Genomic DNA, 115,343 nt, shown 5'->3' with positions numbered 1-115,343 from the left:
TTGTTGTTAAATGGCTTACTGGTGACTTCTAATGTTTGCTTTCTTGTTGTTCAATTTCTTGCTTTGTCTTGCTTGATGCTATTTGGTTTGGTTGGTTTAAGTGATCACCTTTCTTACACTTTTATTATACGTGAAATTATTCACAATAAAATGTGATAAAAATCACAAATTTGTGAACATAGCATTCTGCCTCTGAAATACATTGCATACTGCCCTTCAAATAGGCTGAAATACGGCAGCGGCTCCTTAAATGGTTTGAAACCTTGCGCGGTCTGCCCCTAGAATCGGCTGATGAAATAAGTGAATGTTCTACTACAGGGAAAGGGAGGTAATTGTAGGGCATCAATGACAGCAGCCAAATGTTCGTGGTCCCACCCCAAGCAGGCTTGCGGAGAACTTATCGAGTTATCTCCGATAGAAAGGCTTTGCCGGAGGACGGATCGAGTTATCTTCCATAGAAAGGTAGGCTTGCGGAGAACCTAGCGAGTTATGAATCAACCGAGATTACAAGACTTGATCGATGAATGACCTAGAGCCAGGCGTCTTACGAACGGTTCTTTATTACAGACAAAGCGCAGCGTTTATGATTAAATGTAAAATAAAGTTGAATTGTCGGTTGGAAATTTCGGGTAATAAGTATTTGGGAGAGTCCATAGGGGGAAATGATATGCGCAGTAAACATCGACTTGGCAAGTTTGCATGGAGGACAAGCTCCATGGCGATTGCGGCCGTCCTTGCATTGTCTGCTTGTGGTGGGAAGCCGCAGGCAGAGCCGGTAGAGAGTCCGGAGGTACAGAGTCCGGTACAGCCTCCGGTGGAGGATGTGAAGGAGCCGGCAGCACCGGCTCCGTACAGGGCGCCTTTAACCGGGCTGGCGGTTGAGGCGCCGGTCACGCAGCGGCCGCTGGCGGTGATGATCAATAACGCGCCGGCGGCACGGCCGCAGTCGGGGCTGAGCCAAGCCGATATCGTATACGAGGTATTGGCCGAGGGCGGCATTACGCGATTGATCGGGATTTTCCAAAGCGAAGAAGGCATCGAGCAGATCGGGCCGATCCGCAGCATTCGTCCTTATCTGATCCGTCTTGGCGAGAGCTATGGCGGCGTTCTGGTTCATGCCGGCGGCAGCCCCGAGGCTTATTCGATCATTCAAAAGCAGGGGAAGCAGGATTTGGACGAAATCGGCAATGCCGGTGCTTTTTTCTGGAGATCGAAGGACCGTAAAGCGCCGCATAATCTGTATTCCAGCGACGAGAAGCTGCGTCAAGCTGCTGCTAAGATGGGCTATGATCAGCAGGTTCAGGTTCCGCAATACAGCTTCCTTACGGAAGAGCCTGCAGGAGGCACGAGTGGAACGAATGGCACCGAGGGTACGAATAGCACCGATGACACCCCATCCTCCGGGGGAACTGCGGACGGCACGGAGGGTTCGACGCAGCAAGACGGAACGACGAATAGCGGGAAACCATCTGCTGATGCTGCGGAAAATACAAGCAATGCGGAGCAATCTTCAGCATCTGCGAACAGCGCAGGCGGTGCAGGACAATCGGCAAATGCCGGGAATGCAGGCAGCGAAGCGGGGTCCCAAACGGAGGCAGCCGGAGAAGCCGCGGGCAAGGTGGACATTACCTTTTTGCTGAACAGTTATGTGGTTTCCTATGAATACGATGAAGCAACGAGCACGTATAAGCGATCCATTAATGGGTCTCCCCATGTCGATCTTAATAACAATGAGCAGCTGGAAGCTGCCAATGTGATTGTGCTCGGAGCCGACCATAAAGTGCTGGATGATATAGGGCGTCTAGCCGTGGATGTAGAAACCGGGGGCGAGGCCATGCTGTTCCAACGGGGCGAGGTGATCCGGGGGCAGTGGGTCAGAGCCGCGAATGATGCGATCCGGTTCGTCAAGGACGGGGCAGAGGTGGCGCTTGTTCCGGGAACGACATATTTCAACATTGTGCCTAACTCTCCATCATTTGAGAGCCATGTGAGCATAACCAATCCATAATTCATGGGCGGCGGATAATATATCCTTATACGGGGATGTTAAGTATCAGGCATAAAGGTATGGAGCAGGCTAGGGATGCGCTTCCTTGTTAGTTTCTTACTTTTTTGAGTGTTAGTTTTCTATACACACCCTGCGGCGGATGTGATAAGATATTCAAGGTTGTCTATCTTTTCTTTCGTTCGCGGCAATTTATCCGTAAAGGGGTTAAAGAGTATGAAAATGAAGAAAAAGGATATATTTTTCCAATGCCTGGAGAATATGGCCGACACGGTGGTTCAAGCTGCAGATTATTTTTCACAGCACGTTACCAATCTTCAGGATGTGCTAGAATTCGCCAATGAAATGAAAAAATTCGAGTCCCAATGTGATACTTATACCCATACGATCATCACGGAGCTCAACAAAACATTTATAACGCCGATCGAAAGAGACGACATCATGGACCTGGCAACCAGCATGGACGATGTGATGGACGGGCTCGAGGCCACCGCATCCCGGTTTTATATGTACCAGCTCGGACAGCCTGACGAATACATCGTGCAATTTGCAGAAATTCTTCGTCAATCGGCCTACGAAATTCAGAAAGCCATTCATTTGCTCTCGCAGAAAAAACTTCTTGCGATCCGCGAATATACGATCCGCTTGAACGATCTGGAGAACCAGGGCGATGAGCTGCTGCGTATCTGCATTAAGGATCTGTTCGCGACCGTTTCCGATCCGATTCTGCTGATCAAGAAGAAAGAGATCTATGAGCGTCTTGAGACAACCACGGACACCTGCGAAGACGTGGCGAATATGCTGGAATCCATCATTATGCGTAACTCGTAAGGGAGTCCTGAACTATGGATATCGTAATCATTCTCGTTGTTTTCCTGGCACTCGCCTTCGACTTTATTAACGGGTTTCACGATACGGCTAATGCGATTGCTACCTCGGTATCGACCCGTGCCTTGAAGCCTCGAGTTGCCATTCTGCTTGCAGCCTCGATGAACTTCGTTGGCGCGATGCTGTTCACAGGCGTTGCCAAAACGATTGGCGGCAGCATTGCAGACCCCGCTACACTGGATAACGGAATCGAGGTTGTAATCGCGACGCTGTTGTCGGCGATTATCTGGAACCTCGTAACCTGGTGGTTCGGCTTGCCTTCATCCTCCTCGCATGCTCTGATCGGTGCATTGACCGGTGCGGTCTTCGTCGGAGCGGGCAGCGATAAGCTGAATTACGGCGGCTTTACGGATATCGTATTGGCGCTTGTCCTTTCGCCGATCATCGCATTTGTGGTCGGTTATCTGGTGATGCAGCTGCTGAAAGTCATCTTCGCAAAACGCAGTCCGCACACCGTGAATAAGGGCTTCCGCACGATGCAGATCTTTACGGCTGCGCTCCAATCCTTCACGCACGGCACGAACGATGCGCAGAAGGCGATGGGGATCATTACGTTCGCTCTCGTGACTTCCGGTCATCTCTCGGAGATGGAAGTTCCGTTCTGGGTTAAGCTGGCGGCAGCAACCGCGATGGCATTGGGAACCTCGATCGGCGGCTGGAAGATCATCAAGACGATGGGAACGAAAATTTTCAAAATCGAGCCGATTAACGGATTCGCCGCAGACTTCTCGGCAGCCTCTGTTATTTTCTCGGCGACACTGCTTCACTTGCCGATCAGTACGACCCATGCGATTACATCGGCAATTCTCGGCGTAGGCTCGGCGAAACGCTTCTCCGCCGTGAAATGGTCCCTGGCAGGGCGAATTGTCGTAACCTGGTTCATCACGATTCCGATTACGGCTGTGCTGGCGGGACTTATCTTTAAAATTTTCTTCTAGACCAATACTTACTTACAGATAGATAACGGATAGATGTGGAGCCAATCAGCATACGATTGGCTTTTTTTAATAGACGATTACATATCTGCAGAAGGGAGGACGCCTATGATTCGCACGTTGGCCATCACGCCGAGCTATGAGCCGGTGCTGGGACTGTCGCTGGCCGAGATGAATATGGCGGAATACGCCTGGGTCTGGGTGGATTTCAGCGAACCGACGCCGGAGGAGGCGCGGATGCTGGAGACGTATTTTCATTTTCACCCGCTGGCCATTGAGGATTGCCTGCATTTTCTGCAGCGTCCCAAGCTGGATTATTACGATGAAATGCAGTTCTTCGTCCTGCATGCACTGCATCCGGATACGCTCCAGGCGGTGGAGGTGGATCTGTTCCTCGCGCCAAGGCTCGTCGTGTCGTTCCACCAGCAAAATCTGCCGGAGGTAAATGATGCATGGGACCGGGTCGTGGAGGCTGCCAGGAAGGGAGCGGTTGGCGAGGATGGCCCCAGCTTCACCGCTTATACGATTATGGATAAGATGGTGGATCAATATTTCCCGAGCTTGTACGCGATTGAGGACGAGCTGGCGGATCTGGAGAATGAAGGTGAACGGGAGTCGGTGGAGGAGCTGATGAACCAGGTGTTTGCCCTTCGGTCACGGCTGCTTCGCCTCCGGCGGACGGTTGTGCCGATGCGGGATCTGCTCTATCGGATTATCAACTCGCAGCATATGAAGCATCATGTGCACCTTGCTTATTTTTCCGATATCTACGACCACCTGCTCAAGCTGTCCGACATGATCGAGACCAACCGCGAGATGACGGCGGATCTTCGCGACAGTTACATCTCCGTAAATTCGAACCGGATGAATCAAATCATGAAGACGCTGACCGTGATCACCACGATCTTCATGCCGTTGACGCTGATTGCGGGCATTTATGGCATGAATTTTGAGGTGATGCCGGAGCTGCAATGGAGGTATGGTTACTTTGCCGTGCTGGTTCTAATGTTCCTGCTCGGGGGCGGCATGGTGATGTGGTTTATACGCAGGGGCTGGTTTAAATAGTGTTATTTTCTGGATGATATTCCGGGTTAACAAAAAGAATGTAAGAGAAGAACTGCGCCGGGTGACAAGGTTACAATTGCTTGAGACAAGCCGAAAGACGGAATCAAGGCTGGGTATGTGACCCTTAATCGTCTGAGACTAAGTTCCAGCGCACACATCTTCGGAGCTTGGCTGCCGGGGTTTATGGATGGTCCATCACGGGTAAGGCTTCCTGAGGAGGGAGTTACGATGGTACCCGGTCTGAATCGACAAGGCAAACACCATAGAAAACGACACCTGAACCTGTCCGTACGTACCGGAGGGCTGCGCAGGCTGCTCCGACTGTCGCGGGCGCGAAAGCGCCGGCTAACCGTCACCAGCCGTTTCGAGGCGGGGATGATGCTTAGCGAGCTGCTGACCGGACTGCTGTTTATTACTGGCAGCATCTTAATGTTCTACCCGGGGACAAAACGTATCTCCACCGTGCTGTACCTGCTCGGAAGCATTATGATGCTGCTGCGGTCGGGCATTCGAGGCTCTTATTGGTTCCGGTTAAAATCGCTCGAGCATTCAGCCGATCAGGAGAGCAGCTCCGATCAGGATTGGTCGCGTTGAACAGCGTAAGCGACATACGGTAAAAAGCTCACGCCATTGAAGCATCTTTCAAGCCATGCTCTGATGTCCACGTTAGACGGGAATGCTCTACCCGGCGCAAAAATATGCTCCAGCCCTGAGCTTTCAGGGCTGGAGCTGTTCATGGAGCGGTCATGTACTGCCGCCTAACCTGATTATATCCGGGTAAGCCGACGGTGCCCTGCGCGCCCTAAAAATGCAAGGGCTCTGCGGGGGGATTGCATCGCCCTCGCCTCGGGGCGCCTTTCGGCTACCGCCGGCGTCTGCGTTTGCTGGAGCCGGACGACTTGCGCGAGCCGGTCCGGCGTTTGCCGCCTCCGGATGAACGTCGTCTTGGCGGCGTATACTCGTAATTGCCGCCGGAGTCGGCGTAATCAGCCGATGGCGGATTGTTTTTCTTCTTGAACGCTCCTGCCAGCAGGGACACCATCGGCGCGAGCTGCTGGAAGCCCTGCATGACCTTTTGAACCTTGCCGAGATTGTTGACGATGCCGTCAATGCCTCCCATCCGGTCGATAATGTTTTTCAGATCGCCCATGTTCTTCAGACCCAGGCCTCCGAGGAGGCCTCCTAATCCTCCGCTTCCGCTGCTGCCTCCTCCGCCGAGAAGGCCGCCGAGGCCGCCGTTCGAATTGTCGGACGGCGCGAACGACGAAGCAGTAGCTTCCGTGCCGGGTACCGGCGCTAAGGCCGGAACCGAATCGGTGTATGGATATAAAGCGGATGGATTAGCATCTGGATACTCGCTGTAGGAATTCAGGCCGGGATACGGTGACGATTCCTGGGGAAGTGATTCGTTCAGCGAGCGGTAAGTACTGCGATGGGAAGGACGTTGGGAAGAAGGTCGACGGTGATAATAGTGGGAATGACCAGTCATCATATCACTTTCCTTTGTAAGTTAAGATACTATACTGTATGTTCCGGGCGGGCGATGGGTTTAGGCTATTGTCCCGATTTTCGGGATAGGAGCGGAATCGGGCGGATGCCTACGGGAATGATGTGAGGGGACAGCTGCGGATTATGAGGGAATATATGAGATCTAGGTTTAATTCATCTCGTTTAGGTTCATACCAAAGATTATAATGTATGGTCGTCCTGTAGTGCGTGAAATCGTTAATGCTTGAAAAGACTGTACCCGCTCGGGTACAATGGGAGTGCGAGTGTTATACACAGTAACAATAGGGGATGATAATTCAGTGCAGCTGAAGAAACTTAATGATAAGAGCATTGATCAATTATTTGAGGCTATATTAACCTTGAAGAACGTGGAAGAATGCTATGTATTTTTCGACGATCTCTGCACCGTTAACGAAATCCAGTCCTTGTCCCAACGGCTCGAGGTGGCTCGGATGCTGGGCAAGGGATGCACATACAACCAGATTGAAGCAGAAACGGGAGCCAGCACCGCGACGATCTCGCGGGTGAAGCGTTGTTTGAATTATGGCAATGATGGGTATAAAATGACTTTGGAGCGTCTCGGGCGTTAATGATGGCACAGCCGGGCGTGCTCGTGATCAGTCATGGCTCCAGGGAGCAAGGATGGGTGTCGCTTGTGGACGAAGCCGTCGGCAAGCTGGCAGCCCGCATGGATATGCCGGTCGTAGCTTCATACTTGGAATTGGTAGAGGGCCGTCTGATTCAGGACGGCATTACGGCTTTGGAGGACCAGGGTGTTACGGACATTGTGGTCATTCCGCTATTTGTGTCATCAGGCAGCACACATGTCGACGAAATAGCTTATGCTATAGGAGCGAAGGCGGTTCCGGAGCTGGAAACGGATCTTGAGCCGTTCCGGGTCCGCGCCGCCGTTCATTTCGGCACGCCGATGGACGATCATCCGGACATCGCCGCCATGGTGTGGGATAAGGTAAGCGAGCTGTCCGTTCAGCCCGAGAAGGAGGTCATCCTTCTCGTGGGACACGGCAGCAGGCATGATGGATTTCGCCGCCGCTGGGAGGAAGGCATGTCCCGGCTTGCCGGGCGCGTTGGCGCCTTAAGCGGCACAAGCGTCGATTATGCCCTGCTGAGCCCCGGGAATGTCCGGGAGAAAGCATTGCAATGGAAGGAGCGCGGCTGCGAGGTGATCGCGGCTCCGCTTTTTTTAAGTGAGGGGTATTTTACAGAGAAGGTCATTCCGGACAGGATTCAGGGGCTCTCGTGCCGCTATTCCGGCAAAACCCTGCTTCCGCATCCGCTGCTGTCGCATTGGATGGAGTCCCAGGCCCATCTGATGATACAATCCTTGAAATCATGAGTAGGTGGCGTATCGTTAATGAGAAATGCAAGATTAATTTATAACCCGACCTCAGGGCGGGAGGAAATGAAGCGAAGATTAGCTGATATTTTGCACCGTCTGGATAGCGCGGGCATTGAAACCTCCTGCCATGCAACAACCGGGGAGGGGGATGCGACCCGTGAAGCGGCGGATGCCGTGGAGCGGGGGTACGATCTTGTGATTGCGGCCGGCGGCGACGGCACGCTTAATGAAGTGATCAACGGGATGGCGGGAAGGGATAACCTGCCGCCGCTTGGTATTTTTCCGCTGGGGACAACGAATGATTTCGCCCGTGCGCTCGGCATCTCGAGGAACTGGGAGGAGTACTGCGACCTGGTGATCCGGGGCGAGACCCGCCCGATCGATGTCGGCAAGGCGAATGACCGCTACTTCATTAATATCGCCGGGGGCGGTACGCTGACGGAGCTTACGTATGAGGTGCCTAGCAAGCTGAAGACGATGATCGGGCAGCTGGCGTATTATTTGAAGGGGATCGAGAAAATGGTCAGCCTTACGCCGCAGGAGCTCATCATCCAAGCCAGCGGGCAGGAGATCATTCATGACGAGTTCATGGTGTTCCTCATTGCCAACAGCAACTCGGTCGGCGGCTTCGACAAGCTCGCACCGGGCGCCAGCATCGATGACGGCCTGTTCGACGTCATTGCCCTGCGCAAGTGCAACCTGGCGGAGTTCGTGCGTGTAGCCACGCTCGCGCTGCGCGGCGAGCATGTGAATGACAAGAAGGTGTTGCATTTCCGCACCGACTACATGGAGGTTACGTCACCGGGACAGGTGCAGCTGAACCTGGACGGCGAGTTTGGCGGCATGCTGCCGGGCACGTTCCGGATTTTGCCGCAGCATCTGCGAATTTTTGCTTGATGCCGGTAGGTAGTGGTGCAGGGTGGGCTTTAAGGAGCCTGGTTAAGGACTGGCGGGACGGTAGACGTTAAATGAATGAAAGCAAGAGATGGCGAGACATTTGTCGTTGAGTGAATGGCGTAAGCGGCGCATGATGTTCGTGCCCGGGTCTGTGCGGTCTTGTGCGGATGCTAGCCGGATGCTTTAGCCGATTCAGCGCATCCGTCTCCCGGCTCTTGTAAGTAAATGATTGGATTTTGCAGGCGATGCCGATTGAATATGGAAGGAAGCTCCCGTATAATGATGGACGGAGCTTTCGCAGGCAAGCTCCCTTGGGGGAGCTTTTTGTTGTATCCGGGAAGAAGCTGCTCGTTCGGCAATCTCATGGGTCTCCCCCATGGGAGATATTATGGATGCCGGGCGATATGGGAATAGATGAAGAAGACGAGTAACCGTACGTATAGATCGATATAGAAGCTAAAGCGGAAAGAAGTGAATGTCACATCATGAACAAGAAGCGCAGCAGGCGCGATTCGCGCCGCAGCAGCAAGCCGGCCGCAGCCTCCGCGGCCATCGCCGATCTGCCGGTGGCGAAGAATGACGAGGTTATCCTCGAGATTATCGGGATGACCCATGACGGCGAGGGCGTCGGCCGCGTCGAAGGATATACGCTGTTCGTGCAGGGAGCTTTGCCGGGCGAGAAGGTCCGGGCGAAGGTGCTCAAGACGAAGAAACAGTACGGATATGCCAAGCTGCTGGAGCTTGTCGAGCGCAGCCAGCACCGGATCGCTCCGCCTTGCCCGATCTATGACCAGTGCGGCGGCTGCCAGCTGCAGCATATGGATTACACCGCACAGCTGGAATGGAAGCGGCAGCTTGTGATCGACAATCTGGAGCGGATCGGGAAGCTGCGGGTGGTGCGCGAGGGGAGCGGAGTTGAAGGAGCTTCCCCAGCAGCGGGTGGCATGAGTGGACAGGCAGATGCTGCGTCTGCTGGTCAAAATTCGTCGGATCGCGAAGCTCAAGTCAGCGCCGACAAAAACAACAGAACCGGACTACATCAAGAGCCGGGCGACGGTATCATCAGCACCGGACTACATGATGAACCGGGCGCAGACATCATCGTGCGTCCGACGCTCGGCATGAACGAGCCTTGGCGCTACCGCAACAAATCCCAGGTGCCGATCGGCGTGACTGAAGGCGGGCTCATCGGCGGCTTTTACGCCCGCGGCAGCCACCGGATCGTCGATATGGAGACCTGCCTGATCCAGCATGAACAGAACGACGAAGTGGTGCGCCGCGTTAAGGCCATCGGCCGCCGGCTCGGCATTACCGCTTACGATGAAGAGAGCGGACAAGGCCTCCTGCGCCATGTCGTGGTGAAGATCGGCTTTGCCACCGGCGAAATGATGATCGTGCTCGTCACGAACGGCGAGCGCATCCCGCGCATGAACGAGTGGATCACGGCGATCCGCGAGGAGCTGCCGGCCGTGGTTAGCGTTTGCCAGAATATCAACACACGCAAGACGAACGTGATATTCGGAGATGTGACCCGCGTCCTGTGGGGACGTGAAGTCATCCATGACTATATCGGCGACGTGAAATTTGCCATTTCCGCACGCTCGTTCTACCAGGTCAACCCGGCTCAGACCGAAGTGTTGTACGGGAAGACGGTGGAGTATGCGGGGTTAACCGGGGAGGAAACCGTCATCGACGCTTATTGCGGCATCGGGACGATCTCCCTGTTCTTGGCCCAGCATGCCAAGAAGGTGTACGGCGTCGAGATCGTGAAGGAAGCGATCGAGGATGCGCGCGCGAACGCGGAGCTCAACGGCATGGCGCACGTCGAGTTCGAGGTCGGCGCCTCCGAGGACGTCATCCCGCGCTGGAAAGAGCAGGGCATCGAGGCAGACGTTATCGTCGTCGACCCGCCGCGCAAGGGCTGCGACCCGCGTCTCTTGGAGACGATTCTTCAGATGAAGCCGGAGCGGGTTGTTTATGTAAGCTGTAACCCGAGCACGCTAGCAAGGGATCTGCGGGTGCTGGAGGATGGCGGATACCGGACGGTAGAGGTTACACCGGTGGATATGTTCCCGCATACGGTGCATGTGGAGTGCTGTGTGTCGCTAGTAAGAAAGTAGTAATTAGGAGCCGCATTTACCTTCTATATTAGGGCCTAAGCGATGTGAACGCTTAGGCCTTTTCTTATGCGGGAGACAATGTGGAGGCAACAGCTAATGAACAAGATTTTCTTCACCCTGATAGTAGGTTCTTCATGTTCTTCCCAAAAAAGACCGAACTTCTTATTAAAAAGCTCTGTCTCGATCTCGTGCATAGCAATTATCGAAGCAGCTTTATGAAGGCATTGGTTGATTAGGGATCCCCTCCAAGAACAGTTACCGAATTTCTAAAATGAGTGATTTTGGGATGAAAATGAAGAAGATGGGAAAAGTAATGGTACTGCTTCCATTTAGTGCTTCACAGGGTAAGGTGAGTTTGATGCCGAAAATTTCAGTTTTACAGTCATACATGATCATAATACTTTCTGTCGGTTTGCTGAACCACGTCATCATCATACCGTTACTGCTCGGTTCATCAGGGCGAGATGCCTGGCTTGTAGTACTTCTTGTATTAATCGCTTCGCCAATTTGGATTGGCATTCTGAGCCATATCCTAAAAAACATGAACGGAATGCACGTTAGGGATTGGTTAAAGCAACAATTCGGAATGGTTCTCTCGGTAACCTTGATTGTTCTATACAGTGTACTTGTATGGCTTATGGGAGTCATTTCCCTTAAGGACACTATAACATGGACAATTGCAACTTATATGCCTCAATCTCCAATGCTTGTTCTCGCAGGAACGACGCTTTTCGGATGCTTCTTCGCGGCATTTAAAGGGCTTCGCACCATTGCAATTTTAAGCGGGATATTGTTGCCTTTTGTTGTTATTCTGGGTGACCTTGTCATGGTTGCAAACTTTCAGTTTAAAGACTACACCATGCTATTTCCTCTTCTCGAAAATGGGTTATCTCCGCTTTGGAAAGGCATACCCTACGCAGCTGGGGGATTGTTGGAGTTGTCGTTGCTGATTTTGTTTCAGCACAAGTTAACGAAAAAACCAGGTTTCAAAAGTTTAATGCTTATTTGCATCATATTATCCGGGCTAACGCTCGGCCCTTTGATGGGCTCGATCGCCATGTATGGCCCTGATGAAGCGGCACACCAACGATACCCCCCTTTCGAACAATGGAGAATGGTTCGACTGGGCGAGTATGTGGAGCATATTGATTTTTTCTCGATTTACCAGTGGTTATCCGGTATGTACATTCGAGTTTCCCTTTCCCTGTTACTCTTAAGCGAATTGTGGGAATTGCAAAAGTATAAGTGGTTGCCTATGTTTCTGGGCGCTTTATTCATGCTGGTTGTTACATTGTTGCCAATCAGCGATATGATTTTTCAAGACCTGCTCAGCCGATATTACTTTCCTTTGTTTTGTGTCTTTACCATTGTGGTCATGTTCGTATATTTCGTGCGAATTTTAATCTCAACACGGAGTAAAAGGAGCAATTGAAATTGATAAAGCTTTTCAGTAATAAATGGGCAAAGGACATAAAATCGTCGACACAACAAGGGGCGCCTGATACACAACCGCTTAATGAACAAACACTTCTTCAACGTTTCCAGATGTGTAGTGATGTAAAGGATCATGTTTACAAATTAAAAACTGGCGACGATCAATCAAGGATCGTTTTACTGTATTGCGATGGGTTATGTGACAACCAACAACTCATTCAGGATGTGGTGCTTCCTCACTTGACTCGGTTTTACGAAAATCACGGTTTTCAAAAGAACAAGGAAGTTCTGGAGTCGTGTCAATTACAGCTTGAGAGCATTTCCTTCGAGGAGTGGGGGCAAAAATCCGAAACGGACATTTTTGAGGGAAAACTGCTTTTGTTTATTCCGACACTAACTTCATTGTTCTCCCTCGACATATCGAAAAAACCGGCACGCCAGCCCGAAGAATCCAATATCGAAGTCTCTATTCGCGGGCCGAAAGACGGTTTTGTTGAGGAACTCGGTGTCAATGTTGCGTTAATTCGGAAACGAATCAAGTCAACAAGCATGGTATACGAAACGAAAACAGTAGGTGTCCGGACAAAAACAACTATTGCAATTCTCTATATGCAAGACATTGTTGATCCGAAAATCGTCCAAGATATCAAGATGAAATTGGATCGTGTTCACATTGACGGAGCAATCAGCGCCACTCAACTGGAAGAGTTAATGGAACCGACCAAAGCTTTGTTTCCTTTGATGGGCTATACGGGAAGACCCGACTTTACCGTTAACTGCATGATGAATGGACGTGTAGCGCTGATTGTGGATGGTACGCCTGCCGCGTTGATCGCACCGGCAAATTTGTTCCTGCTCTTGAAAACGCCGGAAGACATCCACTTTACTGCATTATCGTCTACGTTTGGGCAAGCGCTTCGTTTGCTCGGATTGACCGTATCACTCATGCTGCCCGGTTTTTGGGTTGCCATTCTTTCGTTTCATCAGGATCAGTTGCCCTATTACCTTCTTGCAACAATTGGCATCAACCGATTAGGCATTCCTCTTGGCGTGACAGGGGAAATGTTTCTCGCGCTCATCTTTTTGGAAATATTGCGGGAAGCCGGTATTCGGTTGCCTTCAGCGATAGGATCTACAGTTACGGTAGTGGGAGGGCTTATTTTAGGGGATGCAGCCATACGCGCAGGATTTTTATCCCCTAGCATTGTTGTCATAGGAGCTATTACGCAAGTGTTCGGTTCGACTTTATCCAACCAGTCAATGAGTGGGACAATAAGCATTTTGCGCTTCTTCCTGTTCGCTTTGTCTGCCATCTTGGGGTTCTATGGCTATTTACTTGCTTTGTTTATCGTGATAACTCATTTAGCCTCTTTGCGTTCATTCGGATTGCCTTACCTGGCTCCGGTTTCGCCTCTATATGAAGACTTCGCCAATGCCTTGTTCCGATTACCATGGAGATGGCGGAAAACTCGGCCAGACATGCTAAATACTCAAGATTCTACAAGCCAAGGGGATAAGCAGAAATGAACGCATATAAATTTACCGCAGTTCTTCTGCTTCCCTTCTTTCTCACCGGATGTTGGAGCAAATACGAAGTACAAAACATGAACTATGTAACTGCCGTTGGAATTGATTATGCGGATGGCCAATACATTATTTATGCACAGTTGCTCGATTTCTCCACAGTGGCAAAATTGGAAGGACAACAGAAATCGGAACAGCCTCCGATCTGGATCGGCATAGGAAAAGGTATCTCATTTACAGAAGCGGCGAATGATTTATACAGCACTTCGGAACAAAGGTTAAACTGGGGACAAATCTCAGCAATCTTGTTTAGCGAAAGATTATTGAAGGAACGAAAAGTGGGTGAAGTGTTGGAACTGATCGACCGATATCGTGAGATAAGGTACTTAGCTTGGGTGTTCAGTACGCGCGATCCCCTTGACGAGGTCTTAATTGCGACTCCATTTTTCAGATTATCGCCGAAAGCGTCGATTCTACATAACCCCGAACAGAATTATCGGCAGCGTTCTATCCTCGCTCCGATCCGCCTGCAAAGATTTGTAATGGATTCAAACGAAAAGGCGAGGACAAGCTACATACCAGAATTATCTGTCCGAAAGGATCAGTGGAAGGAAAATCAAAAACCGCATGATCTGCTTAGATATTCAGGCATACAAATATACGATAAGGACAAATATTACGCACGCATGAACCTCGAAGAAATAAAAGGATTGCCATGGCTGAATAAACACACAATCCGACTGCCCGTCAACTTGTTTTCCGATAACAAGCTTGTTGCAGTTCTCGTCGCGGAAAAACCCAAATATGACGTTAAACCAAGGGTTACATATAACAAAGTATATTTCGATGTTTCCGTTAAAGTGGAGGCTGGAGTAAATGAGCTACATGCAGACGTTACGGAGCAGGAACTCACGCAACTGGCCCAAAAAGAAATTGAGCATCAAATTAGGCAGACCTTTCAAACCGCGGTTGAAAAGAGAATAGATATTTATAATCTAGGGGAATCTCTTTTTCGCAGGAATCCGTATGCGTGGAAACGGATTGTATCTGGGACTGTATTAAACAAAGATTCCTTACAAACGATCAACGTTAACGTACAAATCGTGTACCCTGGCAGGTATAAACTTTCCCCTTGAATTTGGTTGTGATTTACTTTTGCGGGTGGTGCCAGCTTCCTAGTACTGCCTTATATGGGGTATTGGGCGACCGGTACCCGTTTCATTCGAGTTATTACCTCCTTGCCCGGTATCAGGAAACTTTACTTATGATAGTTGACACTGCTTATTCAACACACGTGGAGAGTGTGGCGTTGTTGGTGCGAAAGGACAATTAAATCGGAGTTGTATTGGCGGGAATAGTAAAGAGGGGCGACCAAGCCCCTCTTTTTTTTCTTCCGAAATTGTATTGCAAGTTTGACTGGTAAATTTTATTATATGAGTTCTTCCCTATTATTTTTGGAGGTGTTTTATGAGTATTAAATGGTTTAATCCGAAAACACATACGGATTGGGTGCGTCCCCATTCAATCGAATGGTATGCTCAATTAGGAAGATTAACAGGACAGTATTCGTATTCTTGGAAATCGACCATTACTGAGCCCAATGGTGAATTGATTTTCACTAATGAAGTGTCTCAGATGGTTCCGGGCAAGAAGGTGCTGGATATTGGCTGCGGTCACGGTGAGTTTGCCTTACAATGGAGCCCGGTCGTAAAGCATATTGTTGGTATAGATATAACGAGTGACTTCATCAAGCAGGGAAATGATGCAGGTCGGCACAATGTAACCTTTATAACGGCAAACACGAAAGACAAGCTGCCTTTTGAAGACGAGGAATTTGACTGTGCATATAACCGTAGAGGACCTACCTCAGCTTATCTTGACGTAAAGAGAGTCATTAAACAGGGTGGGAAACTCATCGCTCTTCACCCCGGTGATAATATTACATCGGAGTTGTCAGAGTTATTTCCTGATTTTTTTGAACCTTCTCCCTCAGGTACTCCTATACTCGATAATATAAAGCAAAGATTACAAGAAGGGGGACTAAAGAATGCTGAGATTGAAACGGTAAGAAGCCTTGAATACTTACATGAACCAATTGACGTAATTATAATGAGTCTTTTCGGTCAAAAGCCTTCCGTATTTGAATCGGTAGTTCAGCAGTCTATGTCGGAGATAACAAGGATATTTGAAAAGAACGCAACGGACAAAGGCTTACCCACAACTTTTGAACGCTACATCGTTCGTGTGACGGTCTAAAGATTATTGATGTGGGACAACGTCTCAGAAAATTCCTCAAGTATATTACTGGCCTAAAACTTCCACAAGAGCCGACAATGAACCTACTAGGCACTCCATCTCCATCCCCTTATATAAACAAGTAAAAGGCTGAGGGAGGATTTAATCAGCCGCCCCTAGCACAGTTGTTATAAAGTTGCTCAGTTCGGCCGGTCCATTAAACTTTTAGCTCACCATGCTGGAGCTGTCCATTTTCCACCTGGATGGTGGTATGGGTAATGTTGAATTTTTCTTCAATTACTCGGACGGCCTGCTGCAGCACGGTCTGATGGTCTGTGTTGTCTTCGATCACAAGGTGGCAGCTTAAGGAATTCAGTCCTGAAGTGATCGTCCAAATATGGAGATCATGCACATCCACAACCTCATCGACCTCCATCAAGGCCTCACGTACTTTTGCCGAATCGATGCCTGCCGGTGTGCCCTCCATCAGGATATGGACCGCATTGGCGATGACGCCCCAGGCGCTTTTCAAAATGAGCAGGGAGACAAGCACGCTGATAATAGGATCAGCAACGTACCAGGAGGTCAGGCTCATAATCAGTCCGGCCGCGATGGCGCCTACAGAACCGAGCGCGTCACCAAGAACATGAAGATAGGCGCTGCGGATATTGATATTCTCTTTGACATCGCTTTTTCTCATCAGGAACCAGGCACTGAGCAAATTGGCAAACAGTCCGATAAAGGAGATCGCCATCATGGGGCCGCTGGCTACGGTCGGAGGTTCAAAGAATCGTCCATAGGCTTCCCAAATGATAGAACCGGCAACGACAAACAATGCAGCACCGTTCAGTAAGGCAGCCAATATTTCGAACCGGTGAAAACCGTAGGATTTCCGCGCCGATGGGGCTTTGGCCGACAGAAACATGGCTGCAAGGCTTAATGCAAGTGCGCCGGCATCGCTAAGCATATGGCCTGAGTCTGATAGCAGGGCAAGGCTGTTCGTAATCAATCCGCCGAAAAATTCCAAAAACATGATACCGGTTGTGATGATCAGGGCGATGGTCAGGCCCTTTTTGTTATTGGGCATGTGGGCATGCGCGTGACCGTGATGTCCGTGAGCATGTCCATGGCTGTGATCATGCCCGTGATCATGATGATCATGGGTGGAATGCGGATGGCTGGAATGGCTCATAACATTTACCTCCTCGTATATGAGCAATTGCTCATATATTCTTATGAGATGATCATACACTCATTTTCTGACTGACGCAAGCCTTTTTTTGACATGTTGGAAAAGCGAAGTAACGCGAAAAAAAATTTACATATCCGATACATGCAAGGCCCGTGATGGTACATCTGCCCGATAACGTATGAACCGTGAGGGTATCCTCATAAGAATTTGAAAAAGGGAGGGCGGGAGGCACGATACCGATAGCGAAGGAAAGGAGCTGGATGCAGCACAACGTGGAGAGATCGCTTATTTTACGAAGTCTGTCCCCCGGTTATCCAAAAGCTCTCAGCAGATGTATGCCGGGGATTACAACATGGATATGCGAGTATCCTCCCGCGATGAGATCAGTGAATTGGCAGGCATGTTTAAGAAGATGATGCAGAGGATCAGGGAGCAAATCCGTATCATTGAACAGAAACGAGATGCATTAAAGAAAGCTCAGGCACAAAACAAAGTGTTTTTCGCTAATGCTGCGCACGAGATGAATCCTCCGTTAACAACGCTCATAGGTTACGCCCAGATTATAAAGAAAAAGGATAGAGTCATCAGAATACCTTCTGAAACTCTATCCTTTTTTACAAAGGAACGATTATTTCTCACAACAATAACTCCATGGCTGTTCGTTCTTTATCCGCGATCTCGAGCAAGAGCTTGGAAGCCTGCTGCAGCTCCTGGTGGCTGCCCGTTCTTCCCGCACGGTCGATTAATGCTGAGACGCTGACCCACATTGGGGCGATCTCCGTGAACAATTGGTAGGCTTGCTCGATTCGCGGGTCTGCTAATTGATCGGCGCATTCCTTCAAGTAATCCCGATACAGATTCCGAAACAAAGCGCCGCCGGTTCCCGCGCGTTCCATCAGCAAAGCGGTCAGGCATAAATCATGCTCGAAATGGCTGCTGCGGGAAGGCCACTTCAGGATTTCTTTGCTCATTTTCACGATGCCTTTATTTCCGATATTGCGGATAGGCGGGTTCAGATAGTCCTGCGCATTCTTGGTCAAGGATTGGCGTAATGCGGGAGCGAGCGGAGGTAAGGCTTCAATCGGCTCGAGCGTAAAGGAACGATTCCGGGAACTCATGGGTCCTTTTGCATTTCTGGCTTCAGCCAAGCTTGTCAAACGCGTCTTCACCAGACTGCCCTGTTGTCCGGTATCCGCCATATAGGCGTATTCGTCATCCATACCGTATAGGACCGCATAGTGACCGGCAAAGTGCACTTTGCTCGTGAAATAGTCCAAGTAATAGGAATCCAATTTCAGCCCGACCGGAATCCCGCGTTCGATACAGCCCCGTACGTTCCGCCACGCTTTATCGACGGAGGACGTTTCTTGAACGTTAACGGTCAAACGCAGCATGTCGGCGAGGTTGGCCGTCAACTGATCCACCTTCACTCTTCCGCCGATGAACGGAAAATCCATTCCCTTCGAGTCCCAATAAATGAATCCGAGACCTTGTCCGAGTCCGAACAGCATCGGCTCCGACAGCTGGACTCCCGCAAACTGCATTAAATTGCCCATGGCAGTCGTTTCGCAATGCTCACCTTGGTAAGGAACGAAGCCTTCAATGATTGTGCTCATCTTCCCTGGTCTCCTTCGACAATTCGTTAATTAAACTGGCAACGAACGCTTGCTCGCTCTCTATTAGGCTGAGCGGATGCAAGAACAGCGCCCTTACGTGCAGCGGCAATCGAACGCCGCCCTGGGATTCGAATTTTTGCCGTATGCCTTCCGAAGCCTCCCGAAGAAAATCCAACCTTTTCCGTAATGCAGCCATGGCCATGTCGTTCCCGATAAAAGGCATAGCGGCCAAGCCAAGATCGAAGCGATTGTCGCGCTCACGTGCTGACGATAGACTGTCAAGGATCTCATCTTTCAGCTGGGCCATGCCGGCTTCGGTGAGGACATACCGGGTCGGCGCTGGTCCCTTGCCGGATTTTCCATCGGATTCCTCGGATGCAATCCATCCTTTCTCACTCAGTTTCTTCAGTCCGACGTAGATTGAGGTCGTGCCGATGTTCGCCCATTCCCGATACCCTCGTTGATCGACTAATTTCTTAATATCGTAGCCCGAAGCTTGACGGCATTCCGCGATCATTTGCAGCAGCATGAATTCGACATTGGAAATAGGGTGCATGAAGAACCCCCTTAAATTTATTATTTCACATATGTAATATAACACTAGTGAAATATAAGTTCAATAACGGGTTCTATGGAGGCGCGTACGGCTGGTCAGAGTTGACCAACAGCACATTCGAAAGGGGAGGCACTCATCTTGTAGACTTGTACCGATCTCATGTGGGAAGAGTTATTGGTCTTTTTTTAGAAAAGGCGATATTTCTGGGAAACATTATTTTATAATTTAGACATCATCATCGAGGTGCTAATGATGCTACAAAAGTATATTTATAAATTTTGCAAAATCCTGAATTAACAATTTTTTGCGAAACGGGGTAGGAACAAAATGGCAGATTTCCATCATAACTTTCATTTGTTTTTCGACGAATTCGGGCTGCGGCAGCAAAGTACAAAGGGGTCGGAAATGACGATGAATACGCCGATCGGAGATGGAAGCATTCGTCGACTCGTTCCTCGCCCCGATCTCGAGATCGTGTTTGAAGAGCTGATGTTCCATGGCGATTTTCTCATGCCGCTAGCCACAACAACGCCAATGGTTGAGCTTCACTATTGTTTGCAAGGAACGAGGGTTATTCATGTCGAACGAAATCAGTACGAATTTGTTCCCGGGACGTGTGCGCTTCAACTCATCGACGAAGGGAAAGCGCTGTTTGAATTTACCGGAAATCAGCCTTATCAGGCACTATCAGTCGGGATTCCCGTTTCGACCTTCCATCATTACATGGAGGATATCTCGGGTGCCAGGCATCTTCATTTTTCCAGCCTTCTCGGGAGAAAGCCTTTCCGCCTTTTTGATGAGCCCATCGATCCCGCGTCTGCCGTAATTATTAAACGCTTGTCTCAGTCTGTGCAAACAGGCAGCATGAAGAACCTGGAGCTGGAGTGCAATGTGCTGGAGCTCCTGTCATCGGCCTTTCAGTCATTTCTTACCGAGCCGAAGACTCCGAGACTATCTAGCATTGAAAGGCAAAAAATACAGCGGGCGCGCGATATTATGTTGGAACGAATGGCGAATCCCCCCTCGCTGGTCGAACTGTCCCGTATGATTGGCCTGAACGATAACAAATTAAAAGTTGGCTTTAAAGAACTATACGGAACGACCGTATTTGGTTATTTGAGGGAAAAACGACTGGAAAAAGCCTTTCTCCTTTTGCAGCAAGGAGACTTGAATGTGACTGAAACGTCGCTTTCGGTAGGCTACTCCAACCCCAGTTACTTTACTGAGGCATTTCGGGAAAAGTACGGCGTAAATCCCGGAAACCTGCTTAGACGTTCATTTTGATTTGTAGCATTGGAAATCATGAACAATTGTTTTATGGAAAGGCTGTTCTTCGGAGCGGTCTTTTTGTTTTGGACCGATGGCTCCCTGTGACCGCGAAAATACTCCGTCTACTGGTAGAGAAGGAATCGATTCGACTGTACGCTAAGGATTATGGAGTTTGTTTAAATACAATAAAACTCGAAAGGTCGAGGGAGAGCTATGACAAATAAAAAGGGGATAGCCAGACTGCTGGAAATCGCCGGAGAGAAGCGCGGACTGATGATCGTCTCCGGCCTGTTATCTTCGCTTAGTGCCATTTGTATGCTGGTGCCTTACGCTTCCGTCTATTTCATTTTGAAAGAGTTGTTGGAGCACGCGGCGTCCCCGGCTTTGGCTGACGGAGCGAAGATGATCCGCTTTGGCGTTATCGCTTTGCTCGGCTTCGCAGTCGGCTTGATTACGATGTACGCAGGGGGAATGGCTTCGCATATCGCCGCTTTCCGTATTCTTTACGGTCTCAGGATCAAGCTTTCCGGCCATATCGGCAAGCTTCCGCTCGGATGGCTGACCGGCAAATCGACGGGAGCCGTCAAGAAAACGCTGGAACAAAGCGTAGAGAAAGTGGAGACGTTCATTGCTCACCAGTTACCTGATCTCGTACATGTTGCCGTGACCACGCTTCTGATGATTGCCGTGATGTTCACGCTGAATGTTTGGCTGGCGATTGCTTGCATCGTGCCGATTGTTCTCGGTTTCGCGGTTCAGATCGCGCTCATAAGCGGGTCGGAGACGAAAGAAAACCTCAAGCGGTGCTATGATTCACTGGAACGGATGAATGCTTCTGCCGTCCAATATGTGCGGGGGATGCCTGCCGTCAAGGTGTTCGGACAAACCGTACAATCTTTTCGCCAGTTTCACCAGGACATGATTCGTTACCGCGACTATGGCGTGAAATTAACGGATCAGTTTCAATACGGATCTTTAATTTTCAAGGTGATTCTTGGCTCGTTAGCCGCGTTTATTCTGCCTGTCGGCGTGTTTTTGTTAAGCCGCGATCCGGGCAGCGTCGCTTTCGCCTCTGTTCTGTTGTTTTTCCTGGTCATGGCACCGGGCATATCCGCCCCGATGTTTAAAATCATGTTCCTGGCCGAAACGATCAGGGATATTAACGAGGGCGTGGAGCGCATCGATCGCATATTGGCGGAGCCGCATGTGCCGGAGCCCGAGCATCCGAGACGGCCGACTTCATTCGATGTTACATTCGATCGCGTCTTTTTTTCGTATGGATCGGAGCATGCGGATACCGATGCGCTTGCGGACATTTCCTTTACCGCCCGCCAAGGGGAAGTGACGGCGCTCGTCGGTCCGTCAGGAGCGGGCAAATCAACCATCGCCAACCTGGTGCCTCGTTTCTGGAATGTGAACACGGGATCGATTCGCATCGGCGATGTGGATATCCGCGAAATAGCGACCCCTGATCTGATGAACACCGTTGCATTCGTGTTTCAGGAATCCTTTTTGTTTTACGATACCGTGTACAATAATATCGCGATCGGACGGCCGGACGCGCCGCCGGAAGATGTGTACGCCGCAGCGAAGGCGGCGCAGTGCCATGCATTCATCGAGGACCTTCCGCTTGGGTATGACACGCTGATTGGAGAAGGAGGCGTTTATTTGTCCGGCGGGGAGGAACAGCGGATCGCCGTGGCTAGAGCGATCCTGAAAAACGCCCCCATCCTTGTGCTTGATGAAGCGACGGCGTTTGCCGACCCGGAGAACGAGCATGAGATGCAGCTGGCGTTGAAAACGTTGATGAAAAACAAGACGGTCATCGTCATCGCGCATCGCCTGTCCACCATTCGGGATGCAGAACAAATTCTCGTCATGGACAGCGGGAGAATCGTCGAGCGGGGAAGGCATGAAGCGCTCCTCTCGGCGGGCGGCCTGTACGGACGCATGTGGAATTCCTATCGTCAAGCGGCAGCTTGGCATATGGGCAAAGGGGAGGTGGACGCTGAACATGAACATGCTGCGCAACATTACGGCGGATAATCCGCGCTCGCTCGTCAAACCTGTTTTTTACACGACGATTGCCAACCTGGCGGGGATCATTCCTTTTGCGCTGTTGGTGGAAGCGGCGAGATTGATCTTTAACCCGTTTGTCCATCCCGATATCCCGCTGGATACGGCACGACTCTGGTGGGTGTGCGGTGGGCTGGCGGCTTCGCTCGTTCTCTTGTTTGTCTGCGAAATTCCTGCTTATCGTGCCCAATACCGCGACGCATATGGTGCGGCGGCGGACGGACGGTCTCGGCTGGCCGAGCATTTGCGCAAGCTGTCTCTGGGATACCTGAACAAGCGGGATCCGGGTGATCTGGCCAATATGATAACGGGCGATTTTGCGATGTTGGAGCACGGCATCTCCCATTTGGTTCCGCAGATGATCGGGGCCGCCGTCATGCCGGTTCTGGCCTTGATCGGCCTGTCTTTCCTCGACTGGCGCCTCGCGCTTTCCCTGTTCGCGGCGATGCCTTTGGCCATCCTGCTGGTGTTCTTGACGTCCGGCATCCAGCGCAAACTCGGCTCGCAGCATATGCGGGCCAAGATCGATGCCGGAGGCCGGCTGCAAGAATACTTGAACGGTATCCGGGTGATCAAAGCCTATAACTTGACAGGAGAACGTTTTGTCCGGCTTGAAAGCTCATTCAGGGAATTGATGCGGCAGAGCATCCGCCTCGAAGGGATCGTGGGGCCCATTGTACTGAGCGCGATTGCCTGTATTCGTGGCGGTCTAACCCTGATGGTCATGGCTGGTGTTCATCTGCTGCTCGGCGGAAGCCTGGATGTCATCACATTCGTAGCGTTCCTGATCATCGGAACCCGAATCTTCGATCCGTTGATGACAGCGCTCGCCGGTTATGCGGAGCTTCGCTATCTCGAGCAGGCGGGCGGACGCATCGTGCAGCTTTTGCGGGAGCCCGTCATGCAAGGAGAGCGGCAGCCCCCTGCAAATCATGATGTCGAATTGAAGCAAGTTACGTTTGGCTACATGGATCAGCAGGTTCTCCGGGACGTGAGCCTAAGCATGCCGGCTGGTTCCTTTACCGCATTGGTCGGCCCTTCGGGCAGCGGCAAAAGTACGATTCTTCGGCTCATTGCCCGTTTTTACGACCCGGATAAGGGAACGGTGATGATGGGCGGGGAGGACATTCGTGCTATGGACCCGGAAGCATTGCTTCACAAAGTATCGATGGTGTTTCAAGATGTATACCTATTTCAGGATACGATCGCAGGCAATATCCGGTTCGGCCGAAAGGACGCAACGCGTGAGGAAATCGAGGAAGCAGCGCGGCTTGCTTGTTGTCACGATTTTATCCTGAAGCTGCCACAAGGTTACGACACGATGGTAGGTGAGGGAGGAAGCACATTGTCGGGAGGTGAAAAACAGCGGATTTCCATTGCCAGGGCGATGCTGAAAAATGCGCCGATCATTCTCCTCGATGAAGCAACGGCTTCTCTCGATCCCGAGAACGAAGCCGAGATTCAAAAAGCAATCGATCGTCTTGTTCGAGGCCGAACCGTCATCGTCGTTGCTCATCGGCTTAAGACCGTGCAGCATGCCGACCGGATTGTTGTAATGGATCATGGGCAGATCGTGGAGCAGGGCCGCCATGATGAATTGCTTTCGTCGAATGGCCTGTATGCCCGGTTATGGAGTCGGCAGCATTCGCCCCAGCAACCAGATATATTCCCTGACCACCGTCCTTAAGCTAACGGGCAGTGATGGTGAGGAAGCACGCGGTTTCTAAATTTATGAATGAGCATGGAGGCTGAGCATATGAGGGATTATACCGTGATGTTGAATGATGGCAGAAAACTTGGATGTGCAGAGTATGGTCAAATTGATGGTGAAGCGGTCTTTGTATTCCATGGAACGCCGGGGGCACGCTACCAAATCTACGCTGCCCGGCTGGAATCTATTGCACAAGAAGGCCCAGTTCCGTTGCGAATTTTCGTACCAGAACGACCTGGGTACGGGTTATCGGATGCAAAAGCGGGAAGAACACTGGATGATTGGTGCCAGGATTTTGAAGCTTTGGCTGATGAAATTGGTGTTAAGCGGTTTTCTATTGTCGGGATTTCCGGGGGGGCGCCTTTTGCTCTTGCCTGTACGTATAGAATGCCAACACGCGTTCGGAAAACGGCCGTTATTTGTGGAATGGGTCCTATCGATATCCTTGGTCAAGAGGGGCTCTGTCTCTTTACGGAAGAAAAGGTTTGCCTTCAGGGTCCTGAATTCACCCGGGCATATATAACTAAGCTAGCAAATATGGTCAATGCTAACCCAGACCGCTTCACGGAATATTATATCGATAACCTTCCAGAATTGGATCGAAAATTAATTTCGGACGACCTGGTTCCCGTTCTTAAGCAATCCGGTATCGAAGCAACTCGGCAAGTGGACGGAATGGTAGATGATTATGTGATTTTTGGTCAACCATGGAACATCCCACTGCAAAAAATACGCGTGCCCGTTGCGTTCTGGCATAGCGAAGACGATCATGTTGTCCCGATTCGGTATGCGGATTACCTAGCATCTATCATCCCGAACGCGAAACTGAGGCGGATGCAAGACTATGATCACTTTGGGTCGTTTTTAGCCGCACAACCTGAGCTTTATGACTTTTTAACTTTAGATTGATGTGACTTAGCCCTTTATTTCTACAGAAATAAAGGGCTAAGTCAATTGGCGTAGAGGAGGCTTGTTCGATTCTAGGGTCTTCCAATATTGAATGAGAGGAGGTATTCAGTCATTAACCATAACATCCCATGCTACACCAAACTTATCCCTAAGATGACCAAAATAATCTCCCCATGGTTGATCTGCAATCGGATATATTATAGTTCCCCCTTCGCTTAATGCCGCAAATAAGCGGTCAGCTTCTTCCCGGGATTTTGGATTAAGACTTATGGTTACATTCGGGATCAAATCCCAGTGCATGGGCTCCTTAGTATCGCTTGCCATTAATATACTTTCACCTAAATCTAGACCCATATTTAAAATAAGATTTTTGTCTTCATCCGGTAATTCTTTGTCACTCATATCCTGATAGCGTACAATTGGTCCTGCCAAATCAACCTTCAAGGCATCTTTATAAAACAACATAGCTTCCTCTGCTTGACCATTAAATTTCAAATACACGTTTAACTTTATCATCGAACATCCCCCCTTCTTTTTAATCCCTTTAATTATAGCGTTTCAAATATCTGCATATTTCTTCTCGATTGCTGAAGTATCCTTTTTCTTTATTCCCTCCACACTCATTTTCATGCAAACCAATAGATTTGCCCGCCGGCCAGCGGCACCTATAATGTCAACAAACTAATCTTCTCCCCCATCGGCAATGAATCAAAGCCGTTTGAGCACGCAGCGCTTATCCAGTGAGCCATACTCGGAATCCTGCGAATATGGAAGGGAGCTATACCCGCATAGCTCATAATAAAAAAGGCCTTGTATCCTAATTGATAGGGTACAAGACCAGAGTTGAAGCTTGATATCACTTACTTTCTCCCAGCGAGTTTCGTTGTAATTGCGGAATCAAGGCAAAGGCGAACGTGAATATCGGACTTAACCATAGGAATGCAGCGAACGGGGTATATTCTAGTACCGGAACGCCAAGGGTGGCAGCGAAGAAAGCTCCGCTGACGCCCCATGGAATCAGAGGGTTGACGAGGGTTCCGCAATCCTCCAAGGTTCGTGACAGGGTTTTGGCCGGTATTTGTCTGCGGGTATACTCATCCTTAAACATTTGGCCCGGCAGCAGGATGGATAAATACTGCTCCCCTGTCATGCCGTTAACGGCGATCGATGATGCGCCCGTCATAAGAACAATGCTGCTGCGCCGTTTCAGCGGCTCAATCCATTTACGGAACAAGGCTTCGATGACTCCGCAGTGCTGCAGCAAGCCGCCTAATGATAAGGCGATCAGGATCAGGGACACCGACCCCATCATCGATTGCAGGCCGCCACGATTCACGATCTGAGCTACAGTCTCATTCACGATGCTACTCTTGTAACCGCCCTGCATCACGCTAAACCAGCTGCTTATCGTGGTTTGCTGTTGAACGAATGCCGTTATCAATAGTCCGGTAACGATGCCTGCTATTAGTGTAGGAAGGATCGGTATACGCTTTGCCGAGCATACAATGACCGCAAGGGGTGACAGCAGCGTTAACCAGTGAAGATGAAACCCGTCTTGCAGCGACTCCTTGATGGGCTGAATAGAGCTCAAATCCATAGACCCGGTCGTCGGGATCAGAAGAAATAATATCGTTGTGATGATTAACGCAGGTACCGTGGTATACATCATATTACGAATATGGGTAAACAAAGAGATGCCGGCCACGGCAGGCGCAAAATTCGTCGTATCGGACAGCGGAGACATTTTATCCCCAAAACAGGCACCCGAGACGATGGCCCCCGCTGCCAAAGGAAGCGAAATTCCCGTCGTCATGGCAATTCCCATCAAGGCGACGCCGACCGTGCTGACCGTGGTGAACGAGCTGCCGGTGAACATCGATACAATGATCGTCACATATAACGCGCTCACTGCAAAATAATGCGGTTCGATATAATCCAAGCCGTAATACAGTATGGTCGGCACGGTTCCGCTCATCATCCACACGGCAATTAATATGCCAATAAGCGAAAGGATCAAGATCGGCATAATCGCGGATTGAATGCCTTGTATGATAGAGGATTCAAGCTTCTTCCAGGAGAATCCGTATAGGCGTAATATGGCGGCAGTGCCGATCGTTGCGCCCAGAAGCGGGATATGAGGCTCCGCCTTGAATATAAAGATCGAAACAAACAGAAATGCTAGAATGAAAGCGATAAGAATGATGCTTTGTACAAAACCAAGCTGTCGTTCCATGATGCTGGAGCTCCTTATACATGAGGTTAGCGGCTTGAAGACATGGATCCCCATCCGCTCTTTTTTGCTTTTTTGCTTTTATGCTTTTTGGCTTTTTTGCATTGAAGCACGTAGGTACTATAAACGATAAGATGAGATCGAGTCAATGTTATAAAAATACATTCCATAAGAAAAAGCCGGGTTTCCCAGCTGTACTGAGAAACTTGGCTTTTCTGCTCTGGCATACTACACCTGGAATCCGAACCCATTCCAATGAATCTTCTCTTCGACCGGCAGTCTTACGGAAGGCCGAGCCGGCTCTGCTGCCTTGCCGATGGCAACGAGCATGACCGGCACGTACCGGTCAGGAATCGCGAAGGCCTCGATCAGTTTGTCCGGATTAAAGCCGCTCATCGGACAAGAGTCCAGTCCCATCGCTTTTGCGGCAAGCATCAGCTGCATGGCGGCAAGCGAGGCATTGGAGAAGGCCTGATCCCGCGCCCAGTTAGGTTTGTTCGTATAGGCTCCCTGGATTTGCAGGATCAGATTTGCCTTTATCTCCGGAGATAACCGACCTGCCTGCACATCCGCTTCGAATATGCTCTCCGCATTCCGGTCGGCTTGCAAATCTCCGAGGATCGCCACGGTCGCCGATGCTTCGGCGACCTGCTGTTGTCCGTTCGCAATACCAAGGAGGATGTCCTTGCTCGCTTGATCCGTAACGACGAGGAAATGCCAATGCTGCAGATTCCAGGCGGAAGGTGCTTGCGAAGCGATTCGGAGCAGTTCTTTGATTTCGTCTTCGCTCATCCGATAAGTGCGGTCATAACGCTTTACGGCATGCCTTTCTTTTGCTACGGTCAAAAAATCCTGCTTGCTATCGAGGTTTACGTTCATTTTCGATACACTCCCTTTATTAGTATAGGTCAAACGACATTATTCTTTGGCATGCTTTGCTCCGTATCCCGGAGCACTGCTGCCGCTTTGGGCTTTGGTCTCACATTCGTTCCAATGACGCCCGCGACAATGAGTACCGAACCGATAAGATGATAGACGGTCACGGCCTCTCCGAGTAAAAACGCTCCGGCTGCGATGGAGATGACGGTGGACAGATTGGAAAATACGCTGATCTTCGAAGCCTCGAGCTTGGAGAGCGCATAGCTGGACGAGAAGGCCGTTACCAGCGATGCCAGAATGCCGAGATACAAGATAGCCCAGATAAAATCCGGATTGGCCAGCGGTGTGAAGATTTGATTCATCGTTCCGTTGGCCGCATGATCCAACAGCGACGCCAGCCAAAAGGTCACGCACCCGATCGTCATCATGAAGCTGGTCACTTCGGGCGGCGTGAACGTACGCAGCAGGAAGCGCGATAGTACGGTATACCCTGCGGATACGAGACAAGAGAGGAACAGCAGCAGCACTCCGGCCGCATTCGTAAGATCCATGCTTGAGCCTTGCATGACAAAGATCAGCACCACCCCGAATACGGACAGCAGAATGGAGAGCTTTTGCCGCAGCGTCGTGGACTCCTTCAGAAAAAATCCCGCGAGCATGGCGGTTAGGATCGGCGTGACGGCAAAAATGATGCCGCCTTCGGCAGAGGATGCATGCTTCAGACCGAAAGCCTGCAAGGTGAAGAACCCCAGCGGATACATCAAAGCCAACAGAAGCAGCCTCGGCCATGGTTTGCCCTTGAGTGAAAGGCGAAACACGCCTGTGGCAACCAGTACCACAATTGCCGCAAAGGACAAGGTGAAGCGAAGCGCCAAGGTGTCGATTGCGCTTGCGTACGCCAGGGCGACCTTCGTATACATAAAAGATAACCCGATGATGGATGCGTAGATGAGAACGGCTAAATACGCAAAGGCGCGATCTCGTCGCGACTTGTTGGATCGCATGGATGACATGGATAAAACCTCCTATTAGCGAATGGTTGATGAAGCTTGCAATTGAAATCGTAAGGGATTCCTGATCATGCAACAATGCGAAAAATCCCTAACTGTATCGGTACAGTTAGGGCCAGCTGTTATGGTGTGGGGGCGCTTTTTTCGGTATAGTATGGTTTAAGAAGAAACTCGGACTGATCTAAGGGCGTGGGGAGCGAGGCAAATCATGAACAAATATTCGGTGATCCTGGCGGATATCGAACAAAAGCATGCTGCTGGCGAGCTGCGACCGGGACAGAAGCTGCCATCCGTACGTCAAGCGGCCGAAATCTACGGCTGCAGCGTCAGTACGGTGATTCGGGCCTATGCGGAGCTGGAGAAGCGCCATTTCATCTACTCGATTCCGCAGAGTGGTTATTATGTGGTGCAGGATGAAGAGAGAGAAACCGATATGAATCACGGGATCATTGATTTTGCTTCTTCTTCGCCCGATTTGAATGTGTTTCCTTACCGGGATTTCCAACATTGCTTGAACAAGGCAATCGACACGTATAAATACCATCTGTTTACCTATGGGGATCCGGAAGGCCTGGGGGCTTTGCGCGAAACGCTTGTGAAGCATCTTGCTGCGGACCAGGTGTTTGCCAAGGCCGGGCAGATTGTGGTAACCTCAGGCATCCAGCAGGCGCTTCACACCTTAGCGGGGATGCCGTTCCCGAGCGGCAAGCCGGCCATCCTGGTGGAGCAGCCGAGTTATAATAAGTATTTGGATTTTCTTGAGGCGGAAGGGTTGCCGGTGAAGACCATCGCCCGCACCGCGGACGGCATCGATCTGCAGCAGCTAGAGGAGATATTCCGCAGCGGCGATATTAAATGCTTCTACACGATGTCAAGGCATCATAACCCGCTTGGCACATCATATAGCGACAGGGAGAAGAAGGCGATTGCCCGTCTGGCCGCCAAGCACGACGTGTATGTGATCGAAGACGACTACATGGCGGATTTGGGTGATCGGCGCGGGTTTGACCCGATTTTTGCGTATGACCGGAGCGGGTATGTGGTGTATTTGAAAAGCTTCTCGAAAATCATTTTTCCGGGACTGCGGATCGGCGCCGTGGTGCTGCCTGAGTCGCTTGCAGCCAGCTTTCACAAGGCTAACCATTTAAACGGTGCTGCACTGCTCTCTCAGGCTGCGCTTGATATCTACATGAAGAACGGTATGTATGATAGGCACAGGGATAAGATCCATCGGCAGTATGAATCGAGGATGAGGACCTTACATGATGCGGTGAACAGGTATAACGAACCGGGACTGCTCGAAGTGGCGGAAGTCCGATCAGGCATATATACGCAGTTCAAAATGCCGCAGGCGGTCAATCTGGAGCGGGTGGTGGAACGACTGCAGAAACGGGGCGTGCTCGTGTTGAGCGGGAAGCTGTTTTACCTGTCGGACTATCGTCAAAGGGAGAAGTTTTTGCGAATCAGCATCTCCCGGGCCCGCCCGGAGCAGATTCATGAAGGCGTGCAAGCCGTGATTGAGGAAGTCAAGCGGGGAATGAATGTGTAAGGCAATCGAATTTTGCGAAAATAATGGTAAGTAAATACAACTAAACTTTTGACGGGAGTGTGCGATGATGAATTTCGAAACGGTGATGCAGGAGCTTGAAGCGCTCGGCAAGGAACGGCTCAAGAAAATGTATATGTCCAATGGTGCGCGCGAACCGCTGTTCGGCGTGGCGACAGGCGCGATGAAGCCCATGGCCAAGCAAATTAAAGTCAATCAGCCTTTGGCCGAGGAGCTTTACGCGACAGGAAATTACGACGCCATGTACTTTGCCGGCATCATTGCAGATCCGAAAGCGATGACCGCGGCGGATTTTGAGCGCTGGATCGAGGGGGCGTATTTCTATATGCTGTCCGATTACGTGGTTGCGGTCACCCTGGCGGAAGCCGATATTGCGCAAGAGGTTGCCGATCAATGGATTGCAAGCGGCGATGAGCTGCGAATGTCAGCAGGATGGAGCTGTTATTGCTGGCTCTTGGGCAGCCGGCCGGACACCCAGTTTGACGAAAGCAAACTCGCGAGCATGCTGGAGAGGGTGGAACAGACGATTCACGAATCTCCTGAACGCACGAAAGCCTCGATGAATAACTTTATGTACACCGTAGGGGTATCCTATCTGCCGCTCCACGATAAGGCAGTCGAGACCGCCAAGGCCGTAGGCCCGGTTGAAATTAAACGGGATAACAAAAAGAGCAGCATCGTTAACGCTTCCGAAAGCATTCAGAAGGCGGTTGACAAAAATCAGGTTGGATTCAAACGCAAATATGTAAGATGTTAAACCGTCCGGGGTGGACGAGCCTCAGAGCGAAAAGTCCGTATCGGACACCGCGGCGGGCGAAATTGCAAAACGGCATGCAGGACTGAAAAGTCAGCCATTGCATGCCGTTTTTTTATGCGAGGATTTTGCAAAATCCTGTTACGCATCAGATATTAGAAGTTCATATAAATAAATTCCTGCGTTTCTCCGGAAAAAAAGATAATACCAAGCACGACGGCGATCAGGACGACGGCTCCGCCAAGCGCCAGGCCGACCATGATCAGCGCCCGTACGACACGATCCGTAAGGCTGCGGGCTTTCGCTTCCGCCGATGCGCTATGGGGCTGCAATTCCATAATTCTTCATCCTCGTATACAAGATTTCGCCAAACCGGTGACTCCCTTGGTCGATCAGATGAGCCGGGTCGCGATAATATTCATGCGGAATGGTGTTGATCGGTTCTTGATTAAATTCGATAAAGGGGTAGCCTCTTGATTCTACCAGCTTCTGATAGGCGCCCATCGCTTCCGTATACTCGCTCCAATGGAACAGCTTCTTGTCAGCGATATGCTCTTTATCGAGCGGAGCGGAATAGAATACGGCTTGCTTCTGATGCTCCTCCAGCAGATCAAGCGTTTGCTCGATCATGAACAGCCCGAAGCTGTGATCTGGATCGAAAGGCTTATTCCAACGATAGAGCTCTTCGTAGTGCTGGTCGATGCCTTCCTGCTGAGCGTCATTCATGTTGTCATAAGCGGTATACATCGGCGTATAGCTTTCTTCGATCCCTTTTCTTTCATTTTCGTTCTTTTGAACCTCCTGGCGGATTTTCTCCATCGGCGTACGGGTCTTGAACAGACGGTAGCTGATCGCGTCGCGGTCATGATAGAGGGTCCATTGATTCAGGAGGCGGGACGTCACCCAATTGTGGGCATTACTCGGAAGCGACTCGCGGTTTTTGTCCGGGAAATCAGCAAGCCAGCTGCGCGGGATCGGCTGTCCCAGCTTCTCCACCAGCGACGGGTAGACAACAACGTTCGGCTCGTTATCCGACACGACGACGATCCCATAGTTGATCTCAAAGACAACATAATCAACCTTATCGATCATGGAGGCGAGCAGCGCGTAGGTCTCCGTAAATCTTCCTCCGGAAATTCCAAGGTTGATCACACGGCTGTCCTTCAAATGAGCCTGAAGGACGCCGGCCGAGGTATTCTCCCCTTTTCTTACGGTCGTGCCGAAGAGCGTGGAGGGTCCGAACATGCCGATTACCCTGGTGCCGTCATCCAGGTGCTTCTTCAAATATTCGACCCATAACGGCGTATAGACAATGGCATCATAGGTCGGAACGCGCAGCTCTTTCTCCGCGTATGTCACGACTTCTTGTCTCATTTCTTCGACCGCTTGATTCGCCCGAATGCTCAATCCGAGCAATCCGATCAAGGCAAAGGAGATCATCATGACAAACACGGTTTTATTAAGAATGAATTTAGGCAAGACAGCTTACACTTCCATTTCCATCCATATTCATATTCGAGTATCGACAACTTATCGCATGCCAAGCAGCCGGAGCATTAAATCCCATCCGTCTGCGATCGGCAATATGAAAAATACGCGGCTGATCGTCACCCCGAAGAATGTAAACAATATCGCGACCGTGACGGTTGCCGGCTTCAGCCATTTCGGAACGGGTTTTAAAGCAGGCTTCAGCTTCTTTACATAAAAGCGGTGCGCGCACAACATCACGCCGTGGAACATGCCCCAGACCACGAAATTCCAGGCGGCTCCGTGCCATAGACCCGAGACGGTCATCGTAGCCATCAGGTTGAAGTAAACCCGGGGAGCAGAGACGCGGCTTCCCCCGAGGGGAAAGTATACATAGCGGGTCAGCCATGATCCGAGCGAGATATGCCAGCGATTCCAGAACTCGGCGATGCTGCGGGCCAGATAAGGGAAGCGGAAGTTCTCCGGGAGGACGATGCCGAACAAGCGGGCGGTCCCGATGGCAATGTCCGAATAGCCGGAAAAGTCAAAATAGATGACGAACGTATAGGCGATCAGCGAAATCCAGAGTCCTCCGGTATCTGCTCCGGCGATGCCGGATGCCGAATAGACAGGCTGCGCCAGGATATCAATCGATCCGGCGAGGACAAGCTTTTTGAACAGGCCGATCCCGATCCGAATGACGCCGGTCAGCAAGTGGTCCACGTGAAATCTCGCTGTTAGCTGTGAATGAAACGTCTGAAATTGCTTGATAGGGCCAGCCACCATCGTCGGGAAGAAGAAAATGAACGACAACAGACCCTCTGGCCGATGCCCAGGCAGCGTTCCGCGTTTGCGTTCAACCAAGTAATGAATCAGCTCGAACGTAAAGTAGGAAATGCCGAGCGGGAGCACGATCTGCTCTGCCTTAGGCAAGAAGGGCTGATGAATAAAACCAAATAGATTATGTAACGTATCCAGCATCATATTCGTGTACTTGAAATAGCCAAGGACCAGAATGGCGGTAAGGATACCTGCGGGATAAATCCATCGCCTGCCCCATGTCGCTTCAGATTTCACGACAATAATCGCGATGACAACTTCCGCAAGCAACAGGAACAGGTAAGCACCTGCAAAATTGTAGTAAAAAGCGACGCCTGAGGCAAACAGCACCCAAGGTCTGACACGTTGCGGCACGAGGTGGTACGTGACGACAGCCACGAGCACAAACAGCCAGTAAAACCAATCCGTATACATCATAATTTTTCCGTATCCACCATCCAAGCCGTCAAAAATACGTAATTTTATACCCTTGTTCATGTTACACGATCCACAAGTCGAAGCCTATGGAAATTTTATGAACAAGCTTCATATATTGACGAATGATACATCAAAGTGAAAGACTCAGGCTATGAAGGCTTCGTGAGCTAACCGCCACCTGGGTATTTACGGGGGCAGTTAATACGAAGTGCGGCAGCCGTCTTGCCAATTTCCTATCAGAGGCCGTTACAAGATGATGCCTTGAGGAAAGCACAGCACATAGAGTAGACGGATCCATTTCAATAAAAGTTGCAGCCGGATGTGGGTCAAGAGAATCGTCTACAAAGGTTGTTTGTGAAAAAAACCTGCCTTTAAACCGGCAGGTTATTCTTTCGTTACGTAATATCAAGTATCAAGAAGTCCCAGTTTTTCATGGCTCGGAGAGTACACTTAAAGGCTTATTTCTCCTCCGTACGGCAGCCTTGGAATTCCTCCAAAACCTTGGATTTGTCTCCGTACATCTTATCCAGGTGATCCTCTCCCCAATAGCATAACAGGTCCAGCGCGGGCTTTAATCCCCAGCCGTAAGGCGTTAGCTCATACTCCACTTTAGGCGGAACCTCGTTATATACCTTCCGTGTCACGATCTCATCCTTTTCCAGGCCTCTGAGCTGGGTGGTCAGCATTTTTTGAGTAATGCCGGGCATTAACCGGCGAAGCTCAGATGTACGTTTCCGCCCTGTCATCAGATGGTAGATGATTAAAGGCTTCCATTTCCCTCCCATGACCTCTAAAGCCGCTTCCACACCGACTTGATATTTCTTTTGAGCACTGTTGTTCACCGGTTCCGTCATCTCTCCATCCTCCAATCCCGTTTATCCATTGCTCAGGCCAAGATTCAAGGGATTCCCCTAGGGAACTTCCGTGTTCCTATGGCACATGTATCTTCCTATAGCACATCAAAGTGCGTACTTCCGGATCATTTTCCTACTGTTTATAATAACAGCAGCCATAGGTCATGGCTACAAATCAGCTGCTGAAGAAAGGTAGTGAAGATATAAGCATGAGAGTACTAACCGTTGTTTCCCACCCAAGAAAAGATTCCTTGACCTTTAAGGTTGCCGATCGTTTCGTACAAGGTCTTGCCGAGGCTGGCCATGACTATGAGATATTGGATTTGCACGGGATTGGTTTTGATCCTGTCCTTAAAGGCGCAGATGAACCCGATTGGTCCGCTTCGGTCCAGACCTTTTCCCCTGAAGTGGAAACGGAAATAAGGCGGCTGAAGGAGCATGATGCGTTGGCATTGATTTTCCCCGTTTGGTGGTGGCATCTGCCGGCAATGCTAAAGGGGTATATTGACCGTGTATGGAACAATGGGTTTGCATACGGTGCGAACAACCTTCATCACCAGCATGCCTTGTGGATTGGTTTGGCAGGCGTTTCGGAAGAACAGATGAACAAACGCAGATATGGTGAAATGATTACCCACCTGCTGAATGTGGGAATTGCAGGTTATTGCGGTATTTCCAATTCAAAGGTTGAATTCTTATATGAGACTCTGGAATCCGAGCCTGCTCATTACGACATGCTGCTGGACCAAGCTTATCGCTTAGGTTTGAATTATGGCAAGGATCATTAAGCTCAGCAGTTCCTTCTATATGACGTAGAAGGGACTGTTTTTTTATAAATGGAATACTAGCACTGAAGTTGAGTTTTCTGTAATGGGTGTTAATGTTATGGCTAACGATCCGTGGCTTTGTGTGAAATTTTATAAAAAAATGGTTGGGTTCTTTCATCGTTCATCTCGCATGCAGAAGGTAAACTGGAATGTATGAGTGTTAAATTGGTGGACTTGTGGGGAGATGATATAATGCCAAAGACCGAACTGTTGGAAGGTATTTTTAAAGAATCGCAAGAAACGGGAAAAGGATATTTACTTCATCTGGATGTCGATCGATTAATGGCCCCTTGTTACGAGGCGGCCTCATTGGAGCCGAAAAAACAGCGATACGGCGGATGGGAAGAGACACCGATTGCAGGACATTCCATCGGGCATTGGCTGTCCGCAGCCGCAGCCATGATTGGTGCAACGAGCGACGAGGATTTGCTTAAGAAGCTGGTCTATGCAGTTAACGAATTAGCTTATGTGCAGTCGCATGATAAGGATGGTTATGTGAGCGGATTTCCCCGCGATTGCTTCGATATCGTATTTACCGGCGACTTTGAAGTTCATAACTTCAGCCTTGCCGGATCATGGGTGCCTTGGTACAGTCTGCACAAAATTTTTGCAGGGCTGATCGATGCTTACCGATTGACTGGAATCGAGCAGGCGCTTGAGGTCGTGATCCGACTTGCGGACTGGGCCAAAAAGGGAACGGATCGACTGACGGACGAGCAATTCCAACGCATGTTAATCTGCGAGCATGGCGGAATGAATGACGCTATGGCTGATCTGTATCGCCTGACGAATAACCACGCATATCTGGAGCTTGCGATCCGGTTCTGTCACCGGGCAATCCTTGAACCGCTGGCCCGCGGTGTGGATGAACTTGAAGGAAAGCACGCCAATACGCAAATTCCGAAAGTCATCGGCGCTGCCAAGCTATATGAGATCACAGGCGACGATTTCTATCGGAAGGCCGCAGAATTTTTCTGGAAAGAGGTTACGCGCAACCGCTCCTACATCATCGGAGGCAACAGCATCTTCGAGCACTTCAGGGCTGCGAACCAGGAGAAGCTTGGTGTTGAGACCGCGGAAACCTGTAATACCTACAATATGTTGAAGCTTACAGGCCACTTGTTCGGCTGGTCGCAAGATGCGGAATACATGGATTTCTACGAACGGGCCTTATATAATCATATTCTTGCATCCCAGGATCCGGATACCGGCATGAAAATGTATTTCGTATCCACAGAGCCGGGCCATTTCAAAGTATATGGAACTGCTGAACATTCGTTCTGGTGCTGTACAGGCACCGGTATGGAGAATCCGGCCCGCTATACGCATGAAATCTATCATGCCACGTCGAATGCGATTTACGTGAATCTGTTCATTGCCTCCAAAGCAACCTTCGACGATCACCAGGTCGTCATCCGACAGGAAACAGAATTTCCGAAACAATCGCGAACTAGACTCATTATAGAAGAGGCGAAGGCTGCTCATTTCAAACTTCGTATCCGTATTCCGCAATGGACCGCCGGAGCGGTAACGGCCGTGGTGAACGGGAGTGAGATCTATGCCGATGCGGAGCCCGGATATCTCAATATCGAGCGGGATTGGAATGCTGGGGATACGATTGAAGTGACCTTACCCATGGAGCTTCGCTTGTACCATGCCAAAGATGATGCGAAAAAGGTAGGCATCCTGTATGGCCCAATCGTACTTGCGGGTGCGCTCGGCACGGAGTCGTTTCCTGACAGTGATATCGTGGACAATCATACGAAGCTGCATCAGCATCCATTAATTGAGGTTCCGATATTGGTCTCAGATGAGCCGGATATCCGGCAATGGATTAAGCCTGTTGACGGGGAGGCATTGACGTTCGTCACGGAGCCTGTCGGGCAACCCGGCAATTCGCGGGTGAGACTGATCCCTTTCTACGCCCTGCACCATCAGCGATATACGATTTATTGGAATCTACTGACTGAAGAGGAATTCAAGAACTATGAGAATCGCGAGCGGGCTGAGAGGGAACGGCTGAAGGCCATTACGGTGGATGTCGTCCATCCTTATCAACAGCAATCCGAGGTTGATCACCATATGAAGTCCGAGCAATCGAGGTCAGGCTATTCCGTTTACGCTCAATGCGGCTACCGAGATGCGATAGGCAGCGGATATTTTAGCTATCAAATGGCGGTTCTGCCTGATCAACCGATGTTGTTGCAGGTGACCTACTTCAGCCGCGAAGGAGCAGCTCATGTTGACGGAAGGCTGATGGAGCGGGATTTTGAAATTTTAATTGATGACCATGTGATTGCACGGCAGAGGCTGGAGGGGACGCAGGGGGAACAGCTCTTTAATGTGACTTATGAAATCCCCATCCGCCTGACGGAAGGAAAACGGAGTGTCGAAGTCAAGTTCGCATCGGTTAATGGGAAATTGGCCGGAGGGGTATATGGCGTTCGAATGATCGACCGGGTTCAAATGGAGAAGTTTGTGACGAAATAGGGAAAAGTGGACCGTTCGAGAGCAGGATTTTGGCAAGTAGAATTAAGTTTTCGTTGGGCGATAGCTTCACAGATGGTTGGCTCTGACTGAACAGGCGTCATGGTTATAAAACCCTTCCCTTCTGGCGAAGGGTTTTTAATTCGTTTATACTGGTAGAGCCAATTTACTTTCTAGGAGTTGTCTGCCGAGCTATGAATAAGAAAGAAGTCGCACATATACGCAAGCAGTTTAAGATGGATAATGATTTGCTGAATATTGAGGACATTCTCAACGTGTACATTATGAAGGAAACGAACGAAATCTATCACTGGGAGCGGCTGCCGTTTGGTCTGCTGGATCGAGAGAAGCAGGAACTGCATATGGGCAATTTCAAGAAGCTGCTGACCGGTGAGCTGGATCATAAGCTGTTTGAATTGAAGTTTCAGGAGGAGGCAGGGGAACCTACGCGGGTGATGCTTCATCAAGGCTTGTCGACAGGAGATCCGGAAGAATGGCAGGACCTGATGCTGATGCTGGTGGACAAAATGATGGCGGATACCAAGTATGAGCGAGATACGGTGATCACCTTCGTTCGCGGGCAATATTACCGGCCGACCAAGGCCCGGAATGAGGAGGCCGAGGAGAGCGAGAAGGACGAGGTGTTCGGGCACCCGTTCATTCTATGCAGCGTGAATTCCACGGAGAAGCAGCGGAAGACGCTCTTGTTCGATTATGTGGAGAAGGAATTCAAGTACAATGTCATGGTGGACCCGGTTATCAAATTGAGTTCGCCGGAGCAAGGGTTCTTCTACCCCAGCGTGACGGACAATTACTCGGATGTGAACCGCGTTCTGTATTGTACGGGAAAATCCAATTTTCCGGATCAGGATTTCATCGAACAGGTCTTGAATGCCGAGAGGTCCATGACCGCAATGGAGGAGAGGGGCATCTTCGAAGAAATCGTGAAGGAAGTGGCTGGCGAACAGCTGGACTCGGCTACTCTCGCGCAGGTGTATGAGGAGATCAACCATGTCATTGAAAGCCACCAGGAGGAGGAAGAGCCTCCGAAGCTGGATTATAAAGATGTGGAACGCGTGCTGACCGTAAGCGGCGTAGAGAACGTGACGCCGGAAAAAGTAGAACAAGCGTTTCAAACGGTTGTCGACGATACGAATTATGAACTGAAGGCCAGCAGCGTGATGCCGAAATTTTCGTCGAAATCGATTAAGATCGATACCAAGGTAGCCACGATTTCGATCAGCCCGCAGGATTTACGATATGTGAAGCAGGTGAATTACCAAGGGAGACGCTGCATCCTGATTGAGGTCGACGAGGATGCCGTCATCGAAGGGTTTACGCTTAGTACAGAAACGCTATTATAGACTCGTTCATCGTACGCTAGTATATAATAAAGTGGAGTGAGGATGCTGGTAACATCCTCACTCCTGACAACAGCCGCTTTTAAGGGCGGCAGGCTGTACAAGGTTCAGAAATAGGTCGTCACCCTTGCCTGGGGAGTCCTATTTCTTTTTATTTTGGTTCAGTGCTAAGATTAAATATGACCATAATCATGGTATGATTGACCTTCACCCAAGGGTAATCTTTTCAATTAGGAGGAACCATGTCCTGGAGCAAATTGAAGCAACAACTGGAGAGCTTTCTCTCTCCTGCGTTACATGGAAGGGTCGAATACCGGGCAACCAGTTATCGTTACCTGCCAGGCAAACCCGGAATCTGTTATCTTGCCGTAGATAAGAAGAACGTGCTCAATATGAGTGAGACCACTGGTTCCATCCGCTGGTACCAGACAGAGCAGGAAATAAAGAATGATCCGGATCTCCAAATCCCTATCAGCCAGGAGGAAATTGAAGCGATCCGCAAGGAAACCAAGGGGACCGTTCCCGAGGAGCGTCTGCAAGTCATCGCAAGAAACCGAAAAATAACAGAGCTTGCAAAAGAGCTTTTGTCGGCACAGGCCGCATTAAGCAAATCCAATTTTGTCACAGCAGCCACTACGTTTTTATCGATTTCTATAGATGAAAGCTTGGAGAGTAATGATATTATATTGAATATTCTAGCTTTGGTGGACAGACGAGTCGGCAAAAAGCGCATGTTGAACATGGCCGAGAAGATGAAGCTAAAGCATCCCGCTGTGCAGTATTTTTATGAGCTGCGGCGGAGTACGTTGTAAACAAACAGTTTAATAAACACAGCATATCATTTTGGATATCCTTATCGAATTCTGCAACTTCACTGTTTAAGTTGGCTTCCTATGCATTTTCCGCACCTTTTTTGCTATAGCTTCTAGCTATAGCTAGTTATGATTTTTTGGTATGCCTTCTAACCCCGCTCGTCGTGATATGATCATCGTATACAACGAGGGGGGTTATTTACATGACTGATAAGTTTCAGATCGTAGGAAGTTTGTTGCGTCCTGAAGAGCTGCTGAAATATAAAAAGCAAATTGAACATCGTGATGATATCCAGTATCCGTTCTATGAAAATTTTGAAGGGTATGCCGAGTGCGAGACCGAGGCCATCAAAGAGGTCGTGAAGAAGGAAATCGAGCATAACCTGTCGGTTATTACGGACGGCGAATTTTCCAAATCGATGTGGCATCTGGATTTTGTATGGGGCTTTGGCGGAGTCCAGCGTTATATCGCGGACCATGGCTACTTCTTCCGGGATGTGGACGGAACCTCGAAATATGAAACGCGCAAAGATATTGGATTGCGTATTACTGGCAAACTTAGCGGAAAGAATCATCATTTCATCAAGCTGTTCAAACAGCTTCAGGATTTCGCAGGCGATCACCAAACGAAGCTTTGCGTACCGTCTCCTTCCCATATTTTCGGCGAGCTCTCCTGGTCGGATAACATTGGCGGAACGGATGCCGTTTATCAGAACAGACAGGAGCTCAAAGAGGGCCTTGTAAGCGCGTATAAGGAATTCGTGGCGGAATTCGCTGCGGCGGGCGGCACGATCCTGCAATTCGATGATTGCTTATGGGAGCTGTTTGCGGACGACAACCCGAACTCTCCGTTTACCGGGGAGCATATTAACCAAGCGGAAGTACAGGGTCTCGCCACCGAATTTATTGAACTAAACAATACATTGATTGACTACGGTCATAGCCTCGGCTTAAAAATGTGGACACACAACTGCCGCGGGAACTATGATTCCCGGAACATGGGCGGGGGATCTTACGCAAAAATCGCCAACCTGTTCCTGAAGCAATTGAAATATGACCGCTTCTTCCTGGAGTGGGATGATGAGCGTGCGGGTTCGATTGAAGCGCTGGAGGTCTTCAAGGACCGGCCGGAAACGGAGATTGTTCTGGGCCTGCTGTCTTCCAAAACAAATACGCTTGATGATGAAGCCCGCGTCATCCGTCTGCTTGACGAAGCATCCAAAATCATTGACAAGGATCGTCTGCTGCTCTCGCATCAATGCGGCTTTGCATCCTGCGATGGCGGTAACGAGCTAAGCGAAGCCGAGCAATGGGCAAAAATCGATCAAGGTCAAAAGATTGCCGAGCAGTATTGGAATAACTAAATTCGGATAAATATCATGGAGCTAAAAAGGGATGACTCGAAGGACCTTTAATGGGCCGGGAGGCATCTCTTTTTGTTTGCGGCTTGTTGTACGCAGCGAGTTACTGTTTCCCCGTTCACGGGCAGAAGTCCCGAATCAGGACGTGTTTGAATGAATAGGTTTGAGTTTCCAGAAGAGGTATCCTTCGAGTTGGGGTATCTCTTTTTGGTATGGGGATTTTATCTACCTTGGTGCATTGTCCTGCTTAATTCATTGAACGTATAAAGATTCGAAGACAATTCAGCAGAGACGTTAAATAGATTGATTTTTATGCAGAAAGTTGTATAATCTACTTAATTAACGTTAATTAAACCGGAGAAAAGGGGATGAACATGACCAGAACGAAGCTGAAAGAAGCTGCGCTGAGGTTGTTCGGGCAGAAGGGCTACGACGGAACGGCATTATCGGAAATCGCGAAGGAGGTGGGTGTCAAAACACCAGCAATCTACGCCTTTTTTGAGAGCAAGGAAGATCTGTTCATGACGGTCTTCGAAGAATCGATGAGCGCCTACAACGAATATATCCAAGCGATGGCAGAAACCAGCAAAGGAATGAGCACGGAGAAAAAACTGCATGCACTGCTGCTTCGCCAATACGATTTCCATCGGGACAAGCAGGAGCTTGCCGTATTTGCCTTCCGGTACTTAGTTTTCCCGCCGGATTTCTTGCAAGATCGGATGCACGAGGCATTTGGGCGGTTCGATACGCTTCTGAGCAGCATTATCGGCGAGATTATGCAGGAAGGTCTGGATCGTGGCGAACTGGCCGTCATCCCGATGGAGACGCTGGTGGATTCGTACCTTACCTTGATGGACGGGCTGGGCATGCAATATTACTACTATAAATCGCCGGAGCTGTTCGAACGGAAGCTGAAACATGCCTTTGAGATGTTCTGGAGATCCGTGAAAGCTTAGGCGAACAACAAGATTGTACAGAAAGCAGAGGGTGGAGCATGAGCAATGATACGAAAATAGAAGATTACGAACGGGAGCCCGTCCCCCAGCATTTGCGGAAATCATGGCTCTCGATGGCATTCGTCTGGATTGCGATCGGCATTGACCTGTCCGCGATGTTCCTGGGGGCGCAGCTCGGCGCGGGCATGAGCATCGGCGACTCGCTTACGGCGGTCATCGTCGGTTCGGCGATATTAGGCATGATCGGGGCAGTCTGCGCATATGTGGGAGCGAAAACGGGCCTGTCGACGGCCATGATCAGCCGGTTTCTGTTTGGGAATCAAGGGGCGCTAATCGTCTCGGTCATTCTCGGCATTTCATCGCTGGGCTGGTTCGGCGTTCAGGTGGGCTTCTTCGCTTCCAACTTCCAGACCGCGTTAAACGAATTATGGGGATGGCATTGGTCGCTCTGGGTGCTGTCGATCATTGGCGGACTTCTCATGATGTCCACGGCGATCTGGGGCTATAGGGCGATTGAAAAATTAAGCGTCTGGTCGGTACCGCTGCTCGTCGTGTTTATCATTATCGCGCTGGTCATGGCGCTAAACGGGGAAGGCGGAAGCACCGTCTGGGCACCGTTCGAGGGTGAGGCTGTGCCGATGGGGACGGCGATTTCGCTGGTTATCGGTATCTTTATCCTTGGAACGGCGCTGTCCCCTGACATCGCGCGCTGGGCCAAAACGCCAAAGCATGCCGTTACCGCAGCATTTATCGGTTTCTTTGTCGGCAACAGCTTCATGACCATCATTGCAATTTTCCTGTCGCGTACGATGGATTCCGACGATCTGACGGGCATTCTGCTGACGCTTGGTCTCGGTATTCCGGCGATCATCGTGCTGACGCTGGCACAATGGACGACCAATACGAACAATTTATATTCCGCGGGGCTGGGCTTCTCCGTCGTATTCAAACGGGTGCCTAAATCCGTGATTACGATTATTGCAGGTCTCATTGCGACGGCACTTGCTTGCTTTGGTATTTATGATCGTTTCATGACGTTCCTGACGTACATTACGATGCTTGTCGCACCGCTGGGCGGCATTTATACGGCTGAGTATTTGTTGGTGAACAAAAAGCGATTCTCGTTTGACGGGCTGGACAGCAACCGAAGCTGGATCCCCCGCTCCATCGTCGTATGGGTCATCGCCACGTTCTTCGGGTTCATGACAACGATGGCCCCGGATGGGCTCGGATGGTTCCAGGTAACGCAGGTTCCGGCGCTGGACAGCTTCCTGATGGCATTTATCTTGCAAGCAATCATAGGCAAATGGGTCGTAAAGAAGGGATGAAAGCATGAATCAAGCAACCAGATTAACCTCATTGGATGAACAGTCAATCGAATATATCGCGATCGGAGCTGCGGTGCTTGGCACGGGCGGCGGCGGAGATCCTCATGTCGGAAAATTGATGGCCATGGAGGCGATCCGCGAGCTTGGCCCGGTACGAATCGTCCAGCTCGAAGAGCTGGACGATGAAGGGCTTATCGTGCCGGTATCGATGATCGGAGCACCGACGGTGATGCTGGAGAAAATCCCTTCGGCAGACCAGCTGACCAAGCCACTGGATCTGATGGAGAGAGAGCTCGGCCGCAAGGTGGACGCCGTTATGCCGATCGAGGTCGGCGGCGGCAACTCGCTCGTTCCGGTCATTGCGGCGGCACAGCGCGGGATTCCGCTCGTCGATGCCGATGCGATGGGGCGCGCGTTTCCCGAATCGCAGATGGTGACGTTCCATCTGGAAGGCATCCCCTGCAGCCCGGTGGCGATGGCGGACGAGCGCGGCAACAGCGCGCTGATGCATACGATTGACGGCGTGTGGGAAGAACGGCTGGCGCGTGCGCTGACAGTGGAGATGGGGGGCTCTGCCTCCATCTGCGATTATCCGGTATCCGGCGCGCAGGCGAAGCGAAGCGCGATCGGCGGCACGCTGACGCTCGCCTATGAGATCGGGCGGACGCTGTTCGAAGCGAAGCAGCAGAAGCTGAATCCTGTGCGCGAGCTGCTCACGAAGCTGAACGGCCATGCACTGTTCCACGGCAAGGCCGTGGATATCCGTCGCCGCATGGACGGCGGTTTTACGCGCGGCGAAGCGGTATTTGAAGGTACCGGCGAGAACAAGGGAGAAACGATGCGGCTGTTTTTCCAGAATGAGTTCCTGCTCGCCACCGTTGACGATCAACCGCTCGCCATTACGCCTGATTTGATTACGCTGCTGGATCAGGATACGGGCATGCCGGTGACGACGGAGAACTTGAAGTATGGCGCCCGGGTGACGGCAGCAGGTTTGCCATGTGATGACAAATGGCGCACGCCGAAGGGCATCGAGACGGCCGGGCCAAGATACTTCGGTTATGACTTTGATTATGTGCCGATCGAGACGTTGGCTTTGAAAGGAGGTGCGGCGAAATGACCGAGACTACAACTGCTAATGCAAACCGGATTTACCGCATCGGCATTGATGTGGGAGGGACGAATACGGACGCCGCCCTGCTGGATTCCGACTTGCGCTGCGTGCACAAGGTGAAAGTACACACGACGGCTGATGTGAACGAAGGCATTGTGGAAGCTGTTCGCCTGCTGCTGCAGGAAAGCGGCGTAAATGGCTCAGACATACGCTATGCGATGCTCGGCACTACGCATTGCACCAATGCCATCGTGGAGCGCAAGCATCTCGGCCGGGTTGGCCTGATTCGCATCGGCGCTCCGGCGACGACAGCTGTTCCGCCGCTTGCCGGCTGGGACGAATCGCTGCGCGCTGCGGTTGGGCCGCATAGCTATATCGCGTCCGGCGGCTATGAGTATGACGGCCGCAAGATCGCCAACCTGGACGAAGAGGAGATCGCCGAACTGTGCCGCCGGATGAGTGGCGAAGTCGATGCTGTGGCGGTATGCGGCGTATTTGCTCCTGTGAATCGTGAGCAGGAGAAGCGCGTTGGAGAAATTGTGCGAGAGGTGTTGGGTTCGGACATGCCGGTTACCTACTCCAGCGAGATTGGCAGCATCGGATTGCTGGAGCGGGAGAACGCCTCCGTGCTGAATGCGGCGCTGCTGCAAGTCATTGCGGGCGTGGTGCGCGGCTTTGAGGAAGCGCTGAACGGCTTCGGCATCCATGCCCAGCTGTACATTTGCCAGAATGACGGCACGTTGATGAAGAGTGAATATGCGCTCCGCTACCCGATTCTGACGATTGCGTGCGGACCGACGAATTCGATTCGGGGCGCTGCACACTTGTCCGGGCTGAGCGACGCGCTGGTCGTCGACATCGGCGGCACGACGACGGATATCGGCGTGCTCGTGCAAGGCTTTCCGCGCCAGTCGTCGGCAGCGGTGGATATCGGCGGCATTCGCACGAATTTCCGGATGCCGGACATTTTGTCCATCGGCCTCGGCGGCGGTACGGTCGTCCGGCTGGACGATGCAGGCGGCGTAACGGTTGGCCCGGACAGCGTGGGCTACAAGCTGACGAAACGGGCCCGTATCTTTGGCGGGGATACGCTGACGGCGACGGACGTAGCGGTGAAGCTGGGCCGGGCCGCATGGCCGGGCACCAACGCGGATGCCGTGGACGAAGTCGTCTGCGGCAAAGCGGATGCAGTCATGCAGCAGAGTCTGGAGGATGCCATTGACCGGATGAAGACGAGTGCAGACCCGGTCGATGTCATTCTGGTCGGCGGCGGCAGCTTGTTGGTGCCGGAGACGCTGACCGGGGCAAGCCGAATCATCCGGCCGGACAACTACGATGCGGCGAACGCAATCGGCGCAGCATTGGGATTGGTCAGCGGGGAGTCGGAGCGGATCTATTCGTTGGACGACTGGAGCTATGACGACGTCATCCGCGATGCGAAGGAGAGCGCCATGAACGAGGCAGCTGCTGCCGGCGCGAACCCGGAGACGCTAGAGATCGTGTCCGTCGAGGACATTCCGATTGCGTATTTGCCGGGCAATGCGCTGCTCGTGAAAGTGAAAGCTGCGGGTAAGCTGTAACGCGCAAGGCGTGCCCATAACTCGTCAGCTATTCGCTGCCGCATGAGAAGTGTCCGCATAGCCAGTGAGCATTTCGCATATCGGGGCTCGCGGCGATCGGCGAACAACGAACAGCTAGGGACCAAAGTAACATGTCAAGTGGCGGTGCGGATTCCATTCCGGTACCGCCATTTTTTTATTTCGCGGCCTAACTTTAAAATTCGATTTCCTCATATAAAAATGAAGTCCCGAAAAGTCCTTTGGACTTTCCGTAATGGAGGCGAGGGGAATCGAACCCCTGTCCGAAGATAACGACAACACAAGTTTCTACGGGCACTCTTATAAGGGGCGATGCCCCTTCTTTGTTTACAAATCTATGGGAGTATGCTCCTCACTTCGGATTATGGTATATTCATTGTTGTGTCTACGGTTAACATATACTGCCGTTTGATATGCATGGTTTAAATATGCTATAAGTGAAGAAAAAGCAAGGGCATGAACGAGCTTACATTTACTATTTCGGGATAAAGATTTCCCTGTATTTATAGAGGAGTATTGGATATGACAGAAAATTTTTGGCGGGATTTGCCGCGGCCTTTTTTTGTGCTGGCGCCCATGGAAGACGTGACGGATGTTGTGTTTCGCCATGTCGTAAGCGCAGCAGCCAGACCGGATGTGTTTTTTACGGAGTTTGCGAATACAGAGAGCTATTGTCACCCGGAGGGGCATCATAGCGTGCGCGGACGTTTGACTTTTACAGAGGATGAACAGCCCATGGTAGCGCATATCTGGGGAGATAAGCCGGAATACTTTCGTCAGATGAGTATCGGCATGGCGAAAGAAGGGTTTAAAGGCATCGATATTAATATGGGTTGTCCTGTGCCGAATGTAGCAGAGAATGGGAAGGGAAGCGGCCTGATCTGCCGTCCCGACGTTGCGGCGGATATTATCCAGGCCGCAAAGGCCGGAGGACTGCCCGTCAGCGTAAAAACAAGGCTCGGGTTTAGCAGGGTAGACGAATGGCGCGGCTGGTTAACCCATATTTTGAAGCAAGACATTGTGAATCTGTCCATCCATCTGCGGACAAGAGATGAAATGAGCAAAGTAGACGCTCATTGGGAACTGATTCCGGAGATTAAACAGCTTCGTGATGAGGTAGCACCAGATACACTTCTAACCATTAACGGGGACATCCCTGACCGTCAGACCGGCCTGAAGCTCGCTGAACAATACGGCGTGGACGGAATTATGATCGGGCGCGGGATTTTCCATAATCCATTCGCTTTTGAGAAGGAGCCGATTGAACATAGCAGTGAGGAATTGCTGGGTCTGCTGCGGCTCCATCTGGATCTGCATGATCAGTATTCCGAACAGATGCGGCGTTCCTTCAGCGCCCTTGTCCGCTTCTTCAAAATCTATGTCCGCGGATTCCGGGGGGCAAGCGAATTGAGAAATCGCTTAATGAATGCAAAGTCAACCGATGAAGCACGTGCGCTGCTCGATGAATTTGAGGGTGGAGGAGTAGTATAGGCTCGGAACCGTATAGATTCACATCAAAACCATTCCTTACATTAAAAGGAGTGGTTTTCTTATTTGTCTTTTGAATGCGAGGGCTGTGGCTGCATCCGTTAGCGAGCCGTGGGGCGGTGCGTATATCGGCTTCGGTCGCTGTTAAAATCGGGAAGCTGAGCGGGTATCAGCTAAATGCCCCGCATGGCGGCCCGCTTTATTAGCCGGGGACTCCCCCGGTCGATAAGGGACGTTGCTGCGTCTTCCATTGGACAAAGAAAAGACCGCCCCTTGACGGTCTTTATCCTGCGCTCACAAATTGGAGTACCCCAATAAGAACTAATAAGAGAAAGATAACGAGTACTATGATGATTCCTATTTTAAGTGTCTTGAAGCCATTTGACTTCTTCGCCAGCTGCTCTTCAACAGAATTCAATCGTTCTTTAAGCTCTTGGATTTCATCCTCCTGCCTCATGCCAACCTCCTTACAAGCATTTTGTAGCCTATATATATGTATTCAATATTCACCAACGATACCCTCTTTCGATGCAGAATGGATACGAAATGAGGGCTTGCTCTGTACCAGTGGCTGCCAGATATCGCTGGTTATTGAAGCTGCAGAATACCGGATCGAGCTCTCATCTGAAAATCAGCTCTGATCATTGAGGACTAAAACCGGGTAGGATAAGATAAGAATAAATAAGGGACCGTGCTGTAACACGATCCCCTGCACAACAACCGCTAAAAGAGCGTTCGGCGGCAAGCCAACACGGAAATAGACCGATTACCTTGCTACGGGCGGTCTATTTTCGTTTATTGTACTGGATGAGATAACCCTCTTGGCTTCTGTGCAGACACAAGGCGCTTCCCCAGGGACCTCAATGGAATGAAAAGATCGTATGGGTCATTATTTAATCTCTTATATTGGAACCACCCAATAATATTGAAATTTTTAATTAATTGATGACGCAAATAACGATAAACCGCTGTCTCTCCGGAGACGGCGTTTCTTTTTATTATTATAGTTGGAAGCGCTTTCCGATTGCGTTTGTATTTCCGTTGTTAAGCTTCCTTTTCATTTGAAAAAAGATATTACTTAGGGGGAACAGAGTATGGGTAAACTTCGAAATGCAATTTCGCTTGTCGTTCTTTTATCTCTTGTTATTTCATTGGCGGCGTGCGGCTCGGATCAAGGTGCAAGCAAGGACAACACGGTCACTTTGTATATTACAAGGCATGGCAAAACGATGTTGAACACCAGCGACCGCGTGCAAGGCTGGGCCGATTCGCCGCTGACGGAGCCCGGTGTCACGGTTGCCAGACAGCTTGGAAAAGGATTGAAGGGGATTCCATTCGCTGCCGCATACAGCAGTGACAGCGGCCGGGCAATCGAAACGGCGAACCTCGTCCTTGAAGAGAGCGGACAAGCCGATGTGAAGCTTACGACCGACAAGGATCTGCGGGAATGGAATTTCGGCAAGTACGAAGGGGATTTAAACGCGAATATGTGGAACGTGATTTTGCAGGGGTTAGGGATTACCGATATGAAACAGCTGGATATGAAGTCTAATATGGGAAAGGTTGCCGACACGATTGCCGCCTCGGATGAGACCGGACAGGCCGAGGATTGGGAAGCGATTTCCACCCGCTTGAGAACGGCCCTGGATGAAATCAGCGAAAAAACGGCCGAAAACGGCGGCGGCAACGTGCTTATCGTTTCTCATGGCTTATCGATTAGCGCTCTCCTTCAAACGATTGATCCCAGCCAAGTTCCACCTGCGGGTCTTGAAAATGCGAGTGTAACGAAGATTATTTACAAGGACGGTACGTATAAGATCGAATCCGTAGGCGATATGAGCTACGCTGAAAAAGGCGAAAAAGAAAATACAAAATAAACGTATTGCTTAATACAGTGCAGCAGGATGCCCTGGTCGCGGTCTTTAGACTTCGATTAGGGTCATTTTGTTTTGTTTGGAGGTTTGGCGGTTGGGATAATGCCGCGTTTCTACAATGCGCTTAGATCATAAAGCATACTATTTTGTATAATGGACGATAGTACAAAAAAGATACGCAATCTTTGTCTGGGGGGACATCTTTGAAAACGTCCATCTTTGAATTGGTGGAGACAGCGGACGATCTGCCGTTCGATGTATCGCTGCACAGGGTAAACTACGTGCCGAGCCATTGGCATAACAGCGTGGAGATCATATTCGTGCTGTCCGGCAATCTGGAAGTCACCGTCGGAAACGAGCGCCACACGATAACGGAAGGCGATGTATTTGTGATCAATTCCAGCCATGTCCATGAGGTCATTGGCCTGGACATGAACATTATCGCCACGTTCCTGATACCTATGGTGTTTCTGAAAGAAAACATTAAAGGCATTGAGGACATTCAGTTCGAGTGCAATTCTTCCGCGGTCCGGCCGGAACAGAAAAGCGGGTTGGACCGAATCCGCCAGATGCTGGCAGAGATGGTCGAGCTGAAGCAGAAAAAAGGAGAGGCGTACGAGCTGGATATGGGCATCCGCATGCTGGCCGTGTTTTCCATGCTCATTAAGCAGTTCAAATCCTCCGAAACCGGCGGCGCGATCAACGAGAAATACATGGAGCGCATGCTCCGTATTATCAATTATATCGACGAGCATTATAATGAACCGATCACCCTGCAATCGATCGCCAAACAAGAAGTTCTGTCCGTACCGTATCTGTCCAAATTTTTCAGCGAAAATATCGGGCTTAACTTCCAATCCTATCTGACAAGCATTCGGTTGAAGAACGCGGTGGAGGAGCTGCTTCGTCATGAGGACCTCCCGATTGCTGATCTGGCATTAAGCCACGGATTTCCCAATGCCAAATCGTTTTACACCGCGTTCAAAAACAAATACCGTATGACCCCTCATGAATACCGTAACGTAAACAGTATCGGCCTGACCGGGAAACGGTAGCTAACAAGCAAGACATCTCTTCGAATTATCTTCAGTTTAATCAATCCAGCGCACTGGGGATCATCCGTCAGTATTTGCGACGGACCGAATCGTTGGAGGTTGAAACGATCCAGGCCATCGAAACGAAGACCTATGAGGTGAACGCGTCCGCTCCGGGAAGAAAGCTGAAGCATACGTGGAAAAATCTCATCACGATCGGGAAAGCGCAGGAAGGGCTGCATGCTGACGTACAGCAACAGCTGATCTATGTCCAGCAATATTGTCCGTTCCGGTATTTACGCTTCCACGGGATCTTTGACGACGGGATGATGGTATACGATGAAGACGAGGAAGGGCGGCCGCGCTACAATTTCAGGCTGGTGGACCAGCTGTTCGATTTTATGCTGTCGATTGGCTTGAAGCCGTTCGTGGAGCTGGGATTTATGCCCTCCGCGCTGGCATCCGATCCCGGGAAGACGGTGTTCTACAGAGCCAGCTTTACGAGCCCGCCGAAGTCGCTGGATAAATGGTGCGGGCTTATCGACAGCTTCCTTCGCCACTGCATGAACCGTTACGGTGCGGCGGAGGTCGAGAGCTGGAGATTCGAGTTCTGGAACGAGCCGGAATTAAACGTATTTTGGCCCGGATCCGTTCAGGAATATCATGAGCTGTACCTGGCCACCTACAGAACCGTCAAACGGATATCCGCAGGACTGAAGATCGGCGCGCCCGGCCGGATCATTACCGTGACTTCGCCGGTTACGGCGACGAATTTTTTCGCGTTTTGCCGCAAGCACGATTGTCTTCCCGACTTCATTCCGCTGCATTTTTATCCGCATGAAGAAATCGAAAAACGAATACAACAGGAGGAAGCGGATCTCAAGCAGGACGAAGATCTGTACCGGAGACTGCTGGAGAAATTCGGAGGGATTTCGCCGAATCCGGATTTTCTTAAGGAAAGACTCTCAATCGAGCTGCAGCTGTTAGCTGACCAGGGGTTATCCGGCCGCGAGGTTTATATGACGGAATGGAATTCGACCGCCTATCACCGCGAATTGACGAACGATACCTTATACAAGGCCGCCTATATCGCCAAAAATATCCTCGATAATCTTGATAGCATCGACGGTTTCGGTTACTGGGTGCTGAGCGACAACATCGAGGAAACGTTCCCGTCACCGCGTTTGTTTCACGGAGGACTGGGGCTGATCGCCCAATATGGGATCCCGAAGCCCGCCATGCATGCGTACAGGCTGCTGGGCAAGCTTGGGGAGACGCTGATTGCCCGTGGGGACGGATATATCGTGGCTGCCCGCGGAGATACCATTCAAATCATGACGTATAATTACGTTCATTATGATGATCTTTACGCTCTCGGCGACACTTCGTTTATAGATGAAACGCACAGGTATAATGGATTCAAGGAAGAGAAAATCTTAAAAATCGACATCGCCCTTAGCGGGTTGCCTCAAGGCGCGTACCGCATGGTTACCCAAACGATCACCCGCAAGCACGGCAGCAGCTACGATAAATGGGTGGAAATGGGGGCACCGGAATCATTGACGGCTGAGGATATCGCTTATCTTAAGCAGAGCTCCCCGTTAAGACAAGTTCAAGTCTTAAGCGTGGAGAACGGTACGGTGATTGGCTCCACCTTGAAACCGCATGAGGTGCAGCTGATTGAATTAACGCCTATGGTATGAGCGGCAGCGCAAGCTGTGTCAATTTTTAAGCCATTCGGGAAGGATAATTTAAACGCTTTCATATTCAGATTAAAAATCGCCCTACAAGTCTGTAAACAACCGCCTGTCTTCATGAAGGCGGTTTCTTTTATAATTGGATTGTAATCGTTTTCAAGAACATAGGAGGTTATATAAATGGCTGGAGCTAAAGTAAAAGGACAGGTCAAAACCCCTTTTGGCCGATTGACTTTCGGCGTCACATGTTGGGCTATGGCCTGATGATGGTCGCTCTCATGACGCCTGCGTCACTGTTGTTGACATTCAAGATGATCGAGATCGATCCGAATGGATATACGTCGTCTTATGGCCTCGTGGCCGGAATCGGCGCTTTCTTCGCCTTGATCGGAAACCCTTTGGGCGGTGCGATCAGCGACCGGACGATCAATCGGTTCGGACGCCGGCGCACCTGGATTTTGCTCGGCCCCTTGGTCGGGAGCGCCGCGCTTCTGATGATCGGCTGGACATCTTCGTTATGGCTCATCATCGTAGGCTGGGCGGTTGCGCAGCTGTTCTTCAACTTCGGGATGGCGGCGTACACGGCGCTCATTCCCGATCAGGTGAAAGAAGAAAAACAAGGCACGATTTCCGGTCTGCTCGGCATGTCCTTACCGCTCGGAATCGTAGTCGGGATGGTCTTGATGACCTTGTTGCCTGGTGTCTCCTCGGCCGCGAAATGGACGCTTATCGCCGCGATCGGCATCGTAGGTCCGATAATCAGCTTGTTCCTTATTCAAGAAGGAAAAGTGGAAATTATCCGCGAGCATAAAACGGCCGTGCCGCTTGGCGAAAAGCTGAGCAAAATTTACCCTAGCCCGCGGCGGTTCCCGGCGTTTTCCTGGGCGGTCGCTTCGAAATTTCTGATGATGATGGGATACTGCAGCAGCCTTTACCTCACGGTGATGCTCGTCAACCGGATGGGTTACACGGAAGCCCAGGCTACGTCCAGCGTGGCTACCGTGAACATTATTTCCACGATAGCCATGGCGCTGACCAGTATCTTCGGCGGGATGTTGTCGGATAAATTCAGAAAGCAAAAACCGTTCTTGTATGTGTCTGCATTCGTTATGGTGATTGCCATTCTGGTATTCGCGTTTGTTCCGAATTACACGGCTTATGTCGTCGCATCCGCGGTGCTCGGTCTCGGCTTCGGCTGTTTTTCCGCCGTCGATATGGCTTTGGTGGCGCGCATTCTGCCGCGCAAAGAAGATTCGGCGAAGGACTTCGGCATCATGAACGTGGCAAACGCCTTGCCGCAATCGATCGTTCCGGCGATTGCGCCGCTTCTGTTAAGCGCAGGCACGTCGATTGGACTTGGCGGCTGGACGTTCTTCTACCTCGTCCTAGCCATATTCACGGCAATCGGCATGATCTCCATCAAGCCGCTGCCGGAAGTAGGCGAACCCGTAGCTACGGAGAACGGAGCTGAAACGGCAGGCATCGGCCTTGCGGCAGGCAACATAAACTAAACGTAACACTCGGATAAAAATAAAGAGAATCGGGGAGAGCGAACATGAGAAACCATACTTTAGATACGATTAATAAGACGGAAGAAACCGTTCGATATGTACAAAATCCCGGCGGCCCCACGCTGGGCTACAGCGAGGAATCGGGCGTGGACATCATCGAGCAGGACGGCTTGTTCTTCAAGGATTTAAGCCGTGACGGCAAGCTGGACAAATACGAGGACTGGCGGCTGTCGCCAGAGGAGCGGGCGATAGACCTGGCCTCGAAAATGACAGTCGAGCAGATTGCCGGCCTGATGCTGTACAGCCGCCATCAGTCGATTCCCGCGCTCAGTAGCGGCTGGTTTTCAGGCACGTACGGCGGGAAGACGTATGAGGAGAGCGGAGCAAAGCCCTGGGAACTGACTGATGAGCAGATCGCATTTTTGACCAAAGACCATGTGCGGCACGTGCTCGTAACCACGGTGGAAAGTCCGGAAGTTGCGGCGCGCTGGAACAATAAAATCCAGGCGTTTGCCGAAGGCACCGGTCTCGGGATTCCGGCGAACAACAGCTCCGATCCCCGGCACGCTTCGGATTCAAGCTCCGAATTCAACGCGGGTGCGGGCGGCCATATCTCCATGTGGCCCGAGACGCTGGGCCTAGCGGCGACCTTCGATCCGGAGATCACGAAGAAGTTCGGGATGATCGCTTCCCGGGAATATCGCGCGTTAGGGCTGGCAACCGCCCTGTCTCCGCAAATCGATATCGCCACGGAGCCGCGCTGGTTCCGGTTTAACGGCACGTTCGGCGAAGATTCGAAGCTCGCCGCCGATATGGCCCGCGCTTATGTCGACGGCTTCCAGACTTCCGAAGGCGAACGGGAAATCGCCGACGGTTGGGGTTACGACAGCGTGAATGCGATGGTGAAGCATTGGCCGGGAGGAGGCTCGGGCGAGGCCGGAAGGGACGCCCATTACAGCTGCGGGAAGTATGCGGTGTATCCGGGCAACAACTTTGACGAGCATTTGGTACCTTTTACTGAAGGGGCATTCAAGCTGGACGGCAAAACAGGGAAGGCGTCAGCCGTCATGCCGTATTACACGATCTCCCTCGGCCAGGACACCGTAAACGGCGAAAATGTCGGCAACTCCTATAACTCGTACCTGATTCGGGATTTGCTGCGCGGGAAATACGGGTATGACGGCGTCGTATGCACGGACTGGATGATCACGGCCGACGTCTCCGGTCCCAAGGATTCTTTTCTGAGCGGAAAACCATGGGGCGTGGAGGATTTGACCGTGGGCGAGCGCCACTACAAGCTGCAAATGGCTGGCGTTGACCAATTCGGCGGCAATAATGAGATCGAGCCGGTGCTGGAGGCTTACAAGATCGGGGTTCGCGAGCACGGTGAAGCCTATATGCGGGAACGCTTCGAGCAATCGGCCGTCCGGCTGCTGAAAAATATGTTCCGCCTCGGCTTGTTTGAAAATCCGTACCTCGACCCACAGGAGAGCGCCACACTGGTCGGGAACCCCGAATTTATGCGGGAAGGTTACGAAGCACAGCTTAAATCGATCGTCATGCTCAAAAACAAAAACGGGGTGCTCCCGCTTCGCGCGAAAAGCAAGGTTTACATCCCGAAACGTTTTCTTCCGCCGGGAAAAGACTGGTTCGGCAATCCGACGCCGGAGAGCTATGATTATCCGGTCAACCTGGAGGTTGTCTCGAAATATTTCGAAGTCACCGACCAACCGGACGAAGCGGAATTCGGCCTTGTCTTTATCACATCACCGAAGTCCGGCACCGGCTACAGCCAAGAGGACGAGGAGCGGGGCGGGAACGGTTATGTGCCGATCAGCCTGCAATACAAGCCGTATACGGCGGAGCATGCACGGGAAATCAGCCTGGCCGGCGACGAACACGGGAATGAGCCGCGAAATCGTTCTTATAAAGGAAAAACCGTCATTCCGCATAATACGACGGATTTAAACATGGTGCTGGAGACGAAGGAGAAAATGAAAGGCAAACCCGTCATCGTCTCCATGCTGTTGTGCAACCCCACGGTCGTTTCGGAATTTGAAGCGGAAGTGGACGCCATTCTGGCGAACTTCGGCGTTCAGGATCAGGCGATGATGGAGGTATTGACGGGAGCAGCGGAGCCGTCCGGTCTGCTGCCGATGCAAATGCCCGCCCATATGCGCACCGTCGAAGAGCAGTTGGAAGATGTCGCGCACGATATGGAATGCCATGTCGATTCGGAGAAGCATGTATATGACTTTGCTTTCGGGATGAACTGGGGCGGCGTGATCGAGGATGAGCGAACGATGAAATACCGTAGAAGCTGATTTTTGAAGATAAACAATAATAGACAGAGGAGCTGTTCCATTGCCATGACGATGGCTATTGGGGCAGCTTTCTTCTTGTTCTAGGAATGCTGATGATCACCTGAAAATAAGCTCTGATCATTGAGGACTAAAAACGGGTATGATAAGATAAGAATAAATAAGGGACCGTGCTGTAACACGATCCCTCTGCACAACAACCGCTAAAAGAGTGGTCGGCTGCAAGTCTTCAGTCAGAAAATAGACCGTAACCTTGCGACGGGCGGTCTATTTTTTGTGTTTTTATAATTTTTCTACGAAAAGTCCATTTTTTGAACATTTAATAGACTAAAATTGATTTTATATGGTAAAATCAGGTTAACAGTTCTCGCCCCGCCAGTCAGTTCTAACTAATTGGCGCATAGGGCGAGCCAATTTTTTATTAGGGGCTTTTTTATGACTACACACCAGTTGAAATTAAGCCAGCTCTTACACATCTAGAAATGATTTCTCTTTTTAAAGATCGAGGTATGATCATTGAAGATGAAGAAAGAGCAATCGAGGTATTAAAAAGAGTTAGCTATTATCGTTTTACCGGATACGATTTAACCTTCAAAAAAAATAACATATACATAGAAGGCACCACTTTTGAAACTATCTATCGTCACTACGAGTTTGACAAATCTCTAAGATTAATGTTGATGGAGCTTATTGAATACATCGAAATCTCAATAAGAACTCAGTTGTCTTATATGATTGCCCATAAATACCCAGATCTTGGATATAGGGATTCAAGCAACTTTTTGAACGCCGAGAAACACGAACGGTTGTTGGAAATACTGGACCAGGAGCTCAGTAAATCTAACGAGTTGTTTGTTAAACACCATCGCGAGAATCGCAATGGAATTTTTCCAGTATGGGTAGCGCTAGAAATGGCAACGTTCTCAAATCTCGTCGAACTATATAGCAATTTAAAAACGGAAGATAGAGTGAAGGCCAATAGGCTTCATGCGGTTCATTTCTCGTTTCCTCTCGAGCCGGCCGTTCAGAAGCTGCAGGGATTGCTTGAGGAACAGGCGATCGGCTCGATCGAAAGAATGGAGCTGTTTCTGGAATTCCCGCAGTGGCCGCGGGCCTGGCAGCAGAATCCATGGATCTCGTCAAGGCATCAAGGCGGGTATCTGCTGGAGGTCGGCATTCACTGGATCCAGATGATCCAGCAGGTGTTCGGTCCCATTACGCATGTGAAGAGCGAGATCGAGTTTCCGCCGGATGCGCATCAGTCCGAAAGCCGTGCTAAGGCTGTTCTCAGATTACATAATGATATCGAAGTTCACCTTTCGGGAACCGACAGACGTGAAGGGGAGGAGCGTGTCTCCCTTGTGGTTTACGGTGATGAGGGAATCTTGGCGTTAGAGAACTGGGACAACCTGTATCGAAGCAGTAAGGAAACTGAGTTGCAGCCTGTACCTGTGGACGGCGAGGACAGCATGCTGCCAATCCTGAAGCAGATTATTCAGATACTAAATGGAGAGCCCGGTAAGATCTACGATTTCTATGATGGGTATAACGCGCAGGTTGTTTTGGAAGCCCTGCGTAATCCGGGTGAGGGTTTTACGGATGTAAGGGCCCAGTTGTTAGGGGACCAATCGGCAGAAGTTATTATTTAACGCCCTGATGGCGAATGCTCGAGCCATCAAGTTGAGGTGATATATGGTGTTTGTGCAGCTTAGCAGCTTCATCACGCTCGGCCTGTAAAGGATGACGTAACCCTTGGCTTCTTTGCAGGCTGGGCCTTTACCCAAGGGGCGTGATGAAATGACAAGCAAAAGCAGAAATCGTACTCGTTCGTATTACCGTCATCATCGGAGAAGAGTGATCCAGCGTAAGAGCAGGATTGCTAAACAACTCGGATGGCATGTAAAGTTTAAAGGTAAGCTTGCTAAGGGTAAGATTCATTGTTCTTGTTATTATTGCAGGACAAAATCGAGAGAAATCGGATGGCCTAAGCGTGATCTTGTAAAACTTGCATGTATGAATGATATTTTGGAGTAGAGTATTAGTTTTAATGTGGGAAAGGCCGTAGATTGTAACGTCTACGGTCTTTTATTCTTTACTCTACCACGTTTTTTATGGTGAATCTGCTTATAGTAAAAAATCGGATTTCAAATGTCGACTTGACAAATAACCTGTTTTTTTCTAGTCATTTCCCAAAAAATTCCATGATAAACTAATAATGTCCCGGGTACTGGCTTTATGGTTAAATAGAAGTAACTACATAATAATGGGAGATAAGGGTAAGGGGTTAGGAACATTAATAAAACGATTGATGAGGGGAACTATGACCACAATTAAAGTTACTCCAGACCATCTTCAAGACGTATCCAAGCAATTTTTTAATGCCCAATTAGTAGTCGAAAACATGAATGCTCACTTGATATCGCAAATGTCATTTATGGTAGCGAATTGGGAAGGAACTACAAAACATCGCTTCTATGAAGAGTTTCAAACAGCAAAAAGAAATATGGAAAATTTTGTGTTGTTAACTGGTTCTATTTCACAGCGATTAAAAGAGCATGCCGAAAAATTTAGACAAGCAGATGAGTCTCAAAACGGCTCCATGGATTCAAGCTGTTTGCCACCTCCTCCAAACTCTTGTGCAGCTCCCGCTTCAGACACCAAAACTGCCCTTGAGAAGTCCGGAGACAGCTTAAAGCAACTAGGAAGCGATATCAAATCCGGCTTTGATGAGCGTTACGCCAAGAAGTTTGATTCATTTTGGGCATTTCTAGACTTTGCCTCTGCAGGTATTCCTAAAGGGGCATATCAAGCTTATGTAGAAAGAGCAAACAATATGTTTGACTCTCCGAACGATTTTTTAAACGGTATGACTTTTGGTGTACATGGTACCATCAGAGAAGCAATATTCCCGACTAATGCTTGGTCGACTGAACATATGGCCAACATCATTGGAACAGTCGGTCTAGTAAGTGGAGGAATGACTACTAAGGCAATCATAAAACCTAAAACTGTAGTAGAGAGCTCAGTTAAATTCGAAGGAGGCAGTGAATTAAGACAAATCTCTTCGGATGGGTTGAGAAATGAATTACCGTTAATTGAAATTCAACAGAAAGAACTGATGGATTATACCAAATCTCTAGGCTTTCCGGAAGAAAATATTATTATAAGCAAGCCTGGATTTTATGATGAGTGGAACACAGGAATGATGTATGATCGGTTTATCATAAATACAGATGTGCTACCAGCGGAAAGTACAGGAATAGGTACCCTCACTGCGAATTCCCGAGTAACAGGCAGGGCTACAGTGGCACATGAGATTGTAGGCCACTATGAGGCTTATCAAGCGGGAAGAGCATTTGAACTATATGGACTAGATGCAGATGCATTCAAAATGAATTTCGCTCTTGATGAAGCTCAGGCTAGTATTAGGGCGGCTAGGTTTGCACCTGAGTTGACATCGACGGAAAGAATAACTCTGCTAAGGGATGCAATTACTAGATTGCACCATGGAGGTTTGAAATGGCGAGATGTAAAAGATAAATTATACATTGATGAAAGGTAAAGGAGTTTATATAGATGGATAAAATTATGACGGTTAGTCTTGCCTTTGACCACAAAGAAGAGGGAACAATCTTAGTAGGCATAAATCCTGAACTTGATTCCTTATCATATCCCGAAATTGTATCGATGATAGGGAATCGGATCATTTTAAAGCATGATGATCATGAAGCTATTCATGAAGTTCGATCGATACAGATTTCAACTTCGATGGCAAATAAAAAAAACATAGGTATTTCTATCGGTAAAAATATAAAAGCAAATGATATTCAATTAGGCTCTGTTGTATATACAATCAAGTGAGTGATCTACGGTAATGAAAAAAATTGATGATAGTTCAATAATATTCTTCCATAGATAAGAAGGGACGGTTTAATGAAGCCCTTATTAACGATCACGATTCTGTGTAGTACAACGGTCCTAATGGCAGGCTGCGAGAAAGAGTCGGGTTGGGCGACGATGCAGCTTCTAGACGAACAGATCGCCGAAATCCGGATCTCGGCATTCGAGAATTGGGACGAGATGAATGGGGATACGCTGCTGTCCTTGAAGGAAGCGAAAGATGTAAGCGTATTTGAGGAAGCCATCCGTACGGCCCGCAAGCAGCCAGACGATGCCAAGCGAACGGATCCGGATTTCGATGTGATGGTTGTCTATGCAAAGCAATCTCCCGTTCATGCCATCAGGCTGTGGCTAGGGGAAGAGGGACAGGAAAGTGTATTCAGCTATGCTTTCAAAGATTGGGGAGAAGATGTATATGTGGTTTCGTCCAAACATACCGATCGGATGAGAGAACTCATTTTGTCAAAGGGGCATTAAAGCCGTAGCCTGTATCCTCTTCTGCTTCAGCCGTTTCAGATGATATCGAGTGCTAAAATTTATCTGTTTATCGCTTGAACGTGTCTTTGGAATCAATCGCCGACGCCGAAGGCCCCTCATTCCATAAAATGACGGCCTAGACGTATAAAATCAGAGGATTGGGAGATGAATGATACCATCATTCAGGAGGCGATGAAGTGAAGAAGAAGACCAACAAGTTAAAATATATGGCTGGAGCTTTTCTTGCCGGAGCCCTATTGATTATAGGGATCTTGACTGCTGCGAATCCCGAAGGAACCTTAAGTGCGATTAAACACACAACGTCAAAAATAAGCGATTACGTTAACAGCAAGAACAACTCCACCGCGGACGGCCCATTAGCGAAACAAGGGACGGCGACCTCGGATATGCCTGCCAACAGCAACGATGTGTCAGCTCGCATGGTTTCGGATCCGGTTAACCAACCTGTGTACTGGGACGAGGGTTCCAGGAAGGAATCTCCGGGGCATCCTGTAGTCAAACTGTACAATGCTGCAGGAGAGCCTGTTGGCTTCGCTACCTTGGAGCAGATCGATGACGGGGTGAGGGTGAAGATTACCGCGTCCGGCCTTACTCCAGGCAAGCATGGGTTCCATGTGCATGAGAATGCAATTCAGGGAACGGATTTTAAATCTGCCGGCGCTCATTTTAACCCGACCCATAAGCATCATGGCCTTGAGAATCCACAAGGAAGCCATGTCGGCGACATGCCGAACCTGGTCGTAGGCGCTGACGGCACCGTGGAAGCGGAGACGATCATCCAGCATGGAACGCTAGAGAAAGGCCAGCCCAACTCGGTACTTGGGCGCTCGCTGATCATTCATGCCGGTGAAGATGACAACGTCACCGATCCGGCGGGCAATTCGGGCGACCGTGTGGCCGGAGGAAATATCCCGGAGTAATCCGGCAAGCAGGCGGCGCTATCGGTTAACACATAGAAATGCCCGTGAACAACGCATCTCCACAGGGAGATGCGTTTTTTTAGTTATCAGAAAGTATATTGATCCAGGTGATCTTCACAGACCCTGATTGTCCGTTATCCGATAAGCATAGCTGGGGCCGTCTGACAAAAGATATTCAACACGTTCGATGGTCACATGATCGCCAAGCACCGATTGAAAGAGTTCGAGCTCGTTATCGGTAAAACGGGAACTAACAGCGACAGCCTCTGCGATCGGGCAATGTTTCTGTACGAATAAGAAGCTTCCGTCCTCCTGCTCTTGTATTTCCGGAAAATACCCTTCGTTCATACGGATCATGACCAGCTTTTGGAGCCTGTCCCTTAGGCTGTCCGCATCGGACAAATGCTCCCGATATTTTATTATTTGATTATGTTTGAGGTCCTCAAGCACTCTCCCCAATCCTTCATCTCCGAACGTGGCCCTGACCGAATGAAGTAAATCGACCGATAATTGCAAATAGCCGTTAGGAAACCAACGGTTGGCCAAGGCCGTCAGCCTCCATATTTTTGCTGGCCTGCCGATGGGACGAGCCTCTTCCTCATATTCAACGACTTCCTGTTTCTGTAGTTCATATAAATGCTGACGCACAGCCATCCCTGTCAATGATAACTTCGAAGCTAACGTAACGGCATCCATAGGACCATGCTGCTTCAGCAGCGTTACAATGGCTTTTCTGGTGGATGTTACAGATGACTCGTCCTTCTTTTTCAATGGTTCACGACCCCCACATCACATATTACGAGAGATGCTTCTCCCTTTATATTCTAAAGAAAGTTCTTTACAAAGTCAAAAGAAACTGGTTAAATTTGTTTTATAAATAAAATACTTTATAAAGCATAGTCCATCAAAAGTGGCCTATGAATGGAGGAAATGAAATGACAACAACGTTATTTATTCAAGCGAGCAATCGCCCGGCGGAATATGCCGTCAGTGTGCAAATGTACGAAGCCTTCTTGTCAAGCTATAAGGAATCGCACCCGCAGGAGACGATTGTGGAAGTGAATTTATTTCATGAACCGCTGCCCTATCTGGGGAACGCGATGATTACGGGAAACTATAAAATCGCCCAAGGCATGACGCTCACCCCGGAAGAAGAAGCCGAGCAGTATATTGTTCGTAAGTACCTAGATCAGTTTCTTGCAGCCGATAAAATCGTCATAGCTTTCCCGCTCTGGAATTTGACGGTTCCAGCCGTCTTGCATTCGTATCTGGACTATCTGCATCAGCCTCGCAAAACCTTTAAATATACAGCGGAAGGCTTGGTCGGACTATTGCAAGGCAAGAAAGTCGCTCTATTAAATGCCAGAGGCGGTATCTATGCGGAGCATGATGAGCTTGCGGTTAGCTTCGTCAAAAAGCATTTGCAGGTGTTCGGCATTACGGACGTTACCACGATTGTTATAGAAGGTCATAATCAATACCCCAATCGCAGGGAGACCATCATTGCTGAAGGTCTCAGAAACACGGCACTTGCGGCAAAAATGTTCTGACGGCGGCTGGATATCGAAAATAGAGGGAGTGGAGTCGATTGGCCCAACAACGAAGGTTTATCATACTGATGTCCATTGCTTTAGGCTTGGTGCTGACCGCACTTGATCACACGATTGTATCGGCAAGTGTCAACAAGATCATAGACGACATCGGCGGTCTGGATAGAGTCACCTGGATTTATACCACCTACGCACTGGCCGGAACGAGCACGATGTTAATATTCGGCAAGCTCTCCGATCTTTTCGGGAGGAAGACCTTGTATTTGGTTTCCATCGGCATCTTCCTTCTGGGCTCCGCACTCTGCGGAACGGCCCAGACGATGGAGCAGCTTAGCATTTACCGGGTCATACAAGGAATCGGATCCGGCGGTATTTTTCCGATTTCCTTCTCCTTGATATACACCTTGTATACCGATCCCAAAGAATCGGGGAAGCTGTCGGGAATATTCGGTGCCGTATTCGGACTCTCCTCGATTGCGGGGCCACAGATCGGCATGTGGATTTCCGAAACGCTTTCCTGGCGTTGGTGCTTCTATATCAACTTGCCGATCGGGATCCTCTCGTTCGCGGCAATGCTTCTGACGCTCCGGGAATCCCGAGCGGAGACGAAGCCGAAAATCGACGTGCTTGGTGCCATACTTATAGTCATTGCTACGGTCTGTTCGATGATTGCGCTCGAGCTTGGCGGTAATAACGTATCATGGACCTCCTGGAAGATCATGGCCTTGTTCGGGATCTCGGTTTTGGCGGTCATCAGTTTTTTCATTGTGGAACGGCGGGCCATGGAGCCCATCTTGCCGCTCAAGCTATTCAAAAACCGTATGGTGACAGGAACAAGCATCGTCGTCTTCTGTCAAGGTGCCATGATGTTCGCCGCGATGACCTACCTGCCGCTCTATACCAACTATGTACTGGGAGAAAGCCGATTAAATTTATTGCTGACTCCGTTGATGTTGTCCATGATCATCGGCTCCGTTCTGATGGGTTTAATTCTCACCCGCTTCCAAATCCGGACCGTCATGGTGGTCAATATGGGGATTGGAATCGTTGTTTCTAGCTTGTTCATGAGTCTTTCGCCGGCTGTTCCTTTTTGGCAATTCATTGGAATGGTTGTCCTGCTCGGGCTGGGCGTGCTCGGCCCCCTGAACAGTCTCAGTCAGAACGCCGTCGCTTACAGCGTTGAAGAACGATCCATCGGTATTGCTTCATCGCTTGTCGGCTTCTGCCGCAGCATGGGCGGCGTAATGGGCGCTTCGATCATGGCCGTCATCGTCAATTCCCAAATGACCGCGTCGGTCGAGACGGCAATTACACGATTCAACCTGAATTCGAGCTCCAACCCGTCCTATCATCCGCCGGATGCCGAAACCGTGCTGCGATATAAAGATCGTTTTGAACCGGAGCTGGTGTCCTACTTTACACACGCGATGGATCATGCAATTACCCAAGGATTTGTTCTGCTTCTTGGCTTCTCTGTCCTCGGCGCCATCGCGGCTCTGACGGTCGGATCGATGAAAATAAAAAAACGTTCCGAAGAGACATCCCGGGCTAAAACAAGTTCACGGCTTGAAATTTAATAATTACGCAAGAGAACAAATAAGGAGGATTCATTATCATGTCTAATCCATCAAACGGGAACGCATCTGCCGTTCACCCTTCCGTACAGCCTTTATTTACGCCATTTTCGATCGGCAAATTGTCGCTTCCTAATCGAGTCGTCATGGCGCCTATGACCCGATCATTTTCGCCGAATGGCCTGCCCGGTGCTGATGTTGCCCGGTATTACCGGCGTCGTGCCGAGAATGGGGTGGGTCTGATCATAACGGAGGGAACCGTCATCAACCATCCCTCATCAGCTGACCATCCGAACGTCCCCCATTTCTACGGCCCTGCTCTGAAAGGCTGGTCGTCTGTCGTGAAGGAAGTTCATGCGGCAGGAGGCCGTATTTTCCCTCAACTCTGGCATGTCGGCATGACACGGAAAATAGGCAGTCCTCCGAATCCGGAAATTCTCCCTATAGGACCATCCGGAATCGATCTGTCCGGCCAACAAGTAACCGCACCCATGACCGAATCGGATATCCTTTCCGTGATTGACGCATTCGCCAAGGCGGCTGCCGACGCCAAGTCACTCGGTTTCGATGGTATCGAAATCCATGGAGCCCACGGCTACTTGATCGATCAATTTTTCTGGAAACAAACCAATAGGAGATCAGACCGATACAGGGGCGACAGCATCGAGGGGGCCACGCGTTTCGCTGCAGAAATCATTCGTGCCGTTCGGCATGCGGTCGGTCCTGACTTTCCGATTGCGCTGCGCATATCTCAATGGAAAACCGCAAACTATACGGCCAAGCTGGCGGAAACGCCGGAGCAGCTGGCGTCATTCCTGGAGCCGCTGACAACCGCAGGTGTCGATATGTATCATTGTTCGACCCGGCGCTTCTGGGAACCCGAATTCGAAGGCTCTGACCTAAACTTGGCAGGATGGGTCAAATTATTGACCGGACGACCGACCATTACTGTCGGTTCCGTAGGGTTAAACGAAGAATTCATGCGCTCCTTCGCTTCCGGCCAAGCGACACAGTTTACCGGGCTCGATGGTTTGATCGAAAGACTTGAGCAAAATGAGTTTGATCTGGTGGCCGTTGGGCGCTCGTTGTTAGTAGACCCGGAGTGGGCGATGAAAATCCGGAACGGACGGTTCGGCGAGCTGAAACCTTTCACAGTCGATGCGCTGAATTCCCTATACTGATCCATGATTGAATATCATTTGGTGCACCGGATCTGAACTCATAAGAGGATTTGGTCGGGGATTTATGGAAAGGTATATAGACCCTTACCGCAAGCGCAGGACTTGAACGGCAAGCAAGGATTCGTAGAACGTGGACTTTAACTTTATTTTTTTCATACAAAACTACCGGGCTTATCGGAGCCCATCTGCGGGGGATGATCATGGGAGTAGCATTCAAATTGGAGTGCGGTACGTGCCATTACAACAGCATTATTTATGAAGGAATCGGCTTTATGTACACCTCCTTGAAGTCGATCGCTTCGTTTGTCACCGATCCGGTGCTTAAGCAGGTGATTGGAGAAATTATGGAGGATGGTTCCGTCTCATACGACGCACATGATGCGCTGTACGTGTGCCCGCAATGTGACGGCATTCAAAATGAATTGTACATCGAGATGCAGTCAGATCGGTCACAGTATCGGCGCGTTTGCAACTGCAAGAGATGCGGAGCCGAAATGGAACGGACACCGATCGAGCACAACGTCCCGATCCGTCTAACCTGTCCAGATTGCAGGGAAAGCGAGCTGAAGGTGACGTCTTTTATGGATTGGGATTGATGGGGCGGCGGATCGTGATGAAGTTAAATCCATCAAAGCTAAAGGAGAACCAATATTGTTAATCTTACTATTCCTTTTGGTTATTGCCGGCGCTTGTCTCACATGGTTGGGATCGAAGCTGTCTTACATGAGTATCCAGGCCTCCCGATCCATTGCTAGTTCAAGTGCACCTGGTGAGTTAACCCGGCAAGATAAAATTGAATTACTCGCTATGCACATGGTTGGGTTCTTGGTCGTAATAGGCATCCTACTTCTTCTGTTCTACCTGCTTACCAAAGGTCGACAAAACGCAAAGGCATATCAATTCTATGCACTGATCATCCAACTCCTATTGGTCATTGTATTTTTCTTCATCAACTATACTTATCTTTTTGTGGATTATCCGGCACACCTGGATTCCGGTTTTCCGTTCTGACGACACATTCTGAAAATATTGAATGATTTTGAGCAATTGTCTTATGTAGTTCCCGGCGGCTCTCCTTCTATACTGAAGGTACGAAAAAAGGAGAGTGAGTTCATGGAACGAGCAACATCTGCAGCATCCGGAATACCTGTTCGCAAAAAGCCATTTCGCAAGCGCTGGGACTCTCCCCTTGCAGGTTATCTGTTTATTTCCCCTTGGCTGATTGGATTTCTGGCGTTGACGGCCTATCCGATGCTGCTGTCCCTCTACTATTCCTTCACGGATTACACGCTCATGAAGCCGATCGAGTGGGTCGGCCTGGACAATTACGAGCGCATCCTTATGGCGGACGACAAATTTGCCCAATCGCTCAAGCTTACATTTTATTATGTCCTCGCCTCGGTGCCGCTAAAGCTGATTGCCGCGCTGATGGTTGCGCTCCTGCTGAAGAAGGCCGTGCGCGGGATATCCGTCTATCGGACGGCCATTTACTTCCCTTCCTTAATCGGGGCGAGCATCGCGGTGTCCCTGCTGTGGAAAAATATTTTCGGCGTGGACGGCTTCTTCAACAAAGTGCTTGGATTTTTCGGGATTCCCGGCACGGGCTGGGTCACGAACCCCGATACCGCATTATGGTCCCTGATCGGCTTGTCGGTATGGCAATTCGGCTCCTCGATGGTGATATTCCTCGCGGGCCTGAAGCAGATTCCGAATGATCTGTATGAAGCCTCCGCGGTGGATGGCGCGGGTAAGCTGAAGCAATTTTTCAAGATCACGCTTCCGATGCTGTCGCCCACATTATTCTTCAATCTCATTATGGGGGTCATTAACTCCTTCCAGATGTTCACGCCTGCATATGTCATCACCGGCGGCGGGCCGATGAACTCAACCTATGTCTATGCGTTATACCTATATGAAAGGGCATTCAGCCGCTATCAGCTGGGCTATTCCTCTTCCTTGGCCTGGATCATGCTGATCTTGATTGTGGCTGCTGCCGTGATCATTAACCTGACTTCGAAATACTGGGTATTCTACGAGTCCGAGAGCCAAGGAGGGAAAAGAAAATGACCAGACGCAAATGGAATCCCGTAATTCGCCATGCGATGCTCATCCTATTCAGCTTGGTGATGGTGTATCCGGTCATTTGGTGGATTGGCGCTTCCCTGAAAACGAACCAGGAGCTCAGCTCTCCGTCCATCTTCCCGTCCGTGCCGCAGTGGTCCAATTACATTAACGGTTGGAATTCCGTTCCGGGCTTCACCTTTACCGACTTCTATCTGAATACTTTTTATTTAATTACGGCGGTCATTATCGTAACGGTCATTTCCTGTACGCTGGTCGCCTTCGGATTTGCAAGGCTGGACTTTCCGCTTCGCGGCTTCTGGTTCTCGCTGCTCATGCTCACGCTGATGCTGCCGGGCCAAGTGCTCATCATTCCGCAGTATGCGATGTTCCACCAGTTCGGCTGGGTCAACACCTACCTGCCGTTCATCGTGCCCCATGCGTTAGCGGGAGGGGCGGGAGGAACCTTCTTCGTCTTCCTGCTCGTTCAGTTCATACGCGGAATCCCGCGGGAACTTGACGAATCGGCCAAAATCGACGGATGCAGCTGGTTCGGGATTTACTGGCGAATTGTGATGCCCTTGATGAAGCCTTCGATCGTGACGGTCATCATCTTCTGCTTCCTATGGAACTGGGATGATTTCCTTGGCCATCTCCTGTACATTAATTCCGTCGACAAATACACGGTAGGCTTGGCTTTGCGGATGATTAACGATTCGCAAGGCGGAGCGGAATGGGGGCAGTTGCTCGCGATGTCGCTCGTATCCATTCTGCCGGCTACGCTGCTGTTTGTCTTTGCCCAGAAATATTTTGTGGAGGGTGTGGCTACCACTGGATTAAAAGGGTAGTAGCTAGGCCAGCCGATATATTATAAAATGAGAAAACATTGAGGCAGCGGTTCGCCGCACGGCTTCAATGTTTTTTTCGGATCGGAATGGATAATCATGGAGCACGGAGGATGGAGCGCGTATGATCAATCCCTTCAAAAGATACCGGATCGATTCCCTGTTTATTATTTGCTTTGCAGGGCTGATCACGATTGTGCTGGCGATCACGGTATGGACCAGTTATGCCATGACTTCGCGGGAGTTGGCCGACAACACGTCGTATTACCAGAAAAGACTGCTCGAGGAGCTGAACAATGAAATTACGGGTCGTCTGACGTCGATCGAGCAGATCTCGCTGACCACGTCCAGGGACAATGATTTGCTTACGTTTCTATCGGGAAAAGAGGATGAGTTTAACCACTACAGACGCTCCAAGGGCATACAGGAAGCGCTGGCTCATCTTACGTATTCGATTCCGCAAATTCAAGCCATCGATTTATATATGGAGCAGCCCGAGTGGGGGGATCGGCAGAGCTATATTCAATTCCATGAGCTAAAGGCTGCCGAGGCACAGCCATGGTATCCTTTGCTGCAGAATAATGACTTCTCCTGGTCAGAGGAGCATGATTTAACGACCTATAATGGGAACGTGCCGGTGCTCAGCTTCTCCCGCAAGGTGTACAACAACTCCCGGTACTTGGGCATTCTTGTCGTGCACGTGAAAGCCGATTGGATCCGGGGAATTCTCGAGGGATATTCCAAGGATTCCAACCGGATGCTGCTGGATCTGAACGGCAGGGAGCTGCTGAGCGTCGGGACGTCGATGAAGGATGCCGGGTTGCAGGAGCACGATTTGCGGTTCAAGGATCAATCCGGGGTGCTTCGGCTGCATACGCAGCCACATGGGGTCGAGCCTCTGGTCGTCTATTCCAAAGTCGCCGACTCCAACTGGATGCTGGTGGAGATTACCCCGTGGGAGCGAATAACGTCAGGCAGCGTCAAGCTGGCCGGAGCCATCATTACGATCGGCATCGGAGCCTTATTGCTGGCTTTCTTGTTAACGCTATGGTTAAGCCGGCAATTGTTGAAGCCGATCGCCCAGCTAGTGAGAGCGATGAAGAATTACGATGTCGGAGGGAAGCAAGCGGAGCTGGCTGGCGATTACACGAATGAATTCGGCATTCTGTTTGCGGGGTTTCGCAGACTGAATGAGCGAATTCAGGCATTGTACGCCTCCCTGGCGCAGCGTTACGAGCAGCAGCGGAAGGCCGAAATCGAAGCGCTCCAAGCTAATATTAATCCGCATTTTCTATATAACACCTTGGATCAGCTGAACTGGATGGCGATTGCGGAAGGACAGGAGAAGATGAGCCGCATTCTGGAGCTGATGGGCCGCATGTTCCGCATCGGATTATCGCATGGAGAGAGCTTTATTACGATTGATGAAGAGCTGACTCACGTTGCATGCTATTTGGAAATCCAGCAGATCCGGTGGGAGGACGGCCTGGAATATGAGGTTCAAGCCTCACAGGAAGTCCGCAATTTATTCATTCCTAAAATGACGCTCCAGCCTTTCGTCGAAAATTCCATCATTCACGGATTCAATGCAAGGCAAAGCGGCCGAATTCAGATTAAGGCGGAGGAAGAGGGCGGCCGGGTCCGTATGACGATTATCGACGATGGAAGCGGGCTTGCACCCGAGAGCAAAGGGAACCATCGCCGCAAGGGCGGTTACGGGATCCGGAATGTGAGAGAGCGGTTCTCCGCGTATTTTAATGAAAATTATGAGATCCACGTTAAGGATGGCGAGTTTGAAGGGGTCGTTGTAACGATCATCTTCCCAAGGCTTGAGGAAGCACAGACGTAATGCATAATCAGACGATTTTATAATAAATTGTGCATCTCTCTTATACTCCCGTCATCCCGGAATTGATAGGATCATATTGACCACAATATATTGTTTCTAGGGGGAAGTCGGCATGAACAAATGGAAGCGATTGCAGATTCTCGCGTTATTGATGGTGTTCTCCTTGCTGGCAGCGGCATGCGGCGGCGGTAACGGAGGCACCGGCACAAACACAGGCAGCACAAACTCATCCAAGAACAATACACAGGCCGAAGGCGGTTCGGCAGACAACGTCAAGCTCCGGATTATGTGGTGGGGTTCACAGCCGCGCCATGAAGCGACACTGAAGGCATTGGAGGCCTATACGGCGAAGAATCCGCATGTGACCTTCGAGCCCGAATACTCCGGGATGGACGGTTACCTGGATAAGCTCTCTACGCAGGCAGCGGCGCATAATGAGCCGGATATTTTCCAAATGGACCCGGGTTGGATTTCGGACTGGACCTCCCGCAACCAGCTCGAAGAGCTCGACACCAAGGTTAAACTGGATGAATTGACGCCGAGCCTGCTGCCGATCGGGCAGAGAGACGGTAAGCAATACGGCGTGCCGCTCGGGTCGGTCGCTTTCGGGATGATCTACGACAAGGCGGCTCTGGAGAAGCTGGGCGCAACGATGCCGAAGGATGGCTGGACATGGGATGATTTCTTCGCATTGGCGGAAGAGGTAAAGCCTAAGCTGGCGGAAGGCCAATATTTCACGCTGGATTATGCCGGCAACTACTTCATGTTCAGCGCGTATCACTATGCCAAGGGTAAGGGTACCTTGATCACGGAAGACGGCAAATTCAATATCGATGAAGCAACATTCCTGGAATGGACGAAGAAGTTTGAACAGCTGCGCAAGGACGGGCTTGTACCTCCAGCGGATCTAAACGCATCCGACAAGGAGATGGATCCGACGGCAGACCTGCTGGTCAACGGCAAAATCCTGTTCCGCTACTCCTTCTCCAATAACTACACCACATGGGACAGCATGAAGGAAGGGGCGTACGATCTGGTTACGATGCCGCGGGCCGAGGAAGCAGGGGGCTGGCTCAAGCCGTCCATGTACTTCAGCCTGTCGCCGAATTCCAAGCATAAGGAAGAAGCGGCCAAATTCATCGACTGGTTCATCAACGATCCGGAGGCAGGGGCCATTCTTGGTACCGCTCGAGGCGTGCCAGCCAATGCCAAGATCGCCGAGTCGCTGATTCCGAATCTGCCGGAGGGCGAAAAGGTCGGGATGAAGCTGATCGACGCCACGACGCCGGACGGACAGATCTTTACGACAGGGCCGGAAGGCTGGGTGAACTTCATCGACAAAGACTTCCCGCTCGTCCGGGATGAGCTGAGCTTCGGCAGAACGACGCCGGAGGAGGCCTATGAATCGTTGAAGAAGGCCGCGCAAGAATATGAATAACTCTTATGCAATGGAATGACTGAGAACGAGATGTCAGCAAGGGAGTAAAATGATTCGGTTATTCGGTGAAAGCTGTCTGTTAAAATAGTTCCAGTCTATTCCTGGTTTACGTCATGCCTGAGCGGTTTCACGCCGATCGGGCATGGCGTATTACCGTTAGAGTGAAGCTATTTTCCTTTTTGCAAATAAGAAGGGGGCTCTTCAGATGTGGAAGATAGGAATCGTGGATGACGACCGCGCCGTGCTGCAGGGAATCCGCAAAGCCATCCCGTGGGATGAACTGAATGCAAAGTGGGCGGGGGAAGCGTTGAACGGGGAAGAAGGACTTGAAATGATTGCATCGGCCAGCCCCGACATCGTGATTACCGATTTATATATGCCTGTCATGAATGGTCTGGATATGATCGAGCACCTGCGGAAGAACGCCGGCTATACGGGAAAAGTGATCATTCTGAGCGGTTACTCGGATTTCGAATATGCCCGTCAAGCCTTGCGTCTGGACGTGAGCGATTATCTATCCAAGCCGGTCAGCCTTCCGACGCTGAAGTCCGTGCTACACCAGGCGATATCCGATTTGGAGGAGCGTGAAGAGCTGCGCAGCAAGCAGGATGAGTTGCTCCAGAAGCTGCATCTGTACGAGCCCTTCGTCGAGAAGGAGTGGGTCAAATCGGCCGCAGCCGGCACCCTGCTGCAATCAGGACTCCAATCGGAAATCCCGGAGCCTTATCGGTATTGGTCCGATCACGATCATACGGTCATCGGCATCGAGCTGGTCTACGACCAACGGGCAGCCAAATTAAGCTTGCCGGACTGGAGCCTCCTTCGGTTTGCAATCAGCAATATGGCGTGCGAAATTACGCAGGCGGCATTTCCAAGCTTCGACCATACGGATCTCCACACCAACCGTTCGGTGATCATTATTCATCATGACCGAACAGAGCCTGCCGAGCGAGTGCGGCAGCGGCTGGAGCAGCTGGGCGTCCGATTAATCGACTGTGTGCGGAACTACTTGAAGCTGAAGATTCGGATCGGCATCGGTGAACGCAAGAGCAGCATAAGGGATATCGGCATCTCGACGGAAGAAGCCTTCCGCGCGATCGATGTGACTTCCCGGCCGGCGGTTCCGGAGCATGAGCTGTATTTCTACAGTGCACAGGAGCCGGGCAATGCGGAGGCCAAGTCTCCGGTGCGTCCCGTTAAGCTATACCTGGAGCTGGCCGGCGCGATTCGTACCTCACAGGAGAATCAGGCGCAGACGATTATAAGGGACTACATGAAGCGGCTGGAGCAGGAAGGGGGCATCACCAAGCCCTACGTCGGCATGCTGGCCGGCGAGCTGTGGGGCATTATCGCCTTTGCTTTCTATGAGACGGGGACCGTCGTTGACGATATCTTCCCGTATGACGGCATAACGCGCGAAATGGCGAAGCTGCAGCGTCCCTCCGAGCTTGCCGAATGGCTGATCACCAAGATCGGGCTCGTATTCGGCAGCCGCGAATGGGGCGGGAACGGAAAGCATCGCCAGGCGGTCGACTTTATGATCGAGTACATTCACGAGCATTATGCCGAGGATCTCACGCTCGGGGGACTGGCGGACAAGGTGTATATTTCGAGAAACTACTTGTCGATGATTTTTAAGAACATGACCGGAGAGACGTTCAACAATTACCTGACCCGAGTACGGGTTGAGAAGGCCCGGGAGCTGCTGATGGAGAAGAATGCATTGGTTTACGAAGTGGCCGAAAAGGTCGGATACAAAAACGTTCCGTATTTCAGCACGGTATTCAAGAAATTCACGGGCATGAACCCGACGGAGCTTGTGAAGTGATCGTGGGAGGCGTGATGAAGAGCTGGAAGACTGGGGAGCGCAAATCATCCATACGTATTTTTATCGGAAATTTGGGTATTGAGGAAGGGCATAATTGAGTAATTTATTCGTAGAGGTAAGGGCCTTGAATTTCAACTTGGGTTGGGATTCGGGGTCTTTTTTGTTGGGGGTGTAGGGTATGTGGGGTGCAGATCTTATGAAACAAAGTGTGCTGCCGTTGGTTTTTCCGTTTTCAGGAGATTAGTAGTCTGTGTTCGAGTGATTCTTTGATATGATACAAATATGAATACATATTTAGCCATGTAAAGGATGAGAATCTATGCCGATTTACAGTAAGCTAAATACGCGCGTTCTTTTCTTATAATCAATCACATTAACTAATCTTACACTCCTAATTTATGACCATGATCATTAAATTCAGGACCTTGGAATGTTTTCCAATTATTTGTATTTGAGTATAATGGGCTTAGCAAATAATGGAGTGATATAAATGCCCAGAATCCAGGTTCCACCCGAATTGCTGATTCAAGTTGCTGAGAAGTTCCGTTTACAGTCCCTGCAAATGGAATGGATGATAAGTTCACTGGACCATCAAATGAATACCATGCTGATGTGGGAGGGGACGACGCGACAGCGTTTTTTTGAAGACTTTTATAGAGCCCGCAGCGAAATGACCCTGACGATTGAATATATGAATTCAATTAGCGATGAATTAAAACGCATTGCTTATAGATTTATATTAGTAGATGAAGAGCTATTGCCTCTTGCTGTGGTAGGCAGAAAAGAGGAGCCCAAGACTTGGCTTGAAAAGGCCTGGGACAGCTTGAAGGAATTAGGAAACGGAATAATGGATGCTTCTAATGAGCGATATGAAAAACGGTATTCTTCGGTGTGGAGCTTTTTGGATTACTGGACGGCTGGCATACCCAAAGGTGCTTACCAAGGTTATGTGGAAAGAGCTGATAAGCTATTTGATTCCCCGAATGACTTCGCCAATGGTATGACCTTTGGAGTACATGGAACTTTTAGAGAAGCCATTATTCCTACAAAGGCTTGGTCTACAGAACATGTAGCTAGTATCATAGGAGCTGCAGGAATTGCTACAGGTGCAACAGTACCTCTTATGAAACCGAAAGATATATTGAGTCCAAGGGTTCAGTATGAAGTTAGAAAAAGTAATGATGGATTGAAGCGTGATGCGGGGGGAGATGGCGGGAAGGGAAGGACTGTGGGGAAGGATAACTTTGAACAGGATTTATATCGTAAATCCTCAAATACAGGAGCATTCGAGAACCTCTCTGAGCCAATGCAATTAAGACACGTTGAAAAGATTGCTGAAGATGCAGGTATTGGATTAAAGGGAATAAAGATAGAAATAGTTCGAGATGCTGAATTGATAGGTAAGGACTTGTACGGGTGGGCTGACCCAAAAGGAAACAGGATATTGTTGTACCCCGATGCTTTTAGCAGTAAGGAAAACTTAGTTAAAACATTAGGACACGAGAGAATTCATATCTATCAAACTAAAACTTTTGGAAAGCCCCTAGATTACGAGATGCTGATCGAATTTGAAAAAGGGGCATATGGCTCAGAAGACGCATGGTGGGAATATTTTAAGCGAAAGGGGCGGTAGTAATTGATTAATTCACATTTTAAAGACTGGATTAAGTTAACCACTCTCATCACTAATAACAATACAAAAAGACATGAAATTGAATGTCCTAATTGCCAAAAACGTGGAATAGATTATCAATATGTCGGAGATATGAAGTCGAGAGTAGGATTTTTAGACATATGGTGCGATGTTTGTCTACACGGTATTCATTTATCTCGAACAAAAGCACCGGAACATGTAAGTATGATTCCATTTGATGCGGCGAAAGAATACAAAGAAAGAGTACCTAGATTCACTCATATAGAGCCTTCGTAATCAAAAGCTCATACTTGATGAACTTTTAAAAGCTCTTTTCCACTTGAATTATAAGTAGGAATGAGCTTTTTTGCATGCCCAAGATGGAAGACAGAGGTGGAACATTGAAGAAGGCTGGAGTGACGGGAGATTGTGGTAGGATAATCTCAAGGCGACTTTGAATCAAAGAGGAAAGATTGGAGTAAGATACTGTGATCTATAGGAAAAAGAAATTAAAAGAGTATTTGTCTATTGAAGAGTATGAAGATATTTCATGACTTTCTTGATAATATAAAGCCAACAATAAACAATAGACGAAATAACGAGTCTGTTAAAATGACATGAAGGTTTCTTGAAGGTTGGTACCGAGTCTTATTTAGGTGGACTAAATGATCCGATCATCGGCATGCACCATGGCGAGCGGATCTTTGGCGCAGCATTTGGAAGACCTCCTGTATTGATTAAACAATTTGTTCAACTTGCTAACGCTATCATTAATTATGGCGATCACCGGCTGAATTTTGCGACCACAACAAAGCTGCTTCATTTTATGCTTCCAGGGCTATTCCCCATCTTCGACAAAAATATTTGCAAAGCCGTGTTTGGAAGTGACCGAATCGAAGACTACTACAAGTACCATTCATACATATTTGCTCTACAAGATTATTTGAACAATGAACCGGCGGCAGAAGCAATATTTCAATTAGCCCAACAGTACAATTTGCACCGTTACGAGTTATTGATTTGATTTTGTTTCAGGAAGGATTGAAACTGCTGAGAGAAAATCGGTTTAAGAGAATAGATGTGCAGACCACTAATGCAAGTAGGGGAGTAAAATCATTAACCATATTAGAAGGTTGGAGATTAGGTGAAGGTAGTATATTTCAATGATACCGGTAAAGAGATTAATGTACACCCCGGAACGCTCTCACATGGGACCAAAACTTCCACTGAGCCTATCAAGCCCTTGGAGGAGAGAGTGTTCGAGCTGCCAGAGGGAACCTATCCATGGATTAAGATGTGGGATCATAATGGTCAGCTTTCTATTTTCGTATCCGGAAAGCAAGACGATGAGCAGGAAGAAGTCTAGATGATGAGAATGATGAAGATGATAATTATGAGGAATACGAAGAGGATGGAGAGTATCGAGATGATGAAGAGGACTCCGATCGTGCTCGAAGGATTAAGGCCGTCCGGGAGTATGCGAAATCTTCAGCGAACTTGGGGGCTGTGTTGTTTGTAGCAGGGGCAGCATTGGCCTATTTTACGGATAGTAAATTGCCGCTTTATGCAGGAGCAGCTTTAGGTGCTGTATTCTTCTTAATTTCTTTGGTGGTTTTCATAAAGTCTTTTAGGGTCTGAAGGATATTATTTGGCAGAAGTAAAAGTTATCACTAAAGGCGTGCTATAACCAAAGGAGAAGACGCTACAATATGAATCGATTTGTGATGATATTACTTTTATTATTGGCTCTTGTTGGCTGCGCCGGGGAACAGAATACCTTTCATGTCGAGGGTCCTGTGGAAGAGATAAATGAACAATCTTCACAAATTTACGTAGACGGATTCTGGCTGCCCGTTAAAAACATAGGAATTTACAATGTAGGTGATATTGTCAGTGCGGAAGTTGAGAGTTCTGCAGAAGGCGATCAGTACGTTCCCGGAGATATAAAGGTTAACAAAATAAAGTTAAAGGAGAATCCTGAGAAATAAAACCTAAAATCACTAACGAGAAGTCGAATATCATGAATCTGAAAGTAGATTGTTTGATGTGGGGTAAGGCTGTAGCTGCTAAAGTCTATAGCCTATTATTTTGCAGTATAACCTAACATCGTTTGCAACGGTTAAATTATGCCGATGCCAATAGGAGCAGATTTATATAGATGATGCATGACGCTTACAAGTTGGGCCTCTCATCTTGGTAACTATTCACATCATTAAACACCAGGAACCTTCTTCGAACGATATTTTGTTATGATACAATAGAAATACATAATTAACCATGTAAAGGATGAGAATCTATGCCGGTTTACAATAAGCTAGTTCGGGATCTGATCCCCGAAGTCATTGAAGCTACAGGCAAAGAATTTCGCACACGAATCTTGAATGAGGAAGAGTATAAGAAAGAATTGATCATAAAGCTTAAAGAAGAGTCGGAGGAATACTTTGCCGCTGAAAGTTCAAAGGAGTCGTTGGAAGAACTTGCAGATATGCTTGAGGTTATTCGGGCATTGGCGGTCGTACATGGAGCAACATGGGAAGAGCTTGAAGCTTTGAGAGAGAAGAAGGCGACAGCTCGAGGCGGATTCCAAGAACGGGTGTATCTAATCGATGTCGACGACAACGCTTAATGTCAAGCTAATTACGGAAAACTTAGCAGACGATTTAATCACCGGGATGCAGAATGCTTCCGGAATCTATATTATGACTTCGTTCGTTATGCAGTCAGGAGTGCGTTTATTGGCGCCCCATTTGAAAGGTGCGATCGAACGGGGAGCCGAGGTAAAGGTTCTCGCTGGGGATTATTTATTCGTTACGCAGCCTGAAGGTTTGCAGGCATTACGTGATATCGATCCCCTGTTGGAGGCAAGGTTATGGCGCAGTATGGGAACTTCCTTTCACCCAAAGGCCTATTTGTTTGACTACGAAAACGGTGAAGGGCTCCTTATCGTCGGTTCCTCTAACTTCTCCATGTCCGCCATGAGAATGGGGATGGAGTGGAACCTGGCTATGAATGCAAAGGCCGAGCCTTATACGTTCCAAGTCGCGCTTGAAAAGTTTATGCAAAACTTTTATCACGATTCTACGCTGCCGCTCAATGACAACACCATTTCTCTATATGAAGAGGAATATCGAACGTATCATCGCAAAAACCCAGAGTTAATTCGAATGATAACCGAGATGGAGGAGAATGAGTACCGAACTGAAAACGCTAGCGATCCTGTTGAGGATAAGGTTTCTGAAAACGAACAAGCGTCTATTCATCCACGTTTTGCTCAGATTGATGCTCTTGACGCTCTAGAGAGAACGTTAGAAGAAGAATATGACAAAGCCATGGTCGTTATGGCCACCGGACTAGGTAAAACCTATCTAGCAGGCTTTTTCGCCCAGCGTTTTCAACGCGTACTGTTCATTGCGCATCGAGAAGAAATTCTCTATCAAGCCAAACGGTCATTCCAGCGCATCATGCCGGACAAAACTTTCGGTATCTATAACGGTGTCAAAAAAGAAGGGGACGCGGATTGCGTGTTTGCTTCAATCTACACGCTAGGGATGAAGAAGCATCGTGAATCGTTCGCACCGGACGGATTTGATCTTATCGTGGTGGACGAATTCCATCATGCAGCTGCAAACTCATACCAATCGGTTATCCAGTATTTTAAGCCGAAATTTCTACTGGGCATCACGGCAACACCAGACCGAATGGATGGGAAGGATGTGTATGCGCTTTGTGATGGCAATGTCGCCTACCAGATTCATTTCATTGAAGCCATCCGTCGAGGCTGGTTGTCCCCGTTCCAATACTATGGGGTCTATGACGATACAGATTATTCATCCATCCGATGGCTTGGAACGCATTATGATGACGAGCAGTTGACTGCAGCTCAGTTGAGAGAGTCGCTGGCTGACAATATCTACGATGCCTGGATCGAGCATAAGCAAACACGGACGATTGGCTTTTGCTCATCGATTCGACAAGCGGATTTTTTGGCGGGCTATTTTCAAGAGAAAGGAGTAGCTGCAGTCAGCCTTCACTCTGGAGCCATAGGAATCACGAGGGGAGAGGCAATAGACCGTCTAGATAGAGGAGATTTAGAAATCATATTTACGGTAGACTTGTTCAATGAGGGAGTAGATATTCCTAGTGTGGATACGCTGCTTTTTGTCCGACCGACCGAATCCTTAACCGTATTTACACAGCAGGTTGGCCGGGGGCTGCGGTTATCGGAGCGAAAGACGCACTGCACAATCATTGACCTCATCGGAAATTATCGTAATGCAGACGTGAAGCTTCGATTATTCGCCACTGACGGTGACGGAAAGAAAACGGCAAAGGAACCGATCATCCCGACGGTGCCGGATGGATGCGAGCTCCATTTGGAGACATCTGTTGTTAACCTCCTGGATGAACTAAGCCGTAAGAAACTGCCACATCGCGAGCGTCTGCACCGTTCCTTCCTGGATCTCAAGAATGAGCTCGGTCGAATCCCTACCTATCTGGAGCTTCACCTTCATGGCAGCTCGAACAGCTGGGAATATCGGAATGAATTCGGTTCTTATATCGGATTTCTCCTCTGGGCAGAGTGCTTAACGAAGGAAGAAGAGGAGATTTATTATCAGTATGAGGCTTGGATACGTGATGTCGAGAAGACTGTCATGACCAAGAGTTATAAAATGATCGTGCTCCTGTATATGCTCGAGCGTGGGACCGAACATTGGGCAGAATCGGTTACTCCTCAGGAAGTAGCGCCATTCTTCCATGGGTACCTAATGGAAAAGGAATACCGGAGAAGGATCGATTTCTCCGATAAGGATTCGAAGCGTCTCTGGGAATACAATGAGACCGGCGTTAGCCAGCTCATCGAGCGGATGCCAATGACAAAATGGGGCTCGGCTAAAGGAAGCATGACCCGCTTCGAGGATGGTCTGTTTAGTCTAAGAATTGAACCTGCCCCCGAGCATCGATCCATTTTGCATCGGTGGACGAAGGAAATCTGCCTATATAGGCTGCATCATCATTTTGAACGTAAAGAGCAGAAGCAGAGACCCCTTCAGTGATGAGGGGGTTTTCAAATATTAAATCGCTTGCTCATACAATTAAGGAGTTGCTGCTATATGAAAGAGGGCCTTTATGAGCAGATTATAAATAATCTTACTAGAAGACGGTTATTGACTTTGGATAGTTCCTTATACGAAATTGGGATTGAGCCATTAGATCCGGAGGAAGCGCGCAAGGTGCTCTCTAATTACTTAGGCACCGTGATTCGTAGAGCATTGAAAATTATTCGGGAAAGTAGCAATGAAGATGAAGCACTCCTGTTACAGGTACGTGCCTGCAATGAAATTATTGCCACTCTGCATAATACTCTGGACAATGAAGAATTAAGGGAGTGGCAGCTTGATGAACAGGGTGAGGTTTTAACCTATGTCTATTCCAAACTAAATCATATTCGAGGCATCAAAGAGTCTAAGGTTCATCGACCTACAACTCCTTTGTCTCAAAGTTCATTGTTTACGGGTTCCCATTCGGAGCCTAATATGATGAGTGAGCTTAAAGCAGAGATTATTACTTCGGATCAGGTTGATCTGTTGGTTTCTTTCATAAAATGGAGCGGGCTACGTTTCCTAATGGAGCAGTTAGAGGAGTTCACGGCAAATGGAGGCCGGTTACGTGTCATAACAACGACCTATATGGAAGCAACGGATTACAAGGCAGTGACAGAATTAAGTAAACTCCCGAACACAGAAATCAAAATCTCATACGATACAGAGCGAACACGGTTACATGCGAAGGCATATTTGTTTAAAAGAGATACTGGATTTACTACGGCTTACGTCGGATCATCTAATCTTTCGAATCCTGCGCTTACGAGTGGCTTAGAATGGAACTTAAAGGTTACGGAGAAGGATTCTTATGACGTCCTACGAAAGATAGAGGCAACCTTTGAGAGTTATTGGAACGATCGTGGATTTGAAAGTTTTTCCTTTGCGGATCAGGAGCATCAATTGCTTCTCCAGCAGGCACTTGGCAAAAAGAAAGAACATGAGCGAAATCAGTTAACCTTCCCATTTACCCTTACGCCTTACGATTACCAGAAGGAAATCCTTGAGAAGCTCGAGGCTCAGAGAGTGATATATGGAAGAACGAGAAATCTACTAGTGGCGGCTACGGGAGTAGGAAAGACGGTTGTTTCTGCTTTCGACTACAAACGGTTTGCCGACCGGAATCAAAAGTCGAGATTACTTTTCGTGGCTCATCGTGAGGAAATTCTAAAGCAAAGCTTGGACACCTTCCGTTTTATACTGAAAGACCTAAATTTTGGGGAACTTCACGTAGGGAGTAACCAGGCCGATTCGATTGATCATCTATTTATAAGTATTCAAAGCTTCAATACTTTAAAACTTACTGAAAAAACCACTCGGGACTTTTATGATTACATCATCGTTGATGAGTTTCATCATGCCGCAGCCCCTTCTTATCAAAGGCTACTGGCATATTATCAGCCACAAATTTTATTAGGTTTGACAGCTACGCCTGAGCGAATGGATGGGAAAGATATTTTGCACTACTTTAATGATATAATTGCAGCAGAGATACGCCTAACAGATGCCATTGATCGAAAACTTCTTTGTCCCTTTCATTACTTCGGTGTGACGGATAGTGTCGATTTGTCTCAGGTCAAGTGGTCAAGGCGAGGATACGATCTAAATGAGCTTGAAAAATTATATTCCCATAATAAAATTCGGGCAAGCCAAGTTATAAACAGTCTAAAGAAATATGTAACCGATTTGGATGAAGTGAAGGGCCTCGGTTTTTGCGTGAGTGTTGCTCATGCACTTTACATGGCTAAAGTTCTCAATGAGTCGGGGATAGCCGCGATTGCCTTGCATGGAAAGTCAAGTAACGATGAGCGGAACTCTGCAAAGAGAAGATTAGTGTCAGGGGAAATCAAAGTGATCTTCGTTGTAGATCTTTATAATGAAGGGGTAGATATACCGGAGATTAACACGGTTTTATTCCTTCGTCCCACCGAGAGCTTGACCGTATTCTTACAACAGCTTGGCCGTGGACTTCGTTTGGCAGAAGGAAAAGAATGTTTAACGGTTCTTGATTTTATTGGGCAAGCCCATAAAGAATATAATTTCCAGGAGAAGTTTAGGGCTTTGCTTGGTAAAACAAAGCATTCTATACAGCATTATGTCGAGAATGGTTTCTCGAACCTGCCACGTGGAAGTTTTATTCAGCTTGAGAAGCAAGCTCAGGAATACATCCTGAGAAATATTAAGCAAACCACAATCAATAAGAGAAGCCTTATCGAGAAGCTAAAACACTTTACAGAAGATACTGGATTAATCCTGACACTGGATCATTTTACTCGATATCACGGAATGAGTCTTTACGAGTTTTACGGTGGACGTAACGGGAAACGGACATTTCGAGGATTGATGGCTGAGGCGGGTTTGATCGAACCATTCGAATTCGAGGATATGGAGTATCTGACAAAACGTATTCCAGCTTTATTAAGCATAAACTCCCGGAGACTTCTAAGTTTTTTAATCGACTATCTTGAGGATCCAGGGAAATCTGCCCATACAGAAGAAGAACGACTGATGTTAAATATGTTTTATTATACCTTCTACCGATCAGAACCGAAGAAACATGGGTTTCTGGACATTAACCAGGCTGTTCAGTCTATTGTTTCCTGTAAAGAGTTTAGGGATGAGATCATTGAAATATTAAAGCATAATTACGAACACATTAACTTTGTAGATAAAAAGAATGAGTTCCCATTCGTATGTCCATTAGACTTACATTGCACATATTCGACGGACCAAATTTTGGCCGCTTTTGGTTTTTGGAATGAAGACAAGGCCCCAGCCTTTCGCGAGGGTGTTAAATATTTCGAGGATAAGAAAACGGATATTTTCTTTATTACGCTAAATAAATCCGACAAGGACTTTTCTCCTTCTACTTTATATGAAGATTACGCCATAAATGAACGGCTGTTTCACTGGCAAACACAAAGTCGTATTTCGGAAGAAACGAATACGGCTAAGCGATATATCCATCATAAACAGACCGGAAACAGAATTGCATTATTTGTCCGTGAATACAAAGAGGAGAATAATTATACTTCGCCTTTTGTTTTCTTAGGAGAAGCTGAGTATGTGAGGCACGAAGGCAATAAACCAATGAGTATTGTGTGGAGGTTGAAAGAAGAGATGCCTCCGGAATTAGTTCCGGCAGCAAATAAGGCTATTGGGTAGGGGGTGAATGAATGCTCGCGGTAGCAGCGGCCATCATTGAAAATGAAGTCGGCCAAATCTTAATAGCCAGACGTAAGATGGGAAAGGCTCAAGAAGGTCTATGGGAGTTCCCCGGTGGCAAAATCGAGCCTAATGAATCGGTTGAAGATTGTTTAAAGAGAGAATTGCTAGAAGAAATGAATATTCAAATTCAACCGTATGAGTCGTATGGTGAACATGACCATTATTATGGATCGACACCTATTCGCTTGTATGCCCATAAGGCTGAATTTGTGAGGGGTGAAATAATGTTAGTTGACCATGACGAGTATAAGTGGGTATATCCACCAGAGCTTGGAAAGTATGAATTTGCTCCGGCTGATGTTAAATTCGTAGAGATGTTAAGAGGACATTCGGCAGAGTCCATGGATTAATCCATGGGCTTTTTAATTTTGAGAACATGCATTCGCTGACAAACAGCTGTTCATCCTGAGCTTTAAAATAAGCTTATCAATGATCGGAGCTGAATATCCGGAGTACATAAAATACAGTTTCAGTTAGGAATGGAGAGTAGGCGTGCATGGGACAAATTTATATCGCAATAACCGGGACATCGCATTATTTCGGAGCAAGTTTTTTGAAGGCGGGGATGGTCGTGCAGCTTATTAAAGATCCGGGCAATCCGTATGACGAGGAGGCGATCCAGGCGGTGATTCCTCCGCTTGGAAAGATCGGTTACGTTGCGAACAGCACGCATACAGTGCCTAAGGGATGTCGGAGCGCTGGTCGGATCTATGATTCATTTGAACAACAAGTTTACGGGGTGATCCGGTTTATTGTGAAGGATCTGGCCATTGTTGAGCTTATGGAAGGAATAGCATCACTCGATATATTCCTCCAAACAGAACATCAATCTTTTCCCTGGAAATGAGGAAAATTGGCGTATTTTGTTTTTTGTTGCGGATTTAGGAAGGGGACAACGGGAAATTTGGCGAATGTAGGTATATAGAATTACAAGGGAGGAGGATTGGCATGGACCTAATAGATCGATTGTATCAGAAAATAAAAGAAGATCCGCTATCCCCTAAGATGCTGATTGTCCCATCCTATTCGCAAGGCCACCAATTGCTAGAGCGACTTTGCGAACGTTTCGGTTCTGTTTTTAATGTGGAAGTTGAGACACTTCAGGGCATGGTGCATGCCAATACGGCATTCGAGCTGTCGCGCAGAAAGATTCGCTTACTTGAGGACGAGCAAGCGTTCTGGGTGATTCGACAGCTAATGCTGCACCAGGCCGAAGCAGATCCGCATAGTTATATTACGCACCAATCAATGGTAAACCCCGGGGTGGTCCGTAAAGTTCATCAGTCGCTCGTTGAATTGCGGATGGCTGGGGTTCGTTCCGGAGAAATACATCCGAATGACTTTTCGAACGAGAGCAAAGGCTTGTATCTCCAACAATTGCTTGATCGTTATGAGGCTTACCTCATAGAGCAGGCGCTGACGGACTTTGCGGGTTTGGCCGAGTATTGTTCTCCAACTGCGGATAACACAAGATTTTTACTTCTGCAGCCTGCCGGATGGTCGAGAATGGAATGGGATCTGATCGAGAAAATAGCCGGGAGCCAACTGGACATTATCAATTTCGATGAGCCTTTTTATTCTCATGCAAGATTCTCTAACAATCGACTGGTGATGTTTCGCGCCGCTGGAAGTTTAGCGGAAGTTCGCGAAGGGTTTCGCAGAATGATTGCAGAGCCCGAGCCGCTGGATCAGATGGAAATCATGTTGTCGGATTACGAACGATATGCACCTGTACTTTACTCGCAGGCCGAGGCATCGGGGGTCCCGTCTACCTTCTCCAATGGGCTTCCGATCTCCTACTGTACGGCAGGTAAGGCTGCTCTAGCCATTCTTGCTTGGATTAAGGAAGGGTTCCCAGTGGCCCGCCTTACGGAGATGCTTCGCAGCGGATGCCTGCAAATCGCTGACCACCAAGCATCCGCCGGGGATTGGATTCGCCTGCTGGAGCAGAGCGGAATCGGCTGGGGCAGACATCGCTATGCCGGAATCCTTGATTCCCGACAAAGCATGGGGGACGGGCAGCAGGAGCTTGGAATGAAGCTGCATGAGGTGCTTCAAGGCTGGTTCGACAAGCTTCCTGAAGGAAGCGAGTGGAGGCCCGATCTGTTGCTCGAATGGTTGGGGGATTTTGTTGAGAAGCATGTACCTCTTCATTCGAGCGACGACCAGAACGTAAAAACCGCCATTCAAGCTTGGAGCACACGTCTATCGGGAATCCGAGTTGGGTCCATGACACCCGAGTGGGCGGTACGATATGTAACTGAAATCTTGAACGGCATACGGATCCGGGTCGATGCAACACCGAAGCCGGGGACAGTTCACGTTACTTCCATCCACAACGGCGGCTTCAGCGGAAGATACCGAACATGGATCGTCGGTATGGATGAGCGAGCCTGGAGCATGCCGATCATGCAGGATCCTCTGTTGCTGGATGAAGAGCGGACAGCGGTATCGACACATTTGCAACTGGTCCGTGAACAAGCCAAACAAATCAGAAACGCTCGTGATGCCCGGTTATCACTCATATGCGGGGAATTGTGGCTTAGTTATGCTTCATACGATCCGGGGGAGCGGGATGGCCGAAGCCCTGCATTCGAGATGCTGCAAATAATGAGACTGCAATCTGGGGATGACACGCAGGATTTCAGCGCTTTAGAGAGAGTATTAGGGCAGCCGTACAGCGTAATGGATGTGCTGCATCCGGAAGAACGAAGAAGTACATATGATGAGATCGATGTATGGGCGCAATATCTTCGGGATTCAAGCGGAACAAGAGATGGATGGAAGGCCGTAACACATGCTTATCCGGCTTTGGCGCAGGGATATCTGGCACAGGTGAATCGCCAAAATGAAAGGCTGTCGGTTTATGACGGGTGGCTGAGCACGAACAAAGCGGGTTCGGATGGCATACTGGGGCAACAAGCCATCAGTGTGAGTCAACTGGAGAAATATGCGGCATGCGGACTGCAATACTACTTTTATTCCGTGTTAAGACTGCGTCCTAAAGAAATTCCTGTCTTTGACCGTGCCCGTTGGCTGCAGGCCGATGAACGGGGAACGCTTCTGCATCATATTTACAGGCTGTATTTAGAGGAGGTTACGGAGTTCGGTACGAAGCCGCTGCAGCATGACAGACGCAAACTGTATAGGATTGTAGACCAAGCACTTGATGATGCCGCGAAGTCCATACCGGCTCCCAGCCCGCATGTACAGAAGAAAGAATGCGAGGAGATCCGGCGCGATGCAGAGGTTTTTTACAGGAACGAAGAAGGGAAGACCGAAGAGCCCTGCTATTTCGAATTGGAACTAGGGACACCTGAGGGTGAGCCGATGGAGCTGACATTGCCGGACGGCATGCAAGTGAAATTGAAAGGGTTCGTCGATCGGGTGGATCGTATCGGCCCACATGAATATCGAATCATTGATTATAAAACAGGCAATATGAAAAGGTACGCCTCAGCCGAATATTTCAGCGGAGGAACACAGCTTCAGCATGCCCTGTACTCCATCGCGGTTGAACAGTGGCTTCACGTAACAGGCAAAGATATCGAGGCCAGGGTAACGGAAGCGGAATATGCTTTTCCAACCGTACGGGGAAGAGGAGAGTATGTCAGAAGGAAGCAAGACCGCAGGGAGGAATTAGGCGAAATCATCTCTAAACTTCTGGATTCCATGAATCAAGGTCTGTTTATTCCAGCTAAAGATGTTAAGACATGTACGTGGTGCAAATACCAGTCCGTGTGCGGCTCGCATGCCGAGTGGATGGGGAATAAGCGGGGAGCTGCTGTCAATGCAGCTGTACTAGGCTCACTGCGGGAGGTGGAAGAGATTGATTGAATCCAGTTTATTAAACTTGCCGGCGGATCAAGCAGACCGTCATCGAATCCTTCATGATTTAGATACAACGCTGCTTGTGGAGGCAGGGGCCGGATCGGGTAAAACGACCAGCTTGGTAGGCAGGCTTCTTGCCTTAATTGATCATGGCGTGCAGGCAGAACAAATCGCAGCGATTACATTTACGAATAAAGCTGCCGGGGAGCTCAAGGAACGATTCCGGGTCGCGTTGGAAAACGCTAATCGCACAGCTGAACCCGGTTCAACGAGCCGCCGTCGATATTCGGATGCTCTAAGCAAGCTGGATCTCATGTTTATTGGAACGATCCATTCTTTCTGCGCATTGCTGCTGCGGGAGCGTCCGATTGAAGCAGGGCTGGATCCGTATTTTGAGGAGATGGCTGAAGAGGAGGACAAGCTCTTTCGGGATGCTTGTTGGGATGAGTATATTACGGAATTGAATGAAGCGCAGCTGCGGCTCTTGGACGAGCTATCGCTGCTCGGCGTTGATGTGAATACACTGCGGGATGTTTATGATCGGGTAACCACATTCTCCGATGTCGAGCTGCCTTGTCAAGAACGACTGTATCCAAACTTCGACCGCATTCGGGATACGCTCTTTCCACTGCTTGAGGCGGCGGAGCCGTATATACCATCGACTGAGCCAGACCAAGGATGGGACAAGCTTCAAACGCTTGTACGTACAAATCGCCAAAAGCTGCGGCTGATCGACGTGAAGGATGATATGCGCATTCTTGAGATTGCGGAGCAGTTCGAGAGCAAGATCCATGTAACGCAGAAGCGATGGACATCCAAAGAGCAGGCAGCCCAGCTGAAGACCAGATTTATCGATTGGCAGGAAACCGTGTTATTTCCCTTTCTGCAGGAATGGCGCGAATATTTATACCCGAAGCTGATTGCGTTCGTTCGCCCGGCTATTCTCTATTGCCAGGAACGCCGCTTATCTGCGGGACGGTTGAATTTTCAGGACCTGCTCGTAGAAGCTGCCAGGCTGCTTCGCGACCATCTTGAAGTTCGGGCTTACTTTGCGCAAAAATACCAACGGATCCTCGTTGATGAATTTCAGGACACGGATCCGGTGCAAGCTGAGCTTATTTTTCTACTCACAGGCGTTACCGAGTTGGGAATGGAGAATAAGGACTGGAGGCGGCTGATACCGCGGCCCGGCTCGTTATTTCTGGTGGGAGACCCGAAGCAGTCGATCTATCGTTTTCGCAGGGCAGATATCTCGATTTATAACGAGGTCAAAGCGCGAATCCGCGAGTGCGGGGATGTGCTTAAATTAACGTCTAATTTCCGTTCCGTACCATCGATCGGCGATTATATTAACAGTCGGTTTGCAGACAAATTTCCTTCAGTCGAAACGGAATATCAAGCGGCGTTCGCGAAGATGGAGACGGACTGGAATTTCTCGTCCCAAGTTGCAGGGCATGGTGTATACGTGTTGAACTATCCCAAGATTACCGGGGGAAAAGCTGCGGCTGCCCTGGAAGATGCTAAGCGTATCGCAAGTTATATTTCATGGGCTTGTACCGACGGCAACCTGCAGATCATCCAGAGGGACGGCACAAGCCGAAACGCAGTTCCGGGGGACTTCCTGATCCTCACCAAGACGAAAGCATTCATCCATGTCTATGCGGAACAGCTGGACCTAAGCGGTATTCCTGCCGATACTTCTGGAAGTACGGCCGCTTATGAAGAAATGCTGATGCTATGTCAGCTGGTCCGCTGTCTTGAAGACGCCTCCGATCAGCCTGCATTGCTCGCGGTTCTGCGCGGCATGTTATTTGGATTAAGCGACCAGCAGTTATGGGCCTTTAAGCAGGAAGGCAGCCGGATATCCATACACGAATCGATATCGCAGACAGAACTGAGCGAAAATGCGCAGCCGGTTGGCGCAGCGCTGGCCAGATTACGCATGTATTCGGAATGGGTCTGTACATTACATGCAGCGGCAGCCTTCAGTCTTATCGTTGAAGATTTAGGGATCATACCGTATGTATCAGCATTGCCCGCAGGTTCGGTACGCGCGGGAACCTTGGTCGGATTGATGCAGCTTGTGCACAGCGATGCAAGGGCTGCTTCAAGCTGGAGTGAACTATGCCGATTGATGGAAAGAGCATGTCAAGGAATGGAAACCTCGAGTCTGTATGTCGGAGGCGATCAAGCCGTCCGTGTGATGAATCTGCATAAAGCCAAAGGGCTGGAGGCGGCGGTCGTTATTCTTGCGGGTCCATGCGAAGAGTCCGAACACGAGCCCGCGCAATATATCGATCGGTCTTCCGACCCGGCAGCAGGGTATTTTACGATCCATAAGAAAACAGGAGGATATCATCCGAAAATAGCTGCGCAGCCTCCCGGTTGGGACGTAATGAGTGAGCGGGAGCGGACATTCGCACAGGCAGAGAAAGATCGGCTGCTGTATGTAGCAGCGACGCGGCCCAAGCAAATGCTGGTCATCAGTTTATATCCTGAGCAGCCGGCCAAATGCCCTTGGACCCCGCTCGTTGAAGGAATGCCAGAGCTTCCGGAGCTTCAGGTTCCTGAACGCATACAAACGTCAAAAACGGAGTTAACCGAAGGACCGGATATCCTCGGCATTCGGGCTGCTCGTCAGCGCCAATTGGATGATATAAGCCGGCCTACCTATTCCCTGCTGTCGGTAACGGAACAGACCAAGACGCTCCATGACCGTCCGGAATGGTCCTCGGAGGGGAAAGGGATGGCATTCGGCAGCGTTGTCCATCGCACGCTGGAAATGCTCGGCAAGGGATTGGCGGAGTCGGATCTGGATGAGGCCGTACATTGGCTTGCGAGCGAAGAAGGATTGGCAGCAGAGTACATCCCCGAAGCCGTACGGTTTGCGCAAAGCATCCTGGTCAGCGAACTGTGGCAGCGAAGCTTGCGTGCACGCCGCCGGTTATTCGAGCTGCCCCTGTTACTTAGGAAGAACGCCGCGGAGCTTAAGTCATTCAACAACATGGCAATGGAAGACATAAAGCTCGAAGCGGCCCCGGCTTCGGCAACCGGGGATGATGCTGTGAAGCATGCTTATTTGCGAGGCGTCATCGATTTTCTGTTCGAGGAAGAAGACGGCTGGGTCATTGTTGACTTCAAGACCGATCACGTCGAGGAGGGTGCCCTGGAGACGTTCGTTAATTTCTATCGTCCTCAGGTCCTTGTCTACGCTTCGGAATGGGAACGCACCTTTGGCTTCAAAGTGAAAGAAGCAGGGCTTTATTTCGCAGGGATCGGGCGGTATGTAGTGCTGTGATACTAGCTCTGTATCTATGTATCTAGTGTTCTGGAAGCATAACGGTTAAGGTTTCCATCCAACTAAAGGTAACAGGAGAGCTTAAACATTGAGTTGAGTTCTCCTTTTTATATGAAGAAGTAAACGGAAATTTTTTTAGTTCTCTGGGAGGATATGGTTGCTTGTTGTCGAAATGTGTATAAATCATAATGAAAATACAATTAGGAGAATTGAACTATGTCCGATAAGTTGTTCAGATGGTTCAAAATTATTTATGCCATCCAAGCAAGGCCGGGGATCAGCGCCAAGGAATTGGCGGAACGATGTGAAGCCGAGGAAAGAACGATATACCGGGATTTACGTTCACTAGACCTCGTAGCGCCGATTACCAACGAAGGGTACGGTAAAGGCTACACGTTCGCCGGGGATTTTGCCATGTTTCCATTCAATTGGACGCAGCAGGAGGCGTTGGTCTTCTCCATGCTCCCTTCCTTTGTCGACCAGAGCAATATGCCGCCGGGATTCGACACAGCGTATGACAAGGTTATGGCCGCTCATTTTCGGCAGAAGAAGCGGGATCGGGAAATTCTGAAACATGTCACGGATATTATCCAGATGGGGTCTCCCGCATATCGGGAGGATGCTCCCAACTATCTATATCAAGTCATTCAGGCCATCGTGGAAGAAAAGACGATCACCGTTGTATATCATACGCAGAGCCGGAATCAACAAACGGAACGGGAGATCGATCCGTACTACCTCGTTCCGAGGGATCAACGATTCTATCTGATCGGTTATTGCCATCAGGCGAAGGATATTCGGACCTTCCGTCTGAGCCGTTTCCGCTCTATGGAGATGACCAGCCGCACCTTCGAGCGCGGGGACTTTAACCTGAAGAATTATATGAAGAACACCTGGTCGATTGAACGCGGCGAGGAACAAATCCATTTCAAAGTGAAATTCTCGCCGGATGTCGCCCGTTACATCAAAGAAGAAGAGATGTTCGTGAGACCAAGGATGAAGGACCTGCCGGACGGCAGTTTGTTGTTCGAGGTTACCTTGAATCACGACCGGGAGTTTATGAACTGGGTAAGTCAGTACGGGCCGGATGCTGAAATTCTGGCCCCGGGATCTTACCGGGAACGAATGAAGGAACGGCTTGAACGATGGCGCAAGCTGTATGAGGGGGAATAAGGAACGGCACTATTGCGCCATTCCCAGCATTTCCGCCAGTTTACTGAATGGGTGATTCTCTTCCGAGCCTGTGGAGTATACCATTTCCGAGACGTACAGCTGATCTTCTGCGGCATTATTCGTGACCAATTGGATTTTAGGGAAGATCGAAAGAAAGATTTTCGCCGTGTTATAGGCGTCATCGGTGGCTCGATGCGGCTCTCCGATGAATGGGAGCTGCATCAGGTCTAGCGCCCGTTTCAATCCGATCCTCTGTCGATGATCCGATTGGTGAAGTCGAGTAAACGCCAGCTGAAGATCGTTATAATTTTGCAGCCAATCCAAGGAGATCTGATGATCCCGGCAATGCTGGATGAACTGATATTTATCGTCCATTCCCCATGCGCATAAATAATAGGGCGCTTCGCCGATCCACTCTTGAAAAGCCTTTAGCGCTTCGGGAAAAGACGGTGCTTGATCGACTTGATCCTGCGTAATCCCCGTAAACGGCGTCGTTTCCGGTGTTAATTTATATTGTCTCGAAGGCTTTACATAGGAATGAAATACATCGGTCATGACCAGTGTCCCTTCTTGCTCGGTCATTTTAATCGCACCGATTTCGATAATGTCGGCAAGATGCTGATGTTTACGAACCACCATGAATTCAAGATCGAAGATGATATAAGTTGGCATTGGAATGCTCCTCTCTGCATTGGTTGTTATTAGTTTAGCAGGGGGGAGTGGCTGGGGTTGTCAGGGAATGGGTGTTCGGGGGACGAGAGATGACATAATGCTCTCTAAGAGAATACGTAAAGAGAGATTAGGTTTACAAAATATACTATCGTACTCTCAACGAATTACCGATAAATGAAACAGAAAGAGAACGTTGGGCGTGATTGATTTGATTCTCTCTATATTTAGAAGGAAGGGGATTGAAATTCAGATATACTTGGTTATCTATACAAATTTAATAGTCACATGAGTGCATAGAGGAAATGTTACGTAAATTAGTATTTATATCTTACGGCTACGCTCTTGGCGAAGCCTTTTTTATTAGAGAAAATAATCTGGAGGTTACTTATGGCGGCCTTTCTTACATCGTCTCTGTTTTATTCATGTTATATAGGACTAATGGTTTTGATCTTCACGGTAAGCTGGTTCTTTGTGCTCCGTCCCTATTCTATCAGTAAAAAAGCTGCTGCATCTATTAACGCAAAAATAATTGAGTTAGAAGAGATTCAGGATGTGTCTGAAAAATTCCACCTATTTAATGATTGGGTAGTACAGAGTGAAAATCATTATATCAAGAAGAGTTTTCTCCCGGCTTGGAACAGTTATTACCAAAAATTTATGTTCTACCAACAGAAAGGGATTTCCTATACGCCTGATATTTACGACTTTTTCTTTGAGGAATCATTAGTCCATAACTTTGGAAAGCGCAAGTATGCAGAAATTGTAGCAGGAATTTTCTTATCTATGGGAATCGTGGGTACTTTTATCGGTATTGCATTTGGCGTTTCGGGGCTCCATGTAAATGGGAGCTCAGAAGTTATGCAAGATGGTATTGGGGTTTTGCTCACTGGAATGAAAGTTAAATTTGCTTCCTCCATAGCTGGCATCATACTTTCCTTATTATGGCAACTACTCGATAAAGGAATTTATTTTCCAGGACTTTCGCGTTCCTTTTCGAATATTCGGCAAAATTTGGATGAGGCTTTCCCTACTCAAGACCAAAGTACTCTTTTGTATCGTATGGATCAGCGCCAAGAAAAACAAATGCAGGATTTTCAATCATTTCTGTCTGAAGTACTGATCCCTAACATGGTCAACGGTGTGGCAGATTCAATTCAATCATCGCTTGCACCTCAAATGGAACAGACACAGCAAATGATGTCTGAACTCATACAGACGACCACCGTAAATCAGACTCAGGGAATGCAGCAAATGATTGACCAGTTTGTAACTCAACTTAGCGAGTTGACTGGGGACCATATGAAAAATCTAGGAGAAGCTCTAAATGCTACCGTTGATTGGCAGCAGAAGGTACATGCAGAGTTGGGATCTCTCGTTCAATCCATGCAGGATTCAGCCACTAGTCAATCCGTCATGGTTGAAAAAACTACGGATTTAACCGAGCAAATTCACAACTACACAGAACGGATTACTGATTACCAGATGGTTCTTGAAAAGACGGTATCTGAATTAAATGAAACAACGGAAAAAAATAGCCAACTTCAAAGTGTAACAACAGAGCTGTTAGATAAGATGATGGAAGAACGACATCAATTTCACGATTATTTTAATAGCCGTATGAGTTCCTTGAAAGAAAACGTAGATTCAATCGTTGTGCAAACTGGGTTGCAGGTAACATACCAGGAAAAACTGGAGACGTTCGTTCAATCCATGCAAGAATCCGCCCTGAGCCAGTCAGCAATGGTTGAAACAACTACAGGATTGACCGAACAGATGCATAGTTATACCGAGAGGATCACAGATTATCAGTCAGTTCTTGAGAAGACGGTTGCAGAGTTAAATGTTACAACCGGGAAGAACAGCGAACTCCAAAGCATCACTACTGAGCTGCTAGATAAAATGATGGAAGAACGCAAGCTATTTAACGAGTACTTTGATAGTCACATGAGTACACTTAAAGAAAACGTAGGGGCTATTGTGAATCAGACAGGATTTCAGGTTTCGCTCCAGCAACGTTTCGAAGAGAATTTGCAGCGAATCTCTAACATCACACAAAGCCAGCAAACGTTGGCGGTTACGTTGTCACAACAGGCTGATTTGAGCCAAAGATCGAATCAAGAATTGGAATTGATCTTTGATAAATTTACTCATAACAACTCTGAATTTATCCATATACAAGATGATCTAAGATCCTTAATAAGAGATATTCAGCAAGAACGTAGAGAAATGGATGGTATATCGAGCAGAGTCCAAACCACATTGACAGAACAATTAACTGACATGGATGAAAGAGTCGAACAATTAAGATTGGTTTGGGAATCTGCTAGCGAATCTATGGCAAAGACAAACAAGCACCTCGAAACTTCAATGAACCAATTTGCTGATGATATGCACCGCGGGCTTCAAAATACTTTCACCCAATTTGATCAGGAATTAACTAAATCGGTACAGCATCTAGCCAGTGGAGTTGATGCGATTCAGGAAGGGTTAATTGATTTGCCTGATACCATGCAGACATTAAAACAAGCAGTAAATGAGATGAATCGCCAATCAAAACGGATATTGAATCCGGTAACTTCAGAATAAGGTGTTGATATTTTTTGGCTAGAGGATTCCGAAATGAAAGGCATATGTCCCGATCTCACGAGGCGGAGAAAGAAAGTTTTTGGGTCTCGTATACCGATTTAATGTCCGCTTTGCTTGTTATTTTTGCTTTGGTCTTAATGATTACCATCTTTAATACACAATCGGCATATGAGGAAAAAGAAGCGGCTATAAACGAGAAAAACCAAATGATAGAGGAAGTTGTCGGTGTAAAATCAGAGATTATTCAGGAATTAATTAAGGCATTTAAGGATTCAGATCTAGCCATGGAAGTGGACCCTCAGACAGGAGCGATCCGCTTTTCGGGAGGAGTCTTTTTTGAAACGAACAGTAGTGAAGTATCTCCCACTGGTAGGAAATACCTAGAGGAGTTTATTCCACAGTATATTAATATTCTTCTCTCAGATCGATTTAGAAATGAAATTTCTCAAATCATTGTAGAAGGACATACTGATACGGCAGGTGGGTATCTGTACAATTTACAATTATCACAAGATCGTGCTCTTTCGGTAGTGCAGCAAATATTTCAACCAACCTTCCCTAATTTCAAATATAGGGGCGATTTGAAATCCGTCATTACTGCAAATGGAAGATCGTTCAGTATACCGATTTTGAAAGCTGACGGGAAGATTGACGCTAATAAATCCCGAAGAGTAGAATTTAAGTTCCGTTTGAAGGATGATCAGTTATTGGATCAACTACAGGGGTTGGGTGAAAAAGATGGAAATTAATCAGTACTTTTATCTATTCTCATTTAAACCTCAACTGTTAACGGATGAAAGAATTCGAGTTGAACGAAAATATAAGAACAAGTCAGTTGATATCATTAAACGCCGCGGGAAGATGCTTCTGCCCAAGCTTCTTGAATTAATACGTACTACGCCAATCGAAGAGATCGAAGAATTGGCACAAAGTCTAAAAAAAATGGAAGTATTATTACTTATATATGAAGATTATCCATTCCCTAATGAGAATCAGGAAACCGTACTGAAAATTAATCGCATTCTTACTTCGCGTTATTCTATTGAAGTAGGTAAAACGGCATGGACTATCTTTCAACATCAATTTGAAGAACTTCTGCTGCAAGATTTATTACGCCGAATTTATCAAGTTGATCGTTTTGGGTTTCTGTTACTGGATGACCGATTACAGGTGCGGATGGAACATGCTGTTTACCATAAAGGTGGTATAGTGCAGGGATTGACTTCTATGGTGTTATCGATAGATATGAAAACCAGAGATATCTTCAATAAGTTAAAGGTGGAGGCAGAATCTAAGCTTGAAGCTGCTCTAATGAAAAGTGTACTGGAGCAAGGTTTGGCTACAGATCAATTGATTGAACGGGATGGTACTGAATTTATCGTGAGGTTACTCGATAAATATACGATGGATGAATATAAGCTTCTTATTAGAATTTATCTGGAAGCACGTAAGTTTAATCAATTTCACGCTAATCTCATCCAGCAAGCAGTAGATCGACTAAGAGATCCTAGAGAACGAATAACCGATTGGGAGTTTTTGAGTGATGGGGCCCTTGAAGAAGTTAAGCGTTGGCTAATCCAGAAGAAACTTCAAATCATTTTTAAAAACGACCAAGACAATAAACGCCTTAACTACTGGAAGAGATTTATAGACTATATGCAAGATGTTGAATTGATTCAGGATCCGATGATCGCTTTTATTTATTTCGATAAGTTTGTTGTTGTCGAATATGGCCAGATGGGGGCTGCATATTTCTATCATCGTGAAGGTTTTGACCAAATTATTCATCCGATCAGCACTTCCTATTCCTTTAAAAACAGTCGAAGTCGGACAAGTAAAGAAGCAATGCTTAAAGTACCTGAAAGAACAAGAAAAGGCTTTCCCCTGTTTATCGATAAGTTAGGTCATCACGGCAGGAATTGGGCGGATAAGTTCGACTATTACATGAGGTATTACCTAGACGGAGTATTTTAATAAGGGGCAAGGTACATGGCAGGATTATTTGGTTTCATAAATAAACGGCGTAAGAATGCTTCTTCATCGGATATAAATATTAAAATTGAAAAAACGTTTGTCTCGCATGGTCTCTTATATAGCATTATACGAGAAGGTCAGCACCTGCAGTTTCCGTTAAACCTTCGGATATCCGAACTAAGGCATTTGAATAATGCCGAATTGCTTGAAACTTTAGAAGATTTATGGTTCGAAGGATATTTGGAACCTGAGGAATCAGGCTTTGTCCTCACGATCGATAAGGTTCAAGAAATTCCGCAGGAGCTACAGGAACGATTGGGGCTGCCCCGACCCACCAAGCTCAACTTGAGGCTTGGTCATGAAAGTGCCGTAGGATCTCCTCATTTCAAGTTTGTGTTGGAAAAGAGTTTTGAGTCGTGGGAGCATTTAGAACGAACAGCGAAGTTCATTGGCCCATGGATTATTCTACCGGATCGGCAAGTGCTGCTAATGGATGAGGAGCAGTATAAATTTCAGCAGCTTATAAATGAAGCTCCAAATGCTATGGATAAGGAGCTAATTTTTTCATACGTTGCTGAAGTGCGGAACACCGCTATACGCCATGGCTATCCGATGGACGATTATCTGTGGCATCAGGAGTATCTGTTTGTACATCAGTTGGATATAGAGTTGAATTATGATCAAACGACTATTACACTCAGTCCACATTATGGCTCTTCGGATGATATATCTCCAGAATTATTGAGCAACATGAGTACAACCGCTAGCCGCTATGCAGTTGATGATAAAAATCGGAAAGTGTTAGTCAAATCTTCTATAGTGGAAGAGGCAAACCGCATTCAGCAGCTTTCCCCCGTTACAGGTCCAGATATTCCAAAGTTTATTGAAAATCCTGAGGCGTTTCTTCCAGAAATAGAAGGACTTGATTTATCACGCTTTGGGGAACGTGTGAAGTCTCTTGGCATCCGGGTATATCGGGCACAGCCCTTCGTTCACGCAACGGAACAAGAGAGAGGTTGGTTTGAACTGGATTTTGGATTTGCGGCTCAGGATGAGAACGGAGAAGTTCATCAAACTTGGGAAGCATCCGAAATGCAGACGTTAATTACGAAAGCACAAGAGAATGGGGAAGAGTTCATTGAATGGAACGGTAATTGGTTAAGGCTACCTAAAGATGCTAAAGACTTTGTAGAGGCCACAGATACTGCAAGACGTGATTTATTGGATCCCGGAAATCTTGTTGATGTCACTAAACTTCCTTATGTATTAGAAATTTACGAAAATATCAGTCAATTGGAATTCAATCAGCCTATATTGAAGGCCCATCAGGAGATGCAAGATCTCGGCATCTTTACTGAACAGCCGCCTGCTTCTTTTACAGCCACCCTAAAACCGTTTCAAACGGACGGTTATGTATGGATGAAATCGCTGCATTATCGGAAGCTCGGGGGATTGCTCGCGGATGATATGGGGCTTGGCAAAACGATTCAAGTCATTTCCTTCTTATCTTATTTACACGAAATCGGACATCTTACGCCTACGCTTGTTGTCGTGCCAAAAACTCTCATGGATAACTGGGAGAAGGAAGTGAGGAAATTTGCTCCTTCGTTACTGCAAACCCTATACCTTCACCGTGGTTCGCAGCGATTAAAGGATGCAGAAGACTTAAAGCGAATTGGTATCACGGTTACCACGTACCATACGCTAGCAAAAGATCAGTTGATATTTGGACAGGTGGATTGGCAGGCTGTTATTTGTGATGAAGCACAGGCTATCAAGAATCCTTCGACAGCGGCCTCTAAGGTACTTAAGGCAATGAAATCGAAATTCAGGTTAGCCATGACCGGAACCCCGGTAGAGAACGGATTAAGTGAACTGTGGTCTATTATGGATTATGTACAGCCAGGGTTACTAGGAAGCCTTAGTCAGTTTAAAGAAGAGTTTATGAACAAGTTAGATGGGGAATCGCGTGATTCAGAAGATGAGAAGAAACTGCTGGCTCGTATATCCATGGTTTACAAGCGCCGTACAAAATCGGAGGAGTTAGGCGACCAGCTTCCTCCTAAGCAGTCAATCATTACAGAGGTACCATTGGGACCACAACAATCTAAACTTTATGCTGAGGCTCTTACTTTAGTTCGTAATAAGGCTATGGATGGATTGCAGGCTATACAAAAACTAAAGGCGTTAAGTTCACACCCTGGGTTAGTGGCCGAGCAGTTTATAAACATTCCATATGACCAAGTACCCAAACTGCAAGAAACGATAAGCATCATCCGTAAAGTGCAGGAAAAAGGTGAGAAGGTTCTTATTTTTACAGAGTACATCAAAATGCAGGAGATCCTTCGCTCAGTGGTTCGTGATTGTTTCGATATTAACCCGATCATCATCAATGGCATGACGGATCGAAGACAGGAACAAGTTGACAGGTTTAACAATGCTCCTGGGTTTGATGTTATGATTCTTTCTCCTAAGGCTGCTGGTACGGGATTAACCATTACTTCTGCCAATCATGTCATTCACTATACACGTTGGTGGAATCCTGCTGTTGAGAACCAAGCAACAGATCGAGCCTACCGAATTGGACAGGATAAGCCAGTATACGTCTATTATCCAATAGTAGCAGATACGAATGGATTGACGAAAAAGGGAACGGTTGAGGAGATTGTTCATCAGCTGCTCACAGAAAAGCAGGAAGTGGCTTCATCGGTGATTGTTTCGAGCAGAAAGATGAACATCGAAGAAGAGGTATTACGGGGGATATAGATTCGAACATTTGTTTGCTGGCAGGATCGTGTCAGAAGAAGATTATAAGATTCATTTCAGAAAGGATGTGTTCAGGATGATTAAGACTTTAAATTTTAACGGAACATTCTTTACGTATCTGAACAAGAAAAACAATTATTCTACTGAGATGATCGGTTGTATGGAAAGAACAGTTCAAAAACTGCTTGATACCGAAACAACCTTAGATCGACCAGGTATGCTGCTTGGAAAGATTCAATCGGGTAAAACCCGGACTTTCCTCGGGGTCATGTCACTAGCCTACGATAATGGCTACGATGTAGTCATCATTTTGACCAAAGGGACAAAAGCGCTTGCCCAACAAACCTTGGAACGATTGAAGTCTGAATTTGGGGATTTGAATGAAGGTGATTACATTCAAATCTTCGATATCATGGTGGTTCCTTCACTGACTCGGTATGAGCGCAATCAGAAACTTGCATTTGTGGTCAAAAAAGAGATTCGTAATATGGAACGATTGCATCAGGCTTTTTTTGAAACCTATCCCGATCTCTTAGACAAAAAAATTCTAATCATTGATGACGAAGCTGATTTTGCAAGCATTGGTTTTACGAGCAAGAAGGATGAAGAACCGGAAATTAAGAAGATTGCAGGGAAAATTGATGAATTCAGACAAAACGTTGAGGGGTGTAGCTTTTTGCAAGTAACGGCTACTCCATACTCCCTGTATCTCCAGCCAGAAGATATTATTGTGGATTCGGAAGTGTTTAAACCGATTAAACCTGTCTTTACAGAGTTGGTACCTATCCACGATAAATACATTGGTGGAGAATATTATTTTCAGAAAAGTGAAGAAGAAGGAACGATAGCCTACCACTTATTTGAAGAGGTTCCGGAAGATGAGTTGGCTGTTTTAAAGAAACAGGATCGTCGAGTATTTAAGATCGAGGAATGTTTGTTCAGCAATAAAATCAAATCGCTGCGGGATGCCATTGTTAACTTCATTGTTGGCGGATGTATACGAAGGATGCAAGACAGGCAAGAAGGCAGTGCCGTGAGAAAATACAGCTTTATCATTCATACCGAACAAGGCAAGGCAGCACATGAGTGGCAAGAGAGCATAATTGATGCCATTGTAAAAAAGTTAACAGAGGAATCCCGAGATGACTCACCTTTGTTTCATCGCTTACTTCAGGAAGCTTACGCAAACTTAGAAAAATCGATTGAGCTTTCTCCTCTTATGATGCCGGGTCTCAATGAGATAATAGCGGAAGCGAAGAAGGTGTTAGATGAAGAACACATCATGATCACAAAGGTTAATTCCGAGAAGGACGTAAATGAACTTCTGGATGCTTCCGGGCAATTAAAGCTTAGAACGCCGTTGAATATTTTTATTGGAGGACAAATACTTGATCGAGGCATAACAATCGGGAATTTGATTGGATTCTATTATGGGAGACGTCCAAAAACCTTTCAGCAGGACACGGTACTTCAGCATTCGCGAATGTACGGGGCTAGACCGATTGAAGACTTGACCGTTACTCGGTTCTATACCACGTCAAGCATATATTCTGTGATGCAGCGTATCCACGAATTTGATTCGGCTTTACGAGAAGCCTTTGAGAAGGGGAGTCATGATAACGGAGTTGTATTTATTCAAAAGGATGTCAGCAGCCAAATCATACCTTGTTCCCCTAATAAAATTTTGTTGTCCGATACAACTACGTTGAGGCCGAAGACTCGCCTACTTCCAGTTGGCTTCAAAGTTAGAGCTAAATCGCACGTTCAAAAGCCGGTAGCCGCTATTGATGCCATCATTAATAAATATTGTACGGAGACTACTAACACGCCGGAACCATTCTTGATGGACATCAGCGATGTGGTTGATATCATTCAGCATGTCGGAACTACTTTTGAAGAAGGACATTCCTGGAATCAAAAAGCGTTTATCGCAAGCTTGGAATATTTAGCGAGTTTATCTGGGAACGAAACGCTCAGAGGAAAGGTTTGGACGATTGTAAGACGGGATCGGGATATTTCGCGAGAAAAGAAAGACGGACGTCTTGAGAACTCGCCGGATTCCTATCAAGAGAAAGGCTTGGCAACGGAACTGGCAACGGACATTCCTGCTATTGTTTTGCTTAAACAAAACGGTACGGCTGCGGGTTGGAGCGGCACGCCGTTCTACTGGCCAGTGCTTGTAGCACCTCAAAAGATGCAAACTGTTGTTTTTGCCAACCATTTGTTTGCAGATTAATAAATTGGTTGATCAAAAGGAGCATTGCATTATGCGATGTTCTTTTTTTAGTATTGTAATACTAAATATCGTTGTGGTATAGTTTACCTATAAACAGTAGGTATAAAGTAGGTGATTCATTGATCGAAGACTTCTGGAACATATGTCTGAATCATGACATCAAATCGCGTGATCAACTGCTTCGGGAAGCGATACGCGTTATAAAGATGAAGCAATACATAGAGCAAGTACCTGCCTTGGAACGGACAGAGCTTGAGAATAATCCAACAAAGCTGTTCGAACGGATGCAGGAAAGGATCGGAACAATCGAGTTGGGACACTTCCCGGGGGATCGGGAGTTGTTCTACAAATTGTATCATACGGGGAAAGAACTCAATCTGGCAGAATACGGGTTGCAAACGATTCGGCAGGATCGAGTGATTGCTTCCCTGCAGGTGCATTCGAGTATTTTCCAAACCTTTAGGGAAAATGCTGATGAACTGAAAGAACAGCATTGGCTGATCGTAGAGGCTGAAAAATTCATGGAAGGGCTGGCGCGGTATACGCCGCCCCCAAACGTAAAGCTTACCCTCCTGACCGAAAACTATATCATCGGACGTTTGTTGAAGACGTATTTCGCTGGAAACGAGCAAATTCAGATTCTGCAGGGGGCAATCTATCAGCCGTTGCCGCTGCCAGATTCCTATGATGCTATTCTGGCCGTGCCCAATTTCGGGTTAAAGCTTGATGATGAGGCGGCCGGGGTCCGGGAAGCGGAAGGAGCTGCACTTCAGCATCTGGCTCCATTACTAACGCCGGGAGGCAGCCTTACAGCAATTCTACCAGCGCGGATGATGTTCCAATCGGGAGCAATCGGGGATTGGCGTAAACGAATGAACGAGATGTTTCCTGTCGGGGCTGTTTATACCCTGCCTGAAGGCTTGTTTAGACCGTATACCTCTGTAAAGACGTATTTTGTGACGTTTTGCAGGGGACAGCTGCCGGAGAACATCCGAATTGGCCGTTATGTGTTAAAGGATACGCTTCTAGAGGAAGAGCAGGAGGTTCAGCTAAAGGCCGCTGCTTTCCAGCAGCTGGAGGATTGGCGAATCGAACTCCTGCTGGAGCAGAACAGCGATACGTTGACAGCTTTTCAGCAGGCAGCCATTCCTAAAATCAAACTGAGAGCAGTCGCGGATATTTTCAGGGGGAAATCGATCCTGAAACAGGATCTGCGTCCGGGCCCGATTGGAGTCCTGAATATTTCCAATCTTGAGGATGGGGAAGTTAAGCTCGAGCAATTGGAGACGATTGAGGAAGAGCAGCGCAAGGTAAGACGATATGAAGTCCTTCCTGGAGATTTGGTCATGACGTGCAGAGGCACGCAAACGAAGCTGGCTGTATTTCCGAATTATTCGCAGATGGTTATCGCATCAGCCAATATGATCGTGATTCGCTTCCAAGAGCAGGTGGACAGCATGTATGCGAAGATTTTTTTGGAAAGTCCGGTAGGTATGGCTCTGATCCAGAGTTTTCAGCGCGGTACAACCGTCATGAACCTGAATCCGGCGGACGTCGGAGAGATTGAGATTCCGTTTCTTCCGTTAGAGAAGCAGCTAGCGATCAGCGAAGCATATAGGAATGAGAAACAGCTGTATTTGGAAACGGTGCAAGCGGCTTCCCGGCGCTGGGAAGCGCAGCGGGAACAGATTTATTCAACATTATATTGAGGAAACAAATTAAGGGGGAAATTGCAGCATGGCAACAGCAAACATTGGATTCGAAGAGAAGCTGTGGACAATGGCAGACAAGCTGCGAGGCAGCATGGATTCTGCGGAATACAAGCACGTAGCGCTTGGCCTGTTGTTCTTGAAATATGTATCGGATGCGTTCGAGGAGAAATACGCGGAGCTCGAGCTCGAGCCTTATGCGGATGCTGAAGATCGCGACGAATATATTGCGGCCAATATTTTCTGGGTACCGAAGGAAGCACGTTGGAGCCACGTTCAGGCGAATGCTAAAAAGCCGGAGATCGGCCAGACTATCGATAACGCTATGATTCTGATTGAGAAGGAAAACCCTTCGTTAAAAGGCGTCCTTCCGAAGGATTTTGCCCGTCCAGCTTTGGACAAGACTCGTCTTGGGGAAGTTATTGATGTCTTCTCCTTTAAGGTAGGGGACAAAGAGAGCCGTTCCAAAGATGTGCTTGGCCGGGTGTATGAATATTTCCTGAGCAAATTCGCCAGTGCAGAGGGCAAGAACGGGGGCGAGTTCTATACGCCTTCCAGCGTAGTGCGTCTGCTGGTTGAAATGATTGAGCCTTATAAAGGAAGGATCTATGACCCTTGCTGTGGTTCAGGCGGTATGTTTGTACAAAGTGAGAAGTTTGTGGAAGAGCATCAGGGGAAAGTAGGCGACATCGCGGTGTATGGACAGGAATCTAATCCTACTACATGGCGTCTATGCAAAATGAACCTGGCAATCCGCGGTATTGATGGCAATCTCGGCGAATTTAATGCGGATACGTTCCATAATGATCTACATAAAAACTTGAAGGCCGATTATATTCTCGCGAATCCACCATTTAATATCAGTGACTGGGGCGGTCAGCGACTGACGGAAGATGCGCGCTGGCAGTTCGGAATTCCGCCGGCAGGCAATGCCAACTATGCTTGGATTCAGCATATCGTTTCCAAACTGGCACCAAGCGGCGTAGCTGGGTTTGTTTTGGCGAACGGCTCGATGTCTACCAGCACAACCAGTGAGCTTGAAATCCGCAGCAAGCTTGTAGATGCCGATTTGGTCGATTGCATCGTTACGTTGCCGGGTCAGTTGTTCTACTCGACGCAGATTCCGGTATGTCTTTGGTTTATGGCGAAGAACAAAGCGCCACGTGGACTGCGCGACCGCCGCGGTGAAATTTTGTTCATTGATGCTCGTAAAATGGGCCACATGGTAGACCGGACTCATAAAGAATTAAGCACAGAAGATATGCGGAAAATCGCCGATACGTATCATGCTTGGCGCGGGCAGACAGAGGCAGGGCAATATGAGGATGTTAAAGGCTTCTGTAAAGCTGCAAAATTGGCTGAAGTGCAGGAGCATGAATATATTTTGACTCCAGGGCGTTATGTAGGAATCGAGGATGCGGAAGAAGACAGTGAACCGTTTGAGGATAAAATTGTACGCCTGACAAGTGAGCTGGCTGAGCAGTTCGCGAAATCCCGCCAGTTGGAGGATGAGATTCGGAAGCAATTGGGGGGGATTGGGTTTGAGTTTTGAATTCAAAAAAACTGTGCTATCAGAAGTTGCTATTATATTGATGGGGCAATCACCCAAAGGTGAATATTGCAATGATACGGGCAATGGGGTACCACTTTTAAACGGTCCTACAGAATTCGGAACAGTACATCCCACACCAGTGCAATTTACGATAGATCCTAAAAGAATGGCTTTGAAGAATGATTTGTTATTTTGTGTACGAGGTTCCACAGTCGGAAGAATGAATTGGGCAGATCGAGATTATGCAATTGGCAGAGGGTTAGCAGCTATAAGGCCAAATAATCCACGAATTAGACATTTTGTAAAAGCACTAATTAGTTTTAATTTACCCTTTATGATAAATAGCAGTACAGGCTCTACATTTCCCAATATTTCAAAGGATCTATTACACACTCTACCAGTTTTTATTCCAACTAGGGGAGAGGAACAAGAAGCAATCTCTAATATGCTGGGATCAATCGACGAAAAAATTAACATCAACAACGCCATCAACAAAAACCTCGAAGAAGTTGCCCAAGCTCTTTTTAAACGCTGGTTTATTGACTTTGAATTTCCAAATGAAAATGGCGAACCTTACAAGTCTAGCGGGGGAGAGTTTGAGGAAAGTGAGGTAGGGTTGATTCCGAAGGGGTGGAAGATTGAAAACTTCAATTCAGTTTTTGACTTGAAGTATGGTAAAGCTTTAAAAGAGGGGGACAGAAGAGAAGGGGATGTCCCTGTCTACGGATCTAACGGGAGAATAGGATTTCATAATAATAGCCTAGTGAAAGGACCCGGCATTGTAGTAGGCCGTAAAGGTAATGCGGGGACAGTGAATTTTGTTGAAAAAGATTTCTTTCCGATAGACACTACTTTTTACGTGCAATTGAAACCCCATTGTATTTCTAGTATGTACTACGCCTATTATGAATTAATTAATCAAAATCTAACTAAATATAGTTCTGATTCTGCTGTACCAGGTCTGAGTAAAAAAATGGTGGAGCAAAACAAAGTTATTATTCCTATTGAGGAGAAAATTGAGGAGTTTGATAGGAGTATAAGTTCTATTTTTCAGTATAAATCTAACTTAGAAGATCAATCTGATAAGTTGAGTAAGATCCGCGACACCCTTATCCCTAAACTCATGTCCGGAGAAATTCGCGTTCGGATAGACGAGCAGGAACTTACTTCAATCAATGAATAACTTACAAACAAATTACTTACCAGCCTATCAACCAGCTTAGGAGGTGTGCCGTGTACATTACATCTTATGCAGAGAGCGACCTGGAGCAAGCGGCGATTGAATGGTTTGAAGAATTGAATTACAACAAAGCATACGGGCCGGAGATTTCCCCGGAAGGGGAATATCCGGAGCGTATGTTCTATACCGATGTCATCTTGGCTGACCGGTTACAGGATGCCCTGACCCGAATTAATCCTGGCGTGCCGCGCGATGCGATTGAGGAAGCCATCCGCATCGTCGAGGTGCCGCAAAGCCCCAGCTTGCTAGTGAATAACCGGGCTTTCCAACGGATGATCACCGATGGGATTGACGCGGAATACCGCACACCGGCAGGGGAGAACCGCACAGCTAAGGTGTGGCTGTTCGCCACGGAGCCTGAACGGGTGGAGGAGAACGATTTTCTCGTCGTGAACCAGTTTACAGTCGTGGAAAACGGCGAGAAACGTCCTGATGTCGTGGTGTTTGTGAACGGCATTCCACTTGTCGTGATGGAGCTCAAGAGTGCCTCGAACGAAGAAGTAGGTATAAGCGAAGCATACAACCAGGTACAAACCTACAAGAGCAGCATACCTTCTCTATTTACATATAACTCGTTTATGGTCATCAGTGATGGAGTGAACGCCCGAGCGGGCACGCTGACTGCCGATGCAGAGCGATTTATGATGTGGCGGACGATCGATGGCAGCGATGTGGCGCCTACTTCTGTTCCTCAACTTGAAGTTCTAATTAAGGGCATGTTTGAGAAAAAGCGGCTCATGGACATCATTAAGCATTTTGTTCTGTTTCAAACTGACGGCGAGAAAGTAGCCAAGATTTTAGCGGGATATCATCAGTTTCATGCGACTAACAAAGCGATAGCAAGCACGGAGCGAGCTACCGAAACCGAAGGGGATCGGAAAATCGGTGTAGTCTGGCATACGCAAGGTTCGGGAAAAAGCTTGTCCATGGTGTTTTATGCCGGGAAGCTTGTCCTCACCATGGATAATCCGACGATTGTGGTCGTAACCGACCGGAACGATCTGGATGAGCAGCTATTTACAACCTTCAGCAAATCGCAGGATTTGCTGCGGCAGACGCCGAAGCAGGCAACCGACCGGAAGCATTTGCGAGAACTTCTTGCCGTCGAATCTGGGGGAATTATTTTCACAACGGTTCATAAATTTAGTCCCGAGGATGACGAAGATACGTATCCAGAACTGACCGCACGTAAGAACGTCATCGTCATGGCCGACGAAGCGCACCGCAGCCAATATGGTTTTCAGGCTGAAATGATTGCTAACGAGAAGACAGGCGAAGCTGATGTGAAGTATGGTTATGCCAAATACATGCGCGATGCACTTCCCAATGCATCTTACATTGGGTTCACGGGCACGCCAGTGGAGCTGAGCGACAAAAACACCCCGGCTGTATTTGGGGATTACATCGATATCTATGATATGACCCGGGCGGTAGAAGATGGTACGACAGTCAAAATCTATTATGAGAGCCGTGTAGCCAGGCTGAACCTGTCTGAGTCCGAACGTCCGATCATTGACAGCGCCTATGAGGAGATTACGGAATATCAGGAGGTTACCCAGAAGGAACGTTTGAAGTCCAAATGGGCTCGGCTTGAGGCACTCGCCGGTTCGGAGAAGCGAATCAAGGCTATTGCCAAAGACATGGTTACCCACTATGAGCAGCGACAGCAGGGCATGTTCGGCAAAGCGATGATTGTGGTGATGTCACGCCGGATTGCCATTGACTTGTATAAGGCTATCATCGAACTCCGTCCGGATTGGCACAGCGACGATGATAGCGAGGGTAAGATCAAGATTGTGATGACCGGTTCTTCAAGCGATCCTGAAGAGTGGCAGAAATTTATCGGCACGAAGCGTCGTCGGGAGTATTTTGCCAAACGGATGAAGGACTTAAATGATCCGCTTCAGATCGTCATCGTGCGTGATATGTGGTTGACCGGCTTTGACGTACCATCCATGAGTACGATGTACATTGATAAGCCAATGAAAGGTCACAACTTGATGCAAGCGATTGCTCGGGTTAACCGCGTCTTTCGGGATAAGCCGGGCGGTTTGATTGTTGACTACATCGGGATTGCAGATATGCTTAAGTCTGCACTTCAGCAGTATACGGAGAACGACCGTAAAACCGCCGGCATTGATACCGATCAGGCGATCGATTACATGCTGGAACGGCTAGATTTGATTCATGACCTGCTGCATGGACACGATTACAGCAAGTTTAATTCACCTAAAGCGTCCGAGCGGATGCAGGCCATTGTAGAAACCGTGGACTTTGTGCTTGGTTTAGGCGAAGAAGGCAAACGGAACTTCACCAACTGGGTGACTGAGCTTTCGAAAGCCTATGCGTTGTGTGCTACTACGCCTGCAGCCGAAGAAGTCAACATGGAGATTGGCTTCTTGAAGGCGGTGAAGTCGGGGATTATCAAACTAATCACGACAGAGAACCGGAAAAAGACGACGGCCGAACTCGACGCTGAGCTGAATCAGCTGATTTCAAAATCGATTATTTCCGAAGAAGTAGTGGATATTATGGAGGCGGCTGGTTTACAGAAGCCAAACATCGCCATTCTGTCCGATGAATTCCTTGAAAGCGTTCGCGGTCTTAAACAGAAAAATCTGGCGGTTGAGCTGTTGCGTCGTCTGCTTCAGGGCAAAGTGAAGTCCTTTGAAAAAGTGAGTGTGGTTCAATCCCGCAAGTTCTCTGAAATGCTAAACGAAGCGATTCGTAAATATAACAACCGTACGATCGAGACGGCGCAAATCATTGAAGAACTGATCCAGATGGCCAAAGAAGTGAATCAGGCGGTTAAACGCGGCGAAGACATGGGCATGGTTGCAGAAGAGCTGGCTTTCTATGATGCGCTCGCATCCAATGCCTCGGCTAAGGAATTGATGGGGGACCTGATGTTGAAACAGATCGCCCATGAGCTGACGCAGTCGATTAAGAACAATATTACGGTAGACTGGACGCTCAGGCAGAATGTACGAGCTCAGATGAAGGTGACGGTCAAACGGCTATTGAAGAAATACGGATACCCGCCGGATTTAGAACAGCTGGCGATTGATATGGTTCTTAAGCAGGCAGAAGTCATGAGCTTGTCGGCTTCGCAAGAGTTTCGATATTAAGGGGAATGGCTATGGAAGCATCAAACTTTGCATTTTTGAGGGAGTTACATCCGGAATTAGCCTCCCTTGCCGAGCAGGCGGAAGGAAGCATTTGGCTGAATCCGCGCGGAACGCTTATGCAGGGGAGACTATTTGGAGAAATACTGGCTACGACGATATCGACTCAGGAAAAGGTGGAGCCGGTCTATTCCATTAAACAAATTGATCGTCTGCATAAGTTGGCGCGAGAGGGACTATTAACAGAAGATATTCGCAATAAATTCGAATGGCTGCGGATGAACGGTAACGCTGCTGCTCATAGCAGCGGCGAAGTTCACCCTGACTTGGCTTTAACGGCACACAGAACCATGTTCGAGCTAGCTGCATGGTTTGTAGAGTTGTATGGCTCTGTTGATTCCGAGGTGCCTCCCTATCAAATACCGATTCAGCAGGCGCATGCTCATCACCAGGTTGAACAGCCTTCAGTTCTGGATACCGGTCTTGTGGAGAAAGTGATCTCCGACCAGTTGGAATCCCGGTTGCTGCCTACCTTGGATGAGAAGTTCCGCTCGATCGAAGAAGCACTCCAGCGCATTGCGGAAACTCGGGCTGCCGCTACAGCAGAAGTCGTAAACAGCCCTGAGCATTCCTTAAGAAAGTCTGATAATCAAGTACAATCTGGGGGCGTTACCACGGCTCCTCCCTCTTCAGAGGGTTCTGATCGAATAGAAATTGCTGATGAGCTTAACAGTAAAAGCTTAACTGTGATCGATAAACGTCCGTTTGGTGGAGCTCTGTGGGTTGTTGGCGGCTGGGAGTTAAAAGAAGCGCTTGGTACATGGAACGCTCAGGGAATCTATTTCCGTTTTGCCAAGAATGGAAGTCAGTCCACAAAGCGTAAGCCTGCCTGGTTCATGCTAGGGAAGGATCCTTCAGCCCAGCGGTGGGTTGCTGTTTCACAAACTATAGAAGAAGAGGATACAACCCAAGCTGATTTGAGAATTGAAACAGTACCTCAAACCAGAGAGAGTGCGACGAATGACACAGATGCTGTCTCTTTAGAAGTGAGTCCCCCATCGACTACATCAACGTCGCCCGTTGAAGCAAAAGTCGACAAGACAAATGTAAACACGACAGGGCAAACCGTCATTGTAGTCGATAAGGAAAAGGACACCCTTCAAGAAGAAATGGTTAGGATTCCTGAACGATTGCTGGAACAGAATTTAAGAGGATTTGCTTCTGATCGATTGGTAGCAATTTCTGAGTCTCTAGGAATTATCAAGTTTGGTGAGTGGAATGAAACACGGTTGCTTGAGCTATATGAACAACAACCCAAACTTCTTCATGATGTCATGGTGCAATTGTGGTTTTTCGGGTTCCAATTTGAGGGGAAACTAGGCAGATTCGTTAAATTACAGCATGATCCAAACGGTGAGTATATAGGGTCTATAGATGATGAAAGTAATCTGGCAGATATTCTAACTCCTGATGTTTGTCGTTTGCTTGGTCGTTTTGGGATCATTTCCCCCCATCAACTTAGCGGTCTCCCTGTTTCTTCGCTGGCGTGGTTACTTCGAGGACGACATGCGGAAACGGTTGAGTGTCTTCAGAAGTTAGAGCAGCATTCGGAACACACAGATTTCCCCAATTCCACGGATCAATTTCATAAGGTCTTTAGACTAAATGGCGAACAGATCGGGATATCAGAAAAGATCTGCGCATTGCGGATAGATGAACTTGAATTTAATGGATGCAATGCTTTGCTAAATGGAATTCAACAAGACTGGAATATTCAATACGTCAAAGATTTGCCGGAAGTGCTAAGTGTTTTACCATCCAAAATTAAAGGTGTTGGGTCCACGGCGTTATCTAAATTTTTTGAGCAATTAAAGCAGTTAGGGAAGAATGGTGATTTTTTCACTCTTGGTGAAGAAGTTGTTGTGCAGCCAATCGATCGTGCAAAACCAGTCAGGATAGAGGGCAAATTTTATTGGCGGAATGAAGAAACACCTGTTGCAGAGGTAGAGTATCAGGTAGCAATAGACAGTTCCTTTTTTTCGGGTGTTAACAAACTATTGTCTGAGATACTTAACGCAGGGATAGAGACCATTGGACAGCTTCCAAGTCATCTTGAACAACTACTGGAATATCCAGGTGTTGGTGCAACAGCGGTTGACAAATTCCATGGCCAGCTAGTTAAAATGTTATCTCAGCATAGGTTGCGGGAGAAGGAGAATCTTGAATGGAACTCAAAGAGTCCTGAAGCAAGGATCGCAGATGCAATTGAGCAAATCGGTCTAACATGGCAGGGGTGGCTTCAGGGGAAGGATAAGACCAGGGGAAGTGAGAGAGATCTGGAACTCATGCGGTATCGATGGAACGCTATTAGAAGGGGTAAGAAAGCCACCTTGGAAGAGATGGGCCAGAACTTTGGGTTGACGCGTGAACGAGTTAGACAGATCTTAATCAAACAGATAGATAAGTTGCAGAAAGATGTAAAGCTTATTGAGGCTGCAATTAGAACAGCTTGTGAACCCTTAAATGGTTTCTTTAAATATCCGTTACAACCTAGGGAATCTTTTATCCATTATATGATTATCGAAACACTAGAACGATCTGGGGTAAACTATCTGGAGTCGTACGGCTGGTGGACCGAAAGGACGACGGAGGAGATTCAGAATCTACAGCAAGAATTACATAGACTGTTAAAGGAAACATGTAAAGGCACGCTAATTACAAACAATATGCTAGAGGAGAAGTTGGCATCCATTCCTGCTAGATTCGTCTTACCCAACGAATTAATTTATTTACTTTCAAGTTCATTTTTAAGAAGATGCGATCAAGGCTATTTGTTAGGCAGTAGCAGTAAAGCCGACATTGTTGAGATAGTACTAAGAAGCTATCCAACTGGTGTTGAAATCTATAAGAAGGCTTATGAATTATTGGAAAAAGCAAATGCTATTTGGCCAGATTCATTTTGTAAAGATAGGGAAATTACATCTATATTCAACAGAGATGAATTTGCAGACACGGCGTATTTATGGGGCCGCGGCACGTATATTCATTATTCTTTCGTCGTACCTAATATAGAATTACTTAAAGAGATAGCAGCTGCTGCTGAAAAACTTCTCGAAGCGCGCAGTCCAATATCAGTAGGAAGATTGTATTCGCAGTTTGAGGAAGCTCTGAACCGATCAAATGTTCCTAATGAGTATGCACTGTATACATTGTTAAGAAAACACGCTTCTTCAACATTACAGTTACGCAAATTTCCTCATATTTGGCATGAGAAAGATAGTTTCCAGATCAATAACTCGGAAATGATCAAGAGTTATATACGTGAGATGAATCGCCCGGTTACCCGGGAGGAAATCGTGCAGGAATTTGTAGAACGGAGAGGATGGAAGAAATTCACCATCGAATATAATCTTTCCTCAGATACGGATTATGTTCGTGTAGATTATGGGATTGTCGCACTACGGGAATTTTATTTTCTGGGTCGGGAAGATTTCAATAAATTATTCAATAAACTCTCTACATTGTTAGAATCTCGCCCTATTATCCATATCAAATTGTTGTTCGAAGAAATGAAGGAATACTGCAAGTCCCTTGATATCCAGTCGGATTCCCTTCTATATGATTTAATGCAAGCTTATACGGATACCGAAACTAAGTTTATCCGATATCCGTTTGTCGTTCGAGCTGGGCAAGAAATTGAGGACGTGAGCATGCAAAATTTAACCGAACAATATATTTTGGAACAGGGATTAGAGGTTCCCCGCGAGCAAGTGTGGGAATGGTTGACCGACGAGTTGGGCGCTCGGCAGGAAACTCTAGATGGTGTATTATTTAATTCGAAAAATATATTTTATTACACACGGGGGCAGTACGGAGAATATATTCATCGCGATAATTTAGGATGGGATGATACCAAAGAACACCAACTATTGAATACGGTGTTCCAAAAACTTCAAGAAGCTTATATCAAAGGACAGCCCTATATATTAGCCGAGCAGATCTTAATTGCTGATGGTTTGCCTACTCTAGATAATGATGTGGAGTGGACGGAAGACCTCATTATTGATGTGTTGAAGAAAGGCAAAAAGGTTGGCTTAATAGGCTCTTATGATTCCATCATTATTTCGATTAAAGACTCCGTAATTCAACGTGAAAGCGACTTTGTAGCTTATATTCTAGATAAAGAATTTGAGGGTCAGGCCCCCGCCAGAGATTTACATCGTAGATTAGCCGAACTAAGATATTCTCAGGACGGGCAGCTACTCTATAACACATTGACGGATATTGAAAATGAGGTTGGGCGTCTAAGAAAAGACGGAGATAAATATATTCTCATTTAGATTAATAGTTCTATACGAGATATGTCATTAACGGCCATAGCATAATTTGCCATGGCCGTTTTCTTTTTGAAAGATCAATACTTTTAAAAAATCGGTATCTTTCGTACCAGAACAAACATTCGCTGACACTATGCTGCTACTTCCCTCCT

Annotated in this window: 85 protein-coding genes and 1 pseudogene; 70 read left to right on the top strand and 16 right to left on the bottom strand. The window is 48.3% G+C overall.

All coding sequences use genetic code 11. The features are described 5' to 3' along the window. Positions 1-667: 667 nt before the first annotated feature. From NST44_RS00700 to NST44_RS00680, 5 genes are all read left to right on the top strand, one after another. Positions 668-2,008: a DUF3048 domain-containing protein gene (locus NST44_RS00700; protein ID WP_445670713.1), complete on the top strand. Its 1,341-nt coding sequence runs from the start codon at positions 668-670 to the stop codon at positions 2,006-2,008. A gap of 213 nt (positions 2,009-2,221) precedes the next feature. Continuing rightward, entirely contained in the window at positions 2,222-2,836 is a 615-nt protein-coding gene (locus tag NST44_RS00695; RefSeq protein ID WP_028406869.1) for a DUF47 domain-containing protein, read from the top strand. Between the two features lie 14 nt (positions 2,837-2,850). After that, entirely contained in the window at positions 2,851-3,831 is a 981-nt protein-coding gene (locus NST44_RS00690; RefSeq protein WP_007131015.1) for an inorganic phosphate transporter, read from the top strand. Positions 3,832-3,936: 105 nt separating this feature from the next. Further along, on the top strand, positions 3,937-4,893 hold the full coding sequence (gene corA, locus NST44_RS00685; protein WP_007131016.1) for a magnesium/cobalt transporter CorA: 957 nt from the start codon (positions 3,937-3,939) through the stop codon (positions 4,891-4,893). Positions 4,894-5,121: 228 nt separating this feature from the next. Then, on the top strand, positions 5,122-5,487 hold the full coding sequence (locus NST44_RS00680) for a YrhK family protein (protein ID WP_210095623.1): 366 nt from the start codon (positions 5,122-5,124) through the stop codon (positions 5,485-5,487). Between the two features lie 268 nt (positions 5,488-5,755). On the opposite strand, the gene NST44_RS00675 is transcribed toward NST44_RS00680, so the two are convergent. After that, positions 5,756-6,382, bottom strand: coding sequence for a hypothetical protein (locus NST44_RS00675; RefSeq protein WP_007131018.1), 627 nt, complete (start codon positions 6,380-6,382; stop codon positions 5,756-5,758). 319 nt (positions 6,383-6,701) lie between these two features. Here NST44_RS00675 and NST44_RS00670 point away from each other — a divergent pair, with 319 nt between their 5' ends. Genes NST44_RS00670 through NST44_RS00660 form a run of 3 tightly spaced genes read left to right on the top strand, consistent with a single transcriptional unit; the run spans position 6,702 to position 8,659 of the window. Next, entirely contained in the window at positions 6,702-6,992 is a 291-nt protein-coding gene (locus NST44_RS00670; RefSeq protein ID WP_028406870.1) for a YerC/YecD family TrpR-related protein, read from the top strand. 2 nt (positions 6,993-6,994) lie between these two features. Continuing rightward, positions 6,995-7,759 carry a sirohydrochlorin chelatase gene (locus NST44_RS00665; protein ID WP_028406871.1) on the top strand — a complete coding sequence of 255 codons (765 nt, stop codon included), beginning with the start codon at positions 6,995-6,997 and terminating at the stop codon, positions 7,757-7,759. Between the two features lie 18 nt (positions 7,760-7,777). Next, the gene (locus NST44_RS00660) at positions 7,778-8,659 is read left to right on the top strand and encodes a diacylglycerol kinase (RefSeq protein WP_007131021.1); all 882 of its coding nucleotides are present in this window, start codon (positions 7,778-7,780) and stop codon (positions 8,657-8,659) included. Positions 8,660-8,829: 170 nt separating this feature from the next. Here the strand turns inward: NST44_RS00660 and NST44_RS00655 are convergent, their stop codons facing one another. Further along, positions 8,830-9,024 carry a hypothetical protein gene (locus tag NST44_RS00655; RefSeq protein WP_028406872.1) on the bottom strand — a complete coding sequence of 65 codons (195 nt, stop codon included), beginning with the start codon at positions 9,022-9,024 and terminating at the stop codon, positions 8,830-8,832. Positions 9,025-9,144: 120 nt separating this feature from the next. On the opposite strand from NST44_RS00655, the gene rlmD reads away from it, so the two are divergent. From rlmD to NST44_RS00630, 5 genes are all read left to right on the top strand, one after another. Beyond that, entirely contained in the window at positions 9,145-10,779 is a 1,635-nt protein-coding gene (gene rlmD, locus NST44_RS00650) for a 23S rRNA (uracil(1939)-C(5))-methyltransferase RlmD (protein WP_340897320.1), read from the top strand. A gap of 286 nt (positions 10,780-11,065) precedes the next feature. After that, entirely contained in the window at positions 11,066-12,211 is a 1,146-nt protein-coding gene (locus NST44_RS00645) for an endospore germination permease (protein ID WP_007131025.1), read from the top strand. Further along, a complete protein-coding gene (locus NST44_RS00640) occupies positions 12,208-13,740 on the top strand; it encodes a spore germination protein (RefSeq protein WP_244152739.1) in 1,533 nt (510 codons plus the stop codon). Before NST44_RS00645 ends, NST44_RS00640 begins: the two co-directional genes overlap by 4 nt. Then, a complete protein-coding gene (locus NST44_RS00635) occupies positions 13,737-14,873 on the top strand; it encodes a Ger(x)C family spore germination protein (protein ID WP_007131027.1) in 1,137 nt (378 codons plus the stop codon). The genes NST44_RS00640 and NST44_RS00635 overlap by 4 nt, the downstream gene beginning before the upstream one ends. Before the next feature lie 331 nt (positions 14,874-15,204). After that, positions 15,205-15,993 carry a methyltransferase domain-containing protein gene (locus tag NST44_RS00630; protein WP_007131028.1) on the top strand — a complete coding sequence of 263 codons (789 nt, stop codon included), beginning with the start codon at positions 15,205-15,207 and terminating at the stop codon, positions 15,991-15,993. 196 nt (positions 15,994-16,189) lie between these two features. Here NST44_RS00630 and NST44_RS00625 read toward each other — a convergent pair whose 3' ends face one another. Next, positions 16,190-17,164: a cation diffusion facilitator family transporter gene (locus NST44_RS00625; protein ID WP_028404467.1), complete on the bottom strand. Its 975-nt coding sequence runs from the start codon at positions 17,162-17,164 to the stop codon at positions 16,190-16,192. Between the two features lie 256 nt (positions 17,165-17,420). Between NST44_RS00625 and NST44_RS31020 the strand changes: the two are divergent. Next, positions 17,421-17,585, top strand: a pseudogene (locus tag NST44_RS31020) (HAMP domain-containing protein); the annotation flags it as partial. 214 nt (positions 17,586-17,799) lie between these two features. On the opposite strand, the gene NST44_RS00620 reads toward NST44_RS31020, so the two are convergent. Together NST44_RS00620 and NST44_RS00615 are read right to left on the bottom strand one after the other, a co-directional pair. Then, positions 17,800-18,780, bottom strand: a complete 981-nt coding sequence (locus NST44_RS00620; protein ID WP_251536463.1) for a BtrH N-terminal domain-containing protein — start codon at positions 18,778-18,780, stop codon at positions 17,800-17,802. Next, entirely contained in the window at positions 18,764-19,336 is a 573-nt protein-coding gene (locus NST44_RS00615; RefSeq protein ID WP_251536465.1) for a PadR family transcriptional regulator, read from the bottom strand. The genes NST44_RS00620 and NST44_RS00615 overlap by 17 nt, the downstream gene beginning before the upstream one ends. A 327-nt stretch (positions 19,337-19,663) precedes the next feature. Between NST44_RS00615 and NST44_RS00610 the strand changes: the two genes are divergently transcribed. The 4 genes from NST44_RS00610 to NST44_RS00595 all read left to right on the top strand — a co-directional run bounded on the left by NST44_RS00610 (position 19,664) and on the right by NST44_RS00595 (position 25,301). Beyond that, positions 19,664-20,620: a helix-turn-helix transcriptional regulator gene (locus NST44_RS00610; RefSeq protein WP_210095629.1), complete on the top strand. Its 957-nt coding sequence runs from the start codon at positions 19,664-19,666 to the stop codon at positions 20,618-20,620. A 198-nt stretch (positions 20,621-20,818) separates the two neighbouring features. Then, entirely contained in the window at positions 20,819-22,651 is a 1,833-nt protein-coding gene (locus tag NST44_RS00605) for an ABC transporter ATP-binding protein (protein ID WP_340897314.1), read from the top strand. Then, a complete protein-coding gene (locus NST44_RS00600; protein WP_340897313.1) occupies positions 22,620-24,368 on the top strand; it encodes an ABC transporter ATP-binding protein in 1,749 nt (582 codons plus the stop codon). The genes NST44_RS00605 and NST44_RS00600 overlap by 32 nt, the downstream gene beginning before the upstream one ends. Positions 24,369-24,437: 69 nt before the next feature. Further along, on the top strand, positions 24,438-25,301 hold the full coding sequence (locus NST44_RS00595) for an alpha/beta fold hydrolase (RefSeq protein ID WP_028404462.1): 864 nt from the start codon (positions 24,438-24,440) through the stop codon (positions 25,299-25,301). 105 nt (positions 25,302-25,406) lie between these two features. Here NST44_RS00595 and NST44_RS00590 read toward each other — a convergent pair whose 3' ends face one another. The 4 genes from NST44_RS00590 to NST44_RS00575 form a co-directional block, all read right to left on the bottom strand. Then, entirely contained in the window at positions 25,407-25,817 is a 411-nt protein-coding gene (locus tag NST44_RS00590; protein WP_051425059.1) for a VOC family protein, read from the bottom strand. A 340-nt stretch (positions 25,818-26,157) separates the two neighbouring features. Beyond that, positions 26,158-27,534 carry a Na+/H+ antiporter NhaC gene (nhaC, locus tag NST44_RS00585; protein WP_210095633.1) on the bottom strand — a complete coding sequence of 459 codons (1,377 nt, stop codon included), beginning with the start codon at positions 27,532-27,534 and terminating at the stop codon, positions 26,158-26,160. Between the two features lie 225 nt (positions 27,535-27,759). Beyond that, entirely contained in the window at positions 27,760-28,410 is a 651-nt protein-coding gene (locus tag NST44_RS00580; RefSeq protein WP_340897310.1) for a nitroreductase family protein, read from the bottom strand. 29 nt (positions 28,411-28,439) lie between these two features. Beyond that, positions 28,440-29,423: a DMT family transporter gene (locus NST44_RS00575; protein ID WP_340897308.1), complete on the bottom strand. Its 984-nt coding sequence runs from the start codon at positions 29,421-29,423 to the stop codon at positions 28,440-28,442. Positions 29,424-29,628: 205 nt separating this feature from the next. Here NST44_RS00575 and NST44_RS00570 point away from each other — a divergent pair, with 205 nt between their 5' ends. Further along, positions 29,629-30,969: an aminotransferase-like domain-containing protein gene (locus tag NST44_RS00570; protein WP_340897306.1), complete on the top strand. Its 1,341-nt coding sequence runs from the start codon at positions 29,629-29,631 to the stop codon at positions 30,967-30,969. Positions 30,970-31,036: 67 nt separating this feature from the next. Beyond that, positions 31,037-31,744, top strand: a complete 708-nt coding sequence (locus tag NST44_RS00565; protein WP_340901393.1) for a DNA alkylation repair protein — start codon at positions 31,037-31,039, stop codon at positions 31,742-31,744. 152 nt (positions 31,745-31,896) lie between these two features. On the opposite strand, the gene NST44_RS00560 is transcribed toward NST44_RS00565, so the two are convergent. From NST44_RS00560 to NST44_RS00545, 4 genes are all read right to left on the bottom strand, one after another. Then, a complete protein-coding gene (locus tag NST44_RS00560) occupies positions 31,897-32,079 on the bottom strand; it encodes a hypothetical protein (RefSeq protein WP_144871863.1) in 183 nt (60 codons plus the stop codon). Next, positions 32,060-33,220 carry a hypothetical protein gene (locus tag NST44_RS00555; RefSeq protein ID WP_210095636.1) on the bottom strand — a complete coding sequence of 387 codons (1,161 nt, stop codon included), beginning with the start codon at positions 33,218-33,220 and terminating at the stop codon, positions 32,060-32,062. The genes NST44_RS00560 and NST44_RS00555 overlap by 20 nt, the downstream gene beginning before the upstream one ends. 51 nt (positions 33,221-33,271) lie before the next feature. Continuing rightward, positions 33,272-34,525 (bottom strand): MBOAT family O-acyltransferase, encoded by a 1,254-nt coding sequence (locus NST44_RS00550; protein WP_340897302.1) that lies wholly within the window; start codon positions 34,523-34,525, stop codon positions 33,272-33,274. 398 nt (positions 34,526-34,923) lie between these two features. Continuing rightward, positions 34,924-35,319 (bottom strand): winged helix-turn-helix transcriptional regulator, encoded by a 396-nt coding sequence (locus NST44_RS00545; protein ID WP_007131046.1) that lies wholly within the window; start codon positions 35,317-35,319, stop codon positions 34,924-34,926. Between the two features lie 209 nt (positions 35,320-35,528). Between NST44_RS00545 and NST44_RS00540 the strand changes: the two genes are divergently transcribed. The 10 genes from NST44_RS00540 (at position 35,529) to NST44_RS00495 (ending at position 48,654) form a co-directional block, all read left to right on the top strand. After that, the gene (locus NST44_RS00540; RefSeq protein ID WP_340901392.1) at positions 35,529-36,107 is read left to right on the top strand and encodes an NAD(P)H oxidoreductase; all 579 of its coding nucleotides are present in this window, start codon (positions 35,529-35,531) and stop codon (positions 36,105-36,107) included. Between the two features lie 231 nt (positions 36,108-36,338). Further along, on the top strand, positions 36,339-38,636 hold the full coding sequence (locus NST44_RS00535) for a beta-L-arabinofuranosidase domain-containing protein (protein WP_251536491.1): 2,298 nt from the start codon (positions 36,339-36,341) through the stop codon (positions 38,634-38,636). 191 nt (positions 38,637-38,827) lie between these two features. Then, complete coding sequence (locus tag NST44_RS00530; RefSeq protein ID WP_007131049.1) at positions 38,828-39,997, top strand: DUF4317 domain-containing protein; 1,170 nt, start codon at positions 38,828-38,830, stop codon at positions 39,995-39,997. A gap of 239 nt (positions 39,998-40,236) precedes the next feature. Continuing rightward, positions 40,237-40,806, top strand: a complete 570-nt coding sequence (locus NST44_RS00525) for an SF0329 family protein (RefSeq protein ID WP_251536493.1) — start codon at positions 40,237-40,239, stop codon at positions 40,804-40,806. A 203-nt stretch (positions 40,807-41,009) separates the two neighbouring features. Further along, the gene (locus tag NST44_RS00520) at positions 41,010-42,170 is read left to right on the top strand and encodes a cobalamin-independent methionine synthase II family protein (protein ID WP_007131051.1); all 1,161 of its coding nucleotides are present in this window, start codon (positions 41,010-41,012) and stop codon (positions 42,168-42,170) included. A gap of 371 nt (positions 42,171-42,541) precedes the next feature. Continuing rightward, positions 42,542-43,123: a TetR/AcrR family transcriptional regulator gene (locus NST44_RS00515; RefSeq protein WP_028404452.1), complete on the top strand. Its 582-nt coding sequence runs from the start codon at positions 42,542-42,544 to the stop codon at positions 43,121-43,123. Positions 43,124-43,161: 38 nt separating this feature from the next. Further along, positions 43,162-44,451 carry a cytosine permease gene (locus tag NST44_RS00510; protein WP_210095643.1) on the top strand — a complete coding sequence of 430 codons (1,290 nt, stop codon included), beginning with the start codon at positions 43,162-43,164 and terminating at the stop codon, positions 44,449-44,451. A gap of 4 nt (positions 44,452-44,455) precedes the next feature. Beyond that, entirely contained in the window at positions 44,456-45,571 is a 1,116-nt protein-coding gene (locus NST44_RS00505) for a DUF917 domain-containing protein (protein WP_251536495.1), read from the top strand. Further along, positions 45,568-47,145 carry a hydantoinase/oxoprolinase family protein gene (locus tag NST44_RS00500; protein ID WP_251536497.1) on the top strand — a complete coding sequence of 526 codons (1,578 nt, stop codon included), beginning with the start codon at positions 45,568-45,570 and terminating at the stop codon, positions 47,143-47,145. The genes NST44_RS00505 and NST44_RS00500 overlap by 4 nt, the downstream gene beginning before the upstream one ends. 540 nt (positions 47,146-47,685) lie before the next feature. Continuing rightward, positions 47,686-48,654, top strand: coding sequence for a tRNA dihydrouridine synthase (locus NST44_RS00495; protein WP_007131056.1), 969 nt, complete (start codon positions 47,686-47,688; stop codon positions 48,652-48,654). A 280-nt stretch (positions 48,655-48,934) separates the two neighbouring features. Here NST44_RS00495 and NST44_RS00490 read toward each other — a convergent pair whose 3' ends face one another. Next, positions 48,935-49,108, bottom strand: a complete 174-nt coding sequence (locus tag NST44_RS00490) for a hypothetical protein (RefSeq protein WP_186311082.1) — start codon at positions 49,106-49,108, stop codon at positions 48,935-48,937. Between the two features lie 637 nt (positions 49,109-49,745). On the opposite strand from NST44_RS00490, the gene NST44_RS00485 reads away from it, so the two are divergent. The 10 genes from NST44_RS00485 to NST44_RS00440 all read left to right on the top strand — a co-directional run bounded on the left by NST44_RS00485 (position 49,746) and on the right by NST44_RS00440 (position 62,406). Continuing rightward, entirely contained in the window at positions 49,746-50,528 is a 783-nt protein-coding gene (locus tag NST44_RS00485) for a histidine phosphatase family protein (RefSeq protein WP_251536499.1), read from the top strand. 200 nt (positions 50,529-50,728) lie between these two features. Continuing rightward, positions 50,729-51,580, top strand: coding sequence for an AraC family transcriptional regulator (locus NST44_RS00480; protein ID WP_007131059.1), 852 nt, complete (start codon positions 50,729-50,731; stop codon positions 51,578-51,580). Positions 51,581-51,654: 74 nt separating this feature from the next. Then, positions 51,655-53,262 (top strand): GH39 family glycosyl hydrolase, encoded by a 1,608-nt coding sequence (locus NST44_RS00475; RefSeq protein ID WP_251536501.1) that lies wholly within the window; start codon positions 51,655-51,657, stop codon positions 53,260-53,262. A 272-nt stretch (positions 53,263-53,534) separates the two neighbouring features. After that, positions 53,535-54,767, top strand: coding sequence for an MFS transporter (locus tag NST44_RS00470; RefSeq protein WP_251536503.1), 1,233 nt, complete (start codon positions 53,535-53,537; stop codon positions 54,765-54,767). A 44-nt stretch (positions 54,768-54,811) separates the two neighbouring features. Continuing rightward, positions 54,812-57,091: a glycoside hydrolase family 3 protein gene (locus NST44_RS00465; RefSeq protein ID WP_340897297.1), complete on the top strand. Its 2,280-nt coding sequence runs from the start codon at positions 54,812-54,814 to the stop codon at positions 57,089-57,091. Positions 57,092-57,597: 506 nt separating this feature from the next. After that, positions 57,598-58,737: an Abi family protein gene (locus tag NST44_RS00460; RefSeq protein ID WP_186311083.1), complete on the top strand. Its 1,140-nt coding sequence runs from the start codon at positions 57,598-57,600 to the stop codon at positions 58,735-58,737. Positions 58,738-59,408: 671 nt separating this feature from the next. After that, a complete protein-coding gene (locus NST44_RS00455) occupies positions 59,409-60,650 on the top strand; it encodes a WXG100 family type VII secretion target (RefSeq protein WP_007131064.1) in 1,242 nt (413 codons plus the stop codon). Positions 60,651-60,664: 14 nt separating this feature from the next. Next, a complete protein-coding gene (locus tag NST44_RS00450; RefSeq protein WP_007131065.1) occupies positions 60,665-60,949 on the top strand; it encodes a hypothetical protein in 285 nt (94 codons plus the stop codon). 72 nt (positions 60,950-61,021) lie between these two features. Continuing rightward, the gene (locus NST44_RS00445; RefSeq protein WP_028404448.1) at positions 61,022-61,465 is read left to right on the top strand and encodes a hypothetical protein; all 444 of its coding nucleotides are present in this window, start codon (positions 61,022-61,024) and stop codon (positions 61,463-61,465) included. 197 nt (positions 61,466-61,662) lie between these two features. Next, complete coding sequence (locus NST44_RS00440; protein WP_144878684.1) at positions 61,663-62,406, top strand: superoxide dismutase family protein; 744 nt, start codon at positions 61,663-61,665, stop codon at positions 62,404-62,406. Positions 62,407-62,520: 114 nt separating this feature from the next. Here NST44_RS00440 and NST44_RS00435 read toward each other — a convergent pair whose 3' ends face one another. Beyond that, positions 62,521-63,177, bottom strand: a complete 657-nt coding sequence (locus tag NST44_RS00435) for a helix-turn-helix transcriptional regulator (RefSeq protein WP_213614946.1) — start codon at positions 63,175-63,177, stop codon at positions 62,521-62,523. A gap of 164 nt (positions 63,178-63,341) precedes the next feature. Between NST44_RS00435 and NST44_RS00430 the strand changes: the two genes are divergently transcribed. The 20 genes from NST44_RS00430 (at position 63,342) to NST44_RS00335 (ending at position 92,994) form a co-directional block, all read left to right on the top strand. Then, positions 63,342-63,956, top strand: a complete 615-nt coding sequence (locus NST44_RS00430) for an FMN-dependent NADH-azoreductase (protein ID WP_340897293.1) — start codon at positions 63,342-63,344, stop codon at positions 63,954-63,956. Positions 63,957-63,994: 38 nt separating this feature from the next. After that, a complete protein-coding gene (locus tag NST44_RS00425) occupies positions 63,995-65,533 on the top strand; it encodes a DHA2 family efflux MFS transporter permease subunit (RefSeq protein WP_213614942.1) in 1,539 nt (512 codons plus the stop codon). 38 nt (positions 65,534-65,571) lie between these two features. Then, positions 65,572-66,711 (top strand): NADH:flavin oxidoreductase, encoded by a 1,140-nt coding sequence (locus NST44_RS00420; protein ID WP_213614940.1) that lies wholly within the window; start codon positions 65,572-65,574, stop codon positions 66,709-66,711. 200 nt (positions 66,712-66,911) lie between these two features. Beyond that, entirely contained in the window at positions 66,912-67,307 is a 396-nt protein-coding gene (locus NST44_RS00415) for a hypothetical protein (protein ID WP_340897290.1), read from the top strand. A 517-nt stretch (positions 67,308-67,824) separates the two neighbouring features. After that, positions 67,825-68,778: a carbohydrate ABC transporter permease gene (locus tag NST44_RS00410; RefSeq protein ID WP_028404440.1), complete on the top strand. Its 954-nt coding sequence runs from the start codon at positions 67,825-67,827 to the stop codon at positions 68,776-68,778. Next, a complete protein-coding gene (locus NST44_RS00405) occupies positions 68,775-69,620 on the top strand; it encodes a carbohydrate ABC transporter permease (RefSeq protein ID WP_213614936.1) in 846 nt (281 codons plus the stop codon). The genes NST44_RS00410 and NST44_RS00405 overlap by 4 nt, the downstream gene beginning before the upstream one ends. Positions 69,621-69,741: 121 nt before the next feature. Then, entirely contained in the window at positions 69,742-71,466 is a 1,725-nt protein-coding gene (locus NST44_RS00400) for a sensor histidine kinase (RefSeq protein WP_028404438.1), read from the top strand. 112 nt (positions 71,467-71,578) lie between these two features. Then, entirely contained in the window at positions 71,579-72,904 is a 1,326-nt protein-coding gene (locus NST44_RS00395) for an ABC transporter substrate-binding protein (RefSeq protein ID WP_028404437.1), read from the top strand. A gap of 205 nt (positions 72,905-73,109) precedes the next feature. Further along, positions 73,110-74,732: a response regulator transcription factor gene (locus tag NST44_RS00390; RefSeq protein ID WP_213614934.1), complete on the top strand. Its 1,623-nt coding sequence runs from the start codon at positions 73,110-73,112 to the stop codon at positions 74,730-74,732. A 490-nt stretch (positions 74,733-75,222) separates the two neighbouring features. Beyond that, entirely contained in the window at positions 75,223-76,365 is a 1,143-nt protein-coding gene (locus NST44_RS00385; RefSeq protein WP_213614932.1) for a WXG100 family type VII secretion target, read from the top strand. A 628-nt stretch (positions 76,366-76,993) separates the two neighbouring features. Next, positions 76,994-77,389, top strand: a complete 396-nt coding sequence (locus NST44_RS00380; RefSeq protein WP_213614930.1) for a hypothetical protein — start codon at positions 76,994-76,996, stop codon at positions 77,387-77,389. A gap of 685 nt (positions 77,390-78,074) precedes the next feature. After that, complete coding sequence (locus NST44_RS00375) at positions 78,075-78,353, top strand: hypothetical protein (RefSeq protein ID WP_213614928.1); 279 nt, start codon at positions 78,075-78,077, stop codon at positions 78,351-78,353. Between the two features lie 308 nt (positions 78,354-78,661). Beyond that, the gene (locus NST44_RS00370) at positions 78,662-78,991 is read left to right on the top strand and encodes a nucleoside triphosphate pyrophosphohydrolase (protein WP_213614926.1); all 330 of its coding nucleotides are present in this window, start codon (positions 78,662-78,664) and stop codon (positions 78,989-78,991) included. Further along, positions 78,972-81,419 carry a DEAD/DEAH box helicase family protein gene (locus NST44_RS00365; protein WP_213614924.1) on the top strand — a complete coding sequence of 816 codons (2,448 nt, stop codon included), beginning with the start codon at positions 78,972-78,974 and terminating at the stop codon, positions 81,417-81,419. Before NST44_RS00370 ends, NST44_RS00365 begins: the two co-directional genes overlap by 20 nt. Before the next feature lie 57 nt (positions 81,420-81,476). After that, positions 81,477-84,629 (top strand): DUF3427 domain-containing protein, encoded by a 3,153-nt coding sequence (locus tag NST44_RS00360; protein WP_213614922.1) that lies wholly within the window; start codon positions 81,477-81,479, stop codon positions 84,627-84,629. A gap of 11 nt (positions 84,630-84,640) precedes the next feature. Then, positions 84,641-85,042 (top strand): (deoxy)nucleoside triphosphate pyrophosphohydrolase, encoded by a 402-nt coding sequence (locus NST44_RS00355; RefSeq protein ID WP_213614921.1) that lies wholly within the window; start codon positions 84,641-84,643, stop codon positions 85,040-85,042. Positions 85,043-85,188: 146 nt separating this feature from the next. Further along, a complete protein-coding gene (locus NST44_RS00350; RefSeq protein WP_213614919.1) occupies positions 85,189-85,539 on the top strand; it encodes an HIRAN domain-containing protein in 351 nt (116 codons plus the stop codon). A 101-nt stretch (positions 85,540-85,640) separates the two neighbouring features. Beyond that, positions 85,641-88,529 carry a PD-(D/E)XK nuclease family protein gene (locus NST44_RS00345; RefSeq protein WP_213614917.1) on the top strand — a complete coding sequence of 963 codons (2,889 nt, stop codon included), beginning with the start codon at positions 85,641-85,643 and terminating at the stop codon, positions 88,527-88,529. Further along, positions 88,522-91,821 carry a UvrD-helicase domain-containing protein gene (locus tag NST44_RS00340; RefSeq protein ID WP_213614915.1) on the top strand — a complete coding sequence of 1,100 codons (3,300 nt, stop codon included), beginning with the start codon at positions 88,522-88,524 and terminating at the stop codon, positions 91,819-91,821. The genes NST44_RS00345 and NST44_RS00340 overlap by 8 nt, the downstream gene beginning before the upstream one ends. Before the next feature lie 216 nt (positions 91,822-92,037). Beyond that, complete coding sequence (locus NST44_RS00335; RefSeq protein WP_095267889.1) at positions 92,038-92,994, top strand: helix-turn-helix transcriptional regulator; 957 nt, start codon at positions 92,038-92,040, stop codon at positions 92,992-92,994. 9 nt (positions 92,995-93,003) lie between these two features. Here the strand turns inward: NST44_RS00335 and NST44_RS00330 are convergent, their stop codons facing one another. After that, entirely contained in the window at positions 93,004-93,666 is a 663-nt protein-coding gene (locus NST44_RS00330) for a 3'-5' exonuclease (RefSeq protein WP_340897283.1), read from the bottom strand. Between the two features lie 387 nt (positions 93,667-94,053). Here NST44_RS00330 and NST44_RS00325 point away from each other — a divergent pair, with 387 nt between their 5' ends. The 10 genes from NST44_RS00325 (at position 94,054) to NST44_RS00280 (ending at position 115,194) form a co-directional block, all read left to right on the top strand. Further along, complete coding sequence (locus NST44_RS00325) at positions 94,054-96,252, top strand: hypothetical protein (protein WP_340897281.1); 2,199 nt, start codon at positions 94,054-94,056, stop codon at positions 96,250-96,252. 14 nt (positions 96,253-96,266) lie between these two features. Continuing rightward, positions 96,267-97,001: an OmpA family protein gene (locus NST44_RS00320; protein ID WP_340897279.1), complete on the top strand. Its 735-nt coding sequence runs from the start codon at positions 96,267-96,269 to the stop codon at positions 96,999-97,001. Continuing rightward, positions 96,991-98,226, top strand: coding sequence for a hypothetical protein (locus tag NST44_RS00315; RefSeq protein ID WP_340897277.1), 1,236 nt, complete (start codon positions 96,991-96,993; stop codon positions 98,224-98,226). The genes NST44_RS00320 and NST44_RS00315 overlap by 11 nt, the downstream gene beginning before the upstream one ends. Before the next feature lie 15 nt (positions 98,227-98,241). Next, positions 98,242-100,992, top strand: a complete 2,751-nt coding sequence (locus NST44_RS00310; protein ID WP_340897276.1) for a DEAD/DEAH box helicase — start codon at positions 98,242-98,244, stop codon at positions 100,990-100,992. A 76-nt stretch (positions 100,993-101,068) separates the two neighbouring features. Beyond that, positions 101,069-103,228 (top strand): Z1 domain-containing protein, encoded by a 2,160-nt coding sequence (locus tag NST44_RS00305; RefSeq protein ID WP_340897274.1) that lies wholly within the window; start codon positions 101,069-101,071, stop codon positions 103,226-103,228. Between the two features lie 206 nt (positions 103,229-103,434). Continuing rightward, positions 103,435-104,937 (top strand): N-6 DNA methylase, encoded by a 1,503-nt coding sequence (locus tag NST44_RS00300; RefSeq protein ID WP_260842827.1) that lies wholly within the window; start codon positions 103,435-103,437, stop codon positions 104,935-104,937. A 28-nt stretch (positions 104,938-104,965) separates the two neighbouring features. Next, positions 104,966-106,489: a class I SAM-dependent DNA methyltransferase gene (locus NST44_RS00295; RefSeq protein ID WP_340897270.1), complete on the top strand. Its 1,524-nt coding sequence runs from the start codon at positions 104,966-104,968 to the stop codon at positions 106,487-106,489. After that, positions 106,479-107,672 carry a restriction endonuclease subunit S gene (locus NST44_RS00290; protein ID WP_340897268.1) on the top strand — a complete coding sequence of 398 codons (1,194 nt, stop codon included), beginning with the start codon at positions 106,479-106,481 and terminating at the stop codon, positions 107,670-107,672. Before NST44_RS00295 ends, NST44_RS00290 begins: the two co-directional genes overlap by 11 nt. A gap of 56 nt (positions 107,673-107,728) precedes the next feature. Further along, positions 107,729-110,857, top strand: a complete 3,129-nt coding sequence (locus NST44_RS00285) for a type I restriction endonuclease subunit R (RefSeq protein WP_340901390.1) — start codon at positions 107,729-107,731, stop codon at positions 110,855-110,857. 11 nt (positions 110,858-110,868) lie between these two features. Continuing rightward, entirely contained in the window at positions 110,869-115,194 is a 4,326-nt protein-coding gene (locus NST44_RS00280) for a sigma factor-like helix-turn-helix DNA-binding protein (protein WP_340897267.1), read from the top strand. Positions 115,195-115,343 lie beyond the last annotated feature (149 nt).

The organism is Paenibacillus sp. FSL W8-0919 (assembly GCF_038003785.1).
Lineage (GTDB): Bacteria > Bacillota > Bacilli > Paenibacillales > Paenibacillaceae > Paenibacillus_AQ > Paenibacillus_AQ lactis.
The sequence above is the reverse complement of the archived record's forward strand: the minus strand, read 5'-3'. Positions and strand labels throughout refer to the sequence as shown.

Excerpts from the sequence above, each read along its gene's own strand:
- NST44_RS00310 (WP_340897276.1), top strand. The coding sequence starts at position 98,242 with ATGGCAGGATTATTTGGTTTCATAAATAAACGGCGTAAGAATGCTTCT.
- NST44_RS00420 (WP_213614940.1), top strand. The coding sequence starts at position 65,572 with ATGTCTAATCCATCAAACGGGAACGCATCTGCCGTTCACCCTTCCGTA.
- NST44_RS00590 (WP_051425059.1), bottom strand. The coding sequence starts at position 25,817 with ATGATAAAGTTAAACGTGTATTTGAAATTTAATGGTCAAGCAGAGGAA.
- NST44_RS00570 (WP_340897306.1), top strand. The coding sequence starts at position 29,629 with ATGAACAAATATTCGGTGATCCTGGCGGATATCGAACAAAAGCATGCT.
- NST44_RS00515 (WP_028404452.1), top strand. The coding sequence starts at position 42,542 with ATGACCAGAACGAAGCTGAAAGAAGCTGCGCTGAGGTTGTTCGGGCAG.
- NST44_RS00430 (WP_340897293.1), top strand. The coding sequence starts at position 63,342 with ATGACAACAACGTTATTTATTCAAGCGAGCAATCGCCCGGCGGAATAT.
- NST44_RS00560 (WP_144871863.1), bottom strand. The coding sequence starts at position 32,079 with ATGGAATTGCAGCCCCATAGCGCATCGGCGGAAGCGAAAGCCCGCAGC.
- NST44_RS00635 (WP_007131027.1), top strand. The coding sequence starts at position 13,737 with ATGAACGCATATAAATTTACCGCAGTTCTTCTGCTTCCCTTCTTTCTC.
- NST44_RS00520 (WP_007131051.1), top strand. The coding sequence starts at position 41,010 with ATGACTGATAAGTTTCAGATCGTAGGAAGTTTGTTGCGTCCTGAAGAG.
- NST44_RS00595 (WP_028404462.1), top strand. The coding sequence starts at position 24,438 with ATGAGGGATTATACCGTGATGTTGAATGATGGCAGAAAACTTGGATGT.
- NST44_RS00315 (WP_340897277.1), top strand. The coding sequence starts at position 96,991 with ATGGAAATTAATCAGTACTTTTATCTATTCTCATTTAAACCTCAACTG.
- NST44_RS00630 (WP_007131028.1), top strand. The coding sequence starts at position 15,205 with ATGAGTATTAAATGGTTTAATCCGAAAACACATACGGATTGGGTGCGT.
- NST44_RS00300 (WP_260842827.1), top strand. The coding sequence starts at position 103,435 with ATGAAGCAATACATAGAGCAAGTACCTGCCTTGGAACGGACAGAGCTT.
- NST44_RS00390 (WP_213614934.1), top strand. The coding sequence starts at position 73,110 with ATGTGGAAGATAGGAATCGTGGATGACGACCGCGCCGTGCTGCAGGGA.
- NST44_RS00330 (WP_340897283.1), bottom strand. The coding sequence starts at position 93,666 with ATGCCAACTTATATCATCTTCGATCTTGAATTCATGGTGGTTCGTAAA.
- NST44_RS00505 (WP_251536495.1), top strand. The coding sequence starts at position 44,456 with ATGAATCAAGCAACCAGATTAACCTCATTGGATGAACAGTCAATCGAA.
- NST44_RS00500 (WP_251536497.1), top strand. The coding sequence starts at position 45,568 with ATGACCGAGACTACAACTGCTAATGCAAACCGGATTTACCGCATCGGC.
- NST44_RS00450 (WP_007131065.1), top strand. The coding sequence starts at position 60,665 with ATGGATAAAATTATGACGGTTAGTCTTGCCTTTGACCACAAAGAAGAG.
- NST44_RS00700 (WP_445670713.1), top strand. The coding sequence starts at position 668 with ATGCGCAGTAAACATCGACTTGGCAAGTTTGCATGGAGGACAAGCTCC.
- NST44_RS00660 (WP_007131021.1), top strand. The coding sequence starts at position 7,778 with ATGAGAAATGCAAGATTAATTTATAACCCGACCTCAGGGCGGGAGGAA.
- NST44_RS00455 (WP_007131064.1), top strand. The coding sequence starts at position 59,409 with ATGACCACAATTAAAGTTACTCCAGACCATCTTCAAGACGTATCCAAG.
- NST44_RS00680 (WP_210095623.1), top strand. The coding sequence starts at position 5,122 with ATGGTACCCGGTCTGAATCGACAAGGCAAACACCATAGAAAACGACAC.
- NST44_RS00400 (WP_028404438.1), top strand. The coding sequence starts at position 69,742 with ATGATCAATCCCTTCAAAAGATACCGGATCGATTCCCTGTTTATTATT.
- corA (WP_007131016.1), top strand. The coding sequence starts at position 3,937 with ATGATTCGCACGTTGGCCATCACGCCGAGCTATGAGCCGGTGCTGGGA.
- NST44_RS00445 (WP_028404448.1), top strand. The coding sequence starts at position 61,022 with ATGAAGCCCTTATTAACGATCACGATTCTGTGTAGTACAACGGTCCTA.
- NST44_RS00365 (WP_213614924.1), top strand. The coding sequence starts at position 78,972 with ATGTCGACGACAACGCTTAATGTCAAGCTAATTACGGAAAACTTAGCA.
- NST44_RS00565 (WP_340901393.1), top strand. The coding sequence starts at position 31,037 with ATGAATTTCGAAACGGTGATGCAGGAGCTTGAAGCGCTCGGCAAGGAA.
- NST44_RS00490 (WP_186311082.1), bottom strand. The coding sequence starts at position 49,108 with ATGAGGCAGGAGGATGAAATCCAAGAGCTTAAAGAACGATTGAATTCT.
- NST44_RS00645 (WP_007131025.1), top strand. The coding sequence starts at position 11,066 with ATGAAAATGAAGAAGATGGGAAAAGTAATGGTACTGCTTCCATTTAGT.
- NST44_RS00620 (WP_251536463.1), bottom strand. The coding sequence starts at position 18,780 with ATGAGCACAATCATTGAAGGCTTCGTTCCTTACCAAGGTGAGCATTGC.
- NST44_RS00405 (WP_213614936.1), top strand. The coding sequence starts at position 68,775 with ATGACCAGACGCAAATGGAATCCCGTAATTCGCCATGCGATGCTCATC.
- NST44_RS00580 (WP_340897310.1), bottom strand. The coding sequence starts at position 28,410 with ATGAACGTAAACCTCGATAGCAAGCAGGATTTTTTGACCGTAGCAAAA.
- NST44_RS00495 (WP_007131056.1), top strand. The coding sequence starts at position 47,686 with ATGACAGAAAATTTTTGGCGGGATTTGCCGCGGCCTTTTTTTGTGCTG.
- NST44_RS00690 (WP_007131015.1), top strand. The coding sequence starts at position 2,851 with ATGGATATCGTAATCATTCTCGTTGTTTTCCTGGCACTCGCCTTCGAC.
- NST44_RS00530 (WP_007131049.1), top strand. The coding sequence starts at position 38,828 with ATGAATAAGAAAGAAGTCGCACATATACGCAAGCAGTTTAAGATGGAT.
- nhaC (WP_210095633.1), bottom strand. The coding sequence starts at position 27,534 with ATGGAACGACAGCTTGGTTTTGTACAAAGCATCATTCTTATCGCTTTC.
- NST44_RS00605 (WP_340897314.1), top strand. The coding sequence starts at position 20,819 with ATGACAAATAAAAAGGGGATAGCCAGACTGCTGGAAATCGCCGGAGAG.
- NST44_RS00355 (WP_213614921.1), top strand. The coding sequence starts at position 84,641 with ATGCTCGCGGTAGCAGCGGCCATCATTGAAAATGAAGTCGGCCAAATC.
- NST44_RS00545 (WP_007131046.1), bottom strand. The coding sequence starts at position 35,319 with ATGACGGAACCGGTGAACAACAGTGCTCAAAAGAAATATCAAGTCGGT.
- NST44_RS00550 (WP_340897302.1), bottom strand. The coding sequence starts at position 34,525 with ATGAACAAGGGTATAAAATTACGTATTTTTGACGGCTTGGATGGTGGA.
- NST44_RS00525 (WP_251536493.1), top strand. The coding sequence starts at position 40,237 with ATGTCCTGGAGCAAATTGAAGCAACAACTGGAGAGCTTTCTCTCTCCT.
- NST44_RS00410 (WP_028404440.1), top strand. The coding sequence starts at position 67,825 with ATGGAACGAGCAACATCTGCAGCATCCGGAATACCTGTTCGCAAAAAG.
- NST44_RS00675 (WP_007131018.1), bottom strand. The coding sequence starts at position 6,382 with ATGACTGGTCATTCCCACTATTATCACCGTCGACCTTCTTCCCAACGT.
- NST44_RS00600 (WP_340897313.1), top strand. The coding sequence starts at position 22,620 with ATGAACATGCTGCGCAACATTACGGCGGATAATCCGCGCTCGCTCGTC.
- NST44_RS00325 (WP_340897281.1), top strand. The coding sequence starts at position 94,054 with ATGGCGGCCTTTCTTACATCGTCTCTGTTTTATTCATGTTATATAGGA.
- NST44_RS00460 (WP_186311083.1), top strand. The coding sequence starts at position 57,598 with ATGATCATTGAAGATGAAGAAAGAGCAATCGAGGTATTAAAAAGAGTT.
- NST44_RS00575 (WP_340897308.1), bottom strand. The coding sequence starts at position 29,423 with ATGTCATCCATGCGATCCAACAAGTCGCGACGAGATCGCGCCTTTGCG.
- NST44_RS00485 (WP_251536499.1), top strand. The coding sequence starts at position 49,746 with ATGGGTAAACTTCGAAATGCAATTTCGCTTGTCGTTCTTTTATCTCTT.
- NST44_RS00335 (WP_095267889.1), top strand. The coding sequence starts at position 92,038 with ATGTCCGATAAGTTGTTCAGATGGTTCAAAATTATTTATGCCATCCAA.
- NST44_RS00625 (WP_028404467.1), bottom strand. The coding sequence starts at position 17,164 with ATGAGCCATTCCAGCCATCCGCATTCCACCCATGATCATCATGATCAC.
- NST44_RS00395 (WP_028404437.1), top strand. The coding sequence starts at position 71,579 with ATGAACAAATGGAAGCGATTGCAGATTCTCGCGTTATTGATGGTGTTC.
- NST44_RS00350 (WP_213614919.1), top strand. The coding sequence starts at position 85,189 with ATGGGACAAATTTATATCGCAATAACCGGGACATCGCATTATTTCGGA.
- NST44_RS00655 (WP_028406872.1), bottom strand. The coding sequence starts at position 9,024 with ATGAGATTGCCGAACGAGCAGCTTCTTCCCGGATACAACAAAAAGCTC.
- NST44_RS00535 (WP_251536491.1), top strand. The coding sequence starts at position 36,339 with ATGCCAAAGACCGAACTGTTGGAAGGTATTTTTAAAGAATCGCAAGAA.
- rlmD (WP_340897320.1), top strand. The coding sequence starts at position 9,145 with ATGAACAAGAAGCGCAGCAGGCGCGATTCGCGCCGCAGCAGCAAGCCG.
- NST44_RS00510 (WP_210095643.1), top strand. The coding sequence starts at position 43,162 with ATGAGCAATGATACGAAAATAGAAGATTACGAACGGGAGCCCGTCCCC.
- NST44_RS00415 (WP_340897290.1), top strand. The coding sequence starts at position 66,912 with ATGGGAGTAGCATTCAAATTGGAGTGCGGTACGTGCCATTACAACAGC.
- NST44_RS00360 (WP_213614922.1), top strand. The coding sequence starts at position 81,477 with ATGAAAGAGGGCCTTTATGAGCAGATTATAAATAATCTTACTAGAAGA.
- NST44_RS00295 (WP_340897270.1), top strand. The coding sequence starts at position 104,966 with ATGGCAACAGCAAACATTGGATTCGAAGAGAAGCTGTGGACAATGGCA.
- NST44_RS00280 (WP_340897267.1), top strand. The coding sequence starts at position 110,869 with ATGGAAGCATCAAACTTTGCATTTTTGAGGGAGTTACATCCGGAATTA.
- NST44_RS00665 (WP_028406871.1), top strand. The coding sequence starts at position 6,995 with ATGGCACAGCCGGGCGTGCTCGTGATCAGTCATGGCTCCAGGGAGCAA.
- NST44_RS00465 (WP_340897297.1), top strand. The coding sequence starts at position 54,812 with ATGAGAAACCATACTTTAGATACGATTAATAAGACGGAAGAAACCGTT.
- NST44_RS00695 (WP_028406869.1), top strand. The coding sequence starts at position 2,222 with ATGAAAATGAAGAAAAAGGATATATTTTTCCAATGCCTGGAGAATATG.
- NST44_RS00540 (WP_340901392.1), top strand. The coding sequence starts at position 35,529 with ATGAGAGTACTAACCGTTGTTTCCCACCCAAGAAAAGATTCCTTGACC.
- NST44_RS00345 (WP_213614917.1), top strand. The coding sequence starts at position 85,641 with ATGGACCTAATAGATCGATTGTATCAGAAAATAAAAGAAGATCCGCTA.
- NST44_RS00385 (WP_213614932.1), top strand. The coding sequence starts at position 75,223 with ATGCCCAGAATCCAGGTTCCACCCGAATTGCTGATTCAAGTTGCTGAG.
- NST44_RS00470 (WP_251536503.1), top strand. The coding sequence starts at position 53,535 with ATGACGCCTGCGTCACTGTTGTTGACATTCAAGATGATCGAGATCGAT.
- NST44_RS00305 (WP_340897274.1), top strand. The coding sequence starts at position 101,069 with ATGATTAAGACTTTAAATTTTAACGGAACATTCTTTACGTATCTGAAC.
- NST44_RS00615 (WP_251536465.1), bottom strand. The coding sequence starts at position 19,336 with ATGCACCCTATTTCCAATGTCGAATTCATGCTGCTGCAAATGATCGCG.
- NST44_RS00375 (WP_213614928.1), top strand. The coding sequence starts at position 78,075 with ATGAATCGATTTGTGATGATATTACTTTTATTATTGGCTCTTGTTGGC.
- NST44_RS00370 (WP_213614926.1), top strand. The coding sequence starts at position 78,662 with ATGCCGGTTTACAATAAGCTAGTTCGGGATCTGATCCCCGAAGTCATT.
- NST44_RS00610 (WP_210095629.1), top strand. The coding sequence starts at position 19,664 with ATGGCAGATTTCCATCATAACTTTCATTTGTTTTTCGACGAATTCGGG.